The organism is Bradyrhizobium sp. 521_C7_N1_3, assembly GCF_052075975.1.
Taxonomy (GTDB): Bacteria; Pseudomonadota; Alphaproteobacteria; order Rhizobiales; family Xanthobacteraceae; genus Bradyrhizobium; species Bradyrhizobium japonicum.
This window is the reverse complement of sequence record NZ_CP197232.1, coordinates 9527501-9640396: the sequence shown is the minus strand read 5'-3', so window position 1 is coordinate 9640396 and position 112896 is coordinate 9527501. Positions and strand designations below refer to the sequence as shown.

The following is a 112896-nucleotide window of genomic DNA, read 5'->3' as shown; positions in this document are numbered from 1 at the left end:
CATGTGGAGACGGTCTCTGCCGCGGAAGAGAACGAGTTCTTCCCGCTGCCGCGCCAGGTGCGTCCCGAAGCCGCCGCCGAGTAGACCTTTATGGCGGTCTACACCGACGTTGCCGCCGACGAGCTTGCGGATTTCCTGAAGCAATACGATCTCGGCGAATTGCTCTCCTACAAGGGCATCGCCGAGGGCGTCGAAAACACCAACTTCCTGCTGCACACCAGCAAGGGCTCGTTCATCCTCACGCTCTATGAGAAGCGCGTGGCGAAGAACGACCTGCCGTTCTTCCTCGCGCTGATGACGCATCTCGCCGAGCACGGCGTCACCTGCCCGCTGCCGGTGAAGGCCGGGGACGGCCAGGCGCTGCGCGAGTTGTCGGGCCGGCCGGCCGCGATCATCACCTTTCTCGAAGGCGTCTGGCCGCGCAAGCCGAACGCGGCCCATTGCGCCGGCGTCGGCGAGGGGCTTGCCAGGATGCATCTGGCCGGCGCCAATTTTGCGATCAAGCGTGGTAATGCGCTGTCGGTCTCCGGCTGGCGACCGCTGTTCGACGCGGCGGCAAGCCGCGCCGATGAGGTCCAGCCGGGCCTGCATGCGTTTCTCGCCGCCGAGCTCGACTATCTCTCGAGCGGGGTCTGGCCGACTGATCTGCCTGAAGGCGTGATCCACGCCGATCTCTTCAACGACAACGTCTTCTTCCTCGGCGACAAGCTCTCCGGCATCATCGACTTCACCTTCGCCTGCAACGACATGCTGGCCTATGACGTCGCGATCTGCCTGAATGCCTGGTGTTTCGAGCCGGACCATTCGTTCAACGTCACCAAGGCGCGCGCCTTCCTCAATGCCTATGGCCGTGTGCGAAAACTCTCCGAGGCGGAAGAAGCCGCGCTGCCGCTGCTCGCGCGCGGCGCCGCGATCCGCTTCCTGCTGACGCGGCTGGTCGACTGGCTCAACGTGCCCGCGGGTGCGCTGGTCAAGCCCAAGGACCCACTGGAATATTTTCGCAAGCTGCGCTTCCACCAGAGCGTTTCCAGCGCGCGCGATTACGGGCTGATGCCGTCAGGACTGGTCGCGTGAGCGAGCTTCCCGTTGTCACGATCTATACCGACGGCGCCTGCTCGGGAAATCCCGGGCCCGGCGGCTGGGGCGCGATCCTGAAGTTCGGTGACAAGGAAAAAGAGCTGAACGGCGGCGAACGCCACACCACCAACAACCAGATGGAGTTGATGGCCGCGATCTCCGCCCTCGAAGCGCTGAAGAAGCCGTGCACCGTCGACCTCTATACCGACAGCCAGTATGTGCGGCAGGGCATCACCGGCTGGATCCACGGCTGGAAGCGCAACGGCTGGCGCACTGCCGACAAGAAGCCGGTGAAGAATGTCGAGCTATGGCAGCGCCTGGATGCGGCGCTGAAGCAGCACGAGGTCCGCTGGCACTGGGTCAAGGGTCACGCCGGCCATCCCGAGAACGAGCGCGCGGATCAACTCGCCCGGGATGGGATCGTAAAGGCGCGGTTGCAGCAGCGGGTGGGGGAGTAGGGCGTCGACGTCTTCGCGGACGCTGCTACATCCTTAGCCGTCGTCGTCGCCATATTCCCAACTGTCATCGCCCGGCTTGACCGGGCGATCCAGTATTCCAGAGACGGTTGTGATTGAGCCGAGAAGCTTCGGCGTACTGGATGCCCCGCCTTCGCGGGGCATGACAGTGTCATTTGTGGTTGAGAGCGTTGGCCGCCTTACAGCTGCCCCAGCAGCGTATCGCCGCCGGAGACCTCGACCTTGCCGGGCATCGCTTCGAGGTTCAGCTTCTTCACCACGCCGTCCTCGACCAGCATCGAATAGCGCTTGGAGCGGATGCCGAGGCCGTTGCCGGAGGCGTCCAGCTCCATGCCGATCGCCTTGGCGAAGTCGGCATTGCCGTCGGCGAGGAAGATGGCCTCGTCGCGCTGGTCGGTATCGCGCTTCCAGGCGTTCATGACGAAAGCGTCGTTGACGGAGACGATGGCGATGGTGTCGACGCCCTTGTCCTTCATGGCATAGGCGTTGAGGAAGATGCTCGGCAGATGCATCTTGTGGCAGGTGCCGGTGTAGGCGCCGGGCACTGCAAACAGCGCCACTTTCTTGCCCTTGAAGATGTCGTCGGTGGTCTTCACCTGCGGACCTTCGGCCGTCATCACGCGGAATTTCGCCTCGGGCAGCTTGTCGCCAGTCTGGATCGCCATCGTCAGTCTCCCTGAAAATCGGTCCCGCTTTTTAGACCGTGCGGCGGCGCTGCACAACATGGGCGGCGAGGGGCGCGGTCCTTCACCGTTCTGTCATCAGCCGGCAAAACCGCCGCCGTCGAGGAAGGCCTGTTCTTCCTCGGTGGTGGCGCGGTCGAGCAGGCGGTTGCGGTGGGGAAAGCGGCCGAACCGCTGGATGATGTCAGCGTGCTCCCGCGCGTATTTCAGGTTCTCGGCATTGTCGGTGTTCTGAAACAGCGCGACGCAATGCAACTGGTCGGGCAGGTGCTCGGAATGCATGAAGGGCAAATAGAGGAATTCGAGCAGGATGGGATCGATCCTGCGATCGACGCCCCGATCGATTGCGCGGCGGGCGACGTCGCGCGCCGGCGAGTCGCTGGCAAAGGCCTCCGGCGTGCCGCGAAACATGTTGCGGGGAAACTGGTCGAGCGCGATGACGAGCGCGAGCGCGCCCTCGTCGCTTTCTTCCCAGGAGGCCAGCTCGCCGGCGGTCGCCCGCTTCCATAGCGGAAGAAAGCGGCGCCGGATCTCAGCATCGAAAGCGTCGTCGCGCTTGTACCAGGTATCGCGGCCGGCCGCGCGCCAGAAGGCGAGAATGCCGGCCGGCGTCACGTCGCAGGTCTCTGACATCAGCAATAAATGGCCTACGCCGCCTCCGCCTTCTTCTCGTCGCGGAGCTGCCGGCGCAGGATCTTGCCGACATTGGTCTTCGGCAGGTCGGTGCGGAATTCGATGTGCTTCGGCACCTTGTAGCCGGTAAGCTGCTCCTGGCAGAACTTGATCACGGCTTCCGCGGTGAGGTTGGGATCCTTCTTCACCACGAACGCCTTCACCGCCTCGCCCGACTTGGAATCGGGGATGCCGATCACGGCGCATTCGAGCACGCCCGGATTGCTCGCGATCACTTCCTCGATCTCGTTCGGATAGACGTTGAAGCCCGAGACCAGGATCATGTCCTTCTTGCGGTCGACGATCTTGGTGTAGCCCTTCTCGTCCATCACGCCGATGTCGCCGGTGCGGAAATAGCCGTCGGCGGTCATCACCTTGGCGGTCTCTTCCGGCCTGTTCCAGTAGCCCGACATCACCTGCGGGCCCTTGGCGCAGATCTCGCCGGGCTGGCCGAGCGGGACTTCGTTGCCGTCGTCGTCGCGGATCGAGATCCAGGTCGAAGGCACGGGGATGCCGATCGATCCCGAGAACTCGGTCGTGGTCGCGGGATTGCAGGTCAGCGTCGGCGATGTCTCCGACAGGCCGTAGCCTTCGGCGATGAAGCAGCCGGTCACCGCCTTCCACTGCTCGGCGACCGGGCGCTGCACCGCCATGCCGCCGCCGTTCGAGATCTTCAGCTTGGAGAAGTCGAGCTTCTTGAAGTCGGGATGGTGCATCAAGCCGTTGTAGAGCGTGTTCACGGCCGGGAAGCTGTTGACCTGGTACTTCGCCAGCTCCTTGACGAAGCCCGCGATGTCGCGCGGATTGGGGATCAGCAGATTGCAGCCGCCGGCGCGCACCGCGAGCAGGTAGCAGGCCGTCAGCGCGAAGATGTGATAGAGCGGCAGCGCGCAGACGATCATGAGCTGATCGACATGCGGCGGCGCGGCGAGTGCCGGCTGGAGCCAGGCGTCGTTCTGCAGGACGTTGGCGACGATGTTGCGGTGGAGCAGGGTGGCGCCCTTGGAGACGCCGGTGGTGCCGCCGGTATATTGCAGGAAGGCGACGTCGCCCGGCGACAGCTTCGGCTTGTTGAACGTCAGGCCGCGGCCGGCCGATACCGCGTCGTTGAACGACACCGCGCCCGGCAGCGACCACGCCGGCACCATCTTCTTCACGCGGCGCACGACGAGGTTGACGATCACGCCCTTGAAGCCGAGCAGGTCGCCCATGCTGCCGACGATGACATGCTTGACTTGCGTCCTCGCGATCACCTGCTCGACCGTGTGGGCGAAATTCTCCAGCACGATGATGGCTTCGGCGCCGGAATCCTTGAGCTGATGCTCGAGCTCGCGCGGCGTGTAGAGCGGGTTGACGTTGACCACCGCGAAACCGGCGCGCAGCACGGCAGCGGTCGCGACCGGATATTGCAGCACGTTCGGCATCATGATCGCGACGCGAGCGCCGCGCTGCAGGCCGCGGCCCTGCAAATAGGCGGCGAGCGCCAGCGACATCTGGTCGAGGTCGCGATAGCTGATCGCCTTGTCCATGCAGATGAACGCCTTGCGGTCGGCGAACTTGACGAAGCTCTCCTCCAGCAGGTCGACCAGCGATGCGTATTGGGTCGGCTCGATATCAGCAGGCACGCCGGGCGGATATTGCTTGAGCCAGATGCGCTCCATGGAAAACTCCCCTCAATTTACCAGAGCCCGTTGTGTCTCGGGCTTGCCTCATTGCGGCCAGTATCGAGCCTGCCGGAACGGGTGGCAAGCCGGTCGAGGCTTAGGACAAAGGTCCGGGAGTGGCTACTGGAATTGTCGCAAGTCGCTCTGCCGCAGGTGCGAAGTGGGCGCGGCTTGCGAAGGGGGCCGTTAACTGTTGTTGGCAGGCTTGGCGGCGGGCTTGGTCGCGGCCTTGGGCTTGGCGGGCTTGGCTGTCTGATCGCCGCTTGACGCAGGCTTCTCGGCGGGTTTCGCCGCCGCATCATGCTTGGCCGCGGCATGCTTGGTCCCGACCGGCTTCGCCGCGGACTTGGTATCGCTCTTGGCGCCAGGCTTGGCGGCATCCGGCTTTGCCGCCGCCGTCTTGGCATCCGTCGCCTTGGTATCCTTCGGCTTGTCGGCCGCGTCGGGCTTCCTGGCGACGCGCGACTTCTTGCCACGCGGCTTTGGCGTGGCCTGCTGGTCGGCATCGGCCGCGACCGCCGCGATCAGGGCGGTGCCGGTGCGGGTCGGGCCGGTATAGACCAGCACGGGCTCGGCCGCCGCGGGCGCCGTGGCCATCAGCTCGGAGGCCTTCATCAGGGGCGGCTGAAGGCCCGCGGTGAAGAAGGTCACCTGGGCTTCGCCGCCGGTGGCGGAGGCCGATCCGGACGTGCCGCCATTGGTGGCGATCAGTGCGTCGTCATCGTCGCTGGCCGGCCGCTTGCGATGACCGCCGCACATGTCCTCGCGCAGGTTCGGCGGCGAGGCGTCGACCGGCACCAGCCTGTCGACGGTGCCGAGCGAGGGGCGGAGCCAGGTGAGATTGTCCTGGCTGAAGCCGCGCTCGAGCAGCTGCGCCGCCTTCACGGCACGCGCGGTGCCGGAGTTGGCGCCGAGCACGACGGCGATCAGCCGGCGGCCGTTGCGCGTGGCCGACGCCACGAGATTGTAGCCGGAGGCGCAGATGAAGCCGGTCTTGAAACCGTCGGCGCCGGGGTAGCGGCCGATCAACTTGTTGAAATTGCCGGTGACGCGTTTGCCGAAGCGGATCGCCGGGATGTGCACGAAGTATTCGTATTCCGGCAGGTCGCGCAGGAACGAGCGCGCGAGAATGCCGAGGTCGCGCGCGGACGTGATCTGGCCGTCGGCGGGCAGGCCGTTCGGATTGACGTAGCTCGTCTGCGTCATGCCGAGCTTCCGCGCGGTATCGTTCATCATCGCCGAGAAGCCGTCGATCGAGCCGCCGACGCCTTCGGCGAGCACCACCGCCATGTCGTTGGCCGACTTCACCATCATCATCTTCAGCGCGTTGTCGACCGTGAGCTGCGTTCCCGGACGGAACCCCATCTTCGACGGCGATTGCGAAGCCGCCGTCGGCGATACCGTGAGCAGCGTGTCGAGCGTGAGCCTGCCGTCCTTGACCGCCTTCAGCGTCACATAGGCGGTCATGATCTTGGTGACGGAGGCCGGATACCAGGGAATCGTCGCGTTCTCCGCCTGCAGCACCTTGCCGCTGTCGGCTTCGATCAGCAGCAGTGCTTCGGCGCTCGCCGCGCGCGGCGCAAGCAGCGCGGCGGATGCGAGGGCCGCGGCGAACAGGTTGAACAGGGACTTGCGAAGCAGCGGGCGAAGGGCGTGCACTATCCGATTCCGGTCCTTGGAGACCCGCCGGTTCCGGTCGGCTCTCGTGATCTGATGGTCGGTTCTGAAGTCCGGCGCCGCCGCTTGCGGCGTCGCAAACTTATACCGGCTCGTGCGTCGAGAATAGGGGTTTGGGCCGGGTATTCCGCGATGAAATAGGCCGAATTTCGACGATGCTATGGGGACTTGACCGCAGTCGCCGCAGCCTCAGCGGCCGTCACGCTGGCCCGCGCATTTTCCTGAACCATGAACTGGGCCCTGGCGAGTTCGGCAAAATGGCCGCCTTTGGCCACGAGTTCATCGAAAGTTCCGCTTTCGATCACGCGGCCGTTCTCGAACACCAGGATCCGCGTGGCATTGCGGATGGTCGAGAGACGGTGGGCGATCACGAACGTGGTGCGCCCCTTCATCACTTCGTCGAGAGCGGCGTTCACCTTGGCCTCGGTGACGGCGTCGAGCGCGCTGGTGGCCTCGTCCAGGATCAGGATCGGCGGATCCTTCAGCAGCGCGCGGGCGATCGACAGCCGCTGCCGCTCGCCGCCGGAGAGCATGCGGCCGCGCTCGCCGGCATTGGTCTCGAAGCCGCCGCTGCGCTCGATGAATTCGAGCGCCTGCGCGCGCTCGGCGGCCTTGCGCATCTCGGCTTCGGTCGCATCCGGTTTGCCGACGCGCAGATTGTCCTCGATCGAGCGGTTGAACAGCAGCGCTTCCTGGAACACGACGCCGATGTTTCGCCGCAGCGACGTCAGCGTCACGCCACGCACGTCCATGCCGTCGATCCTGATGAAACCGGACTGCGGATCGAAGGCGCGATGCAACAGCGCGATCGCGGTCGACTTGCCGGCGCCGGTCGGGCCGACCAGCGCGATGGTCTGGCCGGGCAGCGCGGTGAAGGAGAGGTCCTCGATTGCCGGCCGCTTGCCGTCATAGGAGAAGGTGACGTCATTGAATTCGACGAGGCCGGAGAGCCGCCCCGCATCGATCGCGTCTGGGCGGTCGTGCACCGCGGGCACCGCGTCGAGCACGTTGAAGAATTCGCGCAGGCGCGGGGCTTCCATGAACACGTTGTTGATGAAGCTCACGACCTGTTCGAGCTTCTGGATCAGCATCGTCGCGAAGCTCACGAACATCACGATCTCGCCGACCGAGGTGAGCCCCTGGTCGTGCAGGGCGATGCCGAGCGAGAAGATCGCGAGCACCGTGATGGTGGTGGAGGCGCGGGTGATGACGGTGACGAGCGCCCACCAGGACAGCACCGGCATCTGCGCGGCGAGCAGCTCGTCGGCGACGGAGCGCAGTCCCTTCACTTCGGATTCGACACGGACAAAACTCTGCACCAGGGCGACATTGCCGAGCGCGTCGGAGGCTCGCGCGGAGAGCTCGCTATATCGCTCCTCGACTGCCATCTGCATGCCGAAGGTCTTGCGTACGACGAAGGTGGTCAGCACGGTGAAGACGATGCAGAGCACGAACAGCAGGATCGCGAGCCGCCAGTTCAGGTAGAGCGACAGCGGCAGCAGCACCACGACCGACAGGATCGCGGCAAAGTGCTCGCGGAAGAAGCCGAGCCACAACCGCCACAGCGCGTCGGTGCCGTTGAGCATCACCTTCATCAGCCGGCCCGAATGGGTGCCTGAGTGGAAGGTCAGCGGCAGTTGCAGAATATGCTCGAAATAGTCGGTCAGCACCGCCTGACGTTGGCGATGCGACAGCCGGTCGGCCTGCAGCGCCACGAGCGCGCTGCAGCCGATCGTGAACAGCCCGAACGCCACCCAGGCCAGCAGGAACGGCCAGGCCGAGTTCGATCCGGCGACCGTCTTGCCGGAGAGCACGTCGACGATCCGGCCGAACAGCACGGGTTCCGCGAACTGCGAGGCCGCGAGCAGGAGATTGGCAAACGCCAGCAACCAGCCCAGCCGCGCCTCCTTGCCGAGCAGTTCGAGAACGCGGGTGTAGAGGCGGAGGATGGACATGCGGTGGACGAACTCGAGCGGACGAAACGGTGTGAGCCCACATTCTAATCAGGGATCGCCGGTGAGATACAGCGGAAGCTGCGGGTTTTGCTCAGTTGATCAACCGTCCCGCGATCGGCGGCAGGAACCGGTCGTCGAAGATATCGCCCGCCGCCGGCCGCTTCCGGAATTTGAAATCCTGCGCGATCTGGTCGATCGAGCGGTCCAGGCGCGCCGGGTCGATGCCGCCGAGGCCGTTGCGCTTGACCTCGTCGGTCAGGATGTTGTCGATGAGCACGCTGCGCAGGCGTTCCCGCTCGAGATCGCGGTCGCCGTCGTCGATCCGGCTCGTGGCTTCGTCCGCCGCGCGGGCCGGCTCTTTGATGGTCGCGTTGACGCCGGCGATCAATGCGCGGACGAATCCCTTCACGGCGTCGGGCTTCGTGGCGGCGAAAGCGGGGTTGGCCACCACGGCGAAGCCGTAGGCCTCGCAGCCATAGTCGGCATAGCGGAGTACCACGAGATCGCCGCCGGGCACGCCGCGGTCGCGCAGATTCACCGCAGAGAGATAGCTGAAGCCGGCGACCGCATCGACCTGGCCCGCGGAGAGGATCGGCTCGCGGACCGCGGCGCTGATCTTGTGGAATTTCACTTGCGACGCGTTGATGCCGTTCTGCTGCGCCAGCGCCGGCCACAGCCGCATCGACAGATCGCCGTCGGCGACGCCGACGGTCTTGCCGTCGAGGTCGGGCAGCAAGTGAATGCCGCGGCTCCTGCGCGCGACGATCGCGTAAGGCGCGCGATTGAACAGCACGAACACGGCTTTGACCGGCGCGGCATCGTCCTTGTCGCGAAAGCGGATCAGCTCGTTGATGTCGACGAGTGCGAGCTCGCTGTCGCCCTTGGCGACGCGCGCAAGCGCCTCCGGCGATCCGGTTGCGCTCTTGAAGGACACGTTGAGACGCTCGGTACCGAAATTGCCGTCCTTCGCGGCGAGGAAGAACGGCGCCATGCTCGCATCGACGGGACGATCGAATGTGAAGTGGATGGCAGTGGACGGCGCAGCAGTCTCGGCCGCGCTGACGTCGCGTGCAGCCAGCGCGGCAAGCGGGATTGCAATGGCCAGCAGGCCGCGAAGGGCGATCGTCTTGAATGCAAACATCAGTCGCGCCGGTCCCGCATTGTTGTGGTTTCGTGACGCTCGCAGCGCCGGCCGGCGACGAGCCTGCGCGCGCCAACATGAACGGCGGATGAGCGGGGGTTGCGTCATGATCACGCAACCCCGTTCAGCTTCTGTTGGGGTTGGGGAACCCAACATGGGATGCGGGTGTTTGAACGACATGAGCCTGTCGTCAGGCACCATTCGAGGTCCCAAGGAGGGTCCAGGACATGTTTGACCGATTCTCGAGATTTGCCGGCCGCAAGGCCGTCCTTGCCACCGCCGCGGTGCTGGCGCTGACCGCGGTCGCCCCGACTGCCTCATACGCAGGCGGCCGCCACTGGCATGGCGGTGGCGGTGGTGCTGCGGCTGCCGCGGCCTTTGCCGGCATCATCGGCACCGGCCTTGCGATCGCTGCGACCCGTGACGCCTACGCTTATGACTACGGTCCGGGTCCGGGTTATGGCTATTACGGCGGCCCTGCCTATTACAGTGGCCCCGCCTACGGTCCTTACTACGGCCCGGGCCCGAACTACCAATATCAGCGCTATGGCGGCTCGGCTCCGTCGGAGCTCTGTGGCCAGGGCTACATGCAGAACTGCTACTAGCCTTGGCTACCAAGTCCCCGGCTACCAAGTCTTGACCACAACGGGCCGTCGCGCTTGCCGCGGCGGCCTGTTTTTCGCTTTTAACCCTGCGCGTTAACGCGCTCGCCATTGGTTTAGGGTAGTTTTGAGCACCATGAGTGATTCGCTTGAGCGGCTATATCTGGCTGTGCTCGCGGCCAAGGATCTTGATCCGGCAACATCGCGTACCGCCCGGCTGTTTCAGCGTGGGCCGTCCAAAATGGCGAAGAAACTGGCCGAAGAAGCCATTGAGGTCGTCATTGACGCGGTCAATGGCGATAGCGAGGCCGTGATCCGGGAAAGCGCCGACCTGCTCTACAATCTCACGGTGCTCTGGGCCTCGGCCGGCGTGCGCCCGGAGGATGTCTGGCGCGAAATGGCGCGGCGGGAAGACATGCTCGGCATTGCCGAGAAGCTGCCGAAGTCGCCGATGAAGCTGCCCAAAGTCGCGTCACCGCGCGTTGCGGCCAGGCGGCCAATTGTCGCGCTGGAAGGGCGCGTCTCGCGCAAGCGCCACTAAAACGCGGTGAAACCGGCGCAAAGCGTCATCGCGCTTTAGGTTGTTGTTTGCGCGTGATCTTTCGGAAAACCGCGACACACTGTTCCGGATCAGGCCAAATCGTCACAAAACTCGCGATGGACAAATCCGTCCCATGGTGCTTCATCGCGGCGCCATGCTGAAACGTATCTACGACTGGTGCATCGACGCCGCCCACAAGCCCTACGCGCTCTGGATCATGGGAGCCGTGGCTTTCGCAGAAAGCTCGTTCTTTCCGGTCCCGCCGGATGTGATGCTGATCCCGATGTCGCTGGCGCGCCCGCAGCGCGCCTGGGTCTATGCCGCGATCTGCACCGTCACCTCGGTGCTCGGCGGCCTGCTCGGCTACGCCATCGGCGCGCTGCTGTTCGACTCGGTCGGTCATTGGCTGATCCAGGTCTATGGCCTCGGCGACAAGGTCGATGCCTTCCGCGCCTCCTATGCGGAGTGGGGCGCGGTGATCATCCTGCTCAAGGGCCTGACGCCGATCCCCTACAAGCTCGTCACCATCACCTCGGGCTTTGCCGGCTACAATATCGTCCTGTTCATCCTGTGCTCGATCATCGCGCGCGGCGGCCGTTTCTTCATCGTCGCGATCCTGCTCAACCGCTATGGCGACTGGATCCGCGTCAGGATCGAGAAGCATCTCGGGCTCTGGGTGGCGATCGGCGCCGTCGTGCTGGTGCTCGGCTTCGTCGTCGCGGTCAAGCTGATCTAGGGAATGATCCGGACCCGACGGGCCGCGTCAGCACGACGAGTGAAGCCGGTCTCCGCAAAGATCATGTTCGCTCAATAACCCCGCGCTTTGCCGCTGCGCAGGGTTCAGCTACGGTTGCCGTCATGATGGTTCGATCCGGCAATCCGGTCCTCCGACTGGGGACGCTGATATTTGCAGTGCTTTCGCTCCTGCTTGGTGCCGGCGGCACCGGCTGGCCGCAATCCGCGCCGCCGCCCTCGACATCAGCACCTTCATCGTCGCCGGCGCGCGAGGAAAATCCCGGGCTGATCAACGAAATGGGCAAGCTGTTCGACAAGCTGCCCTCGATCCTGCCGCCGATCAAAAGCCCGAGCGAGACCATGAACGATCTGTCGCGGCTGGCGACGCCGTCGGCGATGGTGTCGGGGCGCATGGCCTGCCCCGCCTCGTCGAATGGCGCGCCCGACTGCAAGCAAGCCGCCGACCAGCTCTGCCAGAGCAAGGGCTACAAGGAAGGCAAGAGCCTGAACGCCGATTCCGCGGAAAAATGCTCGGCCAAGGTTCTGATCCCGGGCCGGCAACGCAAACCGGATGACTGCCGCACCGATACCTTCGTCACCAGCGCGCTGTGCCAGAACTGAGCACGTAGCGCCAGCAAAGGAGCGCCCATGAGCCGTACGGAGCAGGACTTCCTCGGACAGCGGGAGATCGCCGACGACACCTACTACGGCGTTCAGACCATCCGCGGGAAGGAGAACTTCCACATCACCGGCATTCCGATGAACCAGGAGCCTTACTTCGTGAAGGCGCTCGGTTACGTCAAGAAGGCTGCCGCGATGGCCAACCGCGACCTTGGCGCGGTCGATGCGAAAGTTGCGGATGCGATCATCCAGGGCTGCGACCGCGTCATCGCCGGCGACATGATGGATCAGTTCGTCACCGACTTCATCCAGGGCGGCGCCGGCACCTCCACCAACATGAACGCCAACGAGGTGATCGCCAATCTCGCGCTGGAATCGCTCGGCTTCAGAAAGGGCGACTACCAGCATGTCAGCCCGAACGACCATGTGAATTACGGCCAGTCGACCAACGACACCTATCCGACCGCGTTCCGGCTGGCACTGATCCTGCGGCTCGAGAGCTACATGACGGCGCTGCGCCAGCTCCAGGAGGCCTTCTTCACCAAGGGCCGCGAGTTCGAGCGCGTGCTGAAGATGGGGCGCACGCATCTTCAGGACGCTGTTCCGATGTCGCTCGGCGCCGAATTCCGCGGCTGGGGCACCACGATCGGCGAGGAGGTCGACCGCATCTCCGAGGCGCGCGCGCTGCTGCGCGAGATCAATCTCGGCGCCACCGCGATCGGCACCTCCGTCACCGCGGCCGTCGGCTATCCAAAACTTGCGGTCCGGCATCTGAGTGCGCTGACCGGCGTCGACTTCATCCTCGCCGGCGATCTCGTCGAGGCGACCTCGGACACCGGCGCCTATGTGCAGCTCTCCGGCGTGCTCAAGCGCACGGCGAGCAAGCTGACGAAAATCTGCAACGACATCCGCCTGCTGGCCTCGGGCCCGCGCGCCGGCTTCAACGAGATCAACCTGCCGCAGCTCCAGCCGGGCTCCTCGATCATGCCGGGCAAGGTCAATCCTGTCATCCCCGAGGTCGTCAACCAGACCAGCTTCCTCGTCATCGGCCTCGACACCACGGTGACGCTCGCCGCAAGTGCCGGCCAGCTTCAGCTCAACGTGATGGAGCCGGTGATCTCGTTCGCGCTGTTCTTCTCGATCCGCACCATGGAGCGCGCGGTCAACAGCCTGCGTGAGAACTGCGTCGTCGGCATCACCGCCAACGAGGAGCACACCCGCAACATGGTGCTGAACTCGTTGGGTATCGTCACGGTGTTGAAGCCGTTGCTCGGCTACAAGCAATGCGCCGAGATCGCGCGCGAGGGCTACAAGAGCGGCAAGTCGCTGCACCAGATCGTGGTGGTCGAACGCAAGCTGCTGACGCAGGAGAAATGGGACGAGATGTTCTCGTTCGAGCGGCTGATCAATCCGGATCTGATTGGGTGATGTCGCCCGCGTTTGCGCAGCGAATTCCGCATGTTGGAATTGCGGTAACGGCGTCCGCCACGGCGTCAAAACGCAATACTTGACAGTGGAAAGATTGCCTTGTTGGTATGGCCTCCAGCTTTCGGTATGCTCGCCACCAAAGGATCGTTTCGCCTATGTCCATGCCTGCCTTGTTCAAGGGACGCCTGTCGATCCCCGTGATCGGTTCGCCGCTCTTCATCATCTCGGTGCCCGATCTCGTGATCGCGCAGTGCAAGGCCGGTGTGGTCGGCTCGTTTCCGTCGCTGAACGCGCGGCCGCCGGAGCTGCTCGACGAATGGCTGGCGCGGATCACCGAAGAGCTCGCGGCCTATGACCGTGCCCATCCCGACAAGCCGTCGGCGCCGTTCGCGGTGAACCAGATCGTGCACAAGTCGAACAACCGGCTCGATCACGACATGCAGCTCTGCGCCAAGTACAAGGTGCCGATGATCATCTCGTCGCTCGGCGCGCGCGAGGAGCTCAATCAAGCGGTGCACGGCTGGGGCGGCATCGTCTTCCACGACGTGATCAACCAGAAGTTCGCCCACAAGGCGATCGAGAAGGGGGCCGATGGCCTGATCCTGGTTGCGGCGGGCGCCGGCGGCCATGCCGGAACGATCTCGCCGCTGGCCTTCGTTGCAGAAACGCGAAAATGGTTCGACGGCCCGATCGCGCTGTCGGGTGCGATCGGCAACGGCAAGGCGATCCGCGCCGCGCGCATCCTCGGCGCAGACTTCGCCTATATCGGCTCGGCCTTCATTGCGACCAAGGAGGCCAACGCGGTCGAGAAATACAAGGAAATGATCGCAGGCTCGACGGCCGACGACATCGTCTACTCCAACCTCTTCACCGGCGTGCACGGCAACTATCTGAAGCCTTCGATCCTCGCGGCCGGCATGGATCCGGAAAACCTCCCGACGTCCGATCCGTCCAAGATGAACTTCGGCACGGATGCCTCCGGCGAGCGCGCCAAGCCGAAGGCCTGGAAGGAGATCTGGGGTTCAGGCCAAGGCATCGGCAGCGTCGACGGCATCATCCCCGCCGCCGATCTGATCGCGCGCTTCAAGAAGGAATATGACGAGGCAATCGATCCGCCGCTGTGAGTTGTTGTCGTCCCGGACAAGCGAAGCGCAGATCCGGGACCCATAACCACAGGGGGTGGTTTGGCGAAGACTCGGAGTTTAGAGTCGTGCGTCACAACTTCTTCCTGGGGTTATGGGTCCCAGCGTTCGCTGGGACGACAGCTTTTGCTGTGCTCCGACCGTCTAAGCCAGCCGAGATATCGTGCAAACATGACCGCCATCTACCGCGTCGACGGCAACAGCGTCGTCACCAGCCCCAATGCTGCCGGTCCGTGGGACCGGCGCATGCAGCACGGCTCGGCGCCGTCTGCGCTGGTCACGTGGGCGGCCGAACGCATTCCGACGCCGGTGCCGATGAATGTTGCGCGCGTCACCATCGACCTGATGCGCCCGGCGCCGGTGGCGCCGCTCACGATCGAGAGCGAGGTTTTGCGCGAGGGGCGCAAGATCCAGCTCTGCGAGATCAAGCTGTTCGCCGACGGTGTTCAGGTCGTCGGTGCCACCGTGCTCAAGATCAAGCGGCAATCGCAGCCGTTGCCGGACGACGTCAGGGAGTTGCCGGTCACGCTGCCGTCGCCCGAGGACTCGCTGGTCGAGGACGGCCATGGCGCGACCAGTCCGTTCGCAGGCATGGTCTCGATGCGCGCCGCGCGCGGCCGCTTCGGCCAGGCCGGGGCCGGCGCGATCTGGTTTCGCCTCGACCATCCGCTGGTCGAGGGCGAAGCGGTCTCGCAGGCGATGCGCGCCGTGGTCGCCGCCGACTTTTCCAACGGCACCGCCTCGACGCTCGACTTCCGCGCCTGGACCTACATCAATGCCGACCTCACCGTGAACCTGTCGCGCCAGCCGGTCGGCGAGTGGGTCTTGCTCGACGGTGAATCCTGGATCGGCCCCGACGGCGCCGGCCTCGCGATGTCGCGGCTCGCGGATCGCCACGGCTATTTCGGCCGCGCGGTGCAGAGTCTGGTGATCGAAAAGCGGTAAGCGTGACGGCAAGCGCCGTGAGCGCTCCTTTGAGCCGATGGAACGGCAGACTTCCGCCGCCGCGGAAGGGATGCCCTGGTCGCGAACCTCTTCTTGTCCGGAGGTCTCTGTTCGACGCCAGCGTCCTGCCAGTTCAGCTGCCGTAGACGATCTTGATCTCCCACAGCAGGACGATGATAGCCGTGATCAACGTGATCGCGGCCAACGCACTTTCCAAGGAAGCGACTCTCATTTGATACTCCGCTTCCCAGCCCCGTCAGCGGTCTAGTTGATTCGTTGATTCGCCTGCAATTGCGCGGACAGCGTGCCTGAAAAGTCCCTTCCAAGCTGTGGTTCGCGGGTCACAGCGACCCGTAGAACCCCGGGGTCCGGCCGCGGGAATCCGTGCGGTGCTGCCTGCCACAAGTTGCAGATCGGGATGACTACCCCACCATCCGGTCCCGTCCGCTCCAGAAGCCTGCGCGCAGCACCTTCTTGTCGACCTTGCCGACGCCGGTCATCGGCAGCTGCTTGACGAACCGGATCTGCTTCGGTGCATGTGCCGAGCCTTTTCGCGTCTTCACCAGATTGATCAGCTCGTCCGGATCAGGCTTTGCCCCCTCGCGCGGCACGACGATGGCGGTGACGGCTTCGCCCCATTTCTCGTCGGGAATGCCCACGACCGCGACCATCGCAACATCCGCATGCTGCGACAGCACGTCCTCGACCTCGCGCGGAAAAATGTTGAAGCCGCCGGAGACGATCATGTCCTTCTTGCGGTCGAGGATGAACATGTAGCCGCGCTCGTCCTTGCGCGCGACGTCGCCGGTGTGGACCCAGCCGTTCTTCAGCGTCTCGGCGGTGATGTCGGGCCGCTTCCAGTATTCGGCCATGACATGCGGCGCGCGCACGCAGATCTCGCCGGCTTCGCCCGTCTTCACTTCCTGGTCGTCGTCGTCGAGAATCCTGACGTCGCAGGTCGAGATCGGGAAGCCGCAGGACAGGAACAGCTCCGGCGTCCTGGGATCATGATCCGCCTTGCGCAGCACCGAAATCGGATAGCATTCGGTCTGCCCGTAAAGCTGCGAGAACACCGGCCCAATGCGTTCGATGCCCTCGACCAGCCGGCTCGGCGACATCGCGGAAGCGCCGTAGAGCACGAGCTCGAGCGAGGACAGATCGGTCCTGCTCAGCGCGGGATGATCGAGCAGCACGTAGATCATGGTCGGCACGAACAGCGTGAAATTGATGCGCTCGCGCGCGATCGTCGCCAGCACCGCCTCGGGATCGAAGCCTTTCAGCATGTGCACGGTGCCCCCGCGCATCAGGGTCGGCACGACTTTCGTGCCGGCGACATGGCTGATCGGGGCAACCGCGAGATAGTGCGGCGTGTCCGGGATCTCGAAGTCGGCGAGGATCGCGGCAGCACCACCGGCGTTCTCGCGGTGATAGCGCAGCGCGCCCTTGGATTTGCCGGTCGTGCCGCCGTGTAATTCAGCGTGGAGAGATCGTCGGGGCCGGCGAAGCAATGCGCGCTGGCATGGCCCTCGATCTCGATCGCCTGCAGGAGGTCGACGCCATAGTCGGCGACTCCCATGGTGAAGACAGCCTTGAGCCGGCTCGCACTCGCGGCGAGCTCGCCGCCGCGATCGCGGAAGGTGGCGGCATCGACCACCAGCATCTCGGCCTCGGAATCCTCGAGCTGGAAGAGCTGGTCTGCCCGCGATCCCAGCGGATGCAGCCAGGTGACGCAGAGCCTGGATAATTGCGCGGCGACGCCGGCGCACCAGGTGTCGGCACGGTTCGCGGTGAGGAAGGCGACGCGCGCGCCGGGCTGCAAGCCAAGCCGCATGAACACCGCCTGGATGCGTCCGATCAGGTCGATGGTGCCCTGATAGCTCAGCGATCCACCGGGCCAGGCGAAAGCGGTGCGGCCGGGATAGCGCGACAGTGCCCGCAGCGTCTGCGCGCAAGTCGGGGACGATGCGTGGAGCGGATCGGACATATGTTTCCCCGTTGCTTTGTCATCGGCTTTTGACGTGCCAATGTTTGCGCGCAACGCTAGCACAGGGAAGGCGGGATGGAACGACAAAGCCCGCGCAAGGAGGCGTGAGTGGCATCCGATCGACTGCAACACTTCCGTGATCGTCTCGCTCTGCCTCTGATCGCAGCGCCGATGTTTCTGGTGTCGGGCGTCGAGCTCATGGTCGCGGCCTGTCGCAATGGCGTGATCGGCAGCTTCCCCACCGTGAATTGCCGCAGCACGGAACAGCTCGAGGCGTGGTTCGCGGAGATCGAAGCGCGACTGCGGCAACACGAAGATCACACAGGTCGCAAGGCCGCGCCGCTTTGCCCGAACCTGATCGTGCATCGCTCCAACGCGCGGCTGGAGCAGGATCTCGCCGTGCTGCTGCGACACAAGCCGGAGATCGTCATCACCTCTGTTGGGTCGCCCGCGCCGGTGTTGAAGCCGCTGCACGATGCCGGCGCGCTGGTGCTGGCGGACGTAGCCTCGATCCGCCACGCCCAGCGCGCGGCGGAAGCCGGCGCCGACGGGCTCGTGCTGCTCACCGCGGGCGCAGGCGGGCAGACCGGCTGGCTCAATCCGTTCGCGTTCGTCCGCGCGGTGCGCGCGTTCTTTGACGGCATCATCGTGCTCGCCGGAGGCATCAGCGACGGCCGCGCGCTGCATGCGGCCGAAGTGCTCGGCTGCGATCTCGGCTACATGGGCACGAAATTCATCGCGACGCGCGAGAGCATGGCGGACGAGCGCCACAAGGAGATGCTGGTCGAGAGCAACGCCGACGACATCCTGCTCACCACCGCGTTCACGGGATTGCAGACCAGCATGCTGAAGCCGTCGATCGTAGCTGCGGGCCTCGATCCCGACGATCTGCCGGCGCGTGGCGCGATCGACATCGGCAAGGACATCGACGTCGACGCGCGCGAAAGCCGCCCGAAACGCTGGCGCGATATCTGGAGCGGAGGACACGCGACGTCGGGCGTGACCGACGTGATGGCGGTCGACGATCTCGTGGCGCGGACCCTCGCCGAATATCGCGATGCGGGCGGGCGGTAAGCGGCGTCCTTCCCCTCGCCCCGCTTGCGGGGGAAGGAGAGGAGGGGCCGTCGCTCCCGATCACAGTTAATCGAGCGCTCCTCAGAGGCCCCGTACTTAACGGCAGATTAACCAACGCCCGCCAAGAATCCCGTCACGGCCGCCAATCAGGACCGAGAGGGACAGGCGATGGACTTCGATTTTCTCAATAGCAAGACAGCCGCGACGCTGGACGAAATCCGGGTCCGCGTGGCCCATGCCCTGGCCCGTCATCCGCTGTGCCGCAACGTGCGCTTCGACATCGTCAGCGTCCCCCGCACTCGCCGGGGCGGCAACTGGACGGTGACGCTGCAATCGGTCGAGCCGCGCGCGGTCTGGGAGGCCTCGGAGATCGTCGCCGACATCCAGGATGCCTACGACCTCGCGCTAGCTGCCTGATTTCCTTGAAATTTCAAGGCATGTCGCTGTAGTCCGCGCGATTGCCGTTACGATGGCACCGTTCGGCCTTAATTACCGCCCAGTTTCCGGGCACTGATCACATGGACTTGAAGCTGGGCGCGGAGAGACGTTTGTCGAAAGCCATCACCATCGTCGTGCTGACCTGCTTCCTCGTCCTCGGCGCGGCCACCACTGCCATCCTCGGCCGTGACAGCGTGCCCAGCGTCAGCGCCGAGATGATCACACAGGCCCCGCCGAAGCCGCTCGCGACCAACCGCGCCGCCAAGGCCGACCGTCTGGTTCCGACGCTGGCGCTGGCTTCGGCCGCGATCGAGCCGGTGCAGGTGCCCCCCGACAGGCTTTCGCAGACCCCGGCGCTGACCGAGCCGCTGCGCCAGGCCTTCGCCGCCGCCACGCCGTCCGACTTCCCGATGCCCAAGGCAAGTGCGCATGATGCGCCGGCCGCCGCAGAGCTTCCTGCCGTCGAAGTCCCGGCCAAGCCGAAGGTCGTCGCCAAGCCGCCGCCGCAGAAATCCTATTCGTTGCTGTCCGAGGCCCAGATCGCGGGCATCAGGGATCGCCTGAAGCTGTCGTCGTCGCAGGAATATTACTGGCCTTCGGTCGAGACCGCTCTGCGCAACGTCGTCCGCAAGATCTCGGCGAACAAGCTCTCCAATCCGAACGCGCCGGGCGTGCCGATCGATCCGAATTGCGACGAGGTCCAGCAGTTGAAGTCGGCCGCAATGCCGCTGCTGTTCCAGCTGCGCGACGACCAGAAAGAAGAAGTGCGCAAGCTCGCCCGCATCATCGGGCTGGAGAAGGTCGCGCAGCAGATCTGACGCACAAGTTCCTCCGGGAACTGCGCCCCGTATCGGGAACATCCGGCAATCGACAAACGTTGCCCGCTCCAAAGAGGGAGTGGACCAATGCGCGCCTCGACAGCTTATTTCGTCGGTGCCGGAACGATCGTCGCGGCCATCGCCATTGGTCTTGGCGGCGGCATCGTCGCCGGCAATATCATGAATCCGGTCGCGCCCAAGCAGGGGCCGGACACGAGCAAGATGGCGCAGCGCGCTGAAGCCGCCAAACCCGCGACGACGAACGCGCCATCCGAGCGTTTGCAATATCTCGCCGGCTCGCAAGCCTTCGGCGCCATGATCGCCGCGCCGGCACAGGCCGAAGCCAAATCCGAACCCGCAAAGTCCGACACGCAGGCAAGTCAGGCGACTGCCGAGCCGCCAGCCCCGCAGCCTTCCCAGGCGGCCGCGGCGGAGCCGCCCAAGCCGGCGCCGGCATCGCCTCCGCAAGTCGCAAGGCCTGCCGAGCAGCAGGCATCGACAGAGCAGCCACCCTCACCCGATAACGCCTATGCCAAGGCCAGGGATTCCGATGTGAAGCGCGCCGCGTCCGAACGGCGCCACATGGAGCGCCGCGAGCGCTGGGCCGAACGCCGGCACTATGACCCCCGCGAGCCGCGTGGCATGCGCGACCGCACCGATTGGGATGACGTCGCGCGCAACATCCGCGAAGATTCCGATGCGCGCGATGTCGCGAGCCGGCCGCGCAGCGGCTTGCCGCAGATCAGGCTGTTCGGGTCCGACGATGATTAGCGCGCATCCCCGCCGTCGCGCACGCGATCGTGAGCGACGGTTCGTTCTGCGGACGCGCCTGCCTCGAATTTCAACTTCCAGACGATCTCCGTTCAATGCATGATCGGCGTGGCCAGCCAAAGGCCGCGTCATGGGCGTAGCGCTGTTAGCTTCGGGTCGCTGCTTCGCGCCGTACCGCGAAGGCGTCACCGCGCCGACGCCGGTTGATAGAGCCGGCACTGCCTGGCTGCTCCACTTTCTCGCGCGGAATCGCGGCTTCACCGCGCTGCAATTGCCTCGAAGGCGGACGGCGGGGCGGCCTTCTCGATTGACCTCACTTATCTCGCATTGCAAACCTTTTAGAGGTTTCCATGTCGATACATCTGTTGTGGACGTCCGCGGACAGTCTCATCATTGCCTTTGCACTCGCATTCATCGTTCCGCAACGGCATGTGCTGCCGCTCATTCTGATGTTCGGCGCTTGCGATGCGCTGGGTTCCGCGCTCGGCGTCACGATGCCGGTCGCGGGCGGGCTCGCAGCGATCCTGTTGATCGCGTGCGGCGCATCGCTGGTGGTGCGCCACCCCATCGCGCAGCGTCTTTTGAATGTGCCGGGCTGGTTCTATGTGCTGCCACCACTGCTGGCGATCGACAATCTCGCGTCGCGCACGCCTGATGCGCCGGCCGTTGCCGCACTGTCGAGCGCGATCATGGCCGGGCTCGGCTTTGCCTGCGGAGCCGTCGTGTCGCGCGGGTGGCGCGCAGGCTTGCGCAACGTACGACCGCTTGCAGCGGCTTGCCTGATCGCGGCCGGAAGCCTCCTCGCCTACGGAGCCTGACCATGGTCGCCTCCGTCACGACCCGCAGCTACGACCGTGCCCGTACCGGTGCGAACAATTCCGAGACGGTGCTGACGGCGACCGCCGTCCGCACCAGGGGCATCGTCAAACTCTTCAGCCTTCCGATACCCGACGATCCCAGGCTCGAGGCGCAGCCGCTGGCGGTCGGCGGCGTGCGCACAGCCGACGGCAAGACCCGCGACCTGATCTTCCAGGCCAGCATGGGCAATTGGGTTTATGCATTCGACGCTGTGAGCGGCGAGAAGATCTGGGCGACCAACCTCGGACGTCCCATCGTCGGAACGAGGGCGATCGACGGCCACATGACCAACGTCCATTGGGGCATTCTCTCGACCCCGGTGATCGACGAGGGGGCGGGCATCCTCTATGCCTGCGCCTGGATCAGCGACGACGGCAGCGTCGCCAAGGGGCAGCATTTCCTCGCGGCGCTTCGGATCCGTGACGGCTCGAAGGTGCACGGGCTGCTGAACCTGGAGGGCGCGGTCTACACGCCGCCGAACGGCCTGCCGGTGCAGAAATTCGTCTCGGCCCAGCGCAAGCAGCGCAGCGCCCTGACGCTGACGCGGAACCACGTGCTGATTCCCTTCGGCACGATCGCCGAGACCTCGAAGACGGCGCGCGGCTGGCTGCTCGCGGTCGACGTCCATGCTTGGCGGCTCGCTGCGTCGTGGTGCTCCACCGTCACCGGCTCCGGCGGCGGGCTGTGGCAGAGCGGGGCCGGCCCGGCCCTCGCGCCCGACGGTTCAATCTACGTCATCACCGGCAACGGAGCGTTCTCGCCGCAGCATGGCGATTTCGGCGAGAGCATCGTGCGGCTCGCATTGCACACCGGAAACAATGCGCATTTCGAAGTCATGTCGTGGTGGGCGCCGTGGACCGACGCCAACCGGGTCGGCGCGGCCGCGGACGCGGCAATCGCCGACGATGACGACGACGAACTGGCGTTGCCATCGAACGTTTCCCTGCCCTCCGTGATCGCGCATGCGAGGCGCATGGGAATGCCACTGAAGCCGCGGTATGCGCGCGAGATGCCGCATGTTGCGGTCACCTCCGGTCGCAGTGCTACCGATGCGCAGATCGCGCCGGTCGTGGCGCATCACATGGAGGCGATGAACGAGTCGATGTGGGGCGACCAGGATTTCGGTTCCGGCGGTCCGGTCTATGTCGCCTCCGCCCATGCCATTCTGGCCGCGGGCAAGGACGGCATCCTCTACACCGGCAATGCCAATGCGCTCGGCAAGACGCAGCCGGGCGAACTTGTGGCCGGGCATTTCGCGGCGAACTACAACAGGCTTCGCATGCCGCCGATCCTGTACACGTATTTCGATCCCGCCGTGTCGCCGGCGCCGGCGTCACCAATGGAGCTGAATCTGTTTCCCGGCGGCGCCACGCGGCATCTGCATGGCACGCCGCTGCTGTTCCAGTCCGCCACCCACGGCACCATGCATTTCGTCGGCGGCGAGAACAGCGCCTTGCGGGCCTGGTCGATTGCAGCCGACGGGAGAACGACCTATCTCGCCGGGGGCAACGAGATCGCCTCGCCGCAATCGCCGCGTCCGCCGGGCGGCATGCCCGGCTGGAGCATCACGCTTGCCGCCAACAACGGCACCGATGGCATCATCGTGGCGATGGTGCCCTATCAGGACAGCAACATGCTTCTCAGTCCGGGCCGCTTCCTGGTCTACGACGCGCAGAATTTCGCCACCAATCCGGATGGCTCCAAACGGCTCCAGGTGATCTGGGACAGCGAGGACTGGGGGCCGGAGCACGCCTTCATGCATCCCAAGTTCAACCGTCCGATCGTCTGGAAAGGCCGCATCTATCGCCCGACTTATGACGGCCGCATCGACGTCTATGGCCTGACGAACTAGCTGCTGTCCCTCTCCCTCCTTCGCGGGAGAGGGGGCTCGCGGCAGAGAGTCTCTGCTCTCGGTGCGTCGAGGCAGCTCTCATCCGCCTTGCCATTGGCGAGGCACCTTCTCCCACAGAGGGGAAGAAGCTCACCCGCCGTGCGACTCCACCACCTTGCGGCAGGCGTCCGAGAGCTTTGTCTTGTTCTCGCGCAGGCAGGCATTCATCTGCGGCGGCTTGCCGATATGTTCGGCGCAGAATTTTCCGGCGTCGCCGCGGCAGGCCATCTGCTCCTGCGGCGTCGGACCGGATTGCGCGGCGGCGGGCAGGATGGCGGCAGCGAGCAGCAGCGCGGTAAGGACTGAAGTCTTCATGAAGCACCTCTTTGGGATTGTGACGGGTCCCGCTGGGATCGGGTGAGCCGGACCATCTCGCGGAGCGCCGTTGCCGGTCCATGCCATGTTCATGGCATCGGCTCGCCCGCCGCACCCCCATCTTCATGGCATGTATCCGCGCGCCGTCTTTTGCCATTCAGGCTGCACGTCGGCTGCGAGACCCGGTGATTGCATCGGGGCGCCGAACGGGAAGCAGGAGAGCAAGATGTCGAAAAACGTGGGAGCGCTGAGCGCCGGGCTGACGGTCATGATGCTCGCGAGCGCGGCGATGGTGTCGCTGGGCACGAGCCCGGCGCAGGCGGTGGTCTATTGCAAGACGGTCGGCGTGCCCAAGGGCTGCGTGGTGCGGCCGACCGGGGCGGTGGTGGTTGCGCCGGCCGCCGCGGTCGCGGTGGCGACGCCCGGGCTCGGCGCGCCCGGCGTCGGCGTTCGTGCGGGAACGCCGATGAATCGCGGAGGCCCGGTCAATCGCGTCGGTGTGCGCTGACGGTCTCGTTTGATTGAGTTGATTGCATCGCTTCGGGCGAAAGGATGACCTGCGGACGAACCCCCCGTCCTCCGCATGACGATAATCCGGCCCGTTCCCTCTCTCCGTGCGTCCCACACGTTCGGGGAGGGGGTTTTCAGCCCGTGGCGGCGGCGTCGCTATCGGGAAAGGTTTTCGGCAGTTGCAGCCGTACGCGCGTACCCGAGGAATCCGAGGCCAGATCCAGCACCGCGCCGCAGCGCGCGGCGCGGCTTCGCATGTTGCGCAGACCCCGTGCGGTCTGGCCCGCACCGCCGGCTTCGCCGTTGCCGGACAGGGCAAAACCCTTGCCGTCGTCCGCGACGCTGATCATGCCCCGCGGTCCTTGGCCGTTATCTTGGTCGTTCTCTTGGCCATCTCCTTGGCCGTCGTCGAGCGTCTCGATGGTCACAACGATATGGCGCGCCTGCGCGTGCTTGACCGCGTTGGTCACGGCCTCGTCGAGGATGCGCACGATCTGGATGACGTGCCATGGCCGCAGTTCAGGATGCAGCGGCAGACCCTGCGGCGTCGCCACGTGCCATCCGAGGGCGACGTCGTGCGGCCGCAACTGTGCCGCCGCACGCTCGCGCCAGGAGCCGAGCGCAAGCATCAGGTCGCCGCCGATGTCGTCCATGGAATCGATGACGAGGCGCAGATCCTTCAGCGCGGCGCGCGCGGCGTCCGTGATGCCTGAGCTCTCGTGTCCACGCTCGGAGAGTGCGACGATGCTGACGAGCTGGCCGCCGAGGCCGTCATGCAGGTCGCGCATCAGCCGCGTGCGCTCGTTGGCCAGTGCGGCGGCGCGCGCACGCTCCTCCTCGCGCGCAAAGCTCGCCTTCAGCCGCTCCTCCGCCTCGCGCACGCGCGTCACGAGCTGGCTGGCAAAACTGTCGACCTGGTTCAGGGCGCGGGCGAAGCGCCAGGTCAGCCCGGCGCCGATCGCGACCAGCATCGCCGAATAGGACAGGCGCGAGACGAAGATGCGCTCGTTGGTCATGATCTCGAACACCGACAGCATGTCGTGGACCCAGCAGGTCAGCACGATGGTCACTGCGCAGCCGAGCGTGAAGCTTGCGGCGTCCTGCCTCCGAACCACCTGTGCCGCCGTGATGCTGGCCATCAGCAGCAGACAGACGCCGACCATGGGAATGCCGAGAACCAGGAAGAGAATGCGCGGCAGCGGCGGGCCGCCCATCAGTCCGACCGCGAACACCACGATGCCCGGCAGGAACAGCAGCGCGCCATAGCGCGGCCAGCGCCAACCGAAGAACAGCAAGGCGAAGACGACGATCAGCGCGCTCTCGGTCGGCGCCGATGCCAGCAACACGGCGGCAAGCCGCGATGTCGTGGCTGGCGGCACCGGCGGCGGCACGAACGCCTGCACCACGCCGAGCACCATCGCTACCGCCAGCACGCCATAGACCGGCTCGCGCCGCCGCATCAGCCACATGATGGCGAGGATGACGGCGAGGATCGATTGCCAGGCGGAGAACACCACGGGCAGCGTGACGAACAGCAATGTGCGTGTCTCGTAGGACGGACGCAGGGCAGCATCCGGCCCGACATAGACGTTGTCGAGAAAGCCCTTCAGCGGACCCCAGACGAGCAGCCGCACCGCGATCTCGTTGTCGCCGTCATGCAGTAGCGAGGCGGGGATGAGCGCGATCTGCGGCGTGTTGCGGTCCGGCCGGTTGGCGTTGGCATCGCGGCGGGAGTCGAGCACGACGACGCCGTTGACGGCGACCTCCACCGCGTTGCTGAAGCGCGGCAGGAATACGCACCATCCGGCATCGTCGTTTCTGTAAGTGAAGGTGCCGGTGTAGAGCGGTGGATCTGACAGCGAATAGCGCGACGACGTGAAATGCGGCAGCGTCACGGGACGGCTCGCGCCGTCCTCCCGCAGCGAAAATCCGCTCACTGCAAAATCGTCGGGGTCGCTGGGCTGGAGCAGCCGCAGCCCCAGGATGGTGATGATCACGATCAGGACCTGGAGCAGCAGATAAGGCACGAGGCGCGCCGCGATCAGCCGGCGCCGCGGGCGCGCAGGTGCCTTCGCCGCAATCTCGCTCACAGCTTGATCAGGCCCTGCTGCACCGCCTCGAACACCGCTTCACTGCGCGTGTGCACTTCGAGCTTGCGATAGATGTTCTTGATGTGGCCGGGCACGGTCTGCCTGGACAGGCCGAGATGGCTCGCGATCTCGGCGTAGCTGAAACCCTTGGCGATGCCCCAGAGGATATCGATCTCGCGCGGGGTGAGCCGCGCGGTGTTGAGCACGGGACCCCGCGGCGGCTCGGCCGAACTCGGCGCGGCGCCTTGCGTTCTGCGCACGATGAAACGGGCGATCGAGGCCGAGATCGGCGAATGGCCGGCGACCAGATCGCGCACGGTGGTGGCGATGTCGGTCGGGAAGGCGTCCTTCAGGAGATAGCCGGTGGCGCCGACCGTGATCGCCGAGATCACGCTCTCCTCGTCGCCGAGCGCCGAGATCACCATGATCTCGGTGTCGGGAAAGCGCTGCCGGGTCTCGCGGATCAGCTCGATGCCATGGCCGTCGGGCAGCCGCAGATCGGTCAGCAGCACCCGCGGCGCGCCGCCGTTCAGGACCTGGCGCGCCTCGCCGAGCGTGGCTGCGCTGCGCACCTTGTAGCCGGCCTTGACCAGCGCATCCTGGAGCCGCCAGCAGGTCGGTGCGTCGTCCTCGACGAGGAGGATGGTGGTGGCCTCACCCGTCTCGCCCTGTTCGCTCATGTTCATCGTCCCGCACCGCGTGTCCCCCGCGGCGCGAGGCCAAGTTTAGCCGCGGCGCGGACGCCGCGACACCCATAATCATGGGGGCGTTGTCACTCTTCCGCTCCGGTGTGGCCGGCGCCTACTGCCTTGCCGCAGCCGATGGCGTCGGCAGCGCGGGCAGACGCTGTACCGTGATCCGCGCCGTGCCGCTGTTGTTCTTGTAGTATTGTTCGTCCGGCCCGAAATAGTCGGCGTAATTTGCCGGGGCCAGCCATCGCAGGAAGCCCGGGACGATCTGCACGGCGTCGTTGACGTAGAAGAACAACTCGCCGGAATCAGGTGCGGTGAATTCAGCCACCATCCGGTCTGCAAGTTTCTGCGTGTCCCAGACCTTGCGTGCCGGCTCGTCTGGCGGAAGCGCATCGAATGTGCCCATCTTCGCGATGTCAGCCCTGAGTTTCGTCAGCTTCGCCGCATCGTCCGTGCTCGATTCCTCAGCGTTTTCGATGCGGACGGGATATCTGTTTTTTGGCTCATCCTGAGCATTGTCCTCGGGGAGGGTCGGGTCAATGCGGCGCGGCAGTTCATCTGCCGACATCACGTTCATGGCCTGCAGCGGCTGATCGTTCAGGCCCTTCTCGCCGACGCGTACGACCGGCTGGAACCAGTCCGCGCCGAACAGTCGCCGGGTCGGGAGAGCGAGGTAGTGGTGGTTTTCGTAGGTCTGGAATCCGTTGACGCCGGTCATGATCGTGCGGTCGAACCAGCGTTGGTCGATATCGATCCAGACCCGGTATTTGCGACCCTTCTCCACGGCGAGCCTGCTGGCCCAGCAGAACTGGTTGACGTTGAAAAGCTCGGTCGCAGCAAGCGCGTTGTCGCCCACCGGCTTGGCTGGCGGAATGTCTACCGCGACGTTCACTCCCTTTTTCTTCGCCTCTGCCGCTCTTGTTTCCGGGGCTTCACAAACCTGTCCGGTCGCGACGCGCCAGGTGAAAAAGCTGCTCGAGGCGATCAGCAAGGCCGCGGCGTAGATGACGACGATGGAGACGATGGGAAAGATGATCTTGGTGAACGGAAAGCTCATCCACCACGCATTTCGCTGCATCAAACCGCCGAACCTGAACAACAAACTCATCCGGCTGAGGTTTTTTGCGCTCGCCTTCCGTTCCGGCCGGTACCAGGCGAGCCGCGCCCGCTCCTGGATGCCATCACGCAGCGAGGCGTTGATGCTCCAGACCCACCACGTGACCAGCACGACGAGTGAGGTCGCGACGGGATAATAGAGTGCGATATTGAGCCATGGCCCCGCATAGGAGGGCAGCATGTTCTTGAGCAGGTTCGCGACGGAGCCGAGCACGGCGCTGAAACCCCAGTCGATGTTGCTGACAAAATCGCGCAGGCTCTTGCCGGATGTATCTATGATCTTGCGGGCGATCCACGGCCAGGCGGCAATGACGCCCGTCATGATCAGGAGCGCGAAATAGGCCACGCGTCGCCACCACACGGCGCCGCGCGCCTGATTCGCCATGTCCGCGTCTGGCGCTTTCATTCCAGTGAAGGCGTCGGATTCCTCCTTGCTTATCGGGCGCCTCGCTTTCTTCACGTAGGCGTCATGCATGGCTTGGTGCGCGCCGTCATTGGTGAGCTCCCTGATGCTTCCGTCGGGCATCAGCACCTGCGCGTTCGCCGGCAGCATGATTGGCGCATAATCGTCGCATCCGAACAGCATTCGTTCGACCACGGCGAAGTGAACGACCGGTTTTCCGCCGTTCACATTGCCTTCGAGGACCGGCCGCGGACCGTAGCGGTAAAGCACGGCGGCGCCGCTGCGCGAATCGTGCTTTGGCCCGATCGCCGATTGATACTCGCGGAAACGCTCGATCGTGCCCTTCTGGAAGCGCAATTGGCCACCGAGCTGCTCGGTCATCCAGACCAGCGGAACGAAGGAGAGGGTGGAATCCGGGTAACCGCCGCCAATGTCGGAATGGACGCCCGCGAACCACACCTCCTTGACAGTCTGGTCATTCGCTAGACGGCTCTGGTCGATCCGCAGCGGATGAAAGGTGGTGCGCTCGTCGTCGAGCGCGAGCGCGTGACAGATGTGCATCGCCTTGCGCGAAGGCCGGTGATTGCGGAACGAAATCGGCCAAATTGCCCAGTCGATTGCGACGCGCAGCTCCTCGATCGGTACGCCGAAAGCCTCGACCGTGTCGAACAGCCCGAGGAATTCGATATTGACGTCCTTGCGGCCGGCCATGGCCTTGCGGACCGTGCTGTAGGAGCGGTGCCTGCAGACGAAATGGTAGATGATGAGCAGCAGGTCGCGAATCCAGCGCGCAATCCAGATCGTCGGCAGGCTGCGATAGCCCACCGATTCCTTGCGGTATTCCCGCCATGCGGACATGGCGTTGCGCTCCATCTCGGCATGCGAGACCGGCTCGCCCTCGATTTCTGCCGGCACCAACCCCTGGCTCGCGATCAGCGCCGCCAGCGTGCGCGCGGTGAAGGCGCCGCGGCTGAAGCCGAAGATGTAGATCTCGTCGCCCTCGCGCCAGTTCCAGCACAGGAAGCGGTAGAGCTTGCGGACGTTGGAGGGAACGCCGATGCCGGTGGCGCCGTCGATGGCTGCGAGCGGCGCCCAGCCGGCGGTGCCGACGCCTTTGATGTAGTGGGCGATCTGGTCCGGCTGGGTGTGGTCGAGCGCTTCATAGAGCCGCCAGACGCTGGATTCCTGGGCGGTGAACGCGTTGCCCGTGCCGTCGGCGAACAGCACCAGCTTGCGCTTCGACAGGGTGGTGACGGTCGTCCCGCCGGCGCTTGCATCGTCATGCGTGTGCTTGGGTCTGGCAGAATTACCATTCTGCGCGCCATCATGCTGGGTCATGGGGCCCCTCTGGCAATCGACGGTGAAGCACTTCAGGCTGGAGCCGTTCAGTACTCCACGATTTCAATCAATGGTTGCGTCATGAAAACAGGTGCATTCTGTGCATAGTCCCGTTGAGGTAGCAAGCGGGATCGCGCCGCCGCGCCACCATGATTCGCGCAACCGCGGGGCTACGGGATTTCCACCTTCGGCGGCGGATAGCGGCGCGCCAGCGCCGACAGCGGCAGGTGCCGTTCGCCTTCCGGCAGCTCCAGAAAGGCCAGCACTTGTGGCCGCTTCCAGTCACCGATGCCGAAATCCATCGCCGTCCATTTCTGCGGCTCGGGGCCTTCGAGGCCCCGGACCCAGACGAAATAGCGGGGGAGGTCGTCGGCATCCGCTTCCGTCGTGCGTCTCCTGGCCATCGAAACTGCTCACTGCATCACCATTTCGTCGCCATAGGATATAGGTATCGGCTCGCTGAAGTCGAACTCCCGGCTGAGGGTCCTGTGAGGTTGGACCGGTTGGTTAATGTGCAGGTCTGAAGATATGAACGAAGCCACGAGCGATGGCTGGGGTGCCGCCACGGACGTCACGAAAAAGCTGACCGGCTCGTGGTCCTTCGACCGTGTCATCGAAGGCCAGGCTACGATGCAGGGTATCGCGATCTTCACGCCCCTGGACGGGGGGCGGTTGGCCTATCGCGAGCAGGGACATCTGAAGCTCGCGAACGGCGCCATTGTGCAGGCCGAACGCGAATACGTCTTCAGCAACAGCGGCGGAGGATTCAAGGTCTTCTTCAAGGAAGATCCGCCGCGGCTGTTTCACGAGATTTCGCTGTCCCCATCTTCCGGAGGAGAGCTGAGCGGACGTGCGCGCCATCTTTGCAGGCACGACGACTATCAGTCGGCCTACACGTTCCGGCCGGATGGAACGTTCGTCGTCCGTCATGTCGTGTCGGGTCCACGCAAGGACTACACGATGAACACGACCTACACGCGTCTCCCGTGATCAAGCCGGGGCGATGGCGACGGCCGTGCCGTCTCTCACCGCCAGAGCTCACTCTCCGCCACGCGGTTGATGTCGGCGAGCCGGCGGTTGGCGTCGGCGTTCAGGTCGATGCTGGCCACCAGCGTCAGCAGGCGGTGATAGGCGCCGTCGGCGATTTCGACCGGCAGCGGCTCCTCGTCAAAGGCCTCGACATAGCTGCCGACGAGGCCGCTCAACAGGCGGCAAAGACCGCGCTGGGCGGGATCGTCCCGGCCGAGCGTCTCGAGCTTTTGCTGAAATGTCCGGAAGGTGCGCAGGCCGTGGTGCTGTTGCGAAAGCCACGTATGCAGGTCGTTCATGTGAGCTCCTTCGAGTTACAGAAGAAGCTACCGGTTTATACAGGCGGGATGTGACGATTGGAAGGGGAGGGGGTAATTGAGGCAGTCCGTCTTCGGCGGGACAGCCTTCGCTGTTTCGCATGGATAGACTTGCGCCTGGCTCGCCCAGCCGTAGCTGCGAAGCGTGGTGCCCCTGGCCGGAATCGAACCAGCACTCCTTGCGGAACTCGATTTTGAGTCGAGCGCGTCTACCAATTCCGCCACAGGGGCTCCCGGTCGGCCCCTGGAAAAGGGCCTCGCAAAGCGGGCGGACTATAGCCATGGACAGGGCAGGGTCAACCCGCGCCAAAGTGATCCCGGCCGTTCTCGACAGCCGCCTGGGCCGGGGTTAGAGCCTTAAGAAAGCGACCCATCCGAAAGAGGCTGCCGTGACGACCCAGAGTGCCGCAATACCTGCATTCAGGCCGGCTGGGACCGGTCCCGCGCTGACCGCCTCGGTGCTCGTCACGCTGATTGCCGCAGCGACCATCGGCGGCGCCTGGTTCTTCCAGCTCGTGCTGGAGATCCTGCCCTGTCCGCTGTGCCTGGAGCAGCGCTACGCCTATTATCTCGCGATCCCGGTCGGCGTGCTGACGGCGCTTGCGGCACGGAGCGGGGCGCCGCGGCCGCTGCTGCTCGCGGGCCTTGCGATCCTCGCGCTGGCGACACTCGCCAATGCCGGCCTCGGCACCTACCACTCCGGCGTCGAATGGGGGTTCTGGAAGGGCCCGACCGATTGCTCCGGTCCCGTCATCAATCTCGGCAATGCCGCCGACCTGCTGTCCAAGCTCGATACCGTCAAGGTGGTGCGCTGCGACGAGGTGCAGTGGCGTTTCCTCGGCCTCTCGCTCGCCGGCTACAACGTGCTGATCTCGCTGTTGATGGCCGCGATCGCGGCGTGGGGATTTTTGCGGACGGCGAAGCGCGCGTAGCCGCCGTAGGCCGGCGCAGGCGCGCTCCTTGCCCACCATGCTTCCGTGATGTCGGTACAAGAAGCGGTGGGCACGCTTCGCTTTGCCCACCCTACGAGAGCTGTGTCCTGTCAATCATCCACATCGTCCTGCGTGCGGCCGAACAGGTGCACGATGCCCGGGGTCGCGATCGTCACGAACACGAAGCGCGACAAATGATGGGCGCCGACGAAGATCGGGTCGATGTGCAGCGTGAGCGCGAGCGCCAGCATCGCATCCATCGCGCCCGGCGCGAACGCGACGACGACATCCGATAATTTCACCTGCGTAGTGAGCGCGACGATGCCGACGAAGATGGCGGAGACGGCGATGGCCACGGCAAACGAGCCCAGCGCCGCATGGATGTGGCCTGCGAGCGTCTTGATCCGCATCCGCGCGAAACGGCTGCCGATCAGCGCGCCGATGCCGATCAGCGCCACGCCGCGCACCCAGTTCGGCAGGCCGCCCTCGACCCAGTCTGCGCCATGCAGCACGCTCGAGGCGATCATCGCGCCGAACATCCAGCTCGCTGGAAACTTGATCAGCCGCAGCAGGAGCGCCGCGGCCAGCGAAGCCGCGACCAGCTCCACGAGTTCGAGCGGCGAGGCGATCGTCGTCGTCAGCGACGGCGCGACGGAGGGCGCCACGCCCGCGAACGCGAGCACCATCGGCAGCGCCGCGGTGAGGATGATGACGCGCATGGTCTGCACCACCGCGATGCCGGGCAGGTCGGCGCCGCGCTCGACCGCCAGGATCGTGATCTGCGACAGCGCGCCGGGGCTGCCGGCGAGAAAGGCCGACGTGCGGTCCCAGCCATGGATGCGCTGGAGGTAGTAGCTCGAGCCGAAGGTCGAGCAGAAGGTCGCGAGCGCAAGCAGGCCGATGGTGAGGGGATAGGCGCTGACCTGTTGCAGCAGGTGGCGCGAGACCACCGAGCCCAGCGAGATGCCGAGCAGCACCAGCACCGTCTGGGTCAGGATCGGCGGCAGCGCCAGCTGGCGGCCGGCGATCGCGGCGATCCCGACCGCGATCATCGAGCCCGAGATCAGTCCCCCGGGAAGTCCGGCGACCAGAAACACGAGGCCGCCGACGGTGCCGATGACAAGCGTCTCCACCGTGCTCAAGATCTTGGCACGGCTTGGCCATTCGAACGGCAGGGAGGCGGTGATTTGCTTCACGCCACCTTATCGCAAATCAGCGAGAGGCACACAATTGCAGCCTCGTCATGCCGCAATGCGCGCGCCTCTCACGGACGCTCGCGAGCCGTAGTGTGACGGATTTACTTCTTGTCGGCAGCGGCGGGCGCGGCGGTGCCGGCCTTTGCTTCCTTCATGCACTCACGGCGAAATTTTTTGCGCTCCTTGCCCTTCAGTGCCTTGGCGTCCGCTTGCTTGGAGCATTCGAGCGACTCCGCCGAGCGCTCCTTCGGCGCCTTCTTGTCGGCGGGAGCGGCGGCAGTTGTGGTCTTGGCGTCGGTCTTGGCAGCCGGCGCGGCGGTCTGCGCGAAGGCGGTGCCAGTGGCGAGCAGGGAGGTCAGGGCGACGATGGCGAGGCGAGACGTGAAGGTCATGGTGGTGCACTCTTGCGAGATTGCGGAGGGTTGGGAACGTCGGCTCGCCTTGCTGAACGCGACATGAATAATCCGAGCCGGGGGGATCACTATATTTTGGCGGCAGGCGCCATCGCTTCCTTGTCGCGGCCGGGCGGCACGCTAGGATAGCAATCCTCGTTTCGCTTCCGTCGGGGAAGACCAAGGAGGAGGACCAAGGATGACCATTCAATCAAAATTGCTGTGTGCGGTTGCATTGACGGGCTTTGCCGCGCTGGTCGCGAGCGCGCCGGCGCAGGCGCTGACCTCGCAGGAGTGCAGCGCGAAATACCAGGCCGCCAAGAAGGACGGCTCGCTCGGCACCATGAAGTGGAATGACTTCCGCAAGGCCCAGTGCGGTGCGGATGCGACGCCTGCCGCGGCGCCGACCGCGGCCGCTCCTGCGGCGCCGGCCGAGCCGAAGCAGGCGAAGAAGGAGGCGGCCCCGGCTGCCGCGCCAACCCTGCCGGCCGGACCTGCGATCTATCCGAACGCCGTCGATCCGAAATACGCCAAGGAGACCGCCGGCAAGGCGCGCCTCCACACCTGCGTCGACCAGTACAATGCCAACAAGACCACCAACGGCAATGGCGGCATGAAGTGGATCGAGAAGGGCGGCGGCTACTACAGCGAGTGCAACAAGAAGCTGAAGGGCGCCGCCTGAGCTTCGAGATGATGCGATGGCCGGAGCAATGCTCCGGCCATTTCGCTAGTCGAGCAGCTTCTCGGCCGACTTCGCCACGAGCTGCGATCGTTTGCGCGGACCGCGCTCGACGAACAGCAAGCTCTGGCCGAAGATGAAGCAATAGAACAGGAAGGCCTGCGCCTCGGCCGCCTCGGCCTCGAGGCCGGTCGCACGATAGAGCTCGGCGACGTGCTTGAGCCGCGCCGCGTCCACGCTCGCGACCGCCGCGGCGGCGTTTTCGTCCGAGCGGGCCCATTGCCGGATCGCGAGCTCGATCGCCATGCCCTCCGGATTGAGCCGCTCGGAATAGAGCTGGATCACCGCCTTCAGCCGTTCGCGGGGTTCTTGCCCATCGAGGCTTGTCTGCTGCGCGATCGACGCCGCACGTCCCTCGCGCCAGCGTTCCAGCATGGCATCGAGCAGCGCGGCACGGTCGGCGAAGCGGCGGTAGAAGCCGCCCTTGGTGACGCCGAGATTCTTGGCCAGCACCTCGACCCGCACCCCCTCGACCCCCGAGCGGGCGAGCTCGGTAAACCCTGCCTCGACCCAGACATCGCCCTTGCCGTCGTTCATGAAGGAAGCCTCACCGGTTCTTGATACGGTGCCGTATTGCTAACGCGAGCAGGCGCTGATACGCTACCGTATCAATGATCAAAAGGCGGAAAAACGGCGGGAGGAATTGCGATGCAGGAGGCGACCTATCGCGGCACGGTGTATCCGTGGCAATGCGATCACGTCGGCCACATGAACATCATGTGGTATGTCGGCAAGTTCGACGAGGCCAACTGGAATCTGTTCGCCCGCCTCGGGCTGACGCCGAGCTATCTGCGCTCTTCCGGCCGCGGCATGGCCGCCGTGCAGCAGAACATCACCTACAGGCGGGAGCTGCTCGCCGGCGACATCGTCGAGATCCGCAGCCATTTGCTGGAGGTCCGCGACAAGTCGATCCGCTTCCGGCACGACATGACCAATGCCGAAACCGGCGAGATCGCCGCGTTCTGCGAGATCACCGGCGTCCACATGGACCGCAGCCAGCGGAAGTCGGCGCCGTTTACGGATGCGATCCGCGCGGTCGCTCTGCAGCATCTTGCTGAGCCGGCCGAGGCCTGAGCCATGGCCGCTTTCGAGCCGAAAAATCCGGGCTATCGCGCTGCCGCCATTGCCATGTTCGACGGCCAGCCGGCGATGCGCACGCTCGGCATCGTGATCGTCCGCCTCGCGCCGGGCGAGGTCGAACTGGCCATGCTGCATTCGGCGGCCTTCACGCAGCAGAACGGTTTCGTCCATGCCGGCATCATCACGGCAGGCCTCGACAATGCCTGCGGCGTCGCCGCCTTCACTCTGATGCCGCGCGAGGCCGACATCCTGACCGTCGAGTTCAAGACCACGCTGTTGGCACCCGCCCGCGGCACGCGCTTCGTCTTCAAGGCCGAGGTGGTCAAGCCCGGCCGCACGCTGACCTTCTGCGAGGCCAGGGCCTTTGCCGAGCACGAGGGCAACACCACGCCGATCGCCACCATGACCGCGACGCTGATGGCGATGCTGCCCCGCGCGGCGGCTTCGCCAGCGCCGGCCGCGATCCGCGCATAGCATGGCGATGACATCGCGCCCGCAACGCTCTATATGACGCGTAACAGTTCCCGGTCGCGAACCGTATTTGCAGCGATGGGACCGAAACGGGGCGAGATATGGCTGGATTCAGGAACAAGGGCCTCGTGGCGACGCGGCGTGCGGCGCTGACGCTGATCGGGGCGGGTGCCCTTGCGGCAGGTCGGATCACCTCTGCGCGCGCGGCCGCCGCCGATGACGAGGTGCTGACCGAAGCCAAGGTGCTGCGCGACCCCGATGTTCCCGTGGCCGGTAATCCCGACGGCAACATCAGCATCATCGAATGGTCCGACTACAATTGTCCCTATTGCCGCAAGCTCGAGCCGGAGCTGCGCCAGGTCGTCCAGGACGACGGCAAGGTGAGGCTGGTGATGAAGGATTGGCCGATCCTCGGGCCGATCTCGGTCACCGCGGCGCGGATCGCGCTCGCGGCAAAATTCCAGGGCAAGTACCATCAGGCGCATGACGCCATGATGGGTGTCAGCTCGCGCCTGACAGAGCCGCGCATCAACGAGCTGCTCGCGGCCGCCGGCGTCGACATGGACCGCCTGAAGCGCGATCTCACCGACCGCGCCAAGGACATCGACGCCGTCCTCAAGCGCAACAACGAGCAGGCCGAAGCCTTCGGCTTCAGCGGCACCCCCTCCTTCATCGTCGGCAAGTACCGCGTGCCGGGCGTGCTCAGCATGACCGAGTTCGAGCAGGTCATCGCCGATGCCCGCAAGGCCAAGATGAACTGACGCGAGCAGCATCGATCGCCTACAACACAAAGGCGCCGCCGCGGTCCCGCGACGGCGCCTCGTTCGTGATACGGCGTCGTTACTTCGACGAGATGCGGACCCAGTCCTTATGCGCGCGATCGCGCAGCGCATCCCAATCGGCCTTGGCGACGTCCCAGTTCACGATGGTGCGATTGGTCGTCGCGACCTCGCCATTGGCAACCGACGACGTCTGCATGGAGTCATAGACGTATACGCCGCAACCGAGCAGCAGCGCGCCCAAAATCATTCCGAAAAAAGTCTGCATCTGCGAATCTCCGGTGACGGGCGATAACGTCGGCCCGGAGTGATGGTTCCGCGGCAGTACGGCGCAGATAAGGACGACCCGTTCATCCGCCGTTCAGCCACTCCAGCAGCTCTGCGTTGATCTCGCGCGGATAGGTGTGGCTGAGGTCGTCGATCTCGCGATAGGTGACATCGGCGCCGGCGGCGGAGAGGGCCGCCTGCGTCTGGCGCGCGGTCTGTACCGGAAACATCCAGTCGAGCTTGCCGTGGGTGACGAAGATCGGCAGTCCCTGCAGGCGCACGGCGTCCGCCATCTCCGCCATCAGCGGATGGAACGTCGCCGACACCGGCGCGAGATGCGTGAAGGGCGATGCGCCGTCGAGCCCGGTGACGTAGCAGAAGGTGCCGCCGTCACTCATGCCGCTCAGCAGCAGGCGCGAGCCGTCGATGGTCCAGCGGCTGCGTACGGTGTCGAGAATGCGCATGAGATTCGGCGTGTCGCTATCGTCGCCCATCAGCGCCCATGTCGGGCCGGTCGCGGTCGGCGCCACCAGGATCGCGCCAAGGCTGCGGGCATCGCGCAGCCAGCTCCAGAGAAAACCGCGGCCGTTGCCGCTGCCGCCATGCAGCGCCATCACCAGTGGCATGGCGCGCTCCGGCGAGTAATATTCTGGCACATAGACCGAGAAGCCGCCGCGGCTGCCGGGCTCGTTGTGGTCGTGGAAGATGCCGGTGTGTTCGCCCGCGCCGGCTTCCAGCCGCGTCAACAGATCGTCATTCTCGCGATTGGCGGCGTTGAGGAAGAAGCTGCTCACCGGCGGAAACTGGGTCGACAGCGGGTACAGCGCCTCCTGCGCACGAGGCAGATGGCGCAGCGCGCGGAAGACTGCGACGAGATCGCCATTGCCGCGCTCGACCTCGCGTATGCCGGCAAAGGCGGCGAGCGTCTCGTTGCAGGCGCGGTCGAGCCGCTCGCGCAGGCCGGTGAACTGCTCGGGCCAGGCGCCGATCGCAGCGTGCGCCGCCTGCAGCGCCGCGTCGGGCGTGCCGATCGCATTCATCACCGAGGCAAAGGCCGGCGGATGCAGATGCCGGGTGAAGAAGCCGAGTGCATCCAGCGCGTTCAGCAGCGGCGGCAGCACGGTCACGATGTCGTCAACGACGGCCTCGCTCATCGCCACTTTCCTTGCTTGATGTCGGTTCGATCTCGTCAGTGCAGCTTCGGCGCCTTCAAGAGCTTGAAGCGGTCGGTCGACGTCACCGTGACGTCGAAGGTGACGCCTTCATGATGCACGGTCAGCGGCACGTCGACGCCGGCGGCGCCGAGCGACCACATCTTCTTGTAGAAGGCGGTCTGGCTAGTCACCTCCTGGCCGTCCACCGCAAGGATGACATCGCCGGTCTTCAGCTCCGCGCGCGCGGCCGGGCCGTTGGTGGAGATCCCGATCACCACCAGGCGGTTGTCGATTTCGGTCGAATAGAGCCCGAGCCAGGGGCGCGACGGCTTATTGACGCGGCCGAATTTGCGCAGATCGTCGAGCACCGGCTTCAACAGGTCGATCGGCACGATCATGTTGACGTGCTCGGCCTTGCCGTCGCGTTCGCGCTCGAGCTGCAGCGAGCCGATGCCGATCAGCTCCCCGCGCTCGTTGAGCAGCGCTGTGCCGCCCCAGTTCGGATGCGCGGGATAGGTGAAGACCGCCTCGTCCAGCAGATATTCCCAGTAGCCGGCGAATTCCTGCTTGGCCACGACCTGGCTCGCGACCGATCCGGTGCGGCCGCCGGCGCCGCCGACCACGACACGGTCGCCGACCCTTGTTTTCGCCGAGTTGCCGAGCGGCAAGGGTTCGACGTCGAGGTGACCGAGCGCCTGCACGAGGCCGAAGCCGCTGACGGAATCGAAGCCGAGCGCATGCCCCTCGACGACGCGCCCGTCGGCGAGATGCAGCCACACCGATTCCGCCTCGGTAATGAGATAGCCGATGGTCAGCACCAGCCCGTTGTCGATCACGACGCCGTTGCCGGCGCGTTCGGTGCCCAGCGTTTCGGCACTGAAGGCGTCGGGCGGGATGATGGCGTGCAGGCCGACGACGGACGCGAGCGAGCGGTCGAGATCGAAACCGTAATCGCTCGCGCGCGGCTGATTGGCCGACGGCACTCTCCATTCGGTCAGGGCGGGCATGGAGTTCTCCTGGCTGAGAGCATTGCTCCGCCTTGCCGGCGGAACGACGCGCGAAGCACTCATAATTTAGGCTGGAGGAGGCCGTCTTGAAAGCCTCGTTCCCAACTATTCCGGAGATTGCCGCGTGAAATCTTCGACAGGCACAGGACGCCCGCACAGGTGGCAAGCGGCCGCGCGATCCAGCACCGGCCGCATGGCTGCTGTCCCGCGACGTGCTAGGCGGGGTGCTATGAAGCTGCTAACCGTTGCCGCTTCGTTTCACCAAGAGATCACGGACCGAAGCATGGATAACCGCAGCGACATCTGGCGTGGCGTCGACACGATCAAGGCGCGTTTCATCGACCTCAGCGACAGGGTCTGGGGCATGCCCGAGGTGTGCTACACCGAGGCGCGGTCCGCCGCCGAGCATCTCGCCGAGCTGCGCCACCAGGGTTTCCGCATCACCGAGAACGTCGCGGGCATCCCGACCGCGGTGATGGGCGAGTGGGGTGAGGGCGGTCCGGTCATTGCCTTCATGGGTGAATATGACGCGTTGCCGGGCCTCAGCCAGGAGGCCGGCGTCGCCGAGCACCGTCCGGTCGAGACCGGCGGCCACGGTCATGGTTGCGGCCACAATCTGCTTGGTTCCGCGGCGCTGCTCGCCGCGACCGCGATGAAGGACTGGCTCGCCGAGAACAAGGTGCCCGGCCGCGTGCGCTATTACGGCTGCCCGGCCGAAGAGGGCGGCGCAGCCAAGGCCTTCATGGTGCGCTCGGGCGCGTTCGAAGGCGCCGACATCGCCATCACCTGGCATCCGCACAGCTTCTGGGAGGTCGCGGTGACGCCGTCGCTCGCCAATACGCGCGCGGATTTCATCTTCACCGGCCGCACCTCGCATGCGGCGGCCTCGCCGCATCTCGGCCGCTCCGCGCTCGACGCGGTGGAGCTGATGAATGTCGGCGTGAACTACATGCGCGAGCACATGCCGAGCGACGCGCGCGTGCATTACGCCCTACTCGACACCGGCGGCATCGCCCCGAACGTGGTGCAGGCGCATGCGCGCGTGCGCTATTCGATCCGCGCTCGCGATCTGCCCGGCATGAACGAGCTGGTCGGACGCGTCAGCAAGATCGCCGAAGGCGCGGCGTTGATGACCGAGACCAAGGTCGAGATGAAGATCATCTCCGCGGTCTCCAACATCCTGCCGAATACGCCGCTGGAGCAGGCGCTGCACCGGGTGATGGAAGAGTTGGGGCCGCCGCATTTCGACGACGCCGACAAGGGCTTTGCCAGCCAGATCCGCGCCACGCTGAGCGACAAGGACATCGCGTCGGTCTATTACGCGATCGGCATGGAGCCGACCGATCGGCCGCTGGCCGACTTCCTGGTGCCGCTCGATGCCAAGCGCAACCCGCTGGTCGGCTCGACCGACGTCGGCGACGTGAGCTGGGTGGTGCCGACCGTGCAGGTTCACGCACCCACGGTTGCAATCGGCACGCCGTTCCACACCTGGCAGGTGGTGGCGCAGGGCAAGAGCGGACACGCTCACAAGGCCATGGTGCAGGCGGCCAAGGCGATGGCCGGGATCGGCATCAAGGCGTTGATGGATCCGGAGCTGATCAAGGCCGCGAAAGCGGACTTGCAGAAGCGGACCGCCAAGACACCTTACGTCTGTCCGCTGCCGGACCACGTCGCTCCGCCGCTGACGATGTCCGTGGCGTAGAATTGCGCCTCGATACTTCGTCTGATGCCGCGAACAAATTTTCCGCAGTGCAGCGCGGATTCCGGCGCGATTTAGCGCCGGATTGCCGAACGCTTGGGCTGCGGAACAGGGTTTTGCCCAACAGACAGCCAGAACACCGTTTGCATACGCATGGTCGCAGTTGACGCGCGGCCTATTCGGTGTGCCATCTACCGCCAGCAAAAACCCGGTGGCCGCAGTGCGGCTACCTGCATCCATACGGGAACCAGACGGGGGACAACCATGCTGGATAAAGAACTGCGTTCGATGATCGGTGACGTGAAGGATGGGCGGATGGATCGCCGTTCCTTCATCAAGCGTATGGCCGCGGTCGGCCTGACCGCCCCCCTCGCCAACCAGATCCTCGCGCTCGGCGGCGTCGCCATGGCGGAAGGCGCCTCGACCTACAAGCCGACCAAGCGCGGCGGCGGCGGTGCGTTGAAGCTACTGTGGTGGCAGGGTCCGACCCTGCTCAATCCGCATTTCGCCACCGGCACCAAGGACCAGGACGGCGCGCGCCTGTTCTACGAGCCCCTGGCCTGTTGGGATCCCGACGGCAACATGAAGCTGGTTCTGGCGGCCGAAATTCCCTCGATCCAGAACGGTGGCCTTGCAGCCGACGGCAAGTCGGTGACCTGGAAGCTCAAACCCGGCGTCAAATGGCATGACGGCGCGCCGTTCACGGCCGCCGACGTCGTGTTCAACTGGGAATATGCCAAGGATCCGGCGACCTCCGCCCTGACGATCGCGACGCTCCGCGACATCACAGTCGAGAAGGTGGATGATCTCACGGTTCGCATCCTCTTTAACAAGCCGACGCCGTTCTGGGCCGACGCCTTCGTCGGGGCGCCCAACACCATCATCCCGAAACATCTGTTCAAGGACTATATGGGGTCCAAATCGCGGGAGGCGCCGACCAACCTCTCGCCGGTCGGCACCGGCCCCTACAAGTTCGTCGAGTTCAAGCCGGGCGATCTCGTCCGTGGCGTGATCAATCCCGACTATCACATGGCGAACCGCCCCTATTTCGATTCGATCGAGATGAAGGGTGGCGGCGATGCGGTCTCTGCCGCGCGCGCGGTGATCCAGACCGGCGAGTATGACTTCGGATGGAACATCCAGGTCGAGGACGACGTGCTGCTGCGCCTGGAGAAGGGCGGCAAGGGAAAGACCGTCTACGCGGTCGGCGGAGACACCGAGTTCATCGCACTGAACTTCACCGATCCCAACACCGAGGTCGACGGCGAACGCTCGTCGATGAAGACCAAGCATCCGCTGTTTTCCGATCCGGCGGTGCGCAAGGCACTCTCGCTGCTGATCGATCGTGAGTCGGTCAAGAAGGCGATCTACGGCCGCGCCGGGCGCACCACTGCCAACTTCCTCAACGGGCCGGAAAAATTCGTGTCCAAGAACACCTCGTGGGAGTTCAGCGTTGAGAAGGCCTCGAAGGTCCTCGACGAGGCCGGCTGGAAGCCGGGCGCCGACGGCATCCGCGAGAAGGACGGGAAGAAGCTGAAGCTCGTCTACCAGACCTCGATCAACGGCCCGCGCCAGAAGACACAGGCGATCGTCAAGCAGGCCTGCCAGAAGGCGGGGATCGACGTCGAGCTGAAATCGGTCGTCGCTTCCGTGTTCTTTTCCTCCGACGTCGGCAATCCCGACACCTATTCCAAGTTCTACGCCGACATGGAGATGTTCCAGATCCCGCTGAGCCAGCCCGATCCGTCGCAGCACATGCGTCGCTACCTCTCGAACCTCGTCGCCACAAAGGAGAACAAGTGGCAGGGCACCAACTTCCCGCGCTGGGTCAACAAGGAGTACGATGAGACCATCCAGGCCGCGGACGGCGAGATGGATCCGGTCAAGCGCGCGGCGCTCTACATCAAGGCCAATGACCTCATGTACCAGGACACCGTGTTCATCCCGGTGCAGCACCGCCTGAAGGTCGAGGCGGCCGCCAACAATCTGCGGCCGGTCGTTTCCGGCTGGGCCAACGAGACCGACAATCTGTTCGACTGGTACCGGGAGGAATGATCACGCAGGCCTAAACCGGGATCGTCCTTTATGAGTCAGTATGTCCTGCGTCGTCTGCTGATCGCCGTTCCGAGTCTGCTTGGCATCTCCCTGGTGCTGTTCGTCGTGCTTGCCCTGGCACCCGGCGATCCCTTCTCGGAACTGGCGACCAATCCGAACGTGCCGCCCGAAGTCGCTCTCGCGCTTCGGGCGAAGTTCGGCCTCGACGATCCGATCTACCTCCGTTACCTGCACTGGCTCAACGCCATGCTGCACGGCGACTGGGGTTTCTCCTTCGTCAGCCGGATGAATGTCGACACGCTGATCCTCCAGCGTCTGCCGGCGACGCTCTACGTGATCGGTTCGGCGCAGATTCTGGCGCTCCTGATCGCGATCCCGGTCGGGGTCTATGCGGCGACAAAGCCCTATTCGCTGTTCGACCAGATCGCCAATACGCTCGCCTTCATCGGCTTCTCGCTGCCGACCTTCTTCACCGGCATCCTGTTCATCCTGATCTTCTCGGTCACGCTGGACTGGCTGCCTTTCGTCTATACGACCGACATCAAGGGCACCGGCATCCACTGGGTGCTGGAGATGATCCGGCAGGCGATCATGCCGGTGGCGGTGCTCGGTCTGTTTCAGGCGGCGTCGATGACGCGTTTCGTTCGCTCGGCAATGCTCGACGTGATCCGGCTCGACTATGTCACCACGGCGCGCGCCAAGGGCCTCGGACAGGCCAAGGTCATCGTCAAGCACGTGATGCGCAACGCCATGATCCCGGTCGTCACCCTGATTGCGTTGCAGATGCCGGCCGTGTTCGGCGGCGCCATCGTCACCGAGCAGATCTTCCGCATCCCCGGCATCGGCTCGCTGCTGATCTCCTCTATCCTTTCCAACGACACGCCGGTGGTGATGGCCGTTACCTTCGTCTTCGCGTGCCTCGTCGTGCTGTTCAATCTCATCGCGGACGTCCTTTATGGCTGGCTTGACCCTCGCATCTCCCTCCGCTGAGCGGCGCGTCTACTCGCCCTGGCGCGAGATGTGGCGGCGCTACAGTCGCCACAAGCTCGCCGTGGTGAGTGCGTTTCTGCTCCTCATTCTGATCCTGGCGGTGGTGGCCGGCCCCTTCGTCTGGCGGGTCAAGATCGACGACATCGATATCGTGGCGGGCATGCAGGGGCCGTCGCTCGCCCATCCGTTCGGCACCGACGATCTCGGGCAGGACATCCTGGCCCGCATGATCTATGGCGGCCGCATCTCGCTTGCGGTCGGCCTTGCCGCGATGCTGGTCTCGGTCTTCATCGGTGTCCTGATCGGCGCGCTCGCCGGCATGTCGCGCGGCGCGCTCGGTCACGGCCTGATGTGGCTCACCGATCTCTTCCTGTCCCTGCCGCAACTGCCGCTGCTGCTGCTGCTGATCTATCTCTTCCGCGACGGGCTGAAGCAGATGTTCGGTCCCGAGGGCGGCATCTTCATCCTGATCGTGCTCGTGATCGGCGGCTTGCGCTGGATGCCGGTCGCGCGGCTGGTGCGCGCTCAGTTCCTGTCGATCCGCGAGAAGGAGTTCGTCGAGGCCGCCCGCGCGCTCGGCGCAAGTCCGGTGCGCCAGGTGGTGCGGCACATCCTGCCCAATGCGCTCGGTCCGGTGATCATCGCCGGCACCATCGACGTCGCTGCCGCCATCATCGCGGAATCGACGCTGTCCTTCCTCGGCCTTGGCTTTCCGCCGGACACGCCCACCTGGGGCCGGCTCTTGTATGACGCCAAGGATTTCCTCGACATCGGCCCGCATTGGGCGCTGTTTCCGGGTGGCGCGATCTTCATCGCGGTGGTCGCCATCAACTTCATCGGCGACGGCCTGCGTGACGCGCTCGATGCGCGGCGGGTGATCTGATGGCGCCGCTGCTGGAAATCAAAGGGCTGAAAACCCACTTCTCGACCGACGACGGCATCCTGCAGGCCGTCGACGGTGTCGACATCTCCATCAACAAGGGCGAGACGCTCTGTGTCGTCGGCGAATCCGGCTGCGGCAAGACCGTGACAGCGATGTCGATCCTGAAGCTGATCGCCATGCCGCCCGGCCGCATCGCGGCGGGCCAGATCATCTTCGAGGGCCGCGATCTCGTGCCGCTGACGAGCCGTCAGCTCGACGAGATCAGGGCCAAGGAGATCGGCTTCATCTTCCAGGAGCCGATGACGTCGCTCAATCCGGTGCTCACCATCGGCGAGCAGATCGCCGAGAGCCTGCGCCGCCATGAAGCGGTGACGAAGAAGCAGGCGCTCGAGCGCACCATCGAGATGCTGAAGCTGGTGCAGATCCCCAACGCCGAAGGCCGCGTGCACAATTATCCGCACCAGTTCTCAGGCGGCATGCGTCAGCGCGTGATGATCGCGATGGCGCTCGCCTGCAGGCCGAAGCTGATCATCGCCGACGAGCCCACCACCGCGCTCGACGTCACCATCCAGGCGCAGATCCTCGACCTCCTGCAGGACATGAAGGAGCGCTTCGGCATGGCGGTGATGCTGATCACCCACGCCATGGGCGTCGTCGCCGAGACCGCGCAGCGCGTCGTCGTGATGTATGCCGGCAAGGTGGTGGAGGAAGCGCTCGTCGACGACCTCTTCGGCAATCCGGGCCACCCCTACACCCAGGGACTGATCCGCTCGATCCCGCGCATCGATCTCGACAGCGAGCACAAGACAAGGCTCGAAGCGATCGGCGGCTCGGTGCCGATCCTGATCAATCCGCCGGTCGGTTGCCGCTTCGCCCCGCGCTGCAAGTTTGCCATGAACGTCTGCACCGAGAAGGAGCCGCTGCTGCGCGAGATCGCGCCCGGCCATCGCATGGCTTGTCACCTCGGAGATACGCAGTTGGGAGGCACGGCATGACCGAGCCCTTGCTCCGCGTCAGCGGCCTGAAGAAATATTTCCCCGTGCTCGGCGGCCTGCTGTCGCGCCAGGTCGGCAGCGTCTATGCGGTCGACGGGGTCTCGTTCTCGGTCAACCGCGGCGAGACGCTCGGCCTCGTCGGCGAATCCGGCTGCGGCAAGTCCACCACCGGCCGCTGCGTGCTGCGCCTGATCGAGCCGACCGACGGCGAGGTCGTGTTCGACGGCCGGGACGTGCGCCAGCTCAGCGGCAATGATCTGCGCGCGATGCGGCGAAACATGCAGCTGGTGTTCCAGGATCCATTCGCCTCGCTCAATCCGCGCATGACGGTCGGTGCGATCCTCGGCGAGGCCTTCACCATCCACAATCTCACGTCCTCGGCCAAGGAGCGCGAGGAGCGCGTCGCGGGCCTCTTGGTGAAAGTCGGACTCAAGGCCGAGCACATGCGTCGCTATCCGCATGAGTTCTCCGGCGGCCAACGCCAGCGCATCGTGATCGCGCGCGCGCTCGCGGTCGAGCCGAAGCTGATCGTCTGCGACGAGCCGGTGTCCGCCCTCGACGTGTCGATCCAGGCGCAGGTGATCAATCTGCTGGAGGATCTCCAGGCCGAGCTGAACCTCACCTATCTGTTCGTCGCGCACGACCTGTCGGTGGTCGAGCACATTTCCGACCGCGTCGCCGTGATGTATCTCGGCCGCATCGTCGAGCTGGCGAAAGCGAGCGATCTCTACCGCAATCCGCAGCATCCCTACACCAGGGCACTGTTGTCAGCGGTGCCGGTGCCCGATCCCAAGCTCAAGCGCGAACGCATTCGCCTCAAGGGCGACGTGCCGAGCCCGATGAAGCCGCCATCCGGCTGCCACTTCCACACCCGCTGTCCGATCGCCCAGCCACGCTGCGCGGAAAGCGCGCCTGTGTTGAAGGAAGGGGCGGGCGGCCACTTCGTGGCGTGCCATTTGGCGTAATGGTGCAGCGCGCCAAGCGCAGCAGGCGCCTTTACGCTGCCGCTTAATTTAATCCGACAGGCGGGGAATAATTCGAACAGGCGAGTTGGCGGCGTCCTGCACGCCCGCCGCGTCGTAGCGTCGCATCGTCAGGAACTTTCTTGCCAAAGTCCGGCGCAAGTCCTTGTCTTCTCCTTACAAAAAAAGGGGCGATCCGTCACGGATCGCGCTGAGGGAGGACATCATGACGAAGACGAGCAAGGGCGGCGCGTCGACGCGTCGCCGTTTTCTCAGGACGGCCGCAGCAGGGGCGGCCGCCACTGTCGCCGCGCCAACCATCGCGCTGGCGCAGGGGCCGATCAGCATGCGTTGGCAGAGCACCTGGCCGGCCAAGGACATCTTCCACGAATACGCGCTCGACTATGCCAAGAAGGTCAACGACATGACCGGCGGCGACCTCAAGATCGAGGTGCTTCCCGCCGGCGCTGTGGTGCCGGCCTTCGGCCTGCTGGATGCGGTGTCGAAGGGCACGCTCGACGGCGGGCACGGCGTGCTCGCCTATCACTATGGCAAGCAGAACGCGCTGGCGCTGTGGGGCTCGGGTCCGGGCTATGCCATGGATGCCAACATGCTGCTCGCCTGGCACCGCTACGGCGGCGGCAAGGAGCTCCTCGAGAAGCTCTACGCCTCGATCGGTGCCAACGTCGTCTCGTTCCCATATGGGCCGATGCCGACCCAGCCGCTCGGCTGGTACAAGAAGCCGATGACCAAGGTGGAGGATTTCCAGGGCCTGAAATTCCGCACCGTCGGCATCTCCATCGACGTGTTCACTGGCCTCGGCGCAGCGGTCAACGCGTTGCCGGGTGGTGAGATCGTTTCGGCGATGGACCGTGGCCTCCTGGATGCGGCCGAATTCAACAACGCCACATCCGATCGCGTCCTCGGCTTCCCGGATGTTTCCAAGATCTGCATGCTCCAGAGCTACCACCAGAACGCCGAGCAGTTCGAGATCTTGTTCAACAAGACCAAGTTCGACGCGCTGCCGGAGAAGATGAGGGCGATCATCGCCAATGCTGTCGACGCGGCCGGCCAGGACATGGCCTGGAAGGCGATCGACCGCTACTCCAGGGACTACGAGGAGCTGCAGACCAAGGACAAGGTCAAGTTCTACAAGACGCCGGACACGATCCTCCAGAAGCAGTTGGAGGTGTTCGACCAGGTGGCCGAGAAGAAGTCGGCAGAGAACCCGCTGTTCAAGGAGATCATCGAATCGCAACTGGCCTTCGCCAAGCGGGCGACGCAGTGGGAGCAGGATACGGTGGTCAGCCGCCGGATGGCCTATACCCACTATTTTGGTCCGAACGCCAAGAAGAAGAGCTAGCCGGCTCATCGCGCGATCGAAGCGTCATCCGGGACCGCAACCCGGATGGCGCTTGTCTTGTCTCTAGACAACAGCGACACTAGGATTGGCGGTGGCAACGCACATGAATGCGCAGCGCTTTCTGTACACCATTGACGCGATCAGCACGTGGACCGGCAAGATCGCGGCCTGGCTGGTCGTGGGCCTGATGGCCCTGGTCTGCGCCGAGGTCTTCAAGCGCTACATCCTCAACATGCCGACCGCCTGGATCTTCGACGCCTCGAACATGCTGTATGGCACCCTGTTCATGGTCGCGGGCGCCTATACGCTGGCCCAGAACGCCCATGTTCGCGGCGACTTCCTCTACTCTTCGATGCGGCCGCGCACCCAGGCGAGCCTCGACCTCGTGCTGTACTTCGCGTTCTTCCTGCCCGGCATCGCCGCGCTGGTCTATGCGGGATGGGACTATGCGCTGGATTCCTGGCGCATCAACGAGCATTCCAATGTCACCGCCGAAGGGCCGCCGGTCTACCACTTCAAGTTCATGATTCCGCTCGCGGGCGCTCTGGTGCTGCTGCAGGGGGCAGCCGAAATCGCCCGCTGCGTACTCTGTCTCAAGACGGGGACCTGGCCGAGCCGGCTCGCCGATGTCTCCGAAATCGACGTCATCGAGGAGCAGCTTGCGCACAGCGAACATGTCGACGAAGAGGCGCGGAAGGCAGCGATCGCACGCGCACAGGACATCGAGGAAAGCGCGCGGCAGCGCGGCATGGGCGGAGACCTGCAGGGATGATCAGCGATCCGGCACTCGGACTCTTGATGCTCGCCCTCATCGTGGTCGTGATCATGATGGGCTTTCCGACCGCCTTCACCTTGATGGGGCTCGGCATGTTCTTCGGCTTCTTCGCCTATCACCGGGCGGGCGAAGCCTGGGGCGACAACCACATCTTCGACCTGATGGTTCAGCGCACCTATGGTGCGATGACCAACGACGTCCTGATCTCGATCCCTCTGTTCGTGCTGATGGGCTACGTCATGGAGCGCGGCGCGCTGGTCGACAAGATGTTCTACTCGATCCAGCTCGCCTTCCGCCGCGTGCCTGCCTCGCTCGCGGTGGCGACGCTGATTGTCTGCACGTTCTGGGGCATCGCAAGCGGGCTCGTCGGCGCGGTCGTGGTATTGATGGGCGTCATCGCCTTCAATCCGATGCTGAAGGCCGGCTATGACGTCAAGCTCGCCTCCGGCGTCATCACCGCCGGCGGCACGCTCGGCATCCTGATTCCGCCCTCGGTGATGATCATCGTCTACGCGGCCGTGGCCGGACAGTCGGTGGTGAAGCTCTACGCGGCGGCGATGTTTCCTGGCTTCTTCCTGGCCTTCCTCTATCTCGTCTACATCGTCGGCTGGGCACTCCTCAATCCGAAGATTGCGCCGAAGCTTCCCGAAAGCGAAGTCAAGGTTCCGGTCCGTCCGTGGATCGTCACGCTGCAGCAAGCCTATTCGCGCAAAGTGCTGCCGGCGCTCGTTGCGGCGCTGCTGGCGCCTGCCAGGATCGTCAATGCCGGCGTCGATGGCGCCCGCGTCACCTATTTGACGCTGGTGAGGAGCCTCGGCTATGCGCTGGTGCCGCTGGTCCTCACGCTCGCAACGCTCTGGGCCGCCTGGTGGTATGTCGTGATCCACCAGCAGGCTGACATTCAAACGCCGGTCGCGGCCGCAACGCAGCAACAGCCGCGCGCAGAGGAGACGCTCCAGCCGCTCGGCGCGGGCGCCCAGGAGCAGGAGAGCGCCGAAGAAAAGCTCGAGGAGCTCGGTGGCGCCGCCAGCCGGTCGGAGAGGGCCACGACGAACGAGCCCGAGGTGCTCCAGCAAATGGGCAGTGCCGAGCTGCGGGGCAAGACCACGGCCGCGCCCGCGGAGTCCGGACCGCCGCCCGAGTTCTATACTTACTTTGCCGTCGTCGCCGGTATCTGTGCGCTCATGCTCCTCTATTATTACTGGACCATGGAGGCCGAGCAGTTCGAGGTGCTGCGGCTCCTGGTCATGTCCGTGATGCCCCTCGGCATCCTGACGGTGGTTGTGCTCGCCGTGATCCTGTTCGGCATCACCACCGCGACGGAATCGGCGGCAGTGGGTGCGGCCGGCGCCTTCCTGCTCGCGTTCCAGGCCAGGACGCTGGACTGGAAGCGCACCAAGGAGGCGGTGTTCCTGACCGCCAAGACCACCTCGATGGTGTGCTGGCTTTTCGTGGGCTCGGCGCTGTTCTCGGCGGTGTTCGCGATCCTCGGCGGCCAGGCGCTACTCGAAAGATGGGTGCTCTCGCTCAACATGTCGCCGGTCCAGTTCATGATCCTGTCGCAGGCGATCATCTTCCTGCTCGGCTGGCCGTTGGAATGGACCGAGATCATCGTGATCTTCGTGCCGATCTTCCTGCCGATGCTGAAGCACTTCAACATCGATCCGATCCTGTGGGGCGTGCTGGTCTTCGTCAACCTCCAGGCCGCATTCCTGTCGCCGCCCGTGGCGATGTCGGCCTTCTATCTGAAGGGCGTGGCGCCAAAGCACGTCACGCTCAACCAGATCTTCTCCGGCATGATGCCCTACATGCTGATCGTGATCCTCTGCATGGTGTTCATGTACATCTGGCCCGGCCTGACGCTGTGGCTGCCGAACTATCTGTATGGAAGTTGAGCATCGGGCCGCCCCTTGGGCAAAGGAGTGGGCGGAATAACTCATTTCGGACTGTGAACCATCTTACACCACATGCCTCCGATGGTGTTAGAATGGCCAAGCTTCTTGCTTGAAGGAGGCCCCAATGCTGACACCCTTCAACGGGTCGTACTGGGAACAGAGCGCCCGTGACTGGAAGATGAGGCTTGGCGCGCTCATGCCCCAACCGCGCAAAGAGCCCGCTGAGCCCAAACCACAGCGGCCCCCGTGGCGGCACTTCGACGATACCCATGATTGGGACTCGACCGCAGAGGAATGGGTCCCCAACCGCGACAGGTGATCGCGCCCGGGTCGAGCCTGCCTGGACGCCTTCACCGACGTTACGATGTTACGCATATTCATCCATGAAGCAGGCCATATTCCGAGAGGGCCTGCCTGAACGCCTCCATCGACGTGTGGCGATGCGCGAACAGCCCCGCCTCACGCGCGCCGGCAACATTGGCCATGAGATCGTCGACGAACAGCACGGTCTGCGGCATCGTGTTGAGCTCGGACAGGCAGCGGCGATAGCAGCGCGGGTCCGGTTTCGCCGTATTGAACTGGGCCGAGGCGTAGATTCTCGAGCCGAACAGCGGACGCAGATCGGGCAGCAGCGCGTCGATATGGTCGGCGACCAGCGTGGTGTTGTTGGTGAGGATGGCAACATCGACGGTCTTGCGCAGGCGGCGCACGATCTCCAGCATCGCGGCATTCGCCTGCATCGAACGGCGCCGCGCTTCCACCCACTCGTCGAGCGACAGCGGATAGCCGATGCGTTCGCCGAAGCCTCGCAGATAGTCCGCAGCATCGAGCGCGCCGGAATCGCCGAGCGACTCGAAGCCGCTGTCCCAGATCGCCTCGTGGATGAACGCGCTGCTCGTCCCCGCCAGCTCTGCCAAGCACGCGACACGCTTTGCCCTGTCATAGTCGCAGAGCACGTTGTCCATGTCGAACAGGACGAGCTTGATTCCATCAGTCACGGCAACACTCTCGGATTGGCCGTACATCCGGCCGTGATCGGTGTCATATCCCGACTACGCGCAGGGGACAAATCCGGGACCGTCTCTACGGCTGCGAGGTGCGCCGCCGGGCCAGTTGGTGCAGCACCGTGTCGATGGCCGGCACCGCGCCGGTCTCGCGGAGCCATGTGTCGGCCTGCTCCCTCAGCTCACCCGGAGTCAGCCCGAATTTGCGGCGGAATGCCCGGATGAAGGTGGAATCGCTGCTGAAGCGCATGCCGATAGCGAGATCGATCATGCGGTCGTCCTGTGCGGCCGGGGATATCAGCCGGCGGAACGCGAGATTGAGCCGCTGCTCTCTTACGTAGTGCGCCAGCCCGCCGTCCGCCTCGAACAGCCGATAGAGGGTGGCGCGCGAGATCTGGAAGTGGTGGCAGATCGCTGCCACGGTGAGCGCGTCGGTCTCGAGATTGTCGGCGATGCGGCGCTTGATCAGTGCGAGATAAAGATGCCGCTCGGCGCGTTCGACCCCTGCGGCAATGTCGGCCGTCCCGCCGGCGGCTGCGGCGACGATATCGGCGATGGCTTCGATTGTGGCCTCGGAGCTGCCGGCCTCGGGTTCGGGCGGCAGCGCAAGTGCGGCGTAATGGTTGGAGAGCAGGCGCGCGTGTGGATGGTTTGACGGCAGCAGGGTCGCCGTGGCCGAATCCGGATGCGCGAGCCGCGGTGCGAGCATGGCGCGTTGCAGGATGATCGCCGTCAGGCGGGTGCGGCCGCCAGAGGCGCGCAACACCGTGCGGTTCGGCTGCGCCATGTCGATGAGAACGATGTCACCGGGCCCCAGCGTCACCTCGCGGCGGCCGGAGCTGAACTGCATCTCGCCTTCGACACACAAGGTGATCTGAAAGTGATCCATCGCGCCGCGGGCGACGTGCGCCGGCGTCCGGTCGTATTCCTGATCGGTAGCGCGCGTATCGACCAGCAACGCATTGCGGGTCATCGTCGTCACGGTGGTGACATGGAAATCGTCTTCCGCGGTGAGCGGAACGACATCGCAGATGTCGGCCGTCATGGCGCGCAACTGTTTCAGCGCGTCCACCCCGCGCCCCGGGATGTCCGCCAGCATGGTCTCGTTCACGGCCGTCTCGTCTGCATTGCCCCACGATGAGGCCGTACCGCATGGACTCGATCGTCGAAGTCCGGCGGCCCCCCAACATCAGTTCCGCATGTAGCCATTCAGAAATCACTGCGCAAGCGATGGTGGGTAAGGCTGCGGGCAGGATTTGGCGCGCGCCGATGTGCCGGATGTGCACACCGCGTCAGCCGCGCTTGCCAGCTACGCGGGAAAGGGCGGCGTTCGCTACGCCTGGCAGGCTTCGTCACGCGCTCTTCGCAGGCCAGGGCACGACCTGTCCCGACATCACCATACGGTCACGGCCGCTGTCCTTGGCGGCGTAGAGCGCGCGGTCGGCGCCGGCGACCAGCGTGTTGCAGTCCAGCGCGGTCTGAGATGGAAGGCTTGTCGCAGCGCCGATGCTTGCCGTAACCAGCCGGGAGGGCGGATTTTGCGCATGCAGCATGGCGAGGTCGTGCAATGCCTCGCGAATCTCTTCGCCGATTTCGGCGCAACCATCCGGGCCGGTGTTCGGCAACAGAACGGCGAGGTCGCCGATATTTTGATCGACTCTCATCGCCGGATGTTAACCACGTCGCCGCGGCATGACGGATTCGCGCGCGTCTGCGGCGTCAGCCCACCAGCGTGAAGCCGACGCGCAGCGTCACCTGGTAGTGGCGGACGGCGCCATTCTCGATGTGACCGCGTGTCTGCACCACCTCGAACCATTTCATTTCGCGAACGGTCTTGGCGGCGCGGCTGATCGCGTTCTTGATCGCATCCTCGATGGAGGTTTCGGATGATCCGACCAGCTCAAGGATCTTGTAGACGTGATCCGACTCGGCTGTGGGCATGGTACGTCTCCCTCGTTTGCGCTGCGGCACCACCGCCACCCGCTCCCATTTGAACGGGTACCGGCGTTCCCGGTTCCATCGTCCGCCATGGCCCGCATGCGCCAGCCGAGGTGGAGTGCGCCGCACCCGCCTGCTAAGCGCTGTCCATGGATTCGGCGCGGCGCGACAGGACGATCGGCTTTCTCTGCCTCGGTGTGACCGCGTTCGGCTGGGCGCTGAACTGGCCATTGATGAAGCTGCTGCTCCAGCAATGGCCGCCGCTGTTCGCGCGCGGGCTGGCCGGCGTCTGCGCCTCGCTCATTCTCGGCGCGCTGGCACTGAGCCGGAAGGAATCCTTCGCCGTTCCGCGCGAGGCGATTCCGCGGCTGTTGTTTGCGACCCTCACCAACGTCCTTGCCTGGATGGGGCTCGGCACGGTCGCGATGAAATATGTGACCGTGAGCGAGGGGGCTCTGCTCGCCTATACGATGCCGATCTGGGCCATGCTGTTCGCCTGGCCTGTGCTGGGTACGCGGCCGACCATGCGGGATATTTTGGGTCTCGTCCTCGGTGTCGCCGGCGTCGCGCTGCTCCTCGGCGGCCACGGCTTTGCGTTCGGCGCCGACAAGCTGCTCGGCATCGCGCTCGCGCTGCTCTGCGCCATCCTGTTCGCGCTCGGCAATGTGCTCAACCGCAAGGCGCTGCCGATGCCGCCGCTGGTGGTCGTCGCCTGGCAGGTTGGGCTCGGCTGCGCCACGATGCTGATCCTCGGCATCCTGTTCGAGCAACCCGATATCACCGCGATCACCCCGCTGGGACTCGGCTGCTTCGTCTATATGACGCTGGTGCCGATGGGCGTCTGCTACGTCACCTGGTTCGAGACGTTGCGCCGCCTGCCGCCGACCTCGGCCTCGACCGGCATGCTGATCGTCCCCGTGATCGGCGTCGTCTCCGCCGCGAACATCCTGGGCGAGCCGCTGGGCCTGCGCGAATGGGCGGCGATGGCGCTCACACTCGGCGGCGTGACGCTGGCGTTGCAGCGGGCCTAGAGGCGTTATTCCGCGGCCTGCGACAGGATGGGCGCCGGCTGCGTCCCGCGCCACAGCAGCCGCAGCAGCAGGACCAGGAGCGCCATCAGGGCGAAGCCGCCCAGGGCGGGCGCGAAATGTTGGTCGGGATCGGCCTTCTGCCCGAATTGCACCGCGAGCCGCCCCGACTGCAACAGCCCATAGGCTCCGGCGAACAGGATCAGCCCGTATATGACGCTGCGCTCGCGCGGGCTCGCCATCCTGGCGAGATCGGGCAGCATCAGGGCCAGACCGATCCCGACCATCGGCAGATCGTAATCATAAGCATAGGGGCTGATCATCACGGATACCATCACGGCGGCACCGAGCGTGAAGGCCGGTGAAGCGCCCCGCGCCGCACCGAGAAGGACGGCGAACAAGGCCAGCCCGGCAACGGCCGTCTGTCCCCAGAAGGCGGCGCTTGCGGGAAGGCCGGCTTTGTACAGCGCCGCGTAGGTCGAGATCATGCGGAAGAGGGGGTAGAAGCCCTGCTCGAGATAGCCCGCCGATTCCCTGATCGCTCCGAGCCACGCGAACCAGATCTGCCACCCGAAGAGGAGCGTGCAGAGCAGTGAACTTGCCAGTACGACGGCCGCGGCCGTTCCGAGCGCAATCCAGCGCCGCGTCACCAGCAGATAGACGCCGGCGGCAATCGCCAGGTGCGGCTTGATCACCATGGCGCCGAGCGCGAGGCCCGCCAACAGCTGCCGCCGCTCCACGTTGAGGCAGACCAGCCCGATCAGCGCCCCCGTCAGAAAGCCGTTCTGCCCGCAGCCGATGGTGATCGCCATCGCCGGAAACAGGATCACCAGCACCTGCGCGAAATTCCGGCCGGCGATCGCCCGGAGCGTCACGAGATAGAGTGCAAGCGTCGCGGCGGTGAACAGGAGATAGCCGACGCCGACCGGCAGGAATGCGAACGGCGCGAGCAGGAGGTCGTATTGCGGCGGATAGGTCCAGGGCATGAAGCCGGTGGCGCCGCCGGCGGCCTCCATCTGCATCTTCAGCAAGGCATCGAAATGATAGACCTGGTCGAGATCGCCGCGCCAGACGTGCTGCGCGACGATGTGGAAGGCATCGAAATCGGCGAGCTCGCGATCCGTCCAGCCGCCGAAGCGTGCGAACCAGAAGGCCTTGAACATGGCGATCGACGCCAGCGCCGCCAGCACGAAGCGGATATAGGCAGTCCGCTTCGACGGCGAGGACTGAACCGCTTCCAGCGTCTCGGCAAACATGAGCGACGACCTTGGACCTGATGGATCGGCGGTTGGACGGGCAGGGCCGCGGATCCCGGCCAAACTGCCATCGGAGGCTTAAGGGACGGTAACGAATGCGGAAGGATTTGGGACCGGCGCCTCTCTGGCGGAGCTGGGGCGCGCGGAACTGAGCCCGGTTAACCGCCGATCTTGCGCCGGGGTGACGCGATTTCCGGCCGACCTGAATGCGATGTGGAAATGACCTTTTCGAAATCGCCCGCCCGCACAGATGGCCGTGCTTGCCCGCTCGAAGACAGGCGAGCTAACCTGCGCATTTCCCGGCAAGTTTTTTGCCAAGTCTTCTGCCAAGTTCGATGTGCGGTGATGATCGACAGTTGGACGAAGGGCGTTCTGGTTGCGATCGGCCTGTCTGCCGTGCCCGCGCCGGGCGTCGCGCAGGACGATCTCGATGCTGCGCCCGGCACGATGGCGCTGCAAGTGAGCACCGATCCTTCCATGATCGAGTGCCGCAAGCTTGAGACGGCCAATCCCGCCTTGCTCGCGTTCCTGCCGCTGCGCCGGACTTTCAACGATGACTTTGACGAGCATCCGCTTGCGACAGGTCGCTGGGTGCCGCATTACGCCGGCGGTGCGGCCTGGCCGGAAGCGCGCTATTGGGGCGGTGACGGCTCCGACTTCAAGCGCAAGACCAGCGCCAATGGCGAGCAGCAGATCTACGTCGATCCGCGCTATTCGGGCCGTGCGGGGACGCCGCTTGGGCTCGATCCGTTCAAGGTGAAGGACGGCGTGCTCTCGATCGTCGCCAGCCGCACGCCGCCGGAACTGAAGTCCGTTCTGTTCAACAACGAGTACATCTCGGGAATCCTGACCACGCAGGGCACGTTCGCGCAGAAGCACGGCTATTTCGAGATCCGCGCCAAGGTGCCGGTCGGCCATGCGGTCTGGCCGGCGTTCTGGATGCTGGCGGACGACGGCGGCTGGCCGCCGGAGGTCGACGTGCTGGAAGGCCGCGGCGAGCGGCCCGGCGATCTCGTGATGACGACGCATTGGCGGATTCCGTCGACCCAGAAGATCCAGTCCTGCGGCTTCGACTACGCGGTCGGCGATGCTTCGAGCACGTTCCATAATTACGGTGTGCTGTGGGAGGAGGATCGCCTGGTCTATTTCATCGACCGCAAGCCGGTCTCCGACATCAAGGTGCCGATCGGCTTCGACGATCCCATGTACATGATCGTCAATCTCGCGATCGGATCGAAATTCTTTCTCGGCGTCGGTCCGGTCGATGCGCAATCGCCGCCCACCGTCGCATTCGAGATCGACCGGATTTCCGCCTATCAGATCGACATGGAGCAAGCTCGGAGATAGCGATGTCAGCTGATGTCTCGCGGCGCGATCTTGCGAAGCTCGCGGGGCTCGCCGCGCTTGGCGCTGCGGCGGGTGCCAAGGCTGCAGACAACAAGGCTGCAGATAACAAGGCTGCAGATAATGAGACGCCCGCATCGGCCGACCGCCACGCGCACGCACCCTTTCCCAAGGACTTTTTGTGGGGCACGGCGACCTCGTCCTACCAGATCGAGGGCGCCGTCGACGAGGATGGCCGCGGCAAGTCGATCTGGGACATTTTCAGCCACACGCCGGGCAAGATCGAGGACGGCTCGACCGGCGACCGCGCCAATGAGCATTATCACCGCTACAAGGATGACGTCGCGTTGATCAGGGCGCTCGGCGTCAGGGCCTACCGCTTCTCGATTGCGTGGCCGCGGGTGTTTCCGGATGGATCGGGCCAGCCCAATCCGAAAGGGCTCGATTTCTACGACCGGCTCGTCGACGAGCTGCTCGCGAACGGCATCGAGCCCTATGCGACGCTCTATCACTGGGACCTGCCGCAGGCGCTCCAGGATCGCGTCGGCGGCTGGCAGTCGAGCGACACCTCGAAGGCCTTTGCAGATTACGCCGCCTATGTCACCGCGCGCCTGACCGATCGGGTCAAAACCATCTTCACCGTGAACGAGGTCGGGCGCTTCGTGAATTTCGGCTATGGCTGGGGCATCGACGCGCCCGGCCTCAAGCTGCCGGCCGCGCAGCTCAACCAGGCGCGCCATCACGTCGCGCTGGCGCATGGGCTTGCGGTGCAGGCGATCCGCGCGTCGGGCCGCGCCGGCACCCGCGTCGGTGCGGCCGAGAATATCGCAGCCTGCGTGCCCGCGATCGCAACGCCGGAAAATATCCGCGCCGCCGAGATCGCGACGCGCGAACTCAACGCCGGCTTTCTTGGTGTGGTGCTGGAGGGCAGGTACACCGACGGCTTCCTCGCCTATGCCGGGGCGGATGCGCCGAAATTCACCCCTGACGAGCTGAAGATCATCGGCACGCCGAACGATTTCGTCGGGCTCAACATCTACGCGCCGCAATACTACATCACGGCATCCGATCGTGCGTCGGGCTTCCGCGTGCTGCCGTTCCCAACCTCGTTCCCGCACATGAACTCGGAATGGCTGCGGGTCGGCCCTGAGGTGATCTACTGGGCCCCGCGTCTCGCCGCAAAAATCTGGAACATCGAGGCCATCTATATCAGCGAGAACGGCACCTCGTCCGAGGACAAGATCGCCACTGACGGCCAGGTCTATGATCTCGACCGCATCATGTTCCTGCGCAATTACCTGACCCAGATGCAGCGTGTGATCGCCGAGGGCGTGCCGATTCGCGGCTATTTCCTCTGGAGCCTGATGGACAATTTCGAGTGGATTTTCGGCTACGGCAAGCGGTTCGGCCTCTACCGGGTCGACTTCGAGACCCAGGCGCGCGTGCCGAAACTGAGCGCGGCGTTCTATCGGGACGTGGTGATGCGGAATGCGATCGGGGTGTGAGCTGGACGCCTAGCCCCGCTACTCTCCTGGCCCACAATAGACCCGCGCCACGGCGCCGTTCGTTTCTCCTTGAAGCGCGCATCGCGGCCGCGCCGTTGCAATCGAAACAAAGATCCCGCGATTGGAAACATTTCCGTAGTGCGGCCCACGCAGAGAGAGGCGGTGAAGCGAACCACAAAGGAATGAATATGAGCCGTCATTTTGGGCAACGCGCGGTTGTCATCGGAGCGGGGATTGGAGGATTGTCTGCCGCCGGTGCGCTTTCTTCCGCCTTCCAGGAAGTCGTCATTCTCGAACGCGATGTCCTGCCGGCTTCGATCACGTCCCGCGCCGGCGTTCCCCAGGATCGGCATCCGCATCTTCTTCTGGCCGGTGGACTGCAGGCCCTCGACTCCCTTTTCCCGGGTTTCGCGCAGGATCTTGCCGCCGCCGGTGCAGTTCCCGTGAATGTCTTCAAGGACGTCCAGTACGAGCGGCCAGATGTCGGCGCGCTGCCAAGGCGCGACTGCGGGACGTCGCTGCTGTGTGGCTCGCGGCCGCTGATCGAACATACGCTGCGCCGAAAGGTGACTGCGATCGCCAATGTCAAAGTGCAATCGCAGAGCCGCGTGATGGAGATTGTGCCGGCTGCAACCCGGCCGATGGTGAAGTTCGAGAACGACGCAGGCGTTGGTGCGGCGATCGAGGCGGATCTCGTGCTGGACGCATCCGGCCGCGGCGCGCCGACGCTCGGCCTGCTCGATGTGCTTGGCTGGGAGCGGCCGCAGGAGACCGTCGTGGGCGTCGACATCAGCTACACCACCGCGGTTCTGAGGCCGGGGCGAACCTCGTTCGACTGGCAAAATCTGGTCACGTTGCCCGATCCCGCCACGTCGGCGACAGCCGGCTTGATCATTCCTCTCGAAGGCGGGCGCTGGTTTACATCGATCTCCCATCACGGCGCGACGAATCGCCCCGGCACGTGGGAGGACTACCTTGCGGCTGCGCGCCAATTGAAGACGCCAGCGATCTACAACGCAGTCTACAAGCTCTTGCCACCCGGAGGCCTCCGGCATTTCGTGTTTGACGCGAGCCGCTGGCGGCATTTTGAACGGCTCAAGCGGCTGCCGCGCGGGATTCTCCCCGTGGCGGACTCGCTGTGCCGGTTCAATCCGGTCTACGGGCAGGGCATGACGGTCGCCGCGCGAGAGGCAAAGTTGCTGCGCGAGATCCTGGATCGCGTCGCCGGGGAGGCGGACCCGATCGAGGCCCTCCAGGCTGGGTTCATGTCCGAAGTGGGCGCGCTGCTTCAGGCACCCTGGAACATGGGCGTGAACGCTGACTTCGCCTATCCAACCACGCGCGGCGAGCGCCCGGAGCGGTACGAGGAAAGCCGGCAGTTCGAAGCCGCTCTATTCCGGGCTGTCGTGGCCGATCCGGTGGTCCAGCGCGCGTTCTCGGATGTCGTGCAACTCATGGAGCCGTTCGACCTGATCAATTCGCCCGATATCCGCCAACGAATCGAGGCTCATTCGCTGGCGCAGAATGCGTGACGTTCGACGAAACGAACCGAGGACCCGACGGGTCCTCGATCTTTCGATTTCAGCAGGTCGCACGAACGGCCGAGCGCGAACAGCGTCGCCCTACGGATCCAGCTCCGTATCCCAGTAGAGATAGTCCAGCCAGCTATCGTGCAGATAGTTTGGCGGGAACAGGCGGCCGTTGCGGTGGAGCTGGTGCACGGTCGGTGCGAACGCGCTCTGGCGCGGAAACATCTTTGCCTGCGCCGGCGTCAGATTGCCCTTGCGCAGATTACAGGGCGAGCACGCCGCGACCACGTTCTCCCAGGTGGTCTGGCCGCCTTTGCTGCGCGGAATGATGTGATCGAAGGTGAGGTCTTCCGGCGACCCGCAATACTGGCAATTGAAGCGGTCGCGCAGGAAGACGTTGAACCGGGTGAACGCGGGATGCGTGGTCGGCTTGACGAAGGATTTGAGCGAAACGACGCTTGGCAGCTGCATTTGCAGCGTGGGACTGTGCACCGCCTGATCGTAATGCGCGACGATGTTGACGCGGTCGAGGAACACCGCCTTGATCGCGTCCTGCCACGACCAGAGAGACAGCGGGTAGTAACTCAGCGGCCGGAAGTCCGCATTCAGCACCAACACCGGCCAACTGCCTTGCGAGACATGTGCGTTCAAGTAACGCTCCCGGCCTCCAATATACGCTGCGAAGCAGCATGTACTGACATACTACATGCAGCGTGACGGGATTGTGAAGCCCGTTGAGCGACTTATTCAGATGCAAGCAATGCGGCGGCGGGGTGGCAAAGCGCTCAAAACCGCCGTGATTTGGGGGGCGAGGACGTCGCCCGGGGGAGGCAGGGTAGAGCCGACGGCGCATCGCGGCTTCGCCCGCCCAGCTATTCCCGCACCCGCTCCAGCTTCTGCAAGCACCGCGTCGCGCGCACCACGGCCGGCATCTCCTGGTCTCCGAAGCTGGCCTTCCAGTTGGTGACGCCGACTTCGCCGACATAGATGTCGCCCCTGGAGTCCAGCGCGAGGCCGTGCGGTGCCAAGAACTTCCCGCTGGCAACGCCTGGCCCGTTCTCGCCGCCGAGCCGCGCGATGCGGTTGCCCTTGGCGTCCACGATCGACAACCGCGGGCCGAGATTGGGCACGTTGCGGTTGATGTCGAGGCCGGGTCCGAGCTCGCCGATCAGGAAGGTCGGGCTCTTGGCTCCACCGCAGCAGCATAGCGCGCAGGGGCGATGTAGATTGTTCCACTGCGTCTCGTACTTGCCCTCGCCATTGAACACTTGCACGCGGTGGTTCTCGCGGTCGGCGACATAGACCCAGCCGTCCGCATCGGTGGCGATGTTGTGCACGATGTTGAACTGGCCGGGGTCGGTGCCGGGCTCGCCCCAGCTCTTCATCAGTTTGCCGTCCGGCGTGAACTTGTGCACGCGCGCATTGCCATAGCCGTCGGAGACGTAGATCTCGCCCTTCGGCGACAGCGCGGTGTGGGTGCAGCGATGGAAGGGCTCGCCGCTCATGAACGGCGACGGCTTCTCGGGGATGCCGATCGTCAGCAGCACCTTGCCGTCGGTGGTGCATTTGCGCACGGTGTGGTCGCCGTCATCGGTGCAATAGAGATTGTCGTCGGCATCGATGTGCAGGCCGTGCGCGCGCGAGAACAGGCCTTCACCCCAGCTCCGAAGGAAATTGCCCTCGCGATCCAGCACCACCATCGGATGCGCTCCGCGGTTGAAGACGTAGACGCGGTCCTTGCTGTCGACGGCGACCGAGGCGACGTCGGTCAGCGTCCAGCCGTCGGGCAGCTTTGCGAAATTTTCGACGACGCGATAGCGATGCTCGCCGGTGCCGAGAATGGCAGGCATGTGCGGTCTCCCCTCTTGTCATTCCGGGGCACGCGTAGAGTGAGCCCGGAATCCATTGTGCGGCATATCGTGTGGATGGATGGATTCCGGGTTCGCGCTGCGCGCGCCCCGGAATGACGATCGTAGTTATGTCCGCCCCAAAATCCCTTCCTCGATCGCCTTGATCTGGAGCGCGAGATATTTCGAGTTGATCCGGCACTGCGCGAGACTGCCGGCGATGAACCAGAGGCCGGGCTGCCTGGTGCGGGCATACATGTTGCGCAGCTCGAACCCGTCGCCAAAGCCCCAGACCGGTCCGACGCGGTCGGCGACGCCGTCGCCGAACAGTTTTCGCACCAGATATTCCTGCGGCTTGTAGCCGGTGGAGAGCACGATGAGGTCGGCCGCGATCATCGAGCCGTCCTTCATCCGAGCGCCTTCGGTCGTGAAGCTTTCGATGTCTGCAAACTGCCTGAGCCCGATCGCTCCCTCGACGATCAGGTTGGAGCAGCCGACGTTAAAATAATAGCCACCGCCGCGAGTGAGATACTTGAACTGCCAGCCGGTGCCGGCCTCGCCGAAGTCGAGCTTGAATCCGACTTTGCGCAGGCCGTCGAGCAGCTCCTTGTCGAGCTCCTTCGACTGCTCGGTCAGCATCACATGGGTTTTCTTCGCGAGCGGCGTCGGCATCGAGGTCGCGATCAGGTCGTTGTCCTCGAGGGTGCCTTCATTGTAGGTCGCATAGGCCAGCTGGGCCGACGGCTCGATATTGGTGACCAGCGTCGGCGAGCGCTGCACCAGTGTCACCTCGGCGCCGCTGGAGCAGAGATCCTGCGCGATGTCGTGGCCGCTGTTGCCGGTGCCGATCACGATGGCGCGCTTGCCGGTCCAGTTCTCGCCGTCCTCGTAGCGGCTCGAATGCAGCAGCGTGCCCTTGAAATTGGCGAGGGTCGGAATATCGGGCACGTTCGCGATGCCGCTGACGCCGGTCGCCATCACTACATGGCGCGGCCGCATGGTGCGCTTGCTGCCGTCGGCGCGCCGCAGCGTGACGGTCCAGCAGCCCTTCGCGTCGTCGTAGGTACCGCCCTCGAACTCGGTGCCGGTCCAGAAATCCAGCTCTATCGCGTCGACATAGGCTTCGAACCAGTTGGCGAGCTTGTCCTTCGGGATGTAGGTCGGCCAGTTCGGCGGGAACGGCATGTAGGGCAAATGATTGACCTGCACCTGATTATGCAGGGTCAGCGCGTGATAGCGCTTGCGCCAATTGTCGCCGATCCGCGTCTCGCGATCGACGATCAGCGTGTCGATCTTCAATTGCTTCAACCGCGCTGCAATCGCAAGGCCGGCCTGGCCGCCGCCGACCACCAGCACGGCAGGATCGCGATCGGCGTAGTCGCGGGCTGCGTTACGCAAATCGAGCCAGTTCGGCCCGCGGAAGTCGCGTGAATAGGCCTGCCCTCGCGGCCGCGACGTGCCGAGCTGCTCTTCGAAGCCTTTGAGCTCATCGAGCGCGGTGAGCAGCGTCCACGCCTTCAGCCGGTCGCCATCGCCGGTATCGGGCACGAGCCGGACGATGCCGCTGCCGCGGCCGATCACGGTCTCGAAATTGAAGATGACCTCGATATTGCCGGTGCCGGCGCGCGTGACCCAGCGCGGCGCCGCGCGGTTGGGCGCGATCGTGAAGCTGGCCGGCGCCGCCGGTGGCGCGAGCGCCCTCAGCGCCTGGGTAATCCGGTCGCGGCCAGCGATCGTCTGCAGGTTCCAACTCAGCGCCAGCACATCGCGCCAAAAACTGTCGGCGAGGAAGAGATGGTCAAGTGCGGCCGGATCAGGCTTGCCGAGCGTGCGCTCGAACTCATCGAGCCAGGCTTGCGCCGAGACGGAAATATCCTTCGTCTTGTCCAGCATGCGCGACCTCGTGGCCGTCTTCGCGGCGTTTCCTCTGAGGTTGACGGTATACCGGTTCGACGGGCCTCGAAAGCGGTTTACCCGAGCAGAGAGAGCATGTGGCCCTGCTCCGGCGGAATACGCCCTTTCAGCGTGTCGAGAAACACCTGGCGCACCGCGTCGGGGCCGTGGCTCTCGACCACGGTCAGGCTTCTCTCCAGCAGCGGCGCAAAACCGGACCATGCCGTGCCAAAGCGCTGCTCGATACCGCCCGGGCCCCATTCCTTGGCGCGCTTGCGGATCTGGTCGGGCGCGAAGAACCAGCGCGGCTTTGCACCGGGCAGCGCGCCTTCGTCGGGCTCGGTGGCGCGATGCGTCAATCCGACGCGTACGGAGCATTTCATTCGGTCGCCGAAGTGCTGATGCAATCCGGCGCGCAGTGCGCTGTTGCCGGCCATGTCGACGAAGTCGACCGGCGCATCCGATGGCAGCGACGCAATGCGGTCGTAGGTGACGACCTCGTCATAGCAACCGAGCGACGAGACAAAGTCGACATTGCCGGCGGACGTCAGCCCGATCACCTTGCGGCCGCGGGTGTGCAGCAGATGGGCGAGGCCGAACGCGGTCTTGCTCGAGGCGCTGGAGAGCAGCACGATGCGTGCGCCGAAGTCGTCGTTCTCGGCCAGAAAGTCGTCGACCAGGAACGACAGCATGAACAGCGGCCGCAGCAGCGCCTGGTAATCGCCCTTCCGGCCGGCGTAAGCGGGATCGCCGCTGACGCGGGCGTAGGCGTTGTAGACCGGCGCCACGCCCTGCCGGTGTGCGGCACCGTCGCGAAGGCCGCGCTTGCTCACGTCGGTCGCCTCGATGACGAGATGTGTCGCCATCGGGAAATAGCCGAACAGGCGCTCGCCCACGGCGACGTTCGGATGCCTGGAGGCGATCACCTCGCCAAAGCCCCATACCGGAATGTTGCCAAAACCGTTCGGCGCGGGAAAGAGCTGCCAGTATTTCAACTCGTCGCCCATCACCGCATAGGTGATGTTGTTGGCGGTGAAGGCGAAGCGGTCGACCTTCACGAGCACGGCATCAGGCGGCAGCGCATCCGCGCCGGGACGCTCGCTCGTGACCACCTTGCACTGGTCGAGGTCATTTTTCGCAACGACGAAGTCGATCGATGTCATGGCTTTGATCCCGGCTTTGTCCGTGCCGGCATTTCATCGTTCACCCATGATCCTTTTGCAACAGCAACATAGTTTAAAACGCCGTTCGCAGCCGTTCGTTACGCGCCGGCGCGTGCGTGGCCCGCCCAATAGGGCTCCCGCAGCTTGCGCTTGAAGATCTTTCCCGTCGCCTCGCGCGGCAGTGCGTCGCGGAATTCGACGTCCTTCGGCACCTTGAAATTGGCAAGTCGCTCGCGCAGGAACGACTGGACCGCGGCGGACGAGAGCGCTGCGCCCGGCTCCGGCTCGACATAGGCGCAGAGGCGCTCGCCAAATTCGGCGTCGGGAATGCCGAACACGGCGCAATCGCGCACGCCGGGCATTCCGATCAGCGCGTTCTCGATCTCGGCGGGGTAGATGTTGACGCCACCGGAGATCACCATGTCGCGCTTGCGGTCGCACAGGAACAGATAGCCGTCCTCGTCGAGATAGCCGACGTCGCCGACGCTGACGAGACCGTCGCGGCCCGCCTCGGCGCGGGCCTCGGCCTTGCCGTGATAGTCGAAATCCGGCACCGAGGCCTGCCGCATGTAGATCTCGCCGGGTTCGTTGACGTCGCACGGGCTGCCGTCGGCGCGGAAGATCTTGACCACGCCGCCCTCGATGGCGCGGCCGACGGTGCCGGGCTTCTTCAGCGCCTCCGCCGCGGAGTGCCACACCGGAATCCCGGTCTCGGTCGAGCCGAAATATTCGTTGATGACGCCTCCCCACCAATCGATCATCGCCTTCTTCACGTCGGGCGGGCAGGGCGCCGCGCCATGAACGACAAAGCGCAGCGAGGACACGTCGTAACGCCGCTTCATGTCGTCGGGCAGCCGCAGCAGGCGCACGAACATCGTCGGAACCATATGCATGTGCGTGACGCGATGGCGCTCGATCAGTTGCAGCAGGTCTTCGGGATCGAAGCGCGGCTCCAGCACGATGGTGCAGCCGCTGCGATAGGCAAGCATGCCGTAGGAGTGCGGAGCGGAATGGTACATCGGGCCGTTCATCAGCACGACCTGATCCTCGTTCGGCTTGATGCCATAGGCGATCGCCCCGACGCGCTCGGAGGCCGCGACCTGCTCGGGGCGCATCGGCATGCGCCGCACCCCCTTCGGCATGCCCGTCGTGCCCGACGTGTAGAACATCGGCGCGCCGCGGCGTGGCGGCTGGGTGAGTTCCGGCTGGCTGTCCCGCCATTTGTCCCAATCGGTCAATCCGTCCGGCACCTTTGTGAGCGCGGCGGGGATGTCGAACGCGCCGGCGATCTCCGGCGGCGTCGGCACGACCATCAGCGCCAGGCCCTCCGGCAGGCCGTCGCGAATCTGCGGCACCAGGTCGGCATGGCAGATCAGGATGTCGGCGCCGCTGTCGGCCAGGATATAGCGGACTTCGGCGGCCTTCAGGTGCCAGTTGATCGGGACCACCGGTCGGCCGAGCGCGGCGGAAGCCGCGACCACTTCGAACAGGGCGAAGTCATTGCGCAGCATCATGGCGACCGGCGCGCCCTCGCGCCCGCCGAGCGTGCTGATCCCGCCTGCGGCCCGCCTGATCCGCGCATGGAGGTCTGGATAATCGATCCGGCGCTCGCCGCTGATGATCATGGGACGTCCTCTACCGGTCATCGAGAATGTCGCCGAACGGCACCCAGCTCTTGCCGTTGAAGCGGCGGAGCTGAAGCTGCTGGAACGGCAGATAGTCGTCCGGACCGGTCGACACGCTCATTCCGGGCAGCAGCAGCGGCAGCTTCACCTCTTTCAGCGACGCGGCCTGCTTCAAGATGTTGTCGCGGCTGACATCGTCCTTGCAGGCGTTCAGCACCGTCATCAGCAGCGTGGCGTAGTGATAGCCCGCGGCGTAGTTGGAGTTCGAGAGATCCGCGGTCGGCATGTATTGCTTCATGAACGCGAAATACGACTTCACGCCGGGATCGTCGGCCCATTGCGGGTCCATCGTGTCCTTCTGGTTGCTCGACGAGATCAGTCCGACCGCATTGTCCAGGCCCGCCGGTTCCAGGAACGAGATCGAGGAGGCCGAGGTCGGAACGAAGAACAGCTCCGGCTTCCAGCCGATCTCGGCTACGCCCTTGACCATCTGCGAGGTGAATTTTCCGAGAACGACGCCGAACAGCACGTTGGCGCCTGACGCCTTCAGTGTCGAGAGCTGCGAGCTGATGGTTGGCGCGCTGGTCTCGTAGCTCGCCTCCGCGATGATCATGCTTGCGGCCTTGGGCCCGAGTGCGCGCTTGAAGCCCGCGACATAGTCGCGGCCGAAATCGTCGTTCTGGGACAGGATCGCGATTTTCGCGTCGGGCTTGGACTGCAGGATGTATTTGGCATAGACGACGCCCTCGGATTCGTAGGCCGCCATGCCCGGCATCGTCCAGGGATTCTTCTGCGGATCGGCCCATTTGGTGGCGCCCGAGAGCACGAACAGCTGCGGCACCTTCTTGGCGTTGAGGTAACGCTGCACGGCGCTGTTGGTGGCGGTGCCGAGCGAGCCGAACATCATCAGCACCTCGTCCTGCTCCACCAGCTTGCGGGTCTGCTCGACCGTCTTCGGCGGCGAGTAGGCGTCGTCCAGCGTGATGAACTTGACCTTGCGGCCGTTGATGCCGCCCTCCGCGTTGACCTTCTCAAAGAACGCTTCCTGCGTCCGTCCGATCGCGCCGAAGCCGGAGGCAGGGCCGCTATAGGGCAGGGTCTGCCCGATCCGGATCTCGTCCGCACCGGCGCTGCCGGCGGCAAGCGTCAGCAACGACAGGCCTGTCAGCGCGGCTGTCAGCTTCATGATGTCCTCCCGTTTGTCTTGTCAGTCCAATTTTCTTGTCGGACCAAGCCGTCAGGCGCTGGCGCGCAACATAAAGTCGTGACGCGCCTGATCGAATTCGCCCTTCATCCGGTCGACCAGCTCGGCCACCGGCGGCGCATCCAGGATCTGGCCGATGCCCTGGCCCGATCCCCAGATGTCGCGCCACGCCTTGGATTTCATGTTGCCGCCGGAGCCGAAATTCATCTTCGTCTTGTCGGCAACCGGGAGATTGTCCGGATCGAGCCCCGCGGCGGCGATCGAGGGGCCGAGATAGTTGCCGTGCACGCCGGTGAACAGGTTGGTGTAGACGATGTCGTGCGCGGCGTGCTGCGTCAGCGCGGACTTGTAGGCTTCGTCGGCATTGGCTTCCTTCGTCGCGATGAAGCGGGTGCCCATATAGGCGAGGTCGGCGCCCAGCGTCAGCGCGGAGGCGATGCCAAAACCGTCGCTGATTGCGCCCGACAGCAGGATCGCGCCGTCGAACCATTGCTTGACCTCGCGCACCAGCGCGAACGGCGAGAGCGTGCCGGCATGGCCGCCGGCGCCGGCGCACACCAGGATCAGTCCGTCGACGCCTTGCTCCGCCGCCTTGCGTGCATGCTTGACGTTGATGACGTCGTGGAACACCAGCCCGCCATAGGAGTGCGCGGCCTCGACGATCTCGGCGGGCGGCCGCAGCGAGGTGATGATGATGGGCGCCCTGTGCTTCACACAGGTTTCCATGTCCTTCATCAGCCGGTCGTTGGAGGCGTGGCAGATCTGGTTGACCGCATAGGGCGCAACCTTCTTGCCGGGATTGCGCGATTTGTATTCGCCGAGATCGTCCTCGATGCGGCTCAGCCACTCGTCAAGCTTGTCCACCGGACGGGCGTTGAGCGCTGGAAACGAGCCGACGACACCGGCCTTGCATTGGGCGATCACCAGCTCCGGCCCGGAGACGATGAAAAGGGGCGAGCCGACGACGGGCAGCTCCAGATTGTTCTTGAGCAGAGCGGGCAGTGCCATCCGATCCTCCTGACGACGCGCGTCAACGGCCTGCCGGCCGGGGGTGAGCGCTTCCATGTCGATTGTCGCGCCGGCGGGGTGTCCGCCGCCCAGCGCTTTGATCCCACTATAGGGTTGGACGGCGGGCAGCGGATCGTTCAATATTGAACAAGCCGATATTCAGATTTGTACGGAGCCGGCGGTGGATTGGGATCTCTGCAAGACCTTCGTCGCGGTCGCCGACACCGGCAGCTTCACCGCTGCGGCAAAACGTCTGCATGCCAGTCATCCGACCGTCAGCCGCAAGATCGCGGCGCTGGAGGCGCAGCTAGGTACCAAGCTGCTGGCGCGGGCCGCGGATGGATTCGTGCTCACCGCCGACGGACGTACGCTGCGCGAACATGCGGAGGCGATGGCGGCTGCCGCACTCCGCGCCGAAGCCGCCGTAGGCGCCGGCGGTCGCAAGGCGCGTGGCACGGTCAAGCTGTCGATCGGCGCGACGCTGGCCTCGCACTGGCTGATGCCGCGGCTGCGATCGTTTCTGGGCGCGCATGACCACATCCGGCTCGAGATCATCACCCATCCGTTTCCGGCCAGTGTGCGCCGGCGGGAGGCCGACGTCGTGCTGCGCCCGGTCGACAGCGGCGAGGAAAATCTGGTCGGTCGCAGGGTGGGCCGCCTCGGCACCGGCTTCTATGCCTCGCGCGACTATGCCGCCGGCCGCTCCTTGCCGGAGCGGAGCGGCGAGTGGAAGGGGCACAGCGTCATCGGCTTTGCCGATCAGGATTCGAACGCGCAGCTTGCGCGCTGGAGCGATGCGATCACCCGGCAAGGCACCATGGTAATGCGCTGCTCGTCGCAGGGCGACATGCTGGCGGCGGTGCGCGCGGGAATAGGAATCTCCGCGCTGTCCTGCTTCGTCGCGGAGAGCTATCCGGACCTGGTGCGCGTCGCGCCGCAGAAACTCGTCAGCGTCGCCGATCTCTGGCTGCTCGCCCATCCCGATCTGGTCGAGTTGTCCGCGGTGCGCGCCGTCGTCGACTTCGTGGCCGAATGCGCCCGCGCCGATCGCGAGCGGCTGCGGGGCTAGGGCTGGTTGCCGATGACACCTTCGCGCTTCTTGATCACGCGATAATAGCTCCACCACAGATGCGCCGCCGCACCGCGCAGCGGACGCCAGGGTTCGGCGAGCGGCGCCATCTGCCTTTCCGTCGGCCGCGCCTTGAGCCCCAGGCCAACCTTGATCCCCTCCTGCACGGCGATGTCGCCGGCCGGCCAGGCATCGCCGTGTCCGAGGCAGAACAGCAGATAGACATCGGCCGTCCACGGACCGATGCCGGGCAGCGTGATCAGCGTATGGTGCGCGGCCTCGGCGTCTTCTTCGGCGAGCACATCGAGGTTCAGCCGCTGCGCGCTGATCTCGCGCGCGAGATGTTTCAGCGTCTTGATCTTGGCGGCGGACAGGCCGAGCCGTCCCAGCCGGTCGGTGCGGGCACGGCGCACCGCGTCATGGTCGAACGGATCGAAGGCGGCCGACAGCCGCCCCCAGATCGCTGCGGCACTCGCGGTCGAAAGCTGCTGCCCGCAAACGATGTGGGCGAGCCCCGTAAAACCCGGCTCACGCCGCCGCAAGGCGGGCATGCCGGCGATCTCGAGCACGGGCTTGAGGCGCGGGTCGCGCTTGATCAGCGCGTGGACCGCCTCTTCGAGGTCGGACTGGGTTTCGAGGTGGATCGTCATGGTGGCTCAACTTGTCATGCGCGGGCTTGCCGTCTCTGCTAAGGCTACGCCGGCCCAATACCGAGACGCCCGCCGAAGCCTTCGACGTAGGCGGGACCCGCGCATTCATCTCCTATCGTAACAGAGTCCTGGAAGATGGATTGCCGGGTCAAGCCCGGCAATGACGAATACACCGAGAACTCATGCCACCCGTTTTCCGATTTGCCCCCAGCCCGAATGGCCTCTTGCATCTTGGCCACGCCTATTCGGCGCTGTTCAATTTCGACCGCGCGCGCGAGACCGGCGGGCGGCTGTTGCTGCGCATCGAGGACATCGACGCGACGCGCTGTCGGCCGGAGTTCGAGGCGGCGATCTACGACGACCTCGCCTGGCTCGGCATCACCTGGGAAATGCCGGTGCGGCGGCAGTCGGAGCATCTCGCGGTCTATCGCGCCGCGCTCGAAAAACTCTCGGCGCTTGGTCTCGTCTATCCCGCGTTCGAGAGCCGCGCGGAGATCGCCAGGCTCGTGGCCGCGCGCGAGACCGCCGGGCCATGGCCGCGCGATCCCGACGGTGCACCGCTTTATCCGGGTGACGCCAAATCGCTGTCGGCCGGCGAGCGCGACCGGCTCATTGCATCCGGCGTGCCTTACGCGCTCCGGCTCGACATGGCGGCCGCCTGCCGACGCGTTGCCGGTCTGACCTGGAACGAGCTTGGCGAGGGGCCCGATGGCGAGCGCGGCATCGTCGCGGCGCGACCGGAGGCCTGGGGCGACGTCATCCTGGCCCGCAAGGAGACGCCGACCAGCTACCATCTGTCCGTCGTCGTCGACGACGCGCTTCAGGGCATCAGCGAGGTCGTGCGGGGGCAGGACCTGTTTCACGCCACCTCGGTTCACCGCCTGCTCCAGGTCCTGCTCGATCTGCCGGAACCCGCTTATCGCCACCACGCCCTGATTCTGGACGAGGCGGGCCGGAAGTTGTCGAAATCGGGCCGCTCGACCGGCCTGCGCGAGCTGCGTGCCGACGGCGCCACGCCCGCCGGCATCCGCCGGCTGGTGGGATTAGATTAAGTTTCTCTGGGGGTTAGCAAAACGCCGCCGTGACTCCAGGGGTTCCGCCGTGCGATGCTTGCTTGAGAGCCTGGGGATCGAAGGGGACCCTTCGAAGGGATTCATGGCGGCGAAAACGCGCTCAGCGCGCACCACGCGAACGTCCAGGCGACCGCCGCGGAAGCGGTCCGGGGCGACCGACCGGTTGCGCAAGCGCAGTGCCAAGGCCGTGGCGCCGGACGTGGTCCAGGCCGCGCTCGCCGCGTTCGCCCATGAGGTCCGTACCCCCCTGACCGGCATTCTCGCGATCAGCGACCTGCTCGCCACTTCCGATCTGGGCGAGCGCGAGCGGCGCTGGGCCGACACCATCAAGGCTGGTGCCGAGCATCTGGCGAGCCTTGCCACCCTGTTCGTCGATGCCGCCAGGACCGGCAAGGGGGCGGGCAAGGGTGGAAGTGCCTTGCGGCAGGATTTGTTCGATCTGCGCGCGCTCGCCCGCAGCGCCGGCGATTCGCTCGCCGGACGCGCCGCGGCCAAGGGCCTCCAGGCCCAGGTCGATATCTCCGAGAAGCTGCCGGGGCTGGTGGTCGGCGATCCCGTCCGCCTGCGCGCCGCGCTCGAGAACCTGATCGACAATGCCGTCAAGTTCACCGAGCAGGGCGGTGTCGCGCTCGCGGTCACGCCTTGGCGTCCCGCCAAGGGCAAGGCCGGAGACAAGGCGAAGGGCAAGGTCGGCGTCGCCTTCGCGGTGTCCGACAGCGGCATCGGCCTGACCATGGCCGAGATCAAGCGGCTGTTCCGCCCCTTCACCCAGGCCAATGTCACCATCGCCTCGCGCTTCGGCGGCGCCGGCTTGGGCCTTTCCTCGGTCAAGCAACTGGCGCGCGCGATGGGCGGCGACATCACGGTCGCACCGCGGCGCGGCGGCGGCGCCACCTTCACATTGACCATGTCGCTCGACGCGACGGAATCGCCCAAGTCCCGCAAGTCGAAGGGCGAAGCCGAGGCGGATGCGATGGCCGCGCTGCGCGTGCTCAGCGTCGAGGACAACCCGTTCGGCCGCGTCGTGCTCAACACCATCCTGACCGAGCTCGGCCACCATGCCGAGTTCATCGGGCGCGGCGAGGACGCGGTGAACCGGCTCGCGCAGGGCGCGTTCGATGCGGTGCTGATGGACATGGTGCTGCCTGGCATCGACGGCGTCGAGGCCATCAGGCGGATCCGGACCATGCCGGCGCCGCTGGCTCAGATCCCCATCATCGGCGTGTCCGGTCGCGGCGAGGACGAGGCGGCCTCGCGCGAAGCCGGGGCCGACGCCTTCCTGGTCAAGCCTGTGTCTCCGCGCGCTTTAGCGACTGCGCTGCTTGAAGCGAAACGCCGTGAGGAAGCCGCGACTTGATGATCGCGGCGTTGAGCTCGCCGCCGTAGACGAAGATCGCGGCGATGAAATACAGGAACACCAGCGCGATGATCACCGAGGCGAGCCCCGCATACATCGTCACGTAGTTGTTGGCGAAGCGCGCCAGATATTGGCCGAACACGATGCCCGAGATCAGCGACGCCACGATGGTGAAGACGATGCCGGGCAGGATCTGGAGGAAGGCGCGCCGTCCCGCCGGCAGCCAGGCATGCAGGATGATCAGCGCCACCACCAGTGCGCCCACGGTGATGCCGTAGCGCAGCCAGGTGAGGATGCTCTCGTTGGACTCGACGAACAGCGGGATATGGCGCCGCGCCGCCTCGATGAAGAGCGGTCCGAGCACGATCAGGAACGCCATGGCAAGCGCGGTGAAGGCCGCGACCAGCGTGTAGCCGATCGATTCAAGGCGCAGCCAGTACCAGCGCCGCATCTCCACCACCGCATAGGCGCGGTTCAGCGCGACGCGGAGCGCCTCGACGCCGTTGGAGGCGAAATACACCGACAGCGCTGCACCGATCGTCAGCACGCCGGTGCGGGTCGTGGTCAGCACGTCGTGGACTTCCCCCGAGATCGAATCGGCGACCTGCTTCGGCCAGACCTGAAGCATCAGGCTTGCGGCCTGATCGGCAAGTTCCTTGGAGCCGAAGAAGCCGGCGAGCGAGGTCAGCACGATCAGGAACGGGAACAGCGCCATCAGGGTCGACAGCGCGATATGGCTCGCGATCGCCCAGCCGTCATCGGCGAGGAAGGTGTAGAAGGCGTCCTCCACGACGACGTAGATGTAGCGGATGGCCTTCACAGCTTACTCCGGATTCGTCTTTCCCCGCATGCGGGGAGAGGCGAAGAAGACAGGCGACGAGTGCAAATCGGAAATCATCCAGCTAGCTTCTGATATTATTGGCTTAAAAGCCAGATCGGGAACGCCATGGCGGACCAGCGCACAGGGTGTTATCTACCGCTGATGGCATCTCTCCTGAGTACTTTCATCCTGCCGGTGGCAGCCGGCGCCGTGGCGTTGGTGCTGCTGCTCGGTCTCGTCAACATGATGCGCGGCGGCTCGCCCAACACCTCGCAGAAGCTGATGCGCTGGCGCGTGCTGCTTCAGTTCGTGGCGATCGTCATTGCCATGCTCGCGGTCTGGGCGATGGGGCGTTAAAAATGGTCACGCTGAATCGCATCTATACGAAGACCGGTGACGACGGCACGACAGCGCTCGGAACTGGCGAACGCCGTCCGAAATACGATCTGCGCATCGAAGCCTATGGCACCGTGGACGAGACCAATGCCGCGATCGGCGTTGTCAGGCTCCACACCCATGACATGCCCGAGTTCGACGCGATGCTCGGCCGCATCCAGAACGATCTGTTCGACCTCGGCGCGGACCTTGCAGTGCCTGAGCGTGAAGGCAAGGCCGAGCGGCTGCGGGTGGTGGCAAGCCAGGTCGAGCGGCTCGAGCGCGACATCGACGCGCTCAACGACAAGCTGGCGCCGCTCACCTCCTTCGTGCTGCCGGGTGGCACGCCGGCCGCCGCCTGCCTCCACGTTGCCCGTACGATTTGCCGCAGGGCGGAACGCGTAATGGTGGAACTGGCGGCCCGTCCCGGCGAGCCTGTGGGCGCCGCTGGCATCCAGTATATGAACCGCCTGTCCGACTTCCTGTTCGTCGCCAGCCGTGCCGCCAACCATAACGGTGCCGGCGACGTGCTCTGGGTTCCGGGCCAGAATCGCTGACCCATTGAGGTCGATATTTCTAAGGTCTAAAATTTGGCCCTGTCGCGCGTTGACCGGGCCGGATCAGGCCTTTAGGTTCCGCGCCAGTTGATAACCCCCCTCCCAAATTGAGTGAAAGAGGATCGATGAAGGTCTTGGTGCCGGTAAAGCGGGTGGTTGATTACAACGTCAAGGTCCGCGTCAAGGGCGATGGATCGGGCGTTGAACTCGCCAACGTGAAGATGTCGATGAACCCGTTCGACGAAATCGCGGTCGAGGAAGCGTTGCGCCTGAAGGAAGGCGGCAAGGCCACCGAGGTCGTCGTGGTTTCCATTGGACCGGCGCAGGCCTCGGAGACGATCCGCACCGGTCTCGCCATGGGCGCCGATCGCGGCATCCTGGTGAAGGTCGAGGGCACCGTCGAGCCGCTCGCGGTTGCCAAGATCCTGAAGAAGGTTGCGGAAGAAGAGCAGCCCGGCCTGATCATCCTCGGCAAGCAGGCGATCGACGACGACAGCAACCAGACCGGTCAGATGTTGGCCGCGCTGCTCGGCTGGTCGCAGGCGACGTTTGCTTCGAAGCTCGAAGTCGAAGGCTCTGACTTTAAGGTCACCCGCGAAGTCGACGGCGGTCTGCAGACCGTCAAGCTGAAGGGACCGGCGATCGTCACCACGGATCTCCGTCTCAACGAGCCGCGCTACGCCTCGCTGCCCAACATCATGAAGGCCAAGAAGAAGCCGATCGCGGAGAAGGCCGTCGCCGATTACGGCGTCGACGTCGCCGCGCGTCTCGAGGTTCTCAAGACGACGGAGCCGGCGGGCCGCAAGGCGGGCGTCAAGGTCAAGGACGTCGCCGAGCTGGTGTCGAAACTCAAGAACGAAGCCGGGGTGCTCTGATGACGACGCTTCTGATTGCCGAACACGACAATGCGTCGCTGAAGGACGCGACCAACAAGGCCCTGACCGCGGCTGCCGCGCTCGGCGCGGATGTCGACGTGCTGGTGGCCGGCCAGAACGCCAAGGCCGCGGCGGATGCCGCCGCCAAGCTTGCCGGCGTGAAGAAGGTGCTGCTGGCCGAGGGCGAGACTTACGCCCACGATCTCGCCGAGCCGCTGGCCGCGCTGATCGTCTCGCTGGCTTCCGGCTATGACGCGATCGTCGCGCCCGCGACCTCGCGCTTCAAGAACGTGATGCCGCGGGTCGCGGCCCTGCTCGACGTCATGCAGGTCTCCGAGATCACCAAGGTGGTCGCCCCCGACACCTATGAGCGCCCGATCTATGCCGGCAACGCCATCCAGACGGTGAAGTCGAAGGACGCCAAGAAGGTCATCACGGTGCGCACCTCGACCTTTGCGGCGGCGGGTGAAGGCGGCAGCGCCGCCGTCGAGAACGTCGCTGCGGCGGCCGATCCGGGCCTGTCGTCCTTCGTCGGCGAGGAAGTCGCCAAGAGCGACCGCCCCGAGCTGACCTCGGCCAAGATCATCGTCTCCGGTGGCCGTGCCATGCAGAGCCGCGAGAACTTCGCCAAGTACATCGAGCCGCTCGCCGACAAGCTCGGTGCCGGCGTCGGTGCCTCGCGCGCGGCGGTGGATGCCGGCTATGCGCCGAACGACTGGCAGGTCGGCCAGACCGGCAAGGTGGTGGCCCCCGAGCTCTATGTCGCGGTGGGCATTTCCGGCGCGATCCAGCATCTGGCCGGTATGAAGGACTCCAAGGTGATCGTTGCGATCAACAAGGACGAGGACGCGCCGATCTTCCAGGTCGCCGATTACGGCCTGGTCGCCGACCTCTACCAGGCGGTTCCTGAGCTCACCGACGCGCTCGCCAAGCTCGGCAAGTAAAAACGCGCTAAAAAAACCGGCCGGAGTGGTACACTCCGGCCGGTTTTTCTTTTTCGAGGCGTTTTCTTTGGCGTGGGGCACGCCGGGGAAGCGATCCAATCTAGGTTTCGAGCCAAGGTTCTGATTAAATCGGGCCTCCCGGCTCGGGGGATGAGGCAGGCGCGATCTGCGCGCCGTTCCGGTGGATGACATTATGGCGGCAGTGATCAAGAAGGTCGGCGTGATCGGCGCGGGTCAGATGGGCAATGGCATCGCGCATGTCGCGGCGCTGGCCGGTTTCGACGTGGTGCTCAACGACGTCTCGGCCGACCGGCTCAAGTCGGGCATGGCCACCATCAATGGCAATCTGGCGCGCCAGGTCTCCAAGAAGGCCGTCAGCGAGGACGACAAGACCAAGGCGATGGCCCGCATCAAGCTCGCCGAGAAGCTCGACGACCTCGCCGATTGCGACCTCGTGATCGAGACCGCGGTCGAGAAGGAAGAGGTCAAGCGCAAGATCTTCCACGAGCTCTGCGCGGTGCTGAAGCCGGAGGCGATCGTCGCCTCCGATACCTCCTCGATCTCGATCACGCGGCTTGCCGCGGCCACCGACCGGCCCGAGCGCTTCATCGGCATTCACTTCATGAATCCGGTGCCGCTGATGGAGCTGGTCGAGCTGATCCGCGGCATTGCCACCGACGACCAGACCTTCGAGGCGTCCAAGGAATTCGTCGGCAAGCTCGGCAAGCAGGTCGCGGTCTCCGAGGATTTCCCGGCCTTCATCGTCAACCGCATCCTGCTGCCGATGATCAACGAGGCGATCTACACGCTGTATGAAGGCGTCGGCAATGTCGAGGCCATCGACGCGGCGATGAAGCTTGGCGCGCATCATCCGATGGGCCCGCTCGAGCTCGCCGATTTCATCGGCCTCGACACCTGCCTGTCGATCATGCAGGTGCTGCACGAGGGCCTCGCCGACTCCAAATATCGCCCGTGCCCGCTGCTGGTGAAATACGTCGAGGCCGGCTGGCTCGGCCGCAAGACCCAGCGCGGCTTCTACGACTACCGCGGCGCCAAGCCGGTTCCGACGCGGTAGGACGGTCTCGTGCCCCGGACGCTGCGCAGCGCGTCAGCGATGCGCTGCAGAGCCGGGGCCCAGAAGCCACGTGCACGCTGAAGCATGGGTCCCGGCTCTGCGGTGCGTCACTTCGTGCCGCGCCGCGTCCGGGACACGGACAAAGCCCCCGGTCTGTGACAATTCATGTCGCGTTAACCGCTCGCCCCTAGGGTGCGCCCGGTAAGAGGGTTTGCGTAATGGACATGATGGCGATGGTCAGCACCATGCTGGCCGCTCAGCAAGGCGCGCTTCAGTCGAATATCACGGCGACGCTGATGAAGCAGAATGCGGACGCGGAGAAGTCCACCGTCCTGACGCTGCTCGGCGCCGGTCAGCCCTCGCTCGCCAATGTCGGCGCCGGCGTCGGCGGCATCCTCAACGTCACGGCCTAAGACACGCGCCTAGAGCGACGCGGCGGCCTTGCCCGTCGCAGCCCGGATCAGCTTGAGCGCGTCCTCGCTCGCCCATTCCGCCGGCCCCGCGATCGTCGCGATCTCGCAGCCCTGCGGGTCGACCAGGACCGAGGTCGGCATGCCCAGGGCCCGGCCTATGGCTTTAAGATCCTGGAAAACCTTGGCTTTTTGATCGTTGAAATAGCCGAGCCGGGTCAGATTGGCCTCTTTCAGGAACGTCTTGGGCTTCTCGGCGTCGCGGGTGTCGATGTTGATTGCCACCACCTCGAAATTCGGGCCCGAAAGCTTGCCCTGGAGCTCGTCCAGCGCCGGCATTTCCTTGCGGCAGGGCACGCACCAGGTGGCCCAGAGGTTGACCAGCAGCGTCTTGCCGCGGAAATCGGACAGCTTCTTCGGCTTGCCGTCGGCGTCCTCGAAGACCAGGTCGGGCAGTTTTAGCGGCGCGCTCGCCATGGTCAGGGCGGCCAGTTCGCCATGGGCGAGGGAGGCGATTTTCTGCGCCGTTGCCACCGCGGCCCGGCAGGCCGGATCGCCTGAGGGCGCCCGGTTCAGGCCCAGCCCGTACAGCGCGGCGAAGCCGGCCAGCCCTCCGATCGCCACGGTGGCGATGACGAGGGGGATCCGGCGCGTGGCGGAGGGCGTCTTGTCGAGCATATCGTTTGTCATCCGGTCGCAGATATGGCTATCAGGGGCCTCTTAATACGGCTGGCTCCGGCCAGCAAACGTGCGGCAGCAGCGGCAAGCAAGGCGTGAGCAGGGGATCATGAGCAACAAGATGTGGGGCGGCCGGTTCTCGGAGCGTCCCGATGAGATCATGGAAGAGATCAACGTCTCCATCGACGTCGATCGTCACCTCTTCGCCCAGGACATTGCCGCGTCCAAGGCGCACGCCGCGATGCTTGCCGCGCAGGGCATCATCACGGGCTCTGATGCGAAAAATATCGGCAAGGGTCTAGACACGATTTTGTCAGAGATCGGCAAGGGTGGCTTCACGTTCAAGCGCGCGCTCGAGGATATCCATATGAACGTCGAGAGCCGCCTGTCCGAGCTGATCGGCCCCGCCGCCGGCCGGCTGCACACCGCGCGCTCGCGCAACGACCAGGTTGCGACCGATTTCCGTCTCTATGTCCGTGACGTTCTCGATGAGACCGATGCAGCGCTCGCCGCGTTCCAGGCCGCGCTCGTCAATCGCGCGCTCGAACATGCCGCGACGGTCATGCCCGGCTTCACGCATCTGCAGACCGCGCAGCCCGTGACCTTCGGCCATCATCTGCTCGCCTATGTCGAGATGGCGGCGCGCGACCGCGGCCGTTTCCAGGACGCCCGCAAGCGGCTCAATGAATCGCCGCTCGGCGCCGCCGCGCTCGCCGGCACCTCGTTCCCGATCGATCGCCACGCCACCGCGAAGGCGCTCGGTTTCGACCGCCCGATGGCGAACTCGCTCGATGCGGTCTCCGATCGCGACTTCGTGCTGGAGACGCTGTCGGCGGCCTCGATCTGCGCCGTGCACATGTCGCGCTTTGCCGAGGAGATCGTGATCTGGACCTCGCCACTGGTTGGTCTCATCCGCCTCAGCGACAAGTTCACCACGGGATCCTCGATCATGCCGCAGAAGCGCAATCCGGATGCCGCCGAGCTCGTGCGCGCCAAGACCGGCCGCGTCATCGGCGCGCTCAATGGCCTCCTGATCGTGATGAAGGGCCTGCCGCTCGCCTATCAAAAGGACATGCAGGAGGACAAGCAGGGGGCGATGGAGGGCTTTGCTGCCCTGTCGCTCGCGATCCGCGCCATGACCGGCATGGTCCGCGATCTCGTGCCCGACGAAGCGAAGATGAAGGCGGCCGCGGGCGAGGGCTATGCCACCGCGACCGACCTTGCCGACTGGCTGGTGCGGACGCTGAAGATGCCGTTCCGCGACGCCCACCACGTCACCGGCCGTATCGTGGCGAAGGCCGCCGAGGGCGGCGTGGCGCTCCACGAGCTGCCGCTGAAGGAGATGCAGGCGATCGAGCCCAAGATCACCAAGGATGTGCTCGGCGTGCTCTCGGTCGAATCGTCGGTGAAGAGCCGGACCAGCTTCGGCGGCACCGCGCCGAAGAACGTGGCGTCGCAGGCCAAGGCCTGGGCGAAGCGGCTGGAAAAAGAGCGAAAATTGGGCTGAGGGCAAAATTTCGCTTATGTTTCATGGTCATCCGGCTCTCGCCAGAGCGCGCCAATCTCTGTATGGTGCGGCCCGCGTAGTGGGGATTTCGTCGTGACGTCAAAGTTTCGCCCGGCCGGCTCGGGGTGGGCCATCATTGTCTTGAGCCTGACGGCGCTTGCGCTTGCCGGCTGCGGCCGCAAGGGCCCGCTGGATCTGCCGCCGACCGCCTCCAGTGCATCCACGGCCAATGTCGCGGGTCCAACCGACACCGACACCGAAGCCCAGAGGGCGCCGAGCGTGTTCAATCCCACCTACGGTGCGGACGCGGCGCCTGCCGCAGCCAAGGGAAAGAAGAAATCGTTTATCCTCGACCCGCTCCTGGACGAACCTCCCGGCAAAAGATGAGCCGGGATAGCTGAGCCGACGCCATGAACCATTTCGACTATCGCAACGGCGTGCTGCACGCCGAGGCCGTGAACCTGTCCGAGCTGGCCGCAACCGTCGGTACGCCGTTCTATTGCTATTCGACCGCGACGCTCGAGCGGCACTACCGCGTCTTCGCCGACGCCTTCGCCGGCGAGAAGGTGCTGGTCTGCTACGCCATGAAGGCGAATTCCAACCAGTCGGTGCTGCGCACGCTGGCCAAACTCGGTGCCGGCGCCGACGTGGTCTCCGGCGGCGAATTGAAGCGTGCGCTGGCCGCCGGCATTCCCGCCAGCAAGATCCTGTTCTCCGGCGTCGGCAAGACCGAAACCGAATTACGCGCCGCGCTGGCCGCCGACATCCTCTGCCTCAACGTCGAATCCGAGCCCGAGCTCGAGCTGTTGTCGCGGCTTGCGACCGAGATGGGCAAGACCGCGCGCATCTCCGTGCGCGTCAACCCCGACGTCGATGCCGGCACGCACGCCAAGATCTCGACCGGCAAGTCCGAGAACAAGTTCGGCATTCCGATCGCCTATGCCCGCGAGGTCTATGCGCGCGCCGCAAAGCTTCCGGGCATCGAGGTCACCGGCACCGACGTGCATATCGGCAGCCAGATCACCGATCTCTCCAAGATGGAGACCGCGTTCCGCATCCTCTCCGAATTCGTGCAGACGCTGCGCAGCGACGGCCACAACATCAGCCACGTCGATTTCGGCGGCGGCCTCGGCATTCCCTATTACATGGATCGCGAGGCGCCGCCCGCGCCCGACGCCTATGCCGCCATGGTCAAGCGCGTCAGCCACAATCTCGGCTGCACGCTGATGTTCGAGCCCGGCCGCATGATCGTCGGCAATGCCGGCATCCTGGTCGCCAGGGTGATCTACGTGAAGCACGGCGACGGCAAGAATTTCGTCATCATCGACGCCGCCATGAACGATTTGATCCGCCCGACGCTGTACGAGGCGCATCACGACATTCTGCCGGTGACGCAGCCGGCCGCGGGCGCCGCCACGATCATGGCCGACGTCGTCGGCCCGGTCTGCGAGACCGGCGACTATCTCGCATTGGATCGCACGCTGCCGACGCCGAAGCCTGGCGATCTCATCGCCATCATGACCGCCGGCGCCTATGGCGCGGTCCAGGCCGGCACCTACAACACGCGGCCGCTGGTGCCCGAGGTGCTGGTGAAGGGCGATCAATACGCCGTGGTGCGCCCGCGCATCGAGGTCGAGCAGCTGATCGCGATGGATACGCCGGCGCCGTGGTTGTGAGTTGGCGAAGCCGGCTCAACAACTGCGGTGTCGTCCCCGAGTAGGCGGGGACCCATAACCACAGGGAGTGGTTGTAGGCGAAGCTGGTAACTCCGAGTCTTCGCCACACGTTTCGCTGTGGTTATGGGTCCCGGGCTCGCGCTTCCGCCTTCGCTCTTCGAGCTACGGCGGACAAGTCGCGCGCCCCGGGACGACGAGTTGAGTGTGTGGCGCTACTTCCCGGCCAATCCACCCTTCGCTCCGCCAACCACAACGCCCGCCTTCTTCTCGATCGGCTTGATCGCCGCGGTGAAGTCGGACTCGGCGCCTTCCGCGCTGATCACGGTCTCCCATAGCCGTCCGACCGCGTCCGCGACCTCCATCGACAGGCCGAGCTGCTTCATCTCCTCCAGCGCCAGCCGCACGTCCTTCACCATCAGCCCCGTGGCGAAGCCGAAGTCGAACGTTCGTGGCAGCACCGAGCGTGGAAACTTGTCGCGGCTGGCGGTGTTCATGCCGGAGCCGGCATTGATGACGTCGATCATCACCGCAGGATCGAGCCCCGCCTTGACGCCCATCACCACCGCTTCCGAGGTCGCCACGATCGCGGTCGCGGACAGGAAATTGTTGGCGAGCTTCATGGTCTGCGCCGCGCCCGGCTTCTCGCCGATGAAGAACACTTTTCCGATCACGTCGAGCGCGGGCTTGAGCAGCTCGAACTCGGCTTTGGGCCCTGAGACCATCACTGCCAGCGTGCCCTTCTCGGCGCCGCCGACGCCGCCGGAGACGGGGCAGTCGATCTGCACGATGTCGCGTTTCGCCAGCAGGCCGTGGATCTTCGCCGCCATCGTCGAGCCGACCGTGGAGAGATCGATGAAGCGCCTGGCGCGGCTCCCTTCGATCACGCCGTTCGCTCCCGTCGCGACCTCGAGCGAGGCCTGCAGCGAGGGCAGGCTCGCCATGACCGTCTCGACCTGGTCGGCGACGTCCTTCGGCGAGGTTGCAGCGGTGGCACCGCGCTCCACGAGCTTGTCGACGGCCTCCTTGCGCGTGTCGAACACGACGAGCCTGTGCCCGGCCTCGATCAGCCGCCGCGCCATCGGGAAACCCATGTTTCCGAGGCCGATGAATCCGATGTGCATGGTGTTTCCTTTGTTTGTTGTTGTGCGTGAGAGCGGAGTCACATTTTACGCTCGTCGTCCCGGGCATCGCGAAGCGATGAGCCCGGGACCCATATCCACAGGGAGGAATGGTTGCGCGAAAGCGGTCACTCCGAGTCCCGCTAACCACATCTGCCTGTGGTTATGGGTCCCGGGCTCGCGCTTCGCACGCCCCGGGACGACGTCGGAGAGAGGTTGGCCTCAAGCCTTTCCTCACGCCTTGCCGTCGATCTCCGCGAACACCTCGCGCGCGATGCGAAAGCTGTCGACCGCGGCGGGCATGCCGCCATAGATCGCGACCTGCATCAGGATCTCGCGGATCTCGTCGCGGGAGACGCCGTTGGTCAGCGCGCCCTTCAGATGCGCGCGAAACTCGTGCTGACGGTTGAGGATCGCGATCATGGCGATGTTGAGCATGCTGCGGGTCTTGCGCGGCAGTTCCTCGCGGCCCCACACGGTGCCCCAGCAATATTCGTTGAGCATCTCCTGGAACGGACGGTTGAAATCGTCGACGTTCTTCAGGGCATTGTTGACATAGGCCTCGCCCAGCACCGCTTTGCGGACTTCCAGGCCCTTGTCGTGCATCTTCTTGTCCATGGCGTTTCCTCTATTTCCCTTGCGTTTTCCTCGGAATGGCGCGCGGAAATTACGGGGTTGCGCCCGGCCAGTCACGTCCTCGTGTTATGCGGGAAAAGGGGGCTCTCCCGTACGGGAACGGATGCCTCAGTGCTGCCGTTGTGCTACGCTTCTCTTCCGGGCAACCTGGAGAGTTGATTGAACGGCGTCACCCCCGACCCGTCAGACCCGATCCGCGATGGCGACGCTCTGTCGCGGCTGAAGCTGGCGCAGGCCCTCGATAGGGCTATTTATGCCATCGCGTGGGAACGTGCCTGGCCACATCTGGCGCGGGTGCTGACTGTCGTCGGCTTGTTCCTGGTGGTGTCGTGGGCCGGCCTCTGGCTGGTGCTGCCGTCCGTCATCCGTGCTATCGGTCTCGTGGCTTTTGCCGGCATCGCAATCGCCGCTCTGGTCCCGCTGATTCGTTTCCGCTGGCCGGGCCGCGACGAGGCTCTGAGCCGGCTCGACCGTGGCTCCGGTATCCGTCACCGCCCGGCGACGACGCTGACGGACACGCTGAGCTCGAAAGACCCGGTCGCGCTGGCGCTGTGGCAGGCGCAGCGCGAGCGCACGCTGGCTTCGCTCAAGCGCATCCGTGCCGGCTTGCCGCATCCGCGCCTCGCCCTGCACGATCCCTGGGCGCTGCGCGCGCTGGTCATGGTGATGCTGGTCGCGACCTTCTTCGCCGCCGGCGACGAGCGCGCGATGCGGTTAGGTGCCGCGTTCGACTGGAACGGCGTGCTGGCGCCGACCAACGTCCGGGTCGATGCCTGGATCACCCCGCCGCTCTACACTGGCAAGCCACCGGTCATCCTGTCGGCCGCCAACAAGGAGGCCGCAGCGCTGCCTGCGAGCGGCCCCCTCGCAGTTCCGGCCGGCTCGACCCTGATCGTGCGCTCCTCCGGTAGCAGCCTCGATGTCGTCACCTCCGGCGGCCTCAAGGAGGTCGCGCCCACCGAGGCCGCGCCGAAGGGCACCAACGAGAAGCATTTTACGATCACCGGCGACGGCACCGCGCATGTCCGCGCGCCCTCCGGCCAGCCGCAATGGGCCTTCGCGGCGACGCCGGACCGCCCGCCGACGATCGCGCTCGCCAAGGATCCCGAGCGTCAGGCCTACGGCGCGTTGCAGCTCTCCTACAAGATCGAGGACGATTACGGCGTCACCGGCGCCGCGGCGCAATTCGTTCCGCGCGCAACCGAAGACAAGGACGGAACCAAGGACGCGGACGGCAAGGCCGCGCGGCCGCTGTTCCAGCCGCCGCAATTCGCGCTGACCCTGCCCAATGCGCGGACCCGCAACGGCGTCGGCCAGACCGTGAAGGACCTCAGCGAAGACCCTTATTCCGGTGCGGACGTGACGCTGACGCTCACCGCCAAGGACGAGGCCGGCAACGAGGCGAAGAGCGAGCCCTTCAACATGCGCCTGCCGGGCCGGTTGTTCACCAAGCCGCTCGCCCGCGCGCTGATCGAGCAGCGCCGCATCCTCGCGCTCGACGCCAACAAGAATTCCGACGTCTACGCCGCGCTCGACGCGCTGATGATCGCGCCCGAGATGTTCACGCCGGAGGCCGGGCAATATCTCGGCCTGCATAGCGTCGCACGCCAGCTCGAGGCGGCGCGCACCGACGATTCCCTGCGTGAGGTCGTGGCGAGCCTGTGGGCGCTCGCGGTGACGATCGAGGACGGCAACATCAGCGACGTCGCCAAGGCGTTGCGCGCGGCGCAGGACGCGCTCAAGCAGGCGCTTCAGCGCGGCGCCAGCGACGAAGAGCTCAAGAAGCTCATGGACAATCTGCGGACCGCGCTTGACAATTACATGCGCCAGTACGCGCAGCAGATGCGCAGTAATCCGCTGGCGCGGCCGGCCATCGGCCTCGACGACCAGATGAAGCGCATCGAGCGGCTGATCCAGCGCGGCAATCGCGAAGCGGCGGCGCGCGAGCTGGATCGCCTGGCCCGCGCGCTGGAAAATCCTCCTGGCCCGCCCAGCGCCGAGCAAAAAGAGCTGGACGAGATCGCGCGCGAGCTGAACGACCTGCTGCGGGAGCAGAATGCGCTTCGCGACGAAACCGATCGGCAGAGCAAGGACTCCAAGCGCGGTCAGCGCACAAAACCTCTGCCGCCCAAGGTCGCGGAGATCCTGCGCAAATCGAGAGAGCTGCGGCAGAAGACGCGCGGCGCGACCAGCGATCAGCTGGAGGACCTGGCAAAGCAGCAGGACGCCTTGCGCGAAGAGCTCAGGACCTGGCGTGAATCCCAGGGAGCGAGGTAGCTCATGAAACACACCTCAATCTGGCAGAACGGGAAGGTCGCGCGCGGAAGGCTCGCCACGGCTTGTCTCGTGCTGATGCTGTCCTGCTCCACGGCTTCGATTGGCCTCGCCCAGTCGTCGCGCGCCGACCAGAAGAGTCTGGATGCACTGCTCGACAGCGCCGAGCGGTCGATGAAGCAATCCGCCGACAGCCTGAAGGACAAGAACTCGGACGAGAGCATCGGCCAGCAGTCCCGGGCGATCCGGGACATGGAGAAATATCTCTATCCCGACCCGAACGATCCCTCGGCCTCGCGCGAAGGGTCGCAGGATACGCAGGGCCGGCAGGAGCAATTGAAGAAGCGGCTGGAGGCCCTCAAGAAGAAGCTCGCCGAGATGGGCTTGCAGCAGGATGGCCAGAAGGGCCAGCGCGGGCAGAAGCAGCCGGGGCAGCAGGGCCAACAAGGTCAGCAGGGCCAAGGTCAGGGCCAGGACGGCGACCAGGATGGCGATGACGGCTTCGACGCCGCAGAGAACGCCATGGGAGACGCCGGCAATCAGATCGGCGAAGGCGATGCCGACGGTGCGACGACATCGCAGGGCAAGGCAATCGACGCCCTGCGCAAGGGCATGCAGGATCTCGCCGATGCGCTCGGCGGGCAGCAGAACGGCGAAGGCCAGGATCCGGGCGACGGTGACGGCCCCGGTCAGGCTGTCGGCCGCCAGCAGAGCGGCGGCGAACGGACCGACCCGCTGGGCCGGCCGCTGCGCGGCAAGGAATACAGCGACGACTATACGGTCAAGATTCCCGGCGAGATCGATGCCCAGCGCGCGCGCCGCATCCTCGAAGAGCTCCGCCGCCGCCTGAGCGATCCTGCGCGTCCGCAGATCGAGCTCGATTACCTCGAGCGTCTGCTGAAGGATTTTTGACGTCACACTCGCAGTCATCGCCCGACTCGATCGGGCGATCCAGTATCCCAGAGACGGTTGTGATTGAGCCGAGAGGCCGCGGCGTACTGGATGCCCGGTCAAGCCGGGGGCATGACAGCGGAATACGCCGCGCTCTACGGCTTCTTCGCTGCCAGCGCGTCGGCGACCGCCGTACGGATGTCGGCGACCGAGAACGGCTTGGTCACGACGTCATGCACCAGCGCATTCAAATTCGAGGCGCGCTCGCGCTGGTCGGCAAAGCCGGTCATCAGCAAAATGGTCAGGTCAGGGAAATCGCGCGCGGCGGAGAGCGCCAGTGCGATGCCGTCCATCACCGGCATCTGGATGTCGGTGAGCAGGAGATCGAACGCGCCGTTCTCGCGGGTCAGGATTTCCAGCGCCTCCGCGCCGTCCTGCGCGGTGACGGTCTCGTGGCCGTCCATGGCGATGGCGCGCGCCACCAGCTGGCGCATCGAATCCTCGTCGTCGGCGATCAGGATTTTCGGCATGAGACCAACCTTGGGACCAACCGCGCGGCCAAGCTTCCTCGCGGGATCTACGAAATCAACTATACGCTGCCGCCGGCAATGTCGCGCCGGTTGAAGAAGCGAACGTCGATATTGCGGCCCTCCGGCGGCGGCGAGGCCAGGCGCGAGCGGAAGAAGGCGCGCTCGCCCGGCTGCAGCACGGTCTGCTCCAGCACGGTGTTCCAGGCGTAGATTTCCGCTCCCTGCGCGTCGCGCACTGCAAAGCGCAGCCGCGGGATATCGAGCGGCTTCTTGCTTTGACCGACGATCACGCCCTCGATCACCAGCACCTGCTTACCGTCCACGGTCTCGCTGGAGAGCTTGACGTCCTTGAACGCCAGCCCGCGCAAATTAACTTCGAGTCCGACCATCTTGTAGAACGCCGCCGTCTGCGGCAGCAGCCGGATCATGTCGCCGCGCCAGATGATCAGCGCCAGCACCAGCGCGCCCATGGCGGCGCAGGCGGTCGGCAGGCCGAAATGGGATTTTCGCGGAGCCTCGGTAGGGGCTTGGCGCCTCACCCGCGCCCCGCGACGGCTGAACAGGCCGCGGAACCAGGACTGGTGCTGCGCGCCGGCGACGTCATCCTCGGCGGCGCGAGCCGCCGCTGACCATTCGTCCTCGGTCTCCTGGGCGTCCTCGGCCGGCCAGTCGCTGGCGATCGAGGGGCTGTCGACGACAGGCGTGTCGGCGGCGCCGTCGTCCCTGGCGTAGGAGTTCCACTGCTCGGCGAGGTCGGACTGGTCGTCGGCCTGGCTGGCCGCCGCCATGGCCGGGACGGACGCCTCCTCGATGGCATCCTCGGCATAGGCGACCCAGGTCTCCTTGCAGCGGGAGCAGCGGACCGTTCGTCCGTTCGCCCCCAGGCTCGCGGGCTTGATGGCGTAGGATGTCGTACAATGGGGGCAGACGATATGCATGGACACGAGCCTTGATGCACGGACTGGTCTTGACGATGCTCCGGTCGCGGAGAACCGGGCATCCGAGATGCTACAGAGCGACCGTTAACGAACCGGAAACCATAACGGCCGCAAAACCCGTTGATCGCGTGTGGCGGAGCGCAGCAGCGCGGCCCGCGCCCCCTCTCGAACGGAGCTGAGCTTGGTTCGGTTCGAAAATGTCGGATTGCGTTACGGACTGGGGCCGGAGATTCTGCGCGACCTCAGTTTCGAGATTCCGGCGCATTCCTTCCAGTTTCTCACCGGCCCGTCCGGCGCCGGCAAGACCTCGCTGCTGCGTCTGTTGTTCCTGTCGCACCGGCCGACGCGCGGCCTCGTCAACCTGTTCGGCCACGACATCTCGCAGCTCGGCAAGGATGAGATCGCGGATTTGCGCAAGCGCATCGGCATCGTGCTCCAGGACTTCCGCCTGCTCGACCACATGACGACCTATGAGAACGTCGCCTTACCGTTCCGCGTCATGGGCCGCAGCGAGTCGAGCTATCGCAAGGAGGTGATCGATCTGTTGCGCTGGGTCGGCCTCGGTGACCGCATGGACGCGCTGCCGCCGATCCTGTCCGGCGGCGAGAAGCAGCGCGCGGCGATCGCGCGCGCCGTGATCTCGCGGCCGCAGCTCCTGCTCGCCGACGAGCCGACCGGCAGCGTCGATCCGACGCTCGGCCGCCGGCTGCTGCGGTTGTTCATCGAGCTCAACAAATCAGGCACCGCCGTCATCATCGCCACTCACGACATCGGCCTGATGGACCAGTACGAGGCGCGACGCTTCGTGCTGCACCAGGGGCGGCTGCACGTCTATGAGTAGGCCCGACGACCGCGGCGTGCTGGTCGATCTCGGACAGGAGCGTCCGCAGCTTCCGCCCAAGGCGCGCAACATGTCGCCGATCGTGCCGCGCGCCTCGATTCACGGCCGCGCGCTGGTTGCCGTCGTCGCCATCATGACCTTCCTCGCCTCGATGACCACGGGCACGGTGCTGCTCGTCAGCGCCTCCGCCGCGGAATGGCAGTCGGACGTTGCAAGCGAAATCACCATCCAGGTTCGCCCGCAGGCCGGCCGCGATCTCGATCGCGACACTGCGGCGGTGACGGAGGCCATGCGCGCGCAGGCCGGCATCGTCGAGGTCAAGCCGTTCACCAAGGACGAGAGCGGCAAGCTGCTCGAGCCCTGGCTCGGCACCGGCCTGTCGATGGACGATTTGCCGGTGCCGCGCATGATCATCGCGCGCGTGCAGCCCGGCACGCCGCTCGATCTTGGCGCCTTGCGCGCGCGCGTAACCCAGGCCGCCCCAAGCGCCAGCGTCGACGATCACCGCGCCTGGATCGAGCGGATGCGCTCGATGACCAACGCCACCGTGCTCGCCGGCATCGGCATCCTCGCGCTCGTCATCATCGCGACCATCATCTCGGTCTCGTTCGCGACCCGCGGCGCCATGGCGGCAAACCGCCCGATCGTCGAGGTTCTGCATTTCGTCGGTGCCGGCGACCGTTACATCGCCAACCGCTTCCTGCGTCACTTCCTCAGGCTGGGCCTGGAGGGCGGCGTGATCGGCGGCGGCGCCGCCATGCTGGTGTTCGGCTTCTCCGAGTCGATCGCCGGCTGGTTTTCCGGGACCCCCGTCGGGGACCAGTTCGCAGCTCTGCTCGGCACCTTCTCGCTGCGGCCGTCGGGCTACATCGTGCTCGCCGTGCAGGCGGTGCTGATCGGCGCCATCACCGCGGTTGCCTCGCGCCAGACGCTGTTCGCGACGCTGAATGACGTCGATTGAGCCCGATAAACCGGACTCCACTTCGCCTCAAAACGTCTTAAAATCATCCGGGGAAGGGATCACCGACACCATATGGCCTCGCCGACCGACGATCGATCGCCGAAATTGCCGCGCGGCTGGCTGCGCGCGGCATTGGTGTCGACGGTCGCGTTCGTCTTCGTCGGCGCGGCGGCGGGCTTCATCGCCTTCCTGTCGCAATTGCGCGGCGCCGAGATCGCGCCGGACCGCAAGGCTGACGGCATCGTGGTCCTGACCGGCGGCTCCTCGCGGGTGTCGGATGCGATGGAGCTCCTGGCGGCCGGCTACGGCAAGCGGCTCCTGATCTCCGGCGTGCACCCGACCTCGACGGCGAGCGATATCTCCCGGACGCTGCCGGAAAACCAGTCCTTCATGCATTGCTGTGTCGATCTCGACCGCACCGCGGTCTCGACCCGCGGCAACGCGGCGGAAGCGCGGCGCTGGGCCGAGGGGCGCGGCTTCAGATCGCTGATCGTCGTCACCTCGAACTATCACATGCCGCGCGCGCTGGTGGAGTTCTCGCATGCGATGCCGGAGACCACACTGATCCCGTTCGCGGTGGTCGGCGAAAAATGGCGTGAGGAGCCGTGGTGGACCTCGGCCTCCACCTTGCGGCTGCTCTTGTCCGAATACGTGAAATACATCGCCGCCGAGCTGAGGGTGCGGCTGGAGGATTTCGGGATTGACCTTTCGCCCGAGATGTCGGAGCAGCCTGCAGGCGCGGCGCCGAAGCGGCCCGCCACGGCACAGGCCAATTGATCGGACCGTCGATGTTCTTGATTTTCCTGCGCTCGCTCCTGTTCAACGTGCTGTTCTACGCCGTGCTCGTATGCCTCGCGATCGTGGCGCTGCCGACCTTCGCATTGCCGCCGCGCGCCATGCTGACGGTCGCGCAATGGTGGGCGAAGGCGACGCTGTTCCTGATGCGCGTGATCTGCAACATCAAGGTCGAATTCCGCGGGCAGGAGAAGATCCCGGCAGGACCGCTGGTGATCGCGGCGAAGCATCAGTCGTTCTGGGAGACGTTCGTGCTGCCGGGCTTCTTCAACCGTCCGATCTTCATTCTCAAGCGTCAGCTCATGCAGATCCCGGTGTTCGGCCAGTTCCTGGTCAAGACCGGAATGATCGCGATCGACCGCAAGGCCGGCGTGAAGGCGCTGCTGGACATGACGCGGCGGGCGCGCGAGGCGGTGCGCGCAGGCGGGCAGCTCGTGATCTTTCCGGAAGGCACACGCCGGGCGCCCGGCGCTGCGCCCGATTACAAGACCGGCTTTGCGCAGATCTACGCGTCGTGCGGCGTGCGGTGCCTGCCGATCGCGCTCAATTCCGGCCTGTTCTGGCCGCGCCGTACCTTCATGCGCTATCCCGGCACGCTGGTGGTCGAGTTCCTCGATCCGCTGCCATCAGGCCTGCCGAAAGACGAGTTTCTCTCGCGCGTGCAAACCGCCATCGAAGACGCGACCGCTCGCCTCGTGGAAGCGGGCCGGAAAGAGCAGGAGCAGTTGATCGGCTCGTCGCCGAGCTACGCGCCGTCGGAGCGCTAGCGGTTCTCTCGATCTTCTGCGGGAGCCGGCGCGTGCAGCGAATGCGCATCACCATGCAGCATGGTCGCGAGCTGATGCAATTGCGTGTCGCGAAAACCTTCGGCCTCGATCGCTTTCACCGTTGCCGTCACGTAGTCGCGGTTGGCGCCGGATTGGCCATAGCCCTGGACGACATGGCGATGCTGGTCGGCGAGCGACAGCCGGCCGGCATACTGAACATGACCGCGGTCGACGACATAGGCGAGCGCGGAGACGCGCTGACGCGCATCGTTCTCCAGCCACACCGAGCGCATCACCTCGCGATAGACGGACGTGACCTGCTCGCGCGCCCGCAGATAGGCGACGACGTCGGCGCGGTCCTTCTCGGCGACGCGAAAAGCGATGCCGCGGCAGGCGCCGCCGCGGTCGAGCCCGAGCACCAGGCCCGGCTGCTCCGGCGTGCCGCGATGCACGAAGGAGTAGACGCAGAGCGCGCGGTGCTCGCCGACCAGCCGCGCCGGGACGCGTTCCCTGAATTCGAAGCCCGGCCGCCACATCAGCGAGCCATAGCCGAACACCCAGAGGTCGCCCTTGGCTGTGGTGACGGAGGGGAGGGTGATTTCCGACATTTCGGGCACGGCTACCAGAACGACGCCCCCAAGCGAAGCGAATTCTCGGCCTTTCGGCGCGGCCGAACCCCGCTTACATTTGACAAAATCTGGGGTCAAAGGGTCGCCGCATGTCAGATATGACCGTTGCCACAGGCCGCCGCCCCCGTTGGGGCCTTTTCATCGCCCCCATTATCCTCCTGATCCTCGCCTTCGCGTGGAGCTGTTTCTGGTTCTATGCGGCCTCGCAGGCCGAAATTGCCGCGGATGCCTGGCGGGCGCAGGAGGCCAAGTCTGGCCGCATCTATGATTGCGCCAAGCGCTCGATCGCCGGCTTCCCGTTCCGCTTCGAGGTCCAGTGCTCCGGCGCGAGCGTCGCCCTGGTGTCGCAGAACGCCAGCAAGACGCCGTTCACGGCGAAGCTCGACAACATCCTGGTCGTCGCCCAGGTCTACGATCCCAAGCGCGTCATCGCCGAATTCTCCGCACCGGCGACGCTCACCGACGGCGTCACGCAAAACACTTTCGTGGTGAATTGGAGCAAGGGCCGCAGCAGCGTGGTCGGCCTGCCGGCGGTGCCGGATCGCGCCTCCATCGTGTTCGACGATCCCGTCATCAATCGTCTCGACGGCAGCGTGCAGGTGCCGCTCGCGCGCGCCAAGCAGGTCGAGCTGCACGGTCGCCTCGCGGACGGGTCGCCGTCGGATCATCCTGTGATCGAGACCGTGCTACACGTCGCGCAGGGCAGCATTCAGGGCGTTCATCCCTTGCTCGCCGAGCCGTTCGAGGCGGACACGCGCGCGAAGATCACGGGCCTCTCCGACCTCACGCCAAAGCCGTGGCCGCAACGCTTCCGCGAAATCCAGGCCGCCGGCGGTCACATCGAGATCGTGCAGTCGCGCGTCCAGCAGGGCGAGATGATCGCGGTTGCGGCCGGCACGCTCGGCCTCTCGGCCAATGGCCGACTCGACGGCGAATTGCAGATGACGGTGACCGGCCTCGAGCGCGTGATCCCGGCGCTCGGCATCGAGAAGATGCTGGAGGAGGGTGTGCCGCAGGCAACCCTCGACCGCGTTGCGCCTGGCGTGAAGTCGCAGGACCTCAACAATCTGTTCGGCGCACTCGACCGCGCCGTTCCCGGCCTCGGCAAGGTCATCAAGCAGAACGCCAATGCCGGCGTTGCGGCCGGCATCAATTCGATCGGCACCGAGAGCACGCTTGAGGGCAAGAAGGCGCGGAGCTTCCCGCTGAAATTCGTCGACGGCGCCGTGCTGCTCGGCCCGGTCAAGGTCGGCCAGATCCCGCCGCTGTATTAGGTGACTTCCGTAGCCCGGATGGAGCGAAGCGCAATCCGGGGCAGGTCGCGCCGTGCTAAAAGAGATCCCGGATTACGCTTGCGCTCCATCCGGGCTACTTGAACGCTACGGCTTCTTGCCGAGCTGCGCATGCGGCCGGCCGAAATCCGGTGCCGCCGAATCCTGGCCGATCTCGACGATACCGCGGCGGATGGCGCGGGTGCGGGTGAAGTGGTCGAACAGCGCCTCGCCGTCGCCGCGCCGGATCGCGCGGGTGAGCTTGGCGAGATCCTCGGTGAAGGTGCCGAGCATCTCCAGCACGGCTTCCTTGTTGGCGAGGAAGACGTCGCGCCACATCGTCGGGTCGGACGCCGCGATGCGGGTGAAGTCGCGAAAGCCGCCGGCCGAGAACTTGATCACCTCGGACTCCGTGACCTGCGCCAGCTCGTCGGCGGTGCCGACGATGGTGTAGGCGATCAGATGCGGCAGATGGCTGGTGATCGCGAGCACGAGATCATGATGATCCGGCGTCATGATCTCGACCTTGGCGCCCATCGCCGCCCAGAACGCGCGCAGCCGATCGGTGGCGGCCGCATCGACGCCTTCCGGCGGCGTCAGGATGCACCAGCGGTTGATGAAGAGCTCGGCGAAACCGGAGTCGGGGCCCGAATGCTCGGTGCCCGCGACGGGATGCGCCGGCACGAAATGAATGGTCTTCGGCAGATGCGGCGCCATGTCCCTGACGATCGCGCCCTTGACCGAGCCGACGTCGGAGACGATCGCGCCCGGCTTGAGATGCGCTGCGATCTCCTGCGCCACCGGCCCGCAGGCACCGACGGGAATGCAGAGGATGACGAGGTCGGCATCCTTCACCGCTTCCGCATTGGTCGTCACGACCTGGTCGACGATGCCGAGCTCCAGCACCCGCGCGCGCGTCTTCTCCGAGCGCGCGGTGGTGACGATCTCGGAGGCCAAGCCCTGGAGCTTCGCAGCGCGCGCGATCGAGCCGCCGATCAGGCCGAAGCCGATCAGCGCAACGCGCTGGAAGTGCGGTGTTGTGCTCATTTGCCGGCCAAGAAGTCGCGCAAGGCCTCGACGACGAGGCGGTTGGCCTCCTCGGTGCCGATGGTCATGCGCAGCGAATGCGGCAGGCGGTAGTTCTTCAGCGCGCGCAGCACCAGCCCGCGCTTGGTAAGATACGCGTCGGCCTCGTCGGCGGTCTTGCCCGTTTCGGGGAAGTGGATCAGCACGAAATTGGCGACGCCGGGCGTCACCTTCAGACCGAGCTTGCCGATCTCCTCGGAGAGCCAGTTGCGCCAGGTCTCGGTGAACTGCTTCGACATCGCCTGGTGTGCGGTGTCCTCGATCGCGGCGACCGCGGCATACATCGCCGGCGTCGACACGTTGAAGGGACCGCGGATGCGGTTGACCGCGTCGATGATGTGCTCCGGACCGAACATCCAGCCGACGCGCAGCGCGGCGAGGCCGTGGATCTTGGAGAAGGTGTGCGTCACCACGGTGTTCTCGGTGGTGGCGACGAGCTCGATCCCCATCTCGTAATCGTTGCGCGAGACGTAATCGGAATAGGCGGCATCGAGCACCAGCAGCACGTGCGACGGCAGGCCGGCGCGCAGGCGCTTGACCTCGTCGAACGGCACGTAGGTGCCGGTCGGGTTGTTGGGGTTGGCGAGCCAGACCAGCTTCGTCTTCGGCGTCACCGCCTTGAGGATGGCGTCGACGTCGCAGGTGTGGTTGGTCTCCTGCGCGACCACGTTCTTGGCGCCGACCGCCATGGTCGCGATCGGGTAGACCAGGAAGCCGTGCGTGGTCGAGATCGCCTCGTCGCCGTGGCTGAGATAGGTGTGGGCGAGCAGATTGAGGATCTCGTCCGAGCCGGCGCCGCAGATGATGCGGTTGGGGTCGAGCCCGAAAGAACGGCCGATCGCTTCGCGCAGCACGCGCGAGGTTCCTTCCGGATAATCCTCCAGATGCGCCGCCACGTTCCTGAATGCCTCGATCGCCTTGGGCGAGGGACCGAACGGGGTCTCGTTGGCCGAGAGCTTGAACACCTTGCGGCCCGGCTCCGCGACCGGACTCTTGCCGGGCGTGTAGGGCGCAATATCGAGAATGCCGGGATTCGGCACGGGGCGGGACATCTTCAACTCCGAAAGTGGCTTAGGCGGTACGCGATCTACGATTTCGACCCGGTCGGGGGCACCGTATAGCGCGTTGCGTGGCTGCCGACGAGGGCCGTGGAGCGCACCGAGGCCCCCGCCTCGATCAGGGCAGCCCTGATTTTGTCGATGCTGGTCGCGCTCGTGACCGAGACCAGCAGCGCCGCGCCGTCGAAGGCGGTATCGGGCACCGCCACGATCTCGGCGAGCGGCGACAGGGCGCGGGCGACCTCGGCGTTCCACCCTGATACGCGCACGCTGAAGGTCTCGACCTCCGTCACCACGGCGCTGTCGGCGACGCGCGAGATCGCGAACACCGGCAGTGAAGCCGGATGGTCGGCGCGCTCGACGAAGGGCATCCGCGCGATGATCTTCGGCGCGCCGTCGGCTTCCAGCTCCAGCCACCATGGCGTGCGGCTCGAGGTTGCCGAGACCAGCGCCAGGTCGCCCTTGGATTTCGCCACTGCCTCGACCGCGGCCTGCGCGCTGAAATGCGCGACGTAAGGCACCGTGAAGCCGAAATGGAAGCGCACGGAATCGCGCATGGCCGGCTCGCTCACCGAGATGTCGGCATGCACGGAGAACGGCGCCTGGACATAGGTGAAGGTCGAGATGATGACGCGCCAGATGCTCTCGACCGTGTCGAGCGGCAGGATGCCGCGATGACGCTGGACGATGTCGCGCATCATCGAGGCCTCGCGCGCCGGGCGGAAGGCCGAGCCGACCTCCTGGGTCTGCTTCACCTGGATCAGGCGGTCGATGATGTCGCCACGCTGCATCAGGAGACGATGCATGCCCTCGTCGATCGCGTCGATCTCCTTGCGCAATTCCTGGAGCGATGGTGGCGCGGGCGGACGTTGGGACATATCTGACTGGACTGTTGAGAGGCGTTCCAATGCGGATCGGCCAGGCAAGCTGGTAGGTTCGGATCCGCTGCGATCGATATCCTGATTAGGCAGTCGGGGCGGCGAAAGCAAAGAGAAATGACATCCTTTTGGGCTGATGTGACAGAGACGAATTTGGCTAATCCGGACCGCGACTTGACGAAAACCGCCCAAGACAGTAGGTTTTGCCCGTTCCGTGGTCATTTGAGCCGGCCGGCTTGCAGCCACGTTAAAAAACTCGCTAAACAGGCCGGGGACCCTTTCGATCCCGGCCGAACCTATCGTTCAGGCCGGGTTTTTCATGGCCTGATGTCACTGCGATCGAACGTCTGATCGCAAACGAGGTCGATGTCAGAGATGGGTGGCGTCAAGTCTGTGCCGAGTCCCGCGATCAGTGCCGACGACCGGTCGCATGAGGCGGATCATCCGAATTCGCAGGTCGCGCAGTTCGGCGCCGAGCAGCCGCTGCCGCTCGATTGCGGCATTGATCTCACCCCGTTCCAGATCGCCTACCAGACCTATGGCGAGCTCAACGCCGATCGCTCCAACGCGGTGCTGATCTGCCATGCGCTGACGGGAGATCAACATGTCGCCAACGTGCATCCCGTCACCGGCAAGTCGGGCTGGTGGGAGACGCTGGTCGGTCCCGGCCGGCCTCTTGATCCGCAGCACTACTTTATCATTTGCGCCAACGTGATCGGCGGCTGCATGGGCTCGACCGGACCGGCCTCGATCAATCCGGCGACCGGCAAGGTGTGGGGCCTCGATTTTCCCGTCATCACCATTCCCGACATGGTGCGCGCGCAGGCGATGCTGATCGACCGGCTCGGCATCGACACGTTGTTCGCCGTGGTCGGCGGCTCGATGGGCGGCATGCAGGTGCTGCAATGGACCGCGGCCTATCCCAAGCGCGTGTACTCCGCGCTGGCGATTGCCTGCGCGACGCGGCACTCGGCCCAGAACATCGCTTTCCACGAGCTCGGCCGCCAGGCGGTGATGGCCGATCCCGACTGGCACAACGGCCGCTACACCGATCAGCGCATCCATCCGCATCGCGGACTTGCGGTGGCACGGATGGCCGCGCACATCACCTATCTCTCCGACGCCGCGCTGCATCGCAAGTTCGGCCGCCGCATGCAGGACCGCGAGCTGCCGACCTTCTCGTTCGACGCCGATTTCCAGGTCGAGAGCTATCTGCGCTACCAGGGCTCGTCCTTCGTCGAGCGGTTCGACGCCAACTCCTACCTCTATCTGACCCGCGCGATGGATTATTTCGACATCGCCGGCGACCACGGCGGCGTGCTGGCGAAGGCGTTCGCGGGCATCGAGACGCGATTCTGCGTGGTCTCCTTCACCAGCGACTGGCTGTTCCCGACCTCGGAATCGCGCGCACTGGTGCATGCGCTGAACGCGTCGAGCGCGCGGGTGTCGTTCGCCGAGATCGAGACCGATCGCGGCCACGACGCCTTCCTGCTCGACGTGCCCGAATTCTTCGATATCGCCCGGGCCTTCCTGCAATCGGCAGGGAAGGCGCGCGGGCTCACCGCCAGGATTGACTGACAAGGACGGCTAGCGATGTCTGTGCAGGAAGTGCTGCCGCTGGGCGGCGTTGCGACGGAGCAGTCCGGCCAGTTTCGCGCCGATCATCTGCTGGTCGCCGAGATGGTCAAGCCCGGCTCGAAAGTGCTCGACGTCGGCTGCGGCGAGGGCGATTTGCTCCAGCTTCTGGAGACCCGCGGCATCGACGGGCGCGGCATCGAGCTGTCGCGCGAGGGCGTCAACCGCTGCGTCGCCAAGGGCCTCGCGGTGGTGCAGGGCGATGCCGACACCGATCTCGTCAACTATCCCGACGACGCCTTCGATTACGTCATCCTGTCGCAGACGCTGCAGGCGACGCGGCAGCCGCGGGTCGTGCTGGAGAATCTGCTGCGCATCGGCCGCCGCGCCATCGTGTCGTTCCCGAATTTCGGCTTCTGGAAGATGCGGCTTCAGCTTCTGGTCGGCGGCCACATGCCTCGCACCGAGAATCTGCCGGCGACCTGGTACGACACCGCCAACATCCATTTCTGCACCATCAAGGATTTCGTCGAGCTCTGCGACGCGATCGACGTCAAGATGGAGCGCGCCGAGGCGCTGGATCTCTACGGCCGTCCATTGCGGCTGCGATTGCCGTGGTGGGTGTGGAACATGTTCGGCGAGCAGGGCGTGTTTCTGCTCACGCGCGGGCAGGGGAAGTAGCTTCTCGTCGCTGCGAGCGCAGTGAATCCGGCAGGCGCCCACCCCCGAGCGGTCGGCCGATACGTCGTGCAGGCAACTAGACTAAAGTACTCGACTCGGCGGCCGGCCAAAGTTGGGCCTCTCGGTTGCATGTCCTCATTTCCTTAAGTCATAATGCTGCTGGGGAAATGGCCAGGGGCTGAGACTATGGGTAGAGCGCTGCCGGCACTTGCTGTGCTGTTCAGTGTCGGCTTGACGTGCGAACCAGTATTCGCCCAGAGCGGCGGCGACATCGTCAACATCTTCGGCGGCCTCGTTCAGTCCGCCATCAACCAGGCCATCCAGGCCGAGTGGCGCAAGCTTCCGCCAGCCGAGATCTCCTGCATCGACGAGAATCTTCGCCAGCGTGGCACGTCCGTCGGACAGGTGGTCCAGCAGGGCTTCAGTCCCAGCGACGGCCGGCTCGCCGAGCTGCGCCGCGTCTGCCGAACCGGGCTCGTGCAAAATCCGCCGAACCTCGCCTCGAGCCCGAGCGTGATCTCGATCTATGCGGTCGACGGCCTCAGCCTCGGCGCGAAGGTCAGCTTCGAAAGCTCCATCTATCGGCAGTACCAATGTAATCCCAGCGAGCAGTTCAACGGCTTTACCTGGTGCGCACGCAAGGTGCCGGAAAGTTCGAAACGAGGGCCGTTCGTATCGTCCTACTCGATCCTGCATTCGCCCGACGGCACGGTCGCTTACGTGAACCGGTTCTTGGAGCCGGCCTGGTTCAGCGGCAACGAGGCGAATGAGGATATCGCGCGACTTGCGAAAAAGTACGGGGCCCAGCCCAACGTGATGGCAATGCCGCAAATCGACGGCCTGCAAGGGCTCATGGCCAGCTGGGGCGCGGTCAGGTTGGTGTCGCTCGACGCAAGCAATGTGGCCCAGCTCGCGCAGGGCCGGGACATCAGGGCCGGGCTGATGGTGGATTTCCTCGGCAATTTCCGTCGATCCGCGCAGCTCGGCTTGCCGATCTACCGGCTGGCCGGGGGGCCGGGATTCGTCTGGGCCGCCAACTGGGATCAGGGCGGGCGAGGCACTTTGCGATTCTTTGCGGTGGATGCGTCCACGCTGTCGGGACCCGACGCCGTCCAGCCGCAGGTTCAGGCGAATATCGGCGCGCCTTCGATCGCCGAGCCGGTCGCACCTGCGCCGGCAGCTCCTTCGGCGCCGCCGCCTCCGCCGATCTCGGCGGCGCCACCACCGCCGCCGGTCTCATCGCCGCCGGTGGTCGCTCGTCTCGATCCCGATGAGCGTGCGCGGCAGCGGATCAAGGATACGCTGAGCCGGGTTTCCTATCATCGAGGAGATCTTCCGAACGAAAACTACAAGACGAGGCTGGATGCGATCGCGTCCCGGCTCGCCCCCGTCAGCGACGCCACGGATTCGGCCACGCTTAAGAACCTTATGTCGGACTGCGATACGGCTTCGGCCATCTTCGATGAAGCCGCCGAGTTCACCCGGGTCTCCGAGGTGGCGGGCCGGAAAGTGGCGATCGTGAACGCAAAGCTGCAAGGCATCAGCTTCGATGCGCCGCTGGTGCAGGAGTTGAAGACCGCCGTCGGCGGCGTCGGAACCGCCCAGGCTGAGGGAGATATCGCGGCCTTGAAGCGTGCCTTGAGCTCGCTCAACGGCCTCTACGATTCCGGCCGGCTCGATCGCCTCGCAACGGCAAAGGCAAACGGATTTGAGACCATCGAGAGCTACGAGGATTACAAGGATCGCCAATCCAGGCTCAGTGGGTCGGGAATCATCCTGAATAAGAAGTGAGTGTCATGCTGAGCAACGTCGAGACGTTCTTTGTTCGCCTCCTGAGAGGGACGGTCATCGCGACCGCGATGGTTTCCTTCCTCATCACGATCCTGGCGCTGATCTTTGCATTGTATGCGCAGTTCGCTCCGAACCCGAGCGTGCGGATCGCCGAACAGATCGACCGGTTTCGCCAGGCGACGGATCCGGTCAAGCTGATCAAGGAGGTCTTCCCGTCGGATGCGCCGATCGTCAAGGAGACCGCGGGCTCCGACAATGTGGCTTACGAAAAGGGCAAGCGCCTGGACCCGGAGATCCTGCAGCAGTTCAACAAGTTTCTCGATGGCGCGCTGGGAGCCAGTTTCGAAAATGCTTCGCAGTTCTCGGACTGGCTCTACAACAACGGAGCGCGATTCCGCGGCTATGCCATGTTGGACGACAGGAATGCGCTTGATGAGGGCAACATCGAGGTGTTGTGGCGCTCCTTGCTGTTCGACTATGCCAAGCGGCTGAGCGCGCGGGCACCGGCGCTGGCAACGGCGAACAAGGACAAGCAATACTCGTCCTCGATCGATCGCATCGCGGCTGCCACGCCTCCGACCCGCGCGCCGTATTTCGTGGTGTGGTTCTTCAACAAGCTGCAGGGCGAGTTGCAACTCGTCTCTCAGGAATTCCAGGAGGAGCAAAACCGCAGGCTGGCCTTGAGATTGATGGCGCCTGTCGCCTTGTATGTCGCCGCGGGTGCCTTTTCCTATTTCATCTTCATCATGTTCCTGTTCTTGCTGGTCTCGATCGAAGCCAGCGTCAGGCGCTTGGCGTCCGCCGAAAACCCGGCGTTGCCTCCGCTGCCGGCTGCCTCCCAGGTCTGAGACCTGGCGCGGCAGGCGGCGGCTGGCAGTCTAATGCGCCGCCAGCGACCGCGGATCGCGCACCGGCCAGCGCCCGGCTTCCACCAGCGTCACGAACCGCTCCACGCTCTCGTTGAACAGCGCGGGCTCCTCCAGATTGAGCACGTGGCCGGATTTCGGAAACATCGACAGGCCCGCCGCGGGCAGGTGCTTCTTCAGGAAAAGGCTTGCCCCGACGCAGGGATCGTCCTCGTCGCCGCAGATGATCAGCGCGGGCGTCGCCACGCCTCTGATCGCGTCGGTCATCGCAAAGATCGAGGGACGGCCGCCCTGGAAGCCGCGCATCGTGTTCGCGGAGCCCTTGGCATCGTGGCGCGCCAGTGCGGCGTAGAAATCGGCGTGGCCGCGCGGGTCCTTCACAAGGAACGGAATCCGGCTCGGCGCCTCGCGCGTGACCTTTGCGACCTCGGCGGAGCCGAGCGTCTCGAACTGCTCGGCATTGGCGCGGCACTGCTTGCGCCAGTTGTCGAGATTCTCGATCTCCGATCCTGAGCCCACGCCGGCCAGCGTCATCGACAACGCGCGCTGCGGCGCGTTCAACCCGATCTGGAGCGACGAATAGGCGCCCATCGACAGGCCGACGAGATGTGCGCGCTCGATCTTGAGATGATCGAGCACCGCGAGCGCGTCGGTGTAGAAGTGCTTGTAGGTGTAGACCTCGCCATCAGGCACGTCCGACGGCGTGTAGCCGCGCGCGGAATAGGTGATGCAGCGATGGCCGCGCGAGAAGTAGCGCATCTGCGGCTCCCAATTGGTGTAGTCGGCCGCGAACTCATGCAGAAAAATAATCGGCGATCCCTGACCCGCTTCTTCGAAATAGATGCGGACGTCATCCCTGGTCGTGGCGTGGGGCATTAACTGTTTCCCTCTATTCAAGCCGTCTTTGAAGGATTGCAGTTAACGCTGTTGTCCGCAATGCCGCAGCCTCACGCCAGCACCGGCGCAAAATCATCGCAGCCATTCGCGGGCGTGGCGTCTTTTTCTCGCCACATCCGGCGGCTTAACGGCCGGACGGATGCTGGCCTCGGCACGGGCCGGCTGGAGTGGGGGTGTCAACGAAGGATGAAGTATGTTGGAGTTGTTTGCGTCTCGCCTGTCGCGTTGTGTTGTCGCGCTGGCGATTTTCTTCGCGGCGGTTGCCGCGTTCGTTTCTCCGGCCTCAGCGCGGCCGCATCATCGTCATAGCGCAGAGCGGCACGTTTACGTGCACCACGCCAGACATCATCATGACCGTCATTATCGCCACCATGCCCGCAGCTCGCGCTTCGAGCGCGGCGCGGCGCAGTTGCGGGCGAGCGGCTTCGCCGACACCCAGGCGAGCTACAATCCGAACGCCAATGTCGGCGGCATGGCCAACAACGGCATGGCCAACCCCGGAATGGCCAACAGCGGTGGCGGCTTCGGCGGCGGATCAGGCCTCGTGTCCGAGGCGCGCCGTTATATCGGCGGCAATCCGACCGGGCGCGGCAGCCTGTGGTGCGCGCGCTTCATGAACATGGTGCTGCAGCACACCGGCCATCAGGGCACCGGCTCCGACATGGCGAGCTCGTTCGCGCGCTACGGCACGCGCGTCTCCGGTCCGCAGGTCGGCGCCATCGCGGTCATGTCGCGCGGTCGCCGGGGCGGCCATGTCGGCATCATCACCGGCGTGGACGCGCAGGGCAATCCGATCATGATTTCCGGCAACAACGGCAATCGTGTTCGCGAGGCGCCGGTCTCGCGCGGCCGGATCTATGCGTATGTGATGCCGAACTGAGACTCGTCATTGCGAGTGAAGCGAAGCAATCCAGAATCCCACCGCGGAGACAGTCTGGATTGCTTCGTCGCGGAGCCTGTCATCCGGCCCGCCGAAGGCGGGACCGGGTGGCTCCTCGCAACGACGGAGGGTGTTGAGGCGGCGTGCCGTCACGCCAGCTTCGGCTCTTCCACCACCACCGCATCCCCGACGCCGATCTCACCATCAGCGATGACCTCGGCATAGATGCCGCAATCCATGTGGCCGAGATTGCGCGACAGCGTCGGTGGTATCTCGAGATCGCGCTGCGCGGTCTCTGGATCGACGTTGACCGCCGGGCAGCGGACGATGCGCTTGACCACCTTGAGCCGGGCCTCGCCGATCGCCAGCGTCTGGCCGACGAGGTCGAGCTCGGACCAGGCCGGCCAGCCCGTCACGTAAAGATTGCCGCGGAAGCGCAGGGGATGCACGGCGGTGCCGCCGAGCATGGTCTCGATGGCGCGGACGCTATTGAGATTGATGATCGACACGACCTTGCGGGCGACGTCGGAAAAGCTGTGGTCGCGGCCCGACAGGACCTTGGGCGGGCCCTTCAGCTCCGGCTGAAAATTCTCCGTGAAATAATCCTCGATCGCGGTGCGGCCGGCCGTGGTCTCGAGGTCCCCGCTGGCGACGATCTGGCCGTCCTTGCGGATGGTCAGGCGGTTGGTCGCGTCCTCGAACCGGCTGTCGAGGGACGCCAGCCGCTCATTGCGCGCCAGCATCAGGAACTGGATTTTCGGCTTCCAGCTAGGTGCCTCGGGGTCGAATCCGCTCGGACCGTTCTCGATGGCGTAGCGGCGGTCGGCGGGCAGGGTCTGGCCGGTCCGCAAGGGGACCCGGGGCAGGCTCTCGGGCGTAAGGCCTTTGATCGGATAACGGTAAAGGCCGGTGATTTCGGCGGTCTGGCTGGCTGTCATGTCGCTACTTAAGGGATTCGACCTGCCGGCGCCAAGCAGGCGGACCGGTGCACGAAATTGTGAACGCGCCTCTTCCGATCCGAGGCCAAGCTTCCCACATCTGGGTCAGGCCGGCGCCAGCGCCGGCTGCTAACGACCGCTGCCGGTTGAGGAACGTCAACGCGTCCAGCGGAAACCCAATGAAGATGCCGTTTGGAGTGCCTTAGAGGGCTCCAGGGGCAGGCCGAGGGAAAGAAAAGACATGAACATCGACAAATATACCGAACGCTCCAGGGGCTTCGTCCAGTCCGCGCAATCGCTTGCGGTGCGCGAGGGGCATCAGCAGTTTTCGACCCTGCACGTCCTGAAAGTTCTGTTGGACGACAATGAGGGCCTCGCCGCCGGTCTGATCGACCGCGCCGGCGGCAATTCCCGCGCCATCCTGAAGGCGACCGAGGATGCCCTCAACAAGGTGCCGAAGGTCTCCGGCGGCGGCGCCGGCCAGATCTATCTGGCGCCCGAGCTCGCCCGCACTTTTGATGCCGCCGAAAAGGCCGGCGAGAAGGCCGGCGACAGCTTTGTCACCGTCGAGCGGCTGCTGCTCGGCCTCGCGCTGGAAAAGACCAGCGAGGCCGGCGCGATCCTGGCCAAGGGCGGCGTCACCCCGCAAAATCTCAATGCCGCGATCGAGGCGCTGCGCAAGGGCCGCACGGCGGACTCCGCGACCGCCGAGAACGCCTATGACGCACTGAAGAAATATGCCCGCGACCTGACCCAGGCTGCGCGCGACGGCAAGCTCGACCCGGTCATCGGCCGCGACGAGGAGATCCGCCGCACCATCCAGGTGCTCTCGCGCCGGACCAAGAACAATCCCGTGCTGATCGGTGAGCCCGGCGTCGGCAAGACCGCCATCGCCGAGGGCCTCGCGCTGCGCATCGTCAACGGCGACGTGCCCGAGACCCTGCAGGACAAGAAGCTGCTCTCGCTCGATCTCGGCGCGCTGATTGCGGGCGCGAAGTACCGCGGCGAGTTCGAGGAGCGGCTGAAGGCCGTGCTTCAGGAAGTCACCGCGAGCGAGGGCACCTTCATCCTGTTCATCGACGAGATGCATACGCTGATCGGCGCCGGCAAGGGCGACGGCGCGATGGACGCATCCAATCTGCTCAAGCCCGCGCTCGCGCGCGGCGAGCTGCACTGCATCGGCGCCACCACGCTCGACGAGTACCGCAAGCACGTCGAGAAGGATGCGGCGCTGGCGCGGCGCTTCCAGCCGATCTTCGTCAGCGAGCCCTCGGTCGAGGACACCATCTCGATCCTCCGCGGCTTGAAAGACAAGTACGAGCAGCACCACGGCGTGCGGATCACCGATTCCGCGCTCGTGGCGGCGACGACGCTGTCCAACCGCTACATCACCGACCGCTTCCTGCCGGACAAGGCGATCGACCTCATGGACGAGGCGGCCGCGCGGCTGAAGATGCAGGTCGATTCCAAGCCGGAAGAGCTGGATTCGCTCGACCGCGAGATCATCCGGCTCAAGATCGAGCAGGAAGCTCTCAAGAAGGAGAGCGATCTCGGCTCCAAGACCCGTCTCGAGGGGCTTCAGAGGGAGCTCAGCGAGCTCGAAGAGAAATCCGCGGCCCTGACGTCGCGCTGGAGCGCGGAGAAGAACAAGCTCTCCAACGCCCAGAAGCTGAAGTCGGAGCTCGACGCGCTACGCGTCGATCTCGCCGACGCACAGCGGCGCGGCGAATACCAGAAGGCCGGCGAGCTGGCCTATGGCCGGATTCCGCAGCTCGAGAAGCAGCTCGCGGAGATCGAGGCGCGTGAGGGCTCCGGCGATATGATGGAGGAGGCGGTCACCGCCAACCACATCGCGCAGGTGGTCTCGCGCTGGACCGGCGTGCCCGTCGACAAGATGCTCGAAGGCGAGAAGGAGAAGCTCCTGAAGATGGAGGAGCAGCTCGGCAGGCGCGTCGTCGGCCAGGCCGAGGCCGTGCGTGCGGTCGCGACCGCCGTGCGCCGTTCGCGCGCGGGCCTGCAGGACCCGAACCGGCCGACCGGCTCGTTCATGTTCCTGGGGCCGACCGGCGTCGGCAAGACTGAGCTGACCAAGGCGCTGGCGGAGTACCTGTTCAACGACGAGACCGCGATGGTCCGCCTCGACATGTCCGAGTACATGGAGAAGCATTCGGTCTCGCGGCTGATCGGTGCGCCTCCCGGCTATGTCGGCTATGACGAGGGCGGCGCGCTCACCGAAGCGGTGCGGCGCCGGCCCTATCAGGTGGTGCTGTTCGACGAGATCGAGAAAGCGCATCCTGACGTCTTCAACGTCCTGTTGCAGGTGCTCGACGACGGCCGCCTGACCGATGGCCAGGGCCGCACCGTCGATTTCCGCAACACGCTGATCATCATGACCTCGAACCTCGGTTCGGAGTATTTGGTGAATCAACCGGAGGGCGAAGACACCTCAGCCGTGCGTGAACAGGTGATGGGAATGGTGCGTGGGCATTTCCGGCCCGAGTTCCTGAACCGTGTCGACGAGATCATCCTGTTCCACCGCCTGCAGAGGAGCGAGATGGGGCGGATCGTCGAGATCCAGTTCGCCCGGCTGCAGAAGCTTTTGACCGATCGCAAGATCGTGCTGACGCTCGATGCTGCGGGCCGCGACTGGCTTGCTGCGAAGGGCTGGGATCCCGCCTACGGCGCAAGGCCGCTGAAGCGCGTGGTCCAGCGCTACCTCCAGGATCCGCTCGCCGAGATGATCCTGGCTGGAGACGTCAAGGACGGGGACAACGTTGCGATCTCGTCCGAAGGCAACGTGCTGACCTTCAACGGCAAGGCGCCGCAGACCGCGGAGATCGCCCAGTTCGAGGCGCCGCCGGTGTCGAAGCGGAAGCTGAACTGATCGTTGCACTCACCGCAGAACGAAAAAACGCCCCGGAGAGGCCCGCCTCTCCGGGGCGAATTGCTTTGACGAGGTTCGCTCTAGCTGACCGCGGATGTTGAGCCGGGTTCGGCCGGACCTTGCTCGTCGCTGTCCTCTTCGAGCTCCGACAGGATGTCGACAAGCTCGCGCACGCGTCCGTGCGCCAGCGGGCGCAAATCATTGATCATCGGCTCGTCATTGGCGAGCCAGGCCTGGGCTTCGGCGAGTTCCTCGACCGTCGCGCCGGTTCCGATGATCTGGGCGATGGTGACTTCGTCGGCTCGATCCACGGTCTTGACGACATCGTCGCGTGAGAGGCGCCGCATGGGGATCCTCCTGTTGGTCGGCTTCCGTCAGCATTTAACCGGGAAACGCGTGTGCCGGTTCCACCGGGCTGGTTCCCTCCGCGCTGCCGGCAAACAGATGGCCTGCCTTGTCGATTCCGAGCCCGTGCACACCATGGCGCCGTGAGACGACGTCGCTTGACGACGTCGCATCCAGATCATGTTTTCCAGAGATGTCCGGTCGATTTCAGCCGGTTTAAGGGATCAGCGGTTGGTGACCTGCAACGGGCCGCCGGTTGCGTCCGAAATGCGGGCGATGGCGCCGTTGCGGCCGCTCATCATGGCGTCGAGCCGGTCGCGTTCCTTCTCGAAGCCCGCCAGCACCGTGCCTTCCAGCGAACGGCCGCGCGGCAGTTTCACGCGCAGCGGATCGACGAAGCGGCCGTTGACCAGGATTTCGTAGTGGACGTGAGGGCCGGTCGACTGGCCGGTCGAACCGACGAAGCCGATCACCTGACCCTGCCGCACCTTCTTGCCGATCTCCATGCCCTTGGCGAAGGCCGACATGTGGCCGTAGGCCGTCTCATAGCCGTTGGAATGCTTGATCCGGATATACTTGCCGTAGCCGCCTTCAGGGCCGGCCTTCTCGATCACGCCGTTGCCGGAGGCGAAGATCGGCGTGCCGTAGGCGGTGGCCCAGTCGACGCCGGTGTGCATCTTCACATAGCCCAGGATCGGGTGGCGGCGGCCGCCGAAGCCCGAGCGCATGATCGCGTTGTTGACGGGCTTCCTGACCAGGAATTTCTTCGCGCTCTTGCCGGTCTCGTCATAGTAGTCAACGACGCCGTCGTCGGGGCTCTGGTAGCGGTAGTATTTCTTGGTCTCGCCGCCGACCGTGAGGGACGCGAACAGCACGTCGTTCTTTTCGCTCGAGGTCACGCCTTCGTCTTCGCCGGCATAGAACACGTCGAACGAGTCACCCGGCTGCACCTTGCGCTGGAAATCGACGTCGTAGGAGTAGATCTTGATCATGTCCTCGATGACCGGCATCGGGACCTTGTTGCGCATCGCGGTCTCGTAGATGCTTTGGTAGAGCCGCACGCCGGTGCCGTCATCGTCGTCATCGTCGTCGCTGTTGGCGTTGGCCGCGGCATCGGCGACGGTGTTCATGCTGGAGACGTCGACCGCAACGTATTTGCCGAGATCGGACAGTGCCGCGATCGCCTCGACCATGGTGTCGTTCGCAACCACGACGCGATAGGGTTGGAGGCGGGCGCCGGGGCTTGCGGGCGCCATCAGGATGCGGAGCTTTTCGCCTTCCTTCAGGCCGCCGTCGCGGCCGCGCGGGCCGAGCGTCGCGGTGATCGCCTTGATCTCCTCGGCCGTCGCGCCGAGATCGCGCAGGACCGAGCCGACGCTGTCGCCCTTCTTGACCACGTGGACGCGTTCGCCGTTGGGATTGCCGCCGGTGATCTGCTCCTTGGTCTTCGGCAGCAGCGTGACGTTTTCCGGCACCACGCGCGTCTCGAAGCCGGCATAGGGATCGGACGGCGACACCTCGGTGGCATAGGCCATCTTCATGTCGGAGGGGCCGGTCGCGCCGGAGACATCGGCGGTGGCATTGGCGAGCGAGGCGTAGCGCACCCCGCCATTGCCGCGCCAGTTGGCGGCGTCGCGCACCCGCATCAGGATGTCGTCGAGCGCCACCACGGCGGAAATCTTGGCCTTCGGCAGCACCGGCGACAGGTCCTTGGTGACGAAGGAGACTTCGGCATCGGGCTCGACGGCTTCGGGATTGTTCGGATCTTCCGCCGCGGTCTTCGGATCGGAGCCGACATCGGTGAGCAGGCGCTGGGCGTTGAACGGCGGGATCTTCGCCGACAGATCGCTCGTCGTCATCGACAGATTGCCGGCGATCCGGACGAACGGGCGCACCCGCATCACGTCGCGGTTGCCGACGCGGGCGACGGTCGAGACGCGCACGATGTTGCGCGAGGCCGTGGATTCGTTCGGCGGCGGCAGGCGGTCGCTCTTGTGCAGCGTGGCGGCGCGATCGGCCGCGCCGAATGCGCCGCGCAGTGCGCCTTCGACCCGCTCCGGCACCTTGGCGAAGGTCATCTCGCCGTCGAGAGAAGCGAAAACGGCGCCGCCGATCAGGGCCGCGCCGCAGAGTCCGGTCAGAATTGTACCGCTGAACCACTGTACGGAGACGCGACGGCGGTCGATGACGGCGGCCTCGGAACCATCGACGGACAGCGGCGGCTCGTGGCCGAGATCGATGATCCCGGTCTCACGCCCGTAAGCGCCGCGTGACGTCCTGTGGTTCAAACCAAGTCCCCCAATCAACGACCCAAGATGCCCGTTTTCGAACCTCTCCTGGCCGCCCTCTTGAAGGGGGATCGCCGGAAAAGGCAAGCCGCACAGACGCCCGCGCTCAGAAAGCCCTCGATGGGGCCGGCCGAAATTACGAACAGCTGGACGGGTAAAGGTCTCTCGATGTCTCTCGAATGTCGGAGGAAGGCTGCGTCATCTGCAAGATCGCCTTCCTCTGACCCATGAAAATCGCCGGCAGCCCCCACTGGCATCCTGCGATTCAAGCTTGTCTGTACCAGAACGCCGCGGGATTGTGGCTCTAGTACGGCGCCTAATACGGAAAAAGTTTACTGAACGGCCGGGCGCAAGAAGCCCGTCTGGCCGGCGCCGGGGGACCAGGTTTGGCCTGGGGTGGAGCTCAGTCCTGCCTGGATGGGACCCGTCTGCCGTGGACGAGGGCTCGGTCCGGCCTGGATGGGCCTCCGCCTGCCAAGGCCCTGGGGGTGCCTGGAAGGGCGCAGGGGGAGGGTTCCCGGAGAGGCGTCCAAAGCCCCCTCCGGAGCCCGCCGGCGGGCACACTTTTTTTGAGATTTTTTGCGGTGCAAGTTCGTTCCGGCCGTTGGCGACCCCTCTAATTGCCTGGAATCGCTTGATTTTATTCGATGGTCCACCGTGCGACGATTTGTTGACAATGGGCGTTGACAATCCCGGGCGGGGGGGCCTATAACCCGACCACTGAGCGCGGCGCCGCCGGGTCACTGACCAAGGCGAGCGAACGCGCCACTGATGCTCCTCACCTTGTTGAGTGACACAACAATCGATGTAAGTCGATTGGGGTTCGTTCATCGTCGGTGAGGGTGTCGGAACCCTTCTACTCAGGAAGGTTGGGGCCTCCACGGTCCCGGGCTGTTTGACAAGTGAAGATGAAGAAAGAGAAACGTGGACGGCGGAGTCCTTGCGGGTCTCGCTTCTGAAGAGCTTCGGCTTTTTGGATCGAGACCGGACGAAAGACTTCGGCGGTACACGTTTTAAAGGTTACACCATCGTTGCCAGCGATGTGAATCGCGGGCAGCTCGGCGGCTTCGGTCGTCGAAGAATGGTGGGACCTCGTCAAACGTTGTGATCAGCCGGTTCAAAGTTCAAGTCCAACTTGAGAGTTTGATCCTGGCTCAGAGCGAACGCTGGCGGCAGGCTTAACACATGCAAGTCGAGCGGGCGTAGCAATACGTCAGCGGCAGACGGGTGAGTAACGCGTGGGAACGTACCTTTTGGTTCGGAACAACACAGGGAAACTTGTGCTAATACCGGATAAGCCCTTACGGGGAAAGATTTATCGCCGAAAGATCGGCCCGCGTCTGATTAGCTAGTTGGTGAGGTAATGGCTCACCAAGGCGACGATCAGTAGCTGGTCTGAGAGGATGATCAGCCACATTGGGACTGAGACACGGCCCAAACTCCTACGGGAGGCAGCAGTGGGGAATATTGGACAATGGGGGCAACCCTGATCCAGCCATGCCGCGTGAGTGATGAAGGCCCTAGGGTTGTAAAGCTCTTTTGTGCGGGAAGATAATGACGGTACCGCAAGAATAAGCCCCGGCTAACTTCGTGCCAGCAGCCGCGGTAATACGAAGGGGGCTAGCGTTGCTCGGAATCACTGGGCGTAAAGGGTGCGTAGGCGGGTCTTTAAGTCAGGGGTGAAATCCTGGAGCTCAACTCCAGAACTGCCTTTGATACTGAGGATCTTGAGTTCGGGAGAGGTGAGTGGAACTGCGAGTGTAGAGGTGAAATTCGTAGATATTCGCAAGAACACCAGTGGCGAAGGCGGCTCACTGGCCCGATACTGACGCTGAGGCACGAAAGCGTGGGGAGCAAACAGGATTAGATACCCTGGTAGTCCACGCCGTAAACGATGAATGCCAGCCGTTAGTGGGTTTACTCACTAGTGGCGCAGCTAACGCTTTAAGCATTCCGCCTGGGGAGTACGGTCGCAAGATTAAAACTCAAAGGAATTGACGGGGGCCCGCACAAGCGGTGGAGCATGTGGTTTAATTCGACGCAACGCGCAGAACCTTACCAGCCCTTGACATGTCCAGGACCGGTCGCAGAGATGTGACCCTCTCTTCGGAGCCTGGAACACAGGTGCTGCATGGCTGTCGTCAGCTCGTGTCGTGAGATGTTGGGTTAAGTCCCGCAACGAGCGCAACCCCCGTCCTTAGTTGCTACCATTTAGTTGAGCACTCTAAGGAGACTGCCGGTGATAAGCCGCGAGGAAGGTGGGGATGACGTCAAGTCCTCATGGCCCTTACGGGCTGGGCTACACACGTGCTACAATGGCGGTGACAATGGGATGCTAAGGGGCGACCCTTCGCAAATCTCAAAAAGCCGTCTCAGTTCGGATTGGGCTCTGCAACTCGAGCCCATGAAGTTGGAATCGCTAGTAATCGTGGATCAGCACGCCACGGTGAATACGTTCCCGGGCCTTGTACACACCGCCCGTCACACCATGGGAGTTGGTTTTACCTGAAGACGGTGCGCTAACCCGCAAGGGAGGCAGCCGGCCACGGTAGGGTCAGCGACTGGGGTGAAGTCGTAACAAGGTAGCCGTAGGGGAACCTGCGGCTGGATCACCTCCTTTCTAAGGATGGTTCTTCAGAAGCTTGCTTCTATCGAACCGTTTTAGAAACATCAGTGGCCAACGATCGTCAGGATCGTTGAGCTGCATTGGCGGGATTTCGCCGTCTTCGTTTCTCTTTCTTCGCGGACGAACACGCGCTGGGCCTGCATGACGCAGGGTCCCTGGTCCTTGACGGGATATGCGTTAGGGGCTTGTAGCTCAGTTGGTTAGAGCGCGCGCTTGATAAGCGTGAGGTCGGAAGTTCAAGTCTTCCCAGGCCCACCAGCCTTCGCGCTTCGCTGCTTCGGCTAGGCAAGCCCTTCGATACGAAGGCTGCCGCGCCGTAGCCTTTGCGAAGGCGGGCTGATCAAACGAGCATTCGTCTTCTGGTTACGGGGCCATAGCTCAGCTGGGAGAGCGCGTGCTTTGCAA

The 112896-nt window shown here is 65.0% G+C and carries 106 protein-coding genes, 3 tRNA genes, 1 rRNA gene, 1 pseudogene and 1 riboswitch (2 of these 112 only partly in view); of the genes and pseudogenes, 64 read left to right on the top strand and 47 right to left on the bottom strand.

What is annotated here, in order from left to right; all coding sequences use genetic code 11:
• The 3 genes in view from ispH to rnhA are tightly spaced (at most 6 nt apart) and all read left to right on the top strand, a layout consistent with a single transcriptional unit that may run on beyond the window.
• On the top strand, positions 1-84 hold the 3' portion of the coding sequence (gene ispH, locus AB7008_RS45725) for a 4-hydroxy-3-methylbut-2-enyl diphosphate reductase (protein WP_014491532.1). 885 nt of this gene lie to the left of the window's left edge; only the last 84 of its 969 coding nucleotides appear in the window; its start codon lies beyond the left edge, outside the window; its stop codon occupies positions 82-84.
• 6 nt (positions 85-90) lie between these two features.
• On the top strand, positions 91-1074 hold the full coding sequence (locus AB7008_RS45720; RefSeq protein WP_441260968.1) for a homoserine kinase: 984 nt from the start codon (positions 91-93) through the stop codon (positions 1072-1074).
• Positions 1071-1535 (top strand): ribonuclease HI, encoded by a 465-nt coding sequence (gene rnhA, locus AB7008_RS45715; RefSeq protein ID WP_304491757.1) that lies wholly within the window; start codon positions 1071-1073, stop codon positions 1533-1535. The genes AB7008_RS45720 and rnhA overlap by 4 nt, the downstream gene beginning before the upstream one ends.
• 197 nt (positions 1536-1732) lie before the next feature.
• Here rnhA and AB7008_RS45710 read toward each other — a convergent pair whose 3' ends face one another.
• The 6 genes from AB7008_RS45710 to AB7008_RS45685 form a co-directional block, all read right to left on the bottom strand.
• Entirely contained in the window at positions 1733-2218 is a 486-nt protein-coding gene (locus AB7008_RS45710; RefSeq protein ID WP_007597501.1) for a peroxiredoxin, read from the bottom strand.
• Positions 2219-2314: 96 nt separating this feature from the next.
• On the bottom strand, positions 2315-2869 hold the full coding sequence (locus AB7008_RS45705) for a DUF924 family protein (protein WP_441260967.1): 555 nt from the start codon (positions 2867-2869) through the stop codon (positions 2315-2317).
• A 14-nt stretch (positions 2870-2883) separates the two neighbouring features.
• Positions 2884-4569: a long-chain fatty acid--CoA ligase gene (locus tag AB7008_RS45700; RefSeq protein ID WP_014491536.1), complete on the bottom strand. Its 1686-nt coding sequence runs from the start codon at positions 4567-4569 to the stop codon at positions 2884-2886.
• A gap of 189 nt (positions 4570-4758) precedes the next feature.
• Positions 4759-6231 (bottom strand): D-alanyl-D-alanine carboxypeptidase family protein, encoded by a 1473-nt coding sequence (locus AB7008_RS45695; protein ID WP_441260966.1) that lies wholly within the window; start codon positions 6229-6231, stop codon positions 4759-4761.
• Between the two features lie 176 nt (positions 6232-6407).
• Positions 6408-8204, bottom strand: coding sequence for a glucan ABC transporter ATP-binding protein/ permease (locus tag AB7008_RS45690; protein WP_014491538.1), 1797 nt, complete (start codon positions 8202-8204; stop codon positions 6408-6410).
• Between the two features lie 91 nt (positions 8205-8295).
• Positions 8296-9345: an ABC transporter substrate-binding protein gene (locus tag AB7008_RS45685; RefSeq protein ID WP_441260965.1), complete on the bottom strand. Its 1050-nt coding sequence runs from the start codon at positions 9343-9345 to the stop codon at positions 8296-8298.
• Between the two features lie 227 nt (positions 9346-9572).
• Between AB7008_RS45685 and AB7008_RS45680 the strand changes: the two genes are divergently transcribed.
• The 7 genes from AB7008_RS45680 to AB7008_RS45650 all read left to right on the top strand — a co-directional run bounded on the left by AB7008_RS45680 (position 9573) and on the right by AB7008_RS45650 (position 15359).
• Positions 9573-9950, top strand: coding sequence for a hypothetical protein (locus AB7008_RS45680; RefSeq protein ID WP_028159180.1), 378 nt, complete (start codon positions 9573-9575; stop codon positions 9948-9950).
• A gap of 133 nt (positions 9951-10083) precedes the next feature.
• The gene (gene hisE / locus AB7008_RS45675) at positions 10084-10488 is read left to right on the top strand and encodes a phosphoribosyl-ATP diphosphatase (protein ID WP_028147364.1); all 405 of its coding nucleotides are present in this window, start codon (positions 10084-10086) and stop codon (positions 10486-10488) included.
• A 133-nt stretch (positions 10489-10621) separates the two neighbouring features.
• Complete coding sequence (locus tag AB7008_RS45670; RefSeq protein ID WP_080669636.1) at positions 10622-11224, top strand: YqaA family protein; 603 nt, start codon at positions 10622-10624, stop codon at positions 11222-11224.
• Positions 11225-11346: 122 nt separating this feature from the next.
• A complete protein-coding gene (locus AB7008_RS45665; RefSeq protein WP_304491752.1) occupies positions 11347-11844 on the top strand; it encodes a hypothetical protein in 498 nt (165 codons plus the stop codon).
• 27 nt (positions 11845-11871) lie between these two features.
• Entirely contained in the window at positions 11872-13272 is a 1401-nt protein-coding gene (locus AB7008_RS45660; RefSeq protein ID WP_248880278.1) for an aspartate ammonia-lyase, read from the top strand.
• A 155-nt stretch (positions 13273-13427) separates the two neighbouring features.
• Positions 13428-14396, top strand: coding sequence for an NAD(P)H-dependent flavin oxidoreductase (locus AB7008_RS45655; RefSeq protein ID WP_014491545.1), 969 nt, complete (start codon positions 13428-13430; stop codon positions 14394-14396).
• Positions 14397-14585: 189 nt separating this feature from the next.
• A complete protein-coding gene (locus AB7008_RS45650) occupies positions 14586-15359 on the top strand; it encodes a thioesterase family protein (RefSeq protein ID WP_304491751.1) in 774 nt (257 codons plus the stop codon).
• Between the two features lie 422 nt (positions 15360-15781).
• Here AB7008_RS45650 and AB7008_RS45645 read toward each other — a convergent pair.
• Positions 15782-17343, bottom strand: a pseudogene (locus tag AB7008_RS45645) (AMP-binding protein).
• 108 nt (positions 17344-17451) lie between these two features.
• Here AB7008_RS45645 and AB7008_RS45640 point away from each other — a divergent pair.
• The 6 genes from AB7008_RS45640 to AB7008_RS45615 all read left to right on the top strand — a co-directional run bounded on the left by AB7008_RS45640 (position 17452) and on the right by AB7008_RS45615 (position 23154).
• A complete protein-coding gene (locus tag AB7008_RS45640) occupies positions 17452-18417 on the top strand; it encodes an NAD(P)H-dependent flavin oxidoreductase (protein ID WP_248880276.1) in 966 nt (321 codons plus the stop codon).
• 168 nt (positions 18418-18585) lie between these two features.
• Complete coding sequence (locus AB7008_RS45635; protein WP_014491549.1) at positions 18586-18834, top strand: hypothetical protein; 249 nt, start codon at positions 18586-18588, stop codon at positions 18832-18834.
• 131 nt (positions 18835-18965) lie between these two features.
• Entirely contained in the window at positions 18966-19673 is a 708-nt protein-coding gene (locus AB7008_RS45630) for a hypothetical protein (RefSeq protein WP_304491749.1), read from the top strand.
• An 87-nt stretch (positions 19674-19760) separates the two neighbouring features.
• Positions 19761-20444, top strand: a complete 684-nt coding sequence (locus AB7008_RS45625) for a hypothetical protein (RefSeq protein ID WP_304491747.1) — start codon at positions 19761-19763, stop codon at positions 20442-20444.
• Between the two features lie 350 nt (positions 20445-20794).
• On the top strand, positions 20795-21262 hold the full coding sequence (locus AB7008_RS45620) for a hypothetical protein (RefSeq protein WP_304491746.1): 468 nt from the start codon (positions 20795-20797) through the stop codon (positions 21260-21262).
• Between the two features lie 2 nt (positions 21263-21264).
• A complete protein-coding gene (locus AB7008_RS45615) occupies positions 21265-23154 on the top strand; it encodes a hypothetical protein (RefSeq protein WP_304491745.1) in 1890 nt (629 codons plus the stop codon).
• A gap of 129 nt (positions 23155-23283) precedes the next feature.
• On the opposite strand, the gene AB7008_RS45610 is transcribed toward AB7008_RS45615, so the two are convergent.
• Positions 23284-23508 (bottom strand): hypothetical protein, encoded by a 225-nt coding sequence (locus AB7008_RS45610; protein WP_248880272.1) that lies wholly within the window; start codon positions 23506-23508, stop codon positions 23284-23286.
• A gap of 226 nt (positions 23509-23734) precedes the next feature.
• On the opposite strand from AB7008_RS45610, the gene AB7008_RS45605 reads away from it, so the two are divergent.
• Positions 23735-24016 (top strand): hypothetical protein, encoded by a 282-nt coding sequence (locus tag AB7008_RS45605; RefSeq protein ID WP_304491744.1) that lies wholly within the window; start codon positions 23735-23737, stop codon positions 24014-24016.
• Positions 24017-24152: 136 nt separating this feature from the next.
• Here AB7008_RS45605 and AB7008_RS45600 read toward each other — a convergent pair whose 3' ends face one another.
• From AB7008_RS45600 to AB7008_RS45585, 4 genes are all read right to left on the bottom strand, one after another.
• Entirely contained in the window at positions 24153-26108 is a 1956-nt protein-coding gene (locus AB7008_RS45600) for a sensor histidine kinase (RefSeq protein WP_304491743.1), read from the bottom strand.
• Entirely contained in the window at positions 26105-26788 is a 684-nt protein-coding gene (locus AB7008_RS45595; protein WP_304491742.1) for a response regulator, read from the bottom strand. Before AB7008_RS45595 ends, AB7008_RS45600 begins: the two co-directional genes overlap by 4 nt.
• Positions 26789-26909: 121 nt before the next feature.
• On the bottom strand, positions 26910-29657 hold the full coding sequence (locus tag AB7008_RS45590) for a DUF2235 domain-containing protein (protein ID WP_441260964.1): 2748 nt from the start codon (positions 29655-29657) through the stop codon (positions 26910-26912).
• A 170-nt stretch (positions 29658-29827) separates the two neighbouring features.
• Positions 29828-30061 carry a hypothetical protein gene (locus tag AB7008_RS45585; RefSeq protein ID WP_014491560.1) on the bottom strand — a complete coding sequence of 78 codons (234 nt, stop codon included), beginning with the start codon at positions 30059-30061 and terminating at the stop codon, positions 29828-29830.
• A gap of 124 nt (positions 30062-30185) precedes the next feature.
• Between AB7008_RS45585 and AB7008_RS45580 the strand changes: the two genes are divergently transcribed.
• A complete protein-coding gene (locus tag AB7008_RS45580) occupies positions 30186-30647 on the top strand; it encodes a DUF6314 family protein (protein ID WP_304491740.1) in 462 nt (153 codons plus the stop codon).
• Between the two features lie 35 nt (positions 30648-30682).
• Here AB7008_RS45580 and AB7008_RS45575 read toward each other — a convergent pair whose 3' ends face one another.
• Both AB7008_RS45575 and AB7008_RS45570 read right to left on the bottom strand, forming a co-directional pair.
• A complete protein-coding gene (locus AB7008_RS45575) occupies positions 30683-30985 on the bottom strand; it encodes a hypothetical protein (RefSeq protein WP_014491563.1) in 303 nt (100 codons plus the stop codon).
• Between the two features lie 164 nt (positions 30986-31149).
• Positions 31150-31234, bottom strand: a tRNA-Leu gene (locus tag AB7008_RS45570).
• 158 nt (positions 31235-31392) lie between these two features.
• On the opposite strand from AB7008_RS45570, the gene AB7008_RS45565 reads away from it, so the two are divergent.
• Positions 31393-31935, top strand: a complete 543-nt coding sequence (locus AB7008_RS45565; RefSeq protein WP_028159198.1) for a disulfide bond formation protein B — start codon at positions 31393-31395, stop codon at positions 31933-31935.
• A gap of 110 nt (positions 31936-32045) precedes the next feature.
• On the opposite strand, the gene AB7008_RS45560 is transcribed toward AB7008_RS45565, so the two are convergent.
• Together AB7008_RS45560 and AB7008_RS45555 are read right to left on the bottom strand one after the other, a co-directional pair.
• Positions 32046-33131, bottom strand: coding sequence for an AbrB family transcriptional regulator (locus AB7008_RS45560; RefSeq protein WP_248880266.1), 1086 nt, complete (start codon positions 33129-33131; stop codon positions 32046-32048).
• 101 nt (positions 33132-33232) lie between these two features.
• A complete protein-coding gene (locus tag AB7008_RS45555) occupies positions 33233-33523 on the bottom strand; it encodes a PsiF family protein (protein ID WP_248880265.1) in 291 nt (96 codons plus the stop codon).
• 199 nt (positions 33524-33722) lie between these two features.
• On the opposite strand from AB7008_RS45555, the gene AB7008_RS45550 reads away from it, so the two are divergent.
• On the top strand, positions 33723-34205 hold the full coding sequence (locus AB7008_RS45550) for a hypothetical protein (protein WP_304491738.1): 483 nt from the start codon (positions 33723-33725) through the stop codon (positions 34203-34205).
• A gap of 45 nt (positions 34206-34250) precedes the next feature.
• Here the strand turns inward: AB7008_RS45550 and AB7008_RS45545 are convergent, their stop codons facing one another.
• On the bottom strand, positions 34251-34799 hold the full coding sequence (locus AB7008_RS45545; protein ID WP_028159202.1) for a TetR/AcrR family transcriptional regulator: 549 nt from the start codon (positions 34797-34799) through the stop codon (positions 34251-34253).
• 111 nt (positions 34800-34910) lie between these two features.
• Here AB7008_RS45545 and AB7008_RS45540 point away from each other — a divergent pair, with 111 nt between their 5' ends.
• The 3 genes from AB7008_RS45540 (at position 34911) to AB7008_RS45530 (ending at position 36574) form a co-directional block, all read left to right on the top strand.
• Positions 34911-35336: an acyl-CoA thioesterase gene (locus AB7008_RS45540; protein WP_041956686.1), complete on the top strand. Its 426-nt coding sequence runs from the start codon at positions 34911-34913 to the stop codon at positions 35334-35336.
• Between the two features lie 3 nt (positions 35337-35339).
• A complete protein-coding gene (locus tag AB7008_RS45535) occupies positions 35340-35816 on the top strand; it encodes a PaaI family thioesterase (protein ID WP_039154421.1) in 477 nt (158 codons plus the stop codon).
• Between the two features lie 98 nt (positions 35817-35914).
• Positions 35915-36574, top strand: a complete 660-nt coding sequence (locus AB7008_RS45530; RefSeq protein WP_248880263.1) for a DsbA family protein — start codon at positions 35915-35917, stop codon at positions 36572-36574.
• A 79-nt stretch (positions 36575-36653) separates the two neighbouring features.
• Here AB7008_RS45530 and AB7008_RS45525 read toward each other — a convergent pair whose 3' ends face one another.
• The 3 genes from AB7008_RS45525 to AB7008_RS45515 all read right to left on the bottom strand — a co-directional run bounded on the left by AB7008_RS45525 (position 36654) and on the right by AB7008_RS45515 (position 39020).
• Positions 36654-36860 carry a hypothetical protein gene (locus AB7008_RS45525; RefSeq protein ID WP_028159206.1) on the bottom strand — a complete coding sequence of 69 codons (207 nt, stop codon included), beginning with the start codon at positions 36858-36860 and terminating at the stop codon, positions 36654-36656.
• An 82-nt stretch (positions 36861-36942) separates the two neighbouring features.
• Positions 36943-38013, bottom strand: a complete 1071-nt coding sequence (locus tag AB7008_RS45520) for a phospholipase (RefSeq protein ID WP_441260963.1) — start codon at positions 38011-38013, stop codon at positions 36943-36945.
• Between the two features lie 35 nt (positions 38014-38048).
• Positions 38049-39020 (bottom strand): S1C family serine protease, encoded by a 972-nt coding sequence (locus AB7008_RS45515; RefSeq protein ID WP_441260962.1) that lies wholly within the window; start codon positions 39018-39020, stop codon positions 38049-38051.
• A gap of 283 nt (positions 39021-39303) precedes the next feature.
• Here AB7008_RS45515 and AB7008_RS45510 point away from each other — a divergent pair, with 283 nt between their 5' ends.
• The 9 genes from AB7008_RS45510 (at position 39304) to AB7008_RS45470 (ending at position 50637) form a co-directional block, all read left to right on the top strand.
• Positions 39304-40722 (top strand): M20 family metallopeptidase, encoded by a 1419-nt coding sequence (locus AB7008_RS45510; RefSeq protein ID WP_014491612.1) that lies wholly within the window; start codon positions 39304-39306, stop codon positions 40720-40722.
• Positions 40723-40983: 261 nt separating this feature from the next.
• Positions 40984-42774, top strand: coding sequence for a peptide ABC transporter substrate-binding protein (locus AB7008_RS45505; protein ID WP_441260961.1), 1791 nt, complete (start codon positions 40984-40986; stop codon positions 42772-42774).
• Positions 42775-42804: 30 nt separating this feature from the next.
• Positions 42805-43764: an ABC transporter permease gene (locus AB7008_RS45500; protein WP_028159210.1), complete on the top strand. Its 960-nt coding sequence runs from the start codon at positions 42805-42807 to the stop codon at positions 43762-43764.
• The gene (locus AB7008_RS45495; RefSeq protein WP_014491615.1) at positions 43730-44647 is read left to right on the top strand and encodes an ABC transporter permease; all 918 of its coding nucleotides are present in this window, start codon (positions 43730-43732) and stop codon (positions 44645-44647) included. The genes AB7008_RS45500 and AB7008_RS45495 overlap by 35 nt, the downstream gene beginning before the upstream one ends.
• A complete protein-coding gene (locus AB7008_RS45490; protein WP_014491616.1) occupies positions 44647-45642 on the top strand; it encodes an ABC transporter ATP-binding protein in 996 nt (331 codons plus the stop codon). The genes AB7008_RS45495 and AB7008_RS45490 overlap by 1 nt, the downstream gene beginning before the upstream one ends.
• On the top strand, positions 45639-46607 hold the full coding sequence (locus tag AB7008_RS45485; RefSeq protein WP_441260960.1) for an ABC transporter ATP-binding protein: 969 nt from the start codon (positions 45639-45641) through the stop codon (positions 46605-46607). Before AB7008_RS45490 ends, AB7008_RS45485 begins: the two co-directional genes overlap by 4 nt.
• 223 nt (positions 46608-46830) lie before the next feature.
• The gene (locus AB7008_RS45480) at positions 46831-47967 is read left to right on the top strand and encodes a TRAP transporter substrate-binding protein (RefSeq protein ID WP_038958273.1); all 1137 of its coding nucleotides are present in this window, start codon (positions 46831-46833) and stop codon (positions 47965-47967) included.
• Between the two features lie 103 nt (positions 47968-48070).
• Positions 48071-48739, top strand: a complete 669-nt coding sequence (locus AB7008_RS45475) for a TRAP transporter small permease subunit (RefSeq protein ID WP_028159213.1) — start codon at positions 48071-48073, stop codon at positions 48737-48739.
• Complete coding sequence (locus AB7008_RS45470; protein WP_441261289.1) at positions 48739-50637, top strand: TRAP transporter large permease; 1899 nt, start codon at positions 48739-48741, stop codon at positions 50635-50637. Before AB7008_RS45475 ends, AB7008_RS45470 begins: the two co-directional genes overlap by 1 nt.
• 377 nt (positions 50638-51014) lie before the next feature.
• On the opposite strand, the gene AB7008_RS45465 is transcribed toward AB7008_RS45470, so the two are convergent.
• The 4 genes from AB7008_RS45465 to AB7008_RS45450 form a co-directional block, all read right to left on the bottom strand.
• Positions 51015-51662, bottom strand: coding sequence for an HAD family hydrolase (locus tag AB7008_RS45465; protein ID WP_441260959.1), 648 nt, complete (start codon positions 51660-51662; stop codon positions 51015-51017).
• Between the two features lie 58 nt (positions 51663-51720).
• Positions 51721-52752, bottom strand: coding sequence for a helix-turn-helix domain-containing protein (locus AB7008_RS45460; RefSeq protein ID WP_441260958.1), 1032 nt, complete (start codon positions 52750-52752; stop codon positions 51721-51723).
• Positions 52753-52993: 241 nt separating this feature from the next.
• Entirely contained in the window at positions 52994-53305 is a 312-nt protein-coding gene (locus AB7008_RS45455) for a diguanylate cyclase domain-containing protein (protein WP_248880259.1), read from the bottom strand.
• Between the two features lie 55 nt (positions 53306-53360).
• On the bottom strand, positions 53361-53582 hold the full coding sequence (locus AB7008_RS45450; RefSeq protein WP_028147321.1) for a dodecin: 222 nt from the start codon (positions 53580-53582) through the stop codon (positions 53361-53363).
• A 146-nt stretch (positions 53583-53728) separates the two neighbouring features.
• Here AB7008_RS45450 and AB7008_RS45445 point away from each other — a divergent pair, with 146 nt between their 5' ends.
• Positions 53729-54610 (top strand): DMT family transporter, encoded by an 882-nt coding sequence (locus AB7008_RS45445; RefSeq protein ID WP_441260957.1) that lies wholly within the window; start codon positions 53729-53731, stop codon positions 54608-54610.
• Between the two features lie 5 nt (positions 54611-54615).
• Here AB7008_RS45445 and AB7008_RS45440 read toward each other — a convergent pair whose 3' ends face one another.
• Positions 54616-55863, bottom strand: coding sequence for a glycosyltransferase family 87 protein (locus tag AB7008_RS45440; RefSeq protein ID WP_441260956.1), 1248 nt, complete (start codon positions 55861-55863; stop codon positions 54616-54618).
• A gap of 345 nt (positions 55864-56208) precedes the next feature.
• Here AB7008_RS45440 and AB7008_RS45435 point away from each other — a divergent pair, with 345 nt between their 5' ends.
• The 3 genes from AB7008_RS45435 to AB7008_RS45425 all read left to right on the top strand — a co-directional run bounded on the left by AB7008_RS45435 (position 56209) and on the right by AB7008_RS45425 (position 60244).
• Positions 56209-57210, top strand: a complete 1002-nt coding sequence (locus AB7008_RS45435; RefSeq protein WP_041956668.1) for a glycoside hydrolase family 16 protein — start codon at positions 56209-56211, stop codon at positions 57208-57210.
• A gap of 2 nt (positions 57211-57212) precedes the next feature.
• Positions 57213-58712, top strand: a complete 1500-nt coding sequence (locus tag AB7008_RS45430; RefSeq protein WP_304491729.1) for a GH1 family beta-glucosidase — start codon at positions 57213-57215, stop codon at positions 58710-58712.
• A gap of 182 nt (positions 58713-58894) precedes the next feature.
• On the top strand, positions 58895-60244 hold the full coding sequence (locus tag AB7008_RS45425; RefSeq protein ID WP_441261288.1) for an FAD-dependent oxidoreductase: 1350 nt from the start codon (positions 58895-58897) through the stop codon (positions 60242-60244).
• A 90-nt stretch (positions 60245-60334) separates the two neighbouring features.
• On the opposite strand, the gene AB7008_RS45420 is transcribed toward AB7008_RS45425, so the two are convergent.
• From AB7008_RS45420 to AB7008_RS45390, 7 genes are all read right to left on the bottom strand, one after another.
• A complete protein-coding gene (locus AB7008_RS45420; RefSeq protein ID WP_014491631.1) occupies positions 60335-60892 on the bottom strand; it encodes an HNH endonuclease in 558 nt (185 codons plus the stop codon).
• 221 nt (positions 60893-61113) lie between these two features.
• A complete protein-coding gene (locus AB7008_RS45415) occupies positions 61114-62091 on the bottom strand; it encodes a peptidyl-alpha-hydroxyglycine alpha-amidating lyase family protein (protein WP_304491726.1) in 978 nt (325 codons plus the stop codon).
• A 126-nt stretch (positions 62092-62217) separates the two neighbouring features.
• Positions 62218-63981 (bottom strand): flavin-containing monooxygenase, encoded by a 1764-nt coding sequence (locus AB7008_RS45410; RefSeq protein WP_304491725.1) that lies wholly within the window; start codon positions 63979-63981, stop codon positions 62218-62220.
• 77 nt (positions 63982-64058) lie between these two features.
• Positions 64059-65144 carry a DUF2855 family protein gene (locus AB7008_RS45405; RefSeq protein WP_304491724.1) on the bottom strand — a complete coding sequence of 362 codons (1086 nt, stop codon included), beginning with the start codon at positions 65142-65144 and terminating at the stop codon, positions 64059-64061.
• 98 nt (positions 65145-65242) lie between these two features.
• The gene (locus AB7008_RS45400) at positions 65243-66769 is read right to left on the bottom strand and encodes an acyl-CoA synthetase (RefSeq protein WP_304494712.1); all 1527 of its coding nucleotides are present in this window, start codon (positions 66767-66769) and stop codon (positions 65243-65245) included.
• A gap of 10 nt (positions 66770-66779) precedes the next feature.
• Complete coding sequence (locus AB7008_RS45395; RefSeq protein ID WP_304491722.1) at positions 66780-67955, bottom strand: ABC transporter substrate-binding protein; 1176 nt, start codon at positions 67953-67955, stop codon at positions 66780-66782.
• Positions 67956-68006: 51 nt separating this feature from the next.
• Positions 68007-68981, bottom strand: coding sequence for an NAD(P)H-dependent flavin oxidoreductase (locus tag AB7008_RS45390; RefSeq protein WP_304491721.1), 975 nt, complete (start codon positions 68979-68981; stop codon positions 68007-68009).
• 181 nt (positions 68982-69162) lie between these two features.
• Here AB7008_RS45390 and AB7008_RS45385 point away from each other — a divergent pair, with 181 nt between their 5' ends.
• Positions 69163-70050: a LysR family transcriptional regulator gene (locus AB7008_RS45385; protein WP_304491720.1), complete on the top strand. Its 888-nt coding sequence runs from the start codon at positions 69163-69165 to the stop codon at positions 70048-70050.
• Here the strand turns inward: AB7008_RS45385 and AB7008_RS45380 are convergent.
• Entirely contained in the window at positions 70047-70700 is a 654-nt protein-coding gene (locus AB7008_RS45380; RefSeq protein WP_304491719.1) for a DNA-3-methyladenine glycosylase family protein, read from the bottom strand. The genes AB7008_RS45385 and AB7008_RS45380 overlap by 4 nt on opposite strands.
• Positions 70701-70882: 182 nt before the next feature.
• Here AB7008_RS45380 and gluQRS point away from each other — a divergent pair, with 182 nt between their 5' ends.
• Together gluQRS and AB7008_RS45370 are read left to right on the top strand one after the other, a co-directional pair.
• Entirely contained in the window at positions 70883-71752 is an 870-nt protein-coding gene (gluQRS, locus tag AB7008_RS45375; RefSeq protein WP_304491718.1) for a tRNA glutamyl-Q(34) synthetase GluQRS, read from the top strand.
• Positions 71753-71855: 103 nt separating this feature from the next.
• Positions 71856-73130, top strand: a complete 1275-nt coding sequence (locus AB7008_RS45370) for an ATP-binding protein (protein ID WP_028159234.1) — start codon at positions 71856-71858, stop codon at positions 73128-73130.
• On the opposite strand, the gene AB7008_RS45365 is transcribed toward AB7008_RS45370, so the two are convergent.
• Entirely contained in the window at positions 73057-73950 is an 894-nt protein-coding gene (locus AB7008_RS45365) for a YihY/virulence factor BrkB family protein (protein WP_028159235.1), read from the bottom strand. The two genes, AB7008_RS45370 and AB7008_RS45365, sit on opposite strands and share 74 nt — an antisense overlap.
• Positions 73951-74112: 162 nt before the next feature.
• Here AB7008_RS45365 and AB7008_RS45360 point away from each other — a divergent pair, with 162 nt between their 5' ends.
• From AB7008_RS45360 to AB7008_RS45335, 6 genes are all read left to right on the top strand, one after another.
• A complete protein-coding gene (locus AB7008_RS45360) occupies positions 74113-74307 on the top strand; it encodes a twin transmembrane helix small protein (protein WP_014491643.1) in 195 nt (64 codons plus the stop codon).
• A gap of 2 nt (positions 74308-74309) precedes the next feature.
• Complete coding sequence (locus AB7008_RS45355) at positions 74310-74882, top strand: cob(I)yrinic acid a,c-diamide adenosyltransferase (protein ID WP_304491717.1); 573 nt, start codon at positions 74310-74312, stop codon at positions 74880-74882.
• 125 nt (positions 74883-75007) lie between these two features.
• Positions 75008-75757, top strand: a complete 750-nt coding sequence (locus tag AB7008_RS45350) for an electron transfer flavoprotein subunit beta/FixA family protein (protein ID WP_014491645.1) — start codon at positions 75008-75010, stop codon at positions 75755-75757.
• On the top strand, positions 75757-76701 hold the full coding sequence (locus tag AB7008_RS45345) for an electron transfer flavoprotein subunit alpha/FixB family protein (protein ID WP_028147303.1): 945 nt from the start codon (positions 75757-75759) through the stop codon (positions 76699-76701). Before AB7008_RS45350 ends, AB7008_RS45345 begins: the two co-directional genes overlap by 1 nt.
• Before the next feature lie 193 nt (positions 76702-76894).
• Positions 76895-77776, top strand: a complete 882-nt coding sequence (locus AB7008_RS45340) for a 3-hydroxybutyryl-CoA dehydrogenase (RefSeq protein WP_014491647.1) — start codon at positions 76895-76897, stop codon at positions 77774-77776.
• Between the two features lie 218 nt (positions 77777-77994).
• Positions 77995-78189, top strand: coding sequence for a hypothetical protein (locus tag AB7008_RS45335; RefSeq protein ID WP_028159237.1), 195 nt, complete (start codon positions 77995-77997; stop codon positions 78187-78189).
• A gap of 9 nt (positions 78190-78198) precedes the next feature.
• Here the strand turns inward: AB7008_RS45335 and tlpA are convergent, their stop codons facing one another.
• The gene (gene tlpA, locus AB7008_RS45330; RefSeq protein ID WP_304491716.1) at positions 78199-78864 is read right to left on the bottom strand and encodes a thiol:disulfide interchange protein TlpA; all 666 of its coding nucleotides are present in this window, start codon (positions 78862-78864) and stop codon (positions 78199-78201) included.
• Positions 78865-78973: 109 nt separating this feature from the next.
• Between tlpA and argH the strand changes: the two genes are divergently transcribed.
• The 3 genes from argH (at position 78974) to lysA (ending at position 82047) form a co-directional block, all read left to right on the top strand.
• Positions 78974-80371: an argininosuccinate lyase gene (argH, locus tag AB7008_RS45325; RefSeq protein WP_071909339.1), complete on the top strand. Its 1398-nt coding sequence runs from the start codon at positions 78974-78976 to the stop codon at positions 80369-80371.
• Positions 80372-80464: 93 nt separating this feature from the next.
• The gene (lptM, locus tag AB7008_RS45320) at positions 80465-80758 is read left to right on the top strand and encodes an LPS translocon maturation chaperone LptM (protein WP_028159239.1); all 294 of its coding nucleotides are present in this window, start codon (positions 80465-80467) and stop codon (positions 80756-80758) included.
• Between the two features lie 23 nt (positions 80759-80781).
• Entirely contained in the window at positions 80782-82047 is a 1266-nt protein-coding gene (gene lysA, locus AB7008_RS45315) for a diaminopimelate decarboxylase (protein WP_039154374.1), read from the top strand.
• Positions 82048-82259: 212 nt separating this feature from the next.
• On the opposite strand, the gene AB7008_RS45310 is transcribed toward lysA, so the two are convergent.
• Together AB7008_RS45310 and AB7008_RS45305 are read right to left on the bottom strand one after the other, a co-directional pair.
• Positions 82260-83168: an NAD(P)-dependent oxidoreductase gene (locus AB7008_RS45310; protein ID WP_028159241.1), complete on the bottom strand. Its 909-nt coding sequence runs from the start codon at positions 83166-83168 to the stop codon at positions 82260-82262.
• A 231-nt stretch (positions 83169-83399) separates the two neighbouring features.
• A complete protein-coding gene (locus AB7008_RS45305) occupies positions 83400-83783 on the bottom strand; it encodes a carboxymuconolactone decarboxylase family protein (RefSeq protein WP_014491654.1) in 384 nt (127 codons plus the stop codon).
• Positions 83784-83960: 177 nt separating this feature from the next.
• Here AB7008_RS45305 and AB7008_RS45300 point away from each other — a divergent pair, with 177 nt between their 5' ends.
• Together AB7008_RS45300 and AB7008_RS45295 are read left to right on the top strand one after the other, a co-directional pair.
• A complete protein-coding gene (locus AB7008_RS45300; RefSeq protein WP_304491714.1) occupies positions 83961-86078 on the top strand; it encodes a TIGR02302 family protein in 2118 nt (705 codons plus the stop codon).
• 3 nt (positions 86079-86081) lie between these two features.
• Positions 86082-86987: a DUF4175 family protein gene (locus AB7008_RS45295; protein WP_304491713.1), complete on the top strand. Its 906-nt coding sequence runs from the start codon at positions 86082-86084 to the stop codon at positions 86985-86987.
• Between the two features lie 134 nt (positions 86988-87121).
• Here the strand turns inward: AB7008_RS45295 and AB7008_RS45290 are convergent, their stop codons facing one another.
• Positions 87122-87496: a response regulator gene (locus AB7008_RS45290; RefSeq protein WP_028159244.1), complete on the bottom strand. Its 375-nt coding sequence runs from the start codon at positions 87494-87496 to the stop codon at positions 87122-87124.
• 59 nt (positions 87497-87555) lie between these two features.
• Positions 87556-88434 carry an MJ0042-type zinc finger domain-containing protein gene (locus AB7008_RS45285; RefSeq protein ID WP_441260955.1) on the bottom strand — a complete coding sequence of 293 codons (879 nt, stop codon included), beginning with the start codon at positions 88432-88434 and terminating at the stop codon, positions 87556-87558.
• 181 nt (positions 88435-88615) lie between these two features.
• Between AB7008_RS45285 and ftsE the strand changes: the two genes are divergently transcribed.
• The 4 genes from ftsE to AB7008_RS45265 all read left to right on the top strand — a co-directional run bounded on the left by ftsE (position 88616) and on the right by AB7008_RS45265 (position 91798).
• A complete protein-coding gene (gene ftsE / locus AB7008_RS45280) occupies positions 88616-89275 on the top strand; it encodes a cell division ATP-binding protein FtsE (protein WP_014491659.1) in 660 nt (219 codons plus the stop codon).
• Positions 89268-90236, top strand: coding sequence for a cell division protein FtsX (locus AB7008_RS45275; protein WP_304491711.1), 969 nt, complete (start codon positions 89268-89270; stop codon positions 90234-90236). The genes ftsE and AB7008_RS45275 overlap by 8 nt, the downstream gene beginning before the upstream one ends.
• A gap of 72 nt (positions 90237-90308) precedes the next feature.
• Entirely contained in the window at positions 90309-91013 is a 705-nt protein-coding gene (locus AB7008_RS45270) for a YdcF family protein (protein WP_304491710.1), read from the top strand.
• An 11-nt stretch (positions 91014-91024) separates the two neighbouring features.
• Positions 91025-91798, top strand: a complete 774-nt coding sequence (locus tag AB7008_RS45265; RefSeq protein ID WP_014491662.1) for a lysophospholipid acyltransferase family protein — start codon at positions 91025-91027, stop codon at positions 91796-91798.
• On the opposite strand, the gene AB7008_RS45260 is transcribed toward AB7008_RS45265, so the two are convergent.
• A complete protein-coding gene (locus tag AB7008_RS45260; protein ID WP_304491709.1) occupies positions 91795-92406 on the bottom strand; it encodes a gamma-glutamylcyclotransferase in 612 nt (203 codons plus the stop codon). The two genes, AB7008_RS45265 and AB7008_RS45260, sit on opposite strands and share 4 nt — an antisense overlap.
• A gap of 110 nt (positions 92407-92516) precedes the next feature.
• Here AB7008_RS45260 and AB7008_RS45255 point away from each other — a divergent pair, with 110 nt between their 5' ends.
• The gene (locus tag AB7008_RS45255) at positions 92517-93701 is read left to right on the top strand and encodes a DUF2125 domain-containing protein (protein ID WP_028159249.1); all 1185 of its coding nucleotides are present in this window, start codon (positions 92517-92519) and stop codon (positions 93699-93701) included.
• Between the two features lie 105 nt (positions 93702-93806).
• Here AB7008_RS45255 and AB7008_RS45250 read toward each other — a convergent pair whose 3' ends face one another.
• Genes AB7008_RS45250 through AB7008_RS45240 form a run of 3 tightly spaced genes read right to left on the bottom strand, consistent with a single transcriptional unit; the run spans position 93807 to position 96720 of the window.
• Positions 93807-94745 carry a prephenate/arogenate dehydrogenase family protein gene (locus AB7008_RS45250; protein ID WP_028159250.1) on the bottom strand — a complete coding sequence of 313 codons (939 nt, stop codon included), beginning with the start codon at positions 94743-94745 and terminating at the stop codon, positions 93807-93809.
• Positions 94742-95836 (bottom strand): histidinol-phosphate transaminase, encoded by a 1095-nt coding sequence (gene hisC, locus AB7008_RS45245; protein WP_028159251.1) that lies wholly within the window; start codon positions 95834-95836, stop codon positions 94742-94744. The genes AB7008_RS45250 and hisC overlap by 4 nt, the downstream gene beginning before the upstream one ends.
• Before the next feature lie 35 nt (positions 95837-95871).
• Positions 95872-96720: a chorismate mutase gene (locus AB7008_RS45240; RefSeq protein ID WP_028159252.1), complete on the bottom strand. Its 849-nt coding sequence runs from the start codon at positions 96718-96720 to the stop codon at positions 95872-95874.
• Between the two features lie 204 nt (positions 96721-96924).
• Positions 96925-97004: riboswitch (SAM riboswitch) on the top strand.
• A 91-nt stretch (positions 97005-97095) separates the two neighbouring features.
• Between AB7008_RS45240 and metX the strand changes: the two genes are divergently transcribed.
• The 4 genes from metX to AB7008_RS45220 all read left to right on the top strand — a co-directional run bounded on the left by metX (position 97096) and on the right by AB7008_RS45220 (position 101615).
• Positions 97096-98298, top strand: a complete 1203-nt coding sequence (metX, locus tag AB7008_RS45235) for a homoserine O-acetyltransferase MetX (protein WP_441261287.1) — start codon at positions 97096-97098, stop codon at positions 98296-98298.
• A gap of 15 nt (positions 98299-98313) precedes the next feature.
• Positions 98314-98976 carry a methionine biosynthesis protein MetW gene (gene metW, locus AB7008_RS45230; protein WP_014491669.1) on the top strand — a complete coding sequence of 221 codons (663 nt, stop codon included), beginning with the start codon at positions 98314-98316 and terminating at the stop codon, positions 98974-98976.
• A 186-nt stretch (positions 98977-99162) separates the two neighbouring features.
• A complete protein-coding gene (locus AB7008_RS45225; protein WP_304491706.1) occupies positions 99163-100767 on the top strand; it encodes a hypothetical protein in 1605 nt (534 codons plus the stop codon).
• A 5-nt stretch (positions 100768-100772) separates the two neighbouring features.
• Positions 100773-101615, top strand: coding sequence for a hypothetical protein (locus tag AB7008_RS45220; protein WP_028159255.1), 843 nt, complete (start codon positions 100773-100775; stop codon positions 101613-101615).
• Between the two features lie 30 nt (positions 101616-101645).
• Here the strand turns inward: AB7008_RS45220 and AB7008_RS45215 are convergent, their stop codons facing one another.
• Positions 101646-102509 (bottom strand): alpha/beta fold hydrolase, encoded by an 864-nt coding sequence (locus tag AB7008_RS45215; RefSeq protein WP_441260954.1) that lies wholly within the window; start codon positions 102507-102509, stop codon positions 101646-101648.
• A 214-nt stretch (positions 102510-102723) separates the two neighbouring features.
• On the opposite strand from AB7008_RS45215, the gene AB7008_RS45210 reads away from it, so the two are divergent.
• The gene (locus tag AB7008_RS45210) at positions 102724-103410 is read left to right on the top strand and encodes a TIGR02594 family protein (protein ID WP_441260953.1); all 687 of its coding nucleotides are present in this window, start codon (positions 102724-102726) and stop codon (positions 103408-103410) included.
• A gap of 149 nt (positions 103411-103559) precedes the next feature.
• On the opposite strand, the gene AB7008_RS45205 is transcribed toward AB7008_RS45210, so the two are convergent.
• Positions 103560-104348 carry an MOSC domain-containing protein gene (locus AB7008_RS45205; protein ID WP_248880232.1) on the bottom strand — a complete coding sequence of 263 codons (789 nt, stop codon included), beginning with the start codon at positions 104346-104348 and terminating at the stop codon, positions 103560-103562.
• A gap of 241 nt (positions 104349-104589) precedes the next feature.
• Between AB7008_RS45205 and clpB the strand changes: the two genes are divergently transcribed.
• A complete protein-coding gene (gene clpB / locus AB7008_RS45200; protein WP_441260952.1) occupies positions 104590-107232 on the top strand; it encodes an ATP-dependent chaperone ClpB in 2643 nt (880 codons plus the stop codon).
• 80 nt (positions 107233-107312) lie between these two features.
• Here the strand turns inward: clpB and AB7008_RS45195 are convergent, their stop codons facing one another.
• Both AB7008_RS45195 and AB7008_RS45190 read right to left on the bottom strand, forming a co-directional pair.
• Positions 107313-107579 carry a hypothetical protein gene (locus AB7008_RS45195; RefSeq protein ID WP_014491677.1) on the bottom strand — a complete coding sequence of 89 codons (267 nt, stop codon included), beginning with the start codon at positions 107577-107579 and terminating at the stop codon, positions 107313-107315.
• A gap of 222 nt (positions 107580-107801) precedes the next feature.
• Positions 107802-109865, bottom strand: a complete 2064-nt coding sequence (locus AB7008_RS45190; protein WP_038933141.1) for a M23 family metallopeptidase — start codon at positions 109863-109865, stop codon at positions 107802-107804.
• A gap of 1131 nt (positions 109866-110996) precedes the next feature.
• Between AB7008_RS45190 and AB7008_RS45185 the strand changes: the two genes are divergently transcribed.
• The 3 genes from AB7008_RS45185 to AB7008_RS45175 form a co-directional block, all read left to right on the top strand.
• Positions 110997-112485 (top strand): 16S ribosomal RNA (locus AB7008_RS45185).
• Positions 112486-112672: 187 nt separating this feature from the next.
• Positions 112673-112749 (top strand) — tRNA-Ile (locus AB7008_RS45180).
• 109 nt (positions 112750-112858) lie between these two features.
• Positions 112859-112896, top strand: a tRNA-Ala gene (locus AB7008_RS45175); it runs 38 nt beyond the window's last position.

Coding starts and splice junctions, on each gene's coding strand:
- AB7008_RS45720 (WP_441260968.1), top strand. CDS start 91: ATGGCGGTCTACACCGACGTTGCCGCCGACGAGCTTGCGGATTTCCTG.
- AB7008_RS45710 (WP_007597501.1), bottom strand. CDS start 2,218: ATGGCGATCCAGACTGGCGACAAGCTGCCCGAGGCGAAATTCCGCGTG.
- AB7008_RS45705 (WP_441260967.1), bottom strand. CDS start 2,869: ATGTCAGAGACCTGCGACGTGACGCCGGCCGGCATTCTCGCCTTCTGG.
- AB7008_RS45700 (WP_014491536.1), bottom strand. CDS start 4,569: ATGGAGCGCATCTGGCTCAAGCAATATCCGCCCGGCGTGCCTGCTGAT.
- AB7008_RS45690 (WP_014491538.1), bottom strand. CDS start 8,204: ATGTCCATCCTCCGCCTCTACACCCGCGTTCTCGAACTGCTCGGCAAG.
- AB7008_RS45685 (WP_441260965.1), bottom strand. CDS start 9,345: ATGTTTGCATTCAAGACGATCGCCCTTCGCGGCCTGCTGGCCATTGCA.
- AB7008_RS45680 (WP_028159180.1), top strand. CDS start 9,573: ATGTTTGACCGATTCTCGAGATTTGCCGGCCGCAAGGCCGTCCTTGCC.
- hisE (WP_028147364.1), top strand. CDS start 10,084: ATGAGTGATTCGCTTGAGCGGCTATATCTGGCTGTGCTCGCGGCCAAG.
- AB7008_RS45670 (WP_080669636.1), top strand. CDS start 10,622: ATGGTGCTTCATCGCGGCGCCATGCTGAAACGTATCTACGACTGGTGC.
- AB7008_RS45665 (WP_304491752.1), top strand. CDS start 11,347: ATGATGGTTCGATCCGGCAATCCGGTCCTCCGACTGGGGACGCTGATA.
- AB7008_RS45660 (WP_248880278.1), top strand. CDS start 11,872: ATGAGCCGTACGGAGCAGGACTTCCTCGGACAGCGGGAGATCGCCGAC.
- AB7008_RS45655 (WP_014491545.1), top strand. CDS start 13,428: ATGTCCATGCCTGCCTTGTTCAAGGGACGCCTGTCGATCCCCGTGATC.
- AB7008_RS45650 (WP_304491751.1), top strand. CDS start 14,586: ATGACCGCCATCTACCGCGTCGACGGCAACAGCGTCGTCACCAGCCCC.
- AB7008_RS45635 (WP_014491549.1), top strand. CDS start 18,586: ATGGACTTCGATTTTCTCAATAGCAAGACAGCCGCGACGCTGGACGAA.
- AB7008_RS45625 (WP_304491747.1), top strand. CDS start 19,761: ATGCGCGCCTCGACAGCTTATTTCGTCGGTGCCGGAACGATCGTCGCG.
- AB7008_RS45620 (WP_304491746.1), top strand. CDS start 20,795: ATGTCGATACATCTGTTGTGGACGTCCGCGGACAGTCTCATCATTGCC.
- AB7008_RS45615 (WP_304491745.1), top strand. CDS start 21,265: ATGGTCGCCTCCGTCACGACCCGCAGCTACGACCGTGCCCGTACCGGT.
- AB7008_RS45610 (WP_248880272.1), bottom strand. CDS start 23,508: ATGAAGACTTCAGTCCTTACCGCGCTGCTGCTCGCTGCCGCCATCCTG.
- AB7008_RS45605 (WP_304491744.1), top strand. CDS start 23,735: ATGTCGAAAAACGTGGGAGCGCTGAGCGCCGGGCTGACGGTCATGATG.
- AB7008_RS45595 (WP_304491742.1), bottom strand. CDS start 26,788: ATGAGCGAACAGGGCGAGACGGGTGAGGCCACCACCATCCTCCTCGTC.
- AB7008_RS45590 (WP_441260964.1), bottom strand. CDS start 29,657: ATGACCCAGCATGATGGCGCGCAGAATGGTAATTCTGCCAGACCCAAG.
- AB7008_RS45585 (WP_014491560.1), bottom strand. CDS start 30,061: ATGGCCAGGAGACGCACGACGGAAGCGGATGCCGACGACCTCCCCCGC.
- AB7008_RS45580 (WP_304491740.1), top strand. CDS start 30,186: ATGAACGAAGCCACGAGCGATGGCTGGGGTGCCGCCACGGACGTCACG.
- AB7008_RS45575 (WP_014491563.1), bottom strand. CDS start 30,985: ATGAACGACCTGCATACGTGGCTTTCGCAACAGCACCACGGCCTGCGC.
- AB7008_RS45555 (WP_248880265.1), bottom strand. CDS start 33,523: ATGACCTTCACGTCTCGCCTCGCCATCGTCGCCCTGACCTCCCTGCTC.
- AB7008_RS45550 (WP_304491738.1), top strand. CDS start 33,723: ATGACCATTCAATCAAAATTGCTGTGTGCGGTTGCATTGACGGGCTTT.
- AB7008_RS45545 (WP_028159202.1), bottom strand. CDS start 34,799: ATGAACGACGGCAAGGGCGATGTCTGGGTCGAGGCAGGGTTTACCGAG.
- AB7008_RS45540 (WP_041956686.1), top strand. CDS start 34,911: ATGCAGGAGGCGACCTATCGCGGCACGGTGTATCCGTGGCAATGCGAT.
- AB7008_RS45535 (WP_039154421.1), top strand. CDS start 35,340: ATGGCCGCTTTCGAGCCGAAAAATCCGGGCTATCGCGCTGCCGCCATT.
- AB7008_RS45530 (WP_248880263.1), top strand. CDS start 35,915: ATGGCTGGATTCAGGAACAAGGGCCTCGTGGCGACGCGGCGTGCGGCG.
- AB7008_RS45525 (WP_028159206.1), bottom strand. CDS start 36,860: ATGCAGACTTTTTTCGGAATGATTTTGGGCGCGCTGCTGCTCGGTTGC.
- AB7008_RS45520 (WP_441260963.1), bottom strand. CDS start 38,013: ATGAGCGAGGCCGTCGTTGACGACATCGTGACCGTGCTGCCGCCGCTG.
- AB7008_RS45515 (WP_441260962.1), bottom strand. CDS start 39,020: ATGCCCGCCCTGACCGAATGGAGAGTGCCGTCGGCCAATCAGCCGCGC.
- AB7008_RS45510 (WP_014491612.1), top strand. CDS start 39,304: ATGGATAACCGCAGCGACATCTGGCGTGGCGTCGACACGATCAAGGCG.
- AB7008_RS45505 (WP_441260961.1), top strand. CDS start 40,984: ATGCTGGATAAAGAACTGCGTTCGATGATCGGTGACGTGAAGGATGGG.
- AB7008_RS45500 (WP_028159210.1), top strand. CDS start 42,805: ATGAGTCAGTATGTCCTGCGTCGTCTGCTGATCGCCGTTCCGAGTCTG.
- AB7008_RS45495 (WP_014491615.1), top strand. CDS start 43,730: ATGGCTGGCTTGACCCTCGCATCTCCCTCCGCTGAGCGGCGCGTCTAC.
- AB7008_RS45490 (WP_014491616.1), top strand. CDS start 44,647: ATGGCGCCGCTGCTGGAAATCAAAGGGCTGAAAACCCACTTCTCGACC.
- AB7008_RS45485 (WP_441260960.1), top strand. CDS start 45,639: ATGACCGAGCCCTTGCTCCGCGTCAGCGGCCTGAAGAAATATTTCCCC.
- AB7008_RS45480 (WP_038958273.1), top strand. CDS start 46,831: ATGACGAAGACGAGCAAGGGCGGCGCGTCGACGCGTCGCCGTTTTCTC.
- AB7008_RS45475 (WP_028159213.1), top strand. CDS start 48,071: ATGAATGCGCAGCGCTTTCTGTACACCATTGACGCGATCAGCACGTGG.
- AB7008_RS45465 (WP_441260959.1), bottom strand. CDS start 51,662: ATGTACGGCCAATCCGAGAGTGTTGCCGTGACTGATGGAATCAAGCTC.
- AB7008_RS45455 (WP_248880259.1), bottom strand. CDS start 53,305: ATGAGAGTCGATCAAAATATCGGCGACCTCGCCGTTCTGTTGCCGAAC.
- AB7008_RS45450 (WP_028147321.1), bottom strand. CDS start 53,582: ATGCCCACAGCCGAGTCGGATCACGTCTACAAGATCCTTGAGCTGGTC.
- AB7008_RS45445 (WP_441260957.1), top strand. CDS start 53,729: ATGGATTCGGCGCGGCGCGACAGGACGATCGGCTTTCTCTGCCTCGGT.
- AB7008_RS45440 (WP_441260956.1), bottom strand. CDS start 55,863: ATGTTTGCCGAGACGCTGGAAGCGGTTCAGTCCTCGCCGTCGAAGCGG.
- AB7008_RS45435 (WP_041956668.1), top strand. CDS start 56,209: ATGATCGACAGTTGGACGAAGGGCGTTCTGGTTGCGATCGGCCTGTCT.
- AB7008_RS45430 (WP_304491729.1), top strand. CDS start 57,213: ATGTCAGCTGATGTCTCGCGGCGCGATCTTGCGAAGCTCGCGGGGCTC.
- AB7008_RS45425 (WP_441261288.1), top strand. CDS start 58,895: ATGAATATGAGCCGTCATTTTGGGCAACGCGCGGTTGTCATCGGAGCG.
- AB7008_RS45415 (WP_304491726.1), bottom strand. CDS start 62,091: ATGCCTGCCATTCTCGGCACCGGCGAGCATCGCTATCGCGTCGTCGAA.
- AB7008_RS45410 (WP_304491725.1), bottom strand. CDS start 63,981: ATGCTGGACAAGACGAAGGATATTTCCGTCTCGGCGCAAGCCTGGCTC.
- AB7008_RS45405 (WP_304491724.1), bottom strand. CDS start 65,144: ATGACATCGATCGACTTCGTCGTTGCGAAAAATGACCTCGACCAGTGC.
- AB7008_RS45400 (WP_304494712.1), bottom strand. CDS start 66,769: ATGATCATCAGCGGCGAGCGCCGGATCGATTATCCAGACCTCCATGCG.
- AB7008_RS45395 (WP_304491722.1), bottom strand. CDS start 67,955: ATGAAGCTGACAGCCGCGCTGACAGGCCTGTCGTTGCTGACGCTTGCC.
- AB7008_RS45390 (WP_304491721.1), bottom strand. CDS start 68,981: ATGGCACTGCCCGCTCTGCTCAAGAACAATCTGGAGCTGCCCGTCGTC.
- AB7008_RS45380 (WP_304491719.1), bottom strand. CDS start 70,700: ATGACGATCCACCTCGAAACCCAGTCCGACCTCGAAGAGGCGGTCCAC.
- gluQRS (WP_304491718.1), top strand. CDS start 70,883: ATGCCACCCGTTTTCCGATTTGCCCCCAGCCCGAATGGCCTCTTGCAT.
- AB7008_RS45370 (WP_028159234.1), top strand. CDS start 71,856: ATGGCGGCGAAAACGCGCTCAGCGCGCACCACGCGAACGTCCAGGCGA.
- AB7008_RS45360 (WP_014491643.1), top strand. CDS start 74,113: ATGGCATCTCTCCTGAGTACTTTCATCCTGCCGGTGGCAGCCGGCGCC.
- AB7008_RS45355 (WP_304491717.1), top strand. CDS start 74,310: ATGGTCACGCTGAATCGCATCTATACGAAGACCGGTGACGACGGCACG.
- AB7008_RS45350 (WP_014491645.1), top strand. CDS start 75,008: ATGAAGGTCTTGGTGCCGGTAAAGCGGGTGGTTGATTACAACGTCAAG.
- AB7008_RS45345 (WP_028147303.1), top strand. CDS start 75,757: ATGACGACGCTTCTGATTGCCGAACACGACAATGCGTCGCTGAAGGAC.
- AB7008_RS45340 (WP_014491647.1), top strand. CDS start 76,895: ATGGCGGCAGTGATCAAGAAGGTCGGCGTGATCGGCGCGGGTCAGATG.
- AB7008_RS45335 (WP_028159237.1), top strand. CDS start 77,995: ATGGACATGATGGCGATGGTCAGCACCATGCTGGCCGCTCAGCAAGGC.
- tlpA (WP_304491716.1), bottom strand. CDS start 78,864: ATGCTCGACAAGACGCCCTCCGCCACGCGCCGGATCCCCCTCGTCATC.
- argH (WP_071909339.1), top strand. CDS start 78,974: ATGAGCAACAAGATGTGGGGCGGCCGGTTCTCGGAGCGTCCCGATGAG.
- lysA (WP_039154374.1), top strand. CDS start 80,782: ATGAACCATTTCGACTATCGCAACGGCGTGCTGCACGCCGAGGCCGTG.
- AB7008_RS45310 (WP_028159241.1), bottom strand. CDS start 83,168: ATGCACATCGGATTCATCGGCCTCGGAAACATGGGTTTCCCGATGGCG.
- AB7008_RS45305 (WP_014491654.1), bottom strand. CDS start 83,783: ATGGACAAGAAGATGCACGACAAGGGCCTGGAAGTCCGCAAAGCGGTG.
- AB7008_RS45295 (WP_304491713.1), top strand. CDS start 86,082: ATGAAACACACCTCAATCTGGCAGAACGGGAAGGTCGCGCGCGGAAGG.
- AB7008_RS45290 (WP_028159244.1), bottom strand. CDS start 87,496: ATGCCGAAAATCCTGATCGCCGACGACGAGGATTCGATGCGCCAGCTG.
- AB7008_RS45285 (WP_441260955.1), bottom strand. CDS start 88,434: ATGCATATCGTCTGCCCCCATTGTACGACATCCTACGCCATCAAGCCC.
- AB7008_RS45275 (WP_304491711.1), top strand. CDS start 89,268: ATGAGTAGGCCCGACGACCGCGGCGTGCTGGTCGATCTCGGACAGGAG.
- AB7008_RS45270 (WP_304491710.1), top strand. CDS start 90,309: ATGGCCTCGCCGACCGACGATCGATCGCCGAAATTGCCGCGCGGCTGG.
- AB7008_RS45265 (WP_014491662.1), top strand. CDS start 91,025: ATGTTCTTGATTTTCCTGCGCTCGCTCCTGTTCAACGTGCTGTTCTAC.
- AB7008_RS45260 (WP_304491709.1), bottom strand. CDS start 92,406: ATGTCGGAAATCACCCTCCCCTCCGTCACCACAGCCAAGGGCGACCTC.
- AB7008_RS45255 (WP_028159249.1), top strand. CDS start 92,517: ATGTCAGATATGACCGTTGCCACAGGCCGCCGCCCCCGTTGGGGCCTT.
- AB7008_RS45250 (WP_028159250.1), bottom strand. CDS start 94,745: ATGAGCACAACACCGCACTTCCAGCGCGTTGCGCTGATCGGCTTCGGC.
- hisC (WP_028159251.1), bottom strand. CDS start 95,836: ATGTCCCGCCCCGTGCCGAATCCCGGCATTCTCGATATTGCGCCCTAC.
- AB7008_RS45240 (WP_028159252.1), bottom strand. CDS start 96,720: ATGTCCCAACGTCCGCCCGCGCCACCATCGCTCCAGGAATTGCGCAAG.
- metX (WP_441261287.1), top strand. CDS start 97,096: ATGGGTGGCGTCAAGTCTGTGCCGAGTCCCGCGATCAGTGCCGACGAC.
- metW (WP_014491669.1), top strand. CDS start 98,314: ATGTCTGTGCAGGAAGTGCTGCCGCTGGGCGGCGTTGCGACGGAGCAG.
- AB7008_RS45225 (WP_304491706.1), top strand. CDS start 99,163: ATGGGTAGAGCGCTGCCGGCACTTGCTGTGCTGTTCAGTGTCGGCTTG.
- AB7008_RS45220 (WP_028159255.1), top strand. CDS start 100,773: ATGCTGAGCAACGTCGAGACGTTCTTTGTTCGCCTCCTGAGAGGGACG.
- AB7008_RS45215 (WP_441260954.1), bottom strand. CDS start 102,509: ATGCCCCACGCCACGACCAGGGATGACGTCCGCATCTATTTCGAAGAA.
- AB7008_RS45210 (WP_441260953.1), top strand. CDS start 102,724: ATGTTGGAGTTGTTTGCGTCTCGCCTGTCGCGTTGTGTTGTCGCGCTG.
- AB7008_RS45205 (WP_248880232.1), bottom strand. CDS start 104,348: ATGACAGCCAGCCAGACCGCCGAAATCACCGGCCTTTACCGTTATCCG.
- clpB (WP_441260952.1), top strand. CDS start 104,590: ATGAACATCGACAAATATACCGAACGCTCCAGGGGCTTCGTCCAGTCC.
- AB7008_RS45195 (WP_014491677.1), bottom strand. CDS start 107,579: ATGCGGCGCCTCTCACGCGACGATGTCGTCAAGACCGTGGATCGAGCC.